Source organism: Flavobacterium sp. 38, from assembly GCF_057799715.1.
The window spans coordinates 230,499-345,841 of the sequence record NZ_JBYNWZ010000004.1 but is presented as its reverse complement, the minus strand read 5'-3'; the positions used below and the strand labels follow the sequence as shown (position 1 = coordinate 345,841).

Here is a 115,343-nt window from a genome sequence, read left to right as displayed (position 1 = left end):
TCTGGATTTTAAGCAACAACAAAACCGAAAAAAGAAAAGGTAAAGTACAGCTGATAGATACAGGACAATTGTATCGTAAACTTCGCAAGAACTTAGGAAATAAAAATTGTGAGTTTGCACCTGAACATATCACAGAAATAGTAAAAACGTACAATGATCTGGAAGCTATTGAACGTAAAAAAGATAATGGAATTGCTTCAAAAGTATTCGATAACCATGATTTTGGTTATCACAAAGTAACAATCGAAAGACCAAAACGTTTAAAAGCTCAATTTACTAAAGAGCGAATTGAAGAGTTACGCTATGACAAATCGCTAAAAGAAGCGATGGAATATGCGTATAAAACCTATGGCGAAGAAGTTTATACCGATATTGCAAAACACAAAAAAGAGATTCTACATTGGGCAGAAAAGCAAGAACTTAATTTAAACAATAAGCAAGAAATAGCCTTAACAAGCAAAGCTTTGTGGGAAAAACAAAAGTTTTTATTGGATAATGGTTTACAATTACTCCAAAAAATCGGAATAAAAGAATTTAATGATTTTAACGAATTTCGGGTACAAGTTGATGAGGTAATCAAATCTGAAAAACTAAAACTTTCTGCTTCTGAAAAAAATGCCATTCTTAATGCTGTTAGTTGGTATGATGAGCAAGCTGAAAAAGTAATAAAAGGAACCGTAAAACTGAGTGGCGAGAAGTTAGAAAAGGTTTTATATCATTTAGATTGCTCAGAAAATGAATTACCAAATTACGGCTATTTTGCAACAGCAAAAAAAGGAGAATATTTAACTTATGAAACCGAAAGCGACTTACGTGATTTTGAAAATGTACCACTCAAAGAAAATATTTACACCTATTTTTTACGTGAAGTAAAACCACATGTAGAAGAAGCATGGATAAATCTTGATAATACTAAAATAGGTTACGAAATAAGTTTTAATAAATATTTCTATCAACACAAACCTTTAAGATCACTAGATATTATACGTGCTGAAATTTTAGAATTAGAAAAGGAATCTGATGGCTTAATTCAAAGCATAATAGAAATTTAAATGAACTATGTTTTTTTAGATACATGTACGTGGATAAATTTTGCTACTGGAAAAGATGCAAACTCTATTTTTGATTACACAGATGCAAATTTTAGATTACTAGACGACTTATTTGAATTAAAAAAGTCAAAAAAAATAATATTTCTCAAAAATGAAATTATAGATATCGAATTCAAAAGTGCATCTGTTGATGCATTAATAGAGAATTACGATAAAAACATAATTTCACAGCTAAAAAATAATTTAAGCTTTAAAATAATACCGCATTGTGATGACAATAGAATTCGAAACATTTTAAATCAAGCATTTATGAGCTTGGAAGAAATATTGGAACCATTTAAAAATTTAAGTATAGAATTCAATAAAAATGTATGGTCTCTATATAATGATGCTATCCAAATTAATGTTTCAGAACAATTAAAACAAAAGGCACTTATGTATTCAATAAATAGAAATCATTTATTTTTTGAAAACAATAAAAATAATATAAATGATTTTTTGATTTTGTATTCTATCCAAGAATGGATTGAATCTAAAAAAGAATTAAAAAACCTTGATGAGACAAATCAAGATCATGGAATATATTTTGTCACACGAAATACAAAAGATTTTGGTATTGATACAAAGGGTAATTTTATAGGTGATGTTAATATTTCTCAATTAATAAAACCTATTCATAATCTTAATGAATTAATAACTAATATAAAAAACAAGCAAAATAATAAAGAGGATTTTCTTTTATATAATAGTTATCAAAACAAGATTGAATCTCCATTAGAATTAATTATTGAGAAGTTAAATTATTTGATAAAACTTAAGAAGGAGTTTTTTCTATCTTTTTTAAATAATGAATTTACCAGTATTGTTGCAACAAATAGAATAAAGAATATTGGTCAAGTTTTAACTTCGAAACATGAAATATTAAAGGAAGGAAACTTTCCAACGATTCGATCTCAAAATATTGTTAATGGTAAATTAGTACATGATGAGCTATTAATGATTGCAAAAAATCACAATAGCACAATTACTAAAAAAGGAGATATACTAATGTGTGCATATGGAAAAAAGGTTGGAGAGCATTGCATAAACACTTTAGAATATGAAGCATACGTACATAAAAGTATTATTGTAATTAGATTAGATAGCTATCAAATTGATGCAAAATATTTTGACTATTTTTTAAGACAATATAGTATCAATAAAATTATATTTTTAAATGAACCATCATATATGACTCGCATAAATATGGTCGACCTTAAAAACGTTCCCATTAACTTACCATCTTTAGAAAAACAAAGAAATTTAGTCAAATTATTTGAAGAAAAAGAACAGGAAATCGAAAGAGATATTTTAGCAATAAAACGTAAAATTAAACTTTTGATAATATAATATCAACGAATACTTATAAATGAAAAAATACGAAAAATACATAAATTCTAAAGTTGAATGGATAGGACAAATTCCTAGTCATTGGAAAACTATTAGAATAAAAAATTTGTTTAAGGAAGTAAATGAGCGAAGTTTTGATGGCTCTGAAGACTTATTATCAGTTTCGCAATATGCTGGTGTCACTAATAAAAGTGAAAAACTTGAAGAGGGTGGAATGCTTACAAATGCATCGACACTTGAAGGATATAAAAAAGTTAGAAAAAATGATTTAGTTAGTAATATTATGTTAGCTTGGAATGGAAGTTTAGGATTCTCTCCTTTCAACGGAATTACAAGTCCAGCATATTCAATTTACAGATTAAAAACCAATGATATTAATAGATATTTTCATTACCTACTAAGAACCGAATTATATAAATCAGAATTCAAAAGAAACTCGTCGGGTGTAATTGAAAGCCGTTTACGATTGTACACTGATGATTTTTTTAGAATTGAATCCATTCTTCCGCCTGTCGAAGAACAAATTGCAATAGCCAATTTCCTTGACGACAAAACTGCCAAAATAGAACAAGCTATTAATCTTAAACAAAAACAGATAGAGCTGCTTAAGGAACGTAGACAAATACTTATTCATAAAGCTGTTACCAGAGGTTTGAATGATGCTGTAAAGTTGAAAGATAGTGGTGTGGAATGGATTGGGGAGATTCCTGAGCATTGGGAGGTAAAGAAATTAAAATTTGTAGTTGAAATTTTAAAAAGAATTATTGGTTTTGAAGGTCCTGATGTCTTATCCATTACGCAACAGGGGATTAAAATTAAGAACATATCAAATGGTGAAGGTCAACTTGCTATGAATTATTCTAAATATCAGATAATTAACAAAGGGGAATTTGCTATGAATCATATGGATTTACTCACAGGTTATGTTGATATATCAAAATTTGATGGGGTAATAAGTCCTGATTATAGAGTGTTTAAATCTAAATACTCAAAAATGATTGACCTTTTCTTACTGATTATTTTTCAGGTTGGATATAAAAGTAAAATATTCTACAGATTTGGTCAAGGAGTTTCTCAATTAGGCAGATGGAGATTTCCTGCTGAAAATTTTAATAATTTTTCAATACCTATTCCTCCCAAAGAAGAACAGGTTGAAATTGCAAATTATATAAAAAATGCTACAATTAAAATTGAAACCGCAATTTCCTTAAAAGAGAAAGAAATAAAGAAGCTGAAGGAGTATAAAATGAGTTTGATAGATGGAGTTGTAACTGGGAAGGTAAAGGTTTGTTAAAAAGAAAATATATAAATGGCTGAAAAGAAACTACTATATAGCGTAAAAGAGATTTTTGATTCAAATGAATTTCTTTCACATCATCAGATTGAATATTTTAATATTCCACATTATCAGAGGGGATACAAATGGGAACCAAATAATGTTGAAAAGTTATTGAACGACATCTATACAAGTAGATTAAAAGACGATGTTTTTTACTGTATTCAAAACATTACAATCACTAAAAGAGATAATATTTACAATGTTATAGATGGTCAACAAAGGTTAACGACTTTAACTATCATATTATCTTATTTAGGAGAAAAAGAATTGGTTTATAACAAAGTTAGATTTCCTGAAAATAGCATAAGAGAATTTACAAATAAAGCCCTAAATAATTGGATTACAAATCACGATTTCGATTTTTATTCAGAGTTTAAAAGCTGGAATGATATTGTTGCAACATATCCTGATTATGACTTGCAGGATATCTATCATATCGTGCAAGTTGCTTTAACAGTAAAAAAGTGGTTTGAAAAATTAAGAGAAAAAGAAGGTGAAAGTTATGTTGAACGTTTTAAAGAGAAGCTTTTACATAATGTAAAACTTATTGTTAATGAGGTTGAAGGAAGCCAATCTGAAGAGAAAATATTTGGGAATCTTAACTCAAAAAGAATTCCGTTAGATGGGTCGGACCTTATTCGTGCCATACTTATAACTAGGGTAGCTAAAGAAGAAGCAAAAGATGAAGGGGATTTAAAAAATATCATTTTTGTTAATGAGAGAAGAATAAAATTAGGATGGGAATTAGACCAAATCAATGCGTGGTGGAGTAAAAATGAAGTGAAGACTTATTTTAAAAGATTGGTAAACATTAAATCTGAAAATATTGGAAAGAACAAATTGTTCAATGATGATTTTTACCCCATTAATTATTTGTATTTGCTATTCGCAGAGTCGAATAATAAAGATGTACTTTCTTTAGAATTAATTGAAGAAAGTTCAAGTGAAGCTACAGCATTATATAAAGATATAATTAATTTACATCATACGCTATATGATTGGTTCCATGATAGAGAAATTTACCATTTATTAGGATATATTTTCGCAAATCAACCCACTCGTAAAGGCATTGATTTTTATAAAGTTTGGAAACTTTGGAAAAAATATTCAACAAGACAAGTTTTTGTGAAAGTGTTAAAAGATCAGATAAAATCTTACTTTACAGAAGGGGATAAAATTGTAGATTTTACAAATCTTCACGTTAATTGGTATGAAGACAATACAGAGTTATTAATTAGAACTTTATTATTAATGGATATAATTGAATGTTTAAAAGATAATAAATCATTCCTTCCTCCAGTATACTTTAAAAAGAACCTTGAAGACATTGAACATATTTTTCCTAAAAACCCTAAAGATAAATCGAATACTGAAATCGTAAAGTATGTAAAACTACTAATTAAAATAGGAGAGCTTGAAGAAAAGGATGTAGATTTTCTCAAATTAGAATCTAACTTAAACGACGAGGAATATAAAGTTGAGTTTTTAGTTTTTTTAGCAGACAAAACTTCAGAAATAAAGGAAAATTCTATTGGTAATTTAGTGTTATTACATCGTACACTTAATAGAGGTCTAGGGAATAAAGTTTATGAGCAGAAACGAAGTAAGATTATTTCTTTTCATAACGAAGGGAATTTTATACAACCACATACTTTCAAGGTATTTGTTAGAGATTTTCTAAACGATACACAAAAAGATAGCTACACAGATAATGAGTTTTGGTTACAAAATGATATAGTGAATAATGCTAGTTACGTAAATCAACAAATCAATCATTTTTTTACTTATAAGTCATGAGCGAAAATGCATTACAAGAAGTTTCAGTAGAAGAAATACTTCATCATTATAATCTAATAGTACCCGAAATACAACGTGAGTATGTTTGGGGATACAATACACATAATATTATAGATATTTTTTTAAACGATCTTATAGAAGGAAGGTCTACAAAAGATAGTACAATACAATCAGAAAGGCAGAATTTACAAAAATTGATAGATTCTCCTACCTTACCTGAAGAAGCAAAAGCTACTTTGAGAGCTGCTTTACAGCAAATGAATGATGCTTCTATAGTAATGAATATTGGATTTCTATATTCTTACCGTCCAGGTTATAATTCTGCATCAAAGGATAGAGATTTGTATTTAATTGATGGTCAACAACGTTTTACTACTATATTTTTATTACTTTTTTACTTTGCCATAAAAGAAAGTAGAGAAAGTGATTTTATGAATCTATTTAAAATTAATATTTCTAATGGTTCATTGGGCTTCGATTACAGAGTTAGGAATTTGACACATCATTTTTTTGTTGAATTATTTACAAATACAAAATCAATTGAAGATTTATTAGATGTTCAAAGTAAAACATGGTTTCTAAATAACTTTTCGCTGGATGTAACTATTCGATCAATTGTCGGTGATGAAGATAGAGATAGTATTTTCCAGAAATTTGATGAAAAATTTAAAAGTTCGACGGATAAATACTTTGATTATATTAAGTCGAAAATTAAATTTTGGCACTTTAAAACGGAGGAAACCTCACAGGGTGAAGAACTATATATTACAATGAATTCTAGGGGACAACAATTAGCCGATAATGAGTCGATTAGAGCTAAACTGTTTGATTCTGATATAGTGAGGAATAATCCATTAGTATGGAGTGAAAAATGGGAAAAATGGCAAGATTTCTTTTGGAAAAACCGATTGAAATTAAGAGGTTTCAGCGCAGATGAAGGGTTCAATGAATTTTTACGTTGGTCGCAATTATTAAAGATGATTGAATTTCAATCGTTAAATAATAATGATGATGCCTTCGAAAAGAAAATTCATTTTTTACAAAGTGATAAAAAAGACATTGATACAACCTATTTAGAGCTTAATGAACTTAGTGGTTATTTTGAATCATTGACTTATATAAATAACTTTTTCACTGAAAATCATTTAATAGATTTATTAAAACCATTTAAAAAATTTAAAATTGAATTTAATTTCTCTGAATTTGTTAATGGAAGTTTTCTAAATCAAAATCAGCTTTTTATTTTATTGCCATTGTTAGCTTATTGTAAAAAACATATTGAATCTAACACTCCAATTGACGATTTTGGTTTTTTAAGAGTTTTTCAGTTTGTTTCTAATTTGTCCAATGATAGCAATGTTAAAAAATCCGTTCGCGATCTAATATCTAATATCGTTCAACATATTAATATGCTTGAAATAGGAGAAGATGTTACGGCTCTATTAGTAAAGAAGGATATATCTAAAACAATTTTAAACGAGGAACAGAGAACTAAATTAATTATTTATAATAATTATACTGATAACAGATTAAGAATTGAAGACGCATTTTGGTCTTGTGCAATGCTTAAGTATAATGATGGTGAAATTTTACATTTAATAAAATTATCCCTAGAAATTGAACCTGATTTTAACATTGAGGTTTTCGAAAATATAGTTGAAGCTTATTCTTTATATTTAAAATATGAGCATATTTTAAAGGGAGAATTAATACCTACTAATGCATATTTTCGAGATAATGAAAAAGTTATTCGCAAAAGCGATTTTTATAAACAATCAGGTTTCTTAGAATTAATTAAAAAATTATATCTGTTTTCTAATCCTGATATAGATTCATTTATTCAAACTAATCAAAAAAGCTGGTTTATCTATAAGTATGAAAATGAAAGTGCTCTACTTGATGAATTGAGTCCCCAAAATCAACTGTATATAATTTACATATTGAAATATAACCAATTATTAAGACTGTCTAAACGCTTTTGGGAGGATGGAAGATTTAATTTCGGAGTTTGGAGTTCGTACAGCAATCGTAAAACTATTTTTAACAATAAAGTTATTTATCAATTGATCAAATCTAAATTTGTCGAAAATAGTGAATATATATTTGACTTTCATTCAAAAAAAACAAATTTAAAAGACGTATTTGCAGCTTTAGAAAACTGGTCTAAAAATTAGAAAATATGCCAAGCCAAACTAACGAACAAGCTTTAGAAGCTACTATCGAAAAACAACTTACAGGTTCTTGTTTAGAAGATATAAAACAAGAAGGAAATATTCAAGAACAAAAAGAATTGTATCGTTCAGGCAACGGCTATTATATTGGTTATGCTTCAGATTTCAATACAAAATATTCTATTGATGAAGTTCGTTTTTGGGATTTTCTGGAAACTACACAACCTGATGAACTTGCTAAATTGCAAAAACAAAATGACTGGAAACTCAAAATCCTGGAACGGTTTGATCGTTTGGTAAAAAAATATGGAATTTTACGGTTGCTTCGTAAAGGCCTGGAAGTAGATGATGCACATTTTACCTTATTATATGTTTTGCCATTAGCAAGTAGCAGTAATGCTGCAAAAGCTAATTTCGAAAATAATCAGTTTAGTGTAACCCGTCAAATTCGATATTCTTTGTTGAATCAGAGAGAAGAAATAGACATGGTGGTTTTTGTAAATGGTATTCCTCTTGCTACAATGGAACTCAAAAACCATTGGACAGGACAAAATGCAAAAGTCCACGGACAAAACCAATACAAAACTAAAAGAGATATTACACAGCCTTTATTAAATTTTGGTCGTTGTATTGTGCATTTTGCGGTAGATACAGACGAAGTTTATATGACTACAAAACTGGATGGTGCAAACACTTTCTTTCTACCTTTCAATTTAGGGCATAATTACGGAAAAGGAAATCCTCCTAATCCATTTGGACATAAAACATCTTATCTCTGGGACGAAGTTTTAACACGCGAAAGTTTAGCTAATATCATACAGCATTTTGTACGTTTTGATGGAAAAGAAACAGATGCTTTAAATAAAAGGAGTTTATTTTTTCCTCGTTATCACCAAATGAATGTAGTGCGCAAACTAATAGCCGACGCGAGTAAAAATGGTGTAGGACAAACATACTTAATTCAACATTCAGCTGGTTCCGGAAAATCAAATTCCATTACATGGGCTGCATATCAATTAATAGAAACCTATCCCGAAAGTGAAACTACTACGGGAAGTAGAGGAATAACGAATCCGCTTTTTGATTCTGTAATTGTAGTTACAGACAGACGATTATTGGATAAACAACTGCGTGAAAATATTAAAGAATTCTCTGAAGTAAAAAATATTGTCGCTCCAGCCTATTCATCCAAAGAGTTAAAAGAAAATTTGGAAAGTGGTAAGAGAATCATTATAACTACTATTCAGAAATTTCCATTTATTGTTGATGGAATTTCAGATTTAAGCGATAAACGTTTTGCTGTAATTATTGATGAAGCTCATAGTAGTCAAAGTGGTTCTGCAGCTGACAATATGAATCGTGCTATGGGAAGCAATAATAGCGAGGAAGAAGGTGAAGATCCACAAGACAAGATTTTAGAAATTATGAATTCTCGCAAAATGAGTAAAAACGCTTCGTATCTTGCCTTTACCGCTACACCAAAATCGAACACACTTGAAAAATTTGGAGAAAAACAAGAAGATGGAAAATTTAAACCATTTCATTTGTACTCAATGAAGCAAGCAATTGAAGAAGGTTTTATTTTAGACGTTTTAGCAAATTATACCACTTATAAAAGCTATTATGAAATTGAAAAGTCAATAGAGGATAATCCTTTATTTGACACTAAAAAAGCGCAAAAAAAATTGAGAGCTTTTGTAGAACAAGATAAACAAACAATTGCCATAAAAGCTGATATTATTCTGGATCATTTTATTAGTAAGATTGTCAATACTAAAAAGTTAAAAGGGAAAGCAAAAGCGATGGTTGCTACACAAAGTATTGAATCAGCGATAAAATACTTTTTTGCCCTTAAAAAAATATTAAAGGAAAAGGGAGAGCCATTTAAAGCTGTTATTGCTTTCTCAGGTAAAAAAACTATAGATGGAATAGAATATACTGAAGACAGTATTAATGGTTTTGCAGAAAAAGATACACGAGATAAATTTGATACTGACGAATACAAAATTTTAGTAGTAGCAAATAAATACCTTACAGGATTTGATCAACCAAAACTAACTGCTATGTATGTTGACAAAAAGCTTCAAGGAGTCCTAGCAGTTCAGGCATTATCTAGACTTAACAGATCTGCAAATAAATTAGGAAAGAAAACTGAAGATTTGTTTGTTTTAGATTTTTTCAATTCTACTGAAGAAATAAAAAAAGCATTTGATCCTTTTTACACCGCAACATCGTTAAACAAAGCTACAGATGTAAATGTTTTACATGAAATCAAAGCTGTTCTAGATAACATCGGTGTCTATGAATGGTCAGAAGTTGAAGATTTTATAGATAAATATTTCAAAAAAGTTGATGCTCAATTTTTAAGTCCTATTATTGATGTCTGTGCTAATCGATTTAATAACGATCTGGAATTAGAAGAAAGTGAAAAAGCTGATTTTAAAATTAAAGCAAAACAATTTGTAAAGATTTATGGTCAGATGGCTTCTATATTACCTTATGAGGTTGTCAATTGGGAAAAGTTGTTTTGGTTTTTGAAATTTTTAATTCCTAAATTAATTATTGTTGATAGTTCGATAGATGCCTTAGATGAATTATTAAATTCAGTCGATTTGTCAACTTATGGTTTAGAAAGAGTAAAATTAAATTCTGCTATTGGTTTAGATGATTCTGAAAGTGAGTTGGACCCGCAAAATCCTAATCCTCGTGGAGCTCATGGAACAGATAAAGATGAAGATCCTTTAGATTTAATCATAAATAGTTTTAATGAACGCTGGTATCAAGGGTGGGATGCCACTCCAGAAGATCAAAGAGTAAAATTTGTAAGTCTTGCTAAAAGTATGCAGGCTCATCCTGATTTTGCAGAAAAATATTCCGAAAATACAGATACTCAAAATAGAGAAATAGCATTCAAAAAAATATTTGATGATATTATGTCAAAAGAACGGAAAAAGGAACTTGATTTGTATAAAAAACTTACACAAGATGATGCTTTTAGGATTGCGATGCAGGATACTTTGAAAAGAATTCTTAGCGTTTAATTTGACTATTTTAGTTTAAGTAGAGAAAAGAATCTCTACTTAAACTAAAGTATATTATACACAAAATTTACTCATACGCTTTCTACCCCAACCCTAAACAACTCATCCAACAACTCCATTTCATCATTAGGCAAAAGTTGCAAAGCCATTTCAACCAAAACCATAGCATCAGAGAAAGGTTTTGTAGAATCTTCGCTTTGGAGCATAGTAACACTTGCCTTTAATAAAGATGAAATCATAATTTGTAATTCACTATAACCAGAAATTTTAAGCGTTGCAGAAAACGAATCTTTACGAGGCTCTAAGGTTTTAAAATAATTTACCCTTTTCATTATTTCTAATAATTCCGTTACGGCTTTTTGTTGTGTTTCCATAATTCTAATTGACGTTTTTTTGATAAGTCAAATTTGAATTATTATTTTAGAATAAAGGTTATCACACATGATAACCGCTCAAAAAAGTGAAAACAAATTCAATAAAAACAAAAAACCTCCAAAAACAAAAACTTGACTCTGAAGGTTTTTCACATTATCTAAAACTCTTATTTATATTCTTCTTCTTTCTGCTTATACCAATCCTTCATGACATAAAAAGCTTTCTTTTTAATTCCCTGATCGGAGATTAAACCTTTACGGTTAAAGAAATCCTGAATATCTGGAAGCTGTCTTCTTGGTGATCTAAAATCGACTAAAATCCACGGAGAAACTCCGGCTAAACCTTCAATTCTATTGAACATTTGTGTGTTTTGAATGTATAATTCTTCCTGATATTCTTCGTTCCAGCGTTCTTTTTTATCGCCGTGACGACCTTGTAAAGCCTCGCCTCCAAACTCACTGATGATAACCGGTTTGTTGTACGGAATCACCCATTGCATGTCTTTACACGATTCGTTAGTTCCTCTGTACCAGCCCAAATATTGGTTGAAACTTACAATATCTACAAATTCGTTCATATTATCATGAAGTGTATTCACATTGTTCGGACTTTTGGTTACTTCCATCGCCATACTAATCAAACGGGTATTGTCCTGTGTACGCGCATATTTTGCCAGTTTGCTTAAGAAAATATCTCTTTCATCACTATGAGGCGTTTCGTTGGCAATTGACCAGATTACAATTCCGCAACGGTTTTTATCTCTGTAAATCATATCGTGCAATTGGCGTTCTGCGTTGGCATACGTATCTGGATTGGTCCAAGAAATCGTCCAATAAACTGGAACTTCAGACCAGATCATGATTCCCATTTTTTCAGCTTCTTTTACCATGTTTTCGTTGTGTGGATAATGCGCCAGACGAACATAATTGCAGCCTAATTCTTTCGCCCAGTTCAATAAGGTTTTAGCATCATCTTCAGACCATGCTCTTCCCGATCTGAAAGGCGCTTCTTCGTGAATACTGATCCCGCGTAAAAAGACTTTTTTCCCGTTTAGCAGAATTTCTTTGCCTTTGGTTTCGATAGTTCTAAAACCAATTTGATCGGCAATATTTTCATCTTCTTTGCTGATTGTTACGTCGTATAATTTTGGTTTTTCAGGCGTCCATAAAACGGGATTGGCTTTGATTTCGAAATACGCCATTCCTTTAGCATCGGTCGTAACGTTCTTTTTTATTTTCAATTCTGGAATCGAAACCGAAACGGATTGATTGGCGGTTTCGCTGTTCAGTTTTATAAAACCTGTAATTTTTCCTTTTTCTTTTTTATCCAATTGAACCAGATAATCTTCGATATACGTATTGGGTACCGAAGCCAGCGTTACGTCTCTTGTGATGCCACCGTAATTCCACCAATCCATATTTACCGTTGGCACATTGTCTTTGTGGCGTTTGTTATCGACTTTTACTACAACGAAATTATTTCCGTCAACCAATAAATCGGTTACATCAAAATTAAAAGGGGTATAACCGCCAACGTGTGTTCCTGCCATTTTTCCGTTCACATAAACTTTCGCGTCGTAATTGACTGCTCCAAAATGCAGAATCCCTTTGGTTTTAGAATCTTTTTTATAATTAAAGTCTTTCTGAAACCAAACTGTTCCTTCGTAAAAAAACAATCTTTCGTCCTTCGAATTCCAGTCAGACGGAATGTCCATTGTGGCAGAAGTCGCGAAATTATATTCGGTTAAATCGGTGGTATTCCATTTTTTATTTTCGAAAAATCCGTTGTTTTTGAAAGGCATTAAACGATAATCATAATAGCCGTTTTCAAGCGGATCTACGATATAACTCCATTTTCCGTTTAAGGTAATATTGTTCCTCGATGAAATGTTGGAAACTAACGGAATTTCCTGTGCCATTGCTTTTCCCATCATTAGAAAAGTACAGCACAGCATTACAATTTTTTTCATAGTTTTTATTTTTAATTATACGGCATAATTCGTTTTAACACATAGAATCATAGGATTAGCTTTGTGTATAAAGGCGTTTCACTTGCATCAATGCACATAGCTGAATTTTATCTCATTTTTTAACCTCTTTAATCTCCAAAATCTGCGAGAAAAAATTATTCGCCCGCAGATTTGGCAGATTGTGCAGATTTTTTTTAACACATAGAATCATAGGATTAGCTTTGTGTATAAAGGTGTTTCACTTGCATCAATGCACATAGCTGCATTTTATCTCATTTTTTAATCTCCTTAATCTGCAAAATCTGCGAGAAAAAATTATTCGCCCGCAGATTTGGCAGATTGTGCAGATTTTTTTTAACACATAGAATCATAGGATTACCTTTGTGTATAAAGGTGTTTCACTTGCATCAATGCACATAGCTGAATTTTATCTCATTTTTTAATCTCTTTAATCTCCAAAATCTGCGAGAAAAATTATTCGCCCGCAGATTTGGCAAATTTTTAATTTTTAATTTTTAATTTTTAATTCGTTTTATCAAAATAACGCGCCAGCTCGTAGGCATTGTCGTTGATGATCTTCATTTCTTTTAATAGAGGCTGATATGGTTCGAAATTGCTGTTTACAATTCCTTTATTAGAATCCCTGTTCGAATAATCGGTGCTTAAATCTGCTGGATCGTTGTCCATATATTTGAACCAGTGCCAGCCGACTGAGTTTTTATTTTTTAATAATTCCAAAGTGAAATTCTGATAAAAAAGTCCGCGTTCTTTCTGCGTTCGCACCAGCCAGCCAGCGCCTGTATTATTTGGCAGTCCTGAATCTTCACCTTTGGTGTACCATTCTGTAATCAAAAACGGTTTTCCCGACCATTCTCCCCAGCTGTTCATCAGTTCCTGACTTGGCTCCCATTTTCTGTAATGGTTTATCGAAATAATATCCATATACTTTCCAGCCACTTTAAAAATCTCCGGATTCGTCAATTCCTGCTCTTTATCCTGATTGAAACGGCACCCTAAATACATGTGGTTCGGGTCTGCTTTTCTCAATGCTTCGGTAACTTTTTTCATGTACGTTTCAAAATAAAAAGCGGTAAATGCCATTCGGTCTTCTTGAGTAATGTCTGTTATGGAAGCATTAAACCCCTTTCTCTTGTCTAACCATTCTTTTGCCGCCAAATATCCTTGCTCGTCTTTGGCCAATAAAGTTAAATGTTTATCTAATGCGTCGTTATACCACGGAAGCTCATTATCAGTAAAATAACCCATCAAATACTTATCATTTTTGTATTGAGAAACTTCTTTCATGGCTTTTTCAATGTAAGAATCAAATTCTTTATCAAAAACCATCACCAGATCAAAACGGTAATTCTGCCAGCTTGCTTCTTTGTATTTTCCGCCGTATTTTTTAATATGATCCGAATGATACATTCCCATTGGCGAAATAATCACGGTATAAACCAACGGATTTTCGGCATTTCGAACCAAATCAACATTCGACCACGCGCCTACGCCATTGAATCCGTTATCGCGAAGTAATTTGGATTCTTGTTTTACCCAATTTTCTTTGCTTCCGTATTTGGCATCAAATGCTTTTTGCTGATTGACAGAACGTCCTGGATTAAAAACGGCAACACCTTTAAAAATATACGGATAACCTTCGGGATCAATAATCCACCATCTGTTGTCTACTTTTTGTGTTCTAAAAAAACCGGTTGCTTCTTTCTGCCACATTTTGGAAGCGCCGTAAATCGAACCCGGCGATTCCTTTTTTTGGATTTTAAATCCCGGCAGTTTATCAATTGTTTTAGCATCATACGCCACCCATTTCGGGTCTAAGGCATTTTGTCTGGCTTCGACTTTTTGATAGGCAATTTTAGTTTGGGCTTGTATTGAAGTCAGGCTTATAATGGAGAGCAAGACATAAATAGAATGTTTCATTTAATTCATTTTAATTATTTTTTGAGAAAATTTGGGGCGTTTTTTTTTTAAAACACATAGAGACATAGTTTTTGTTTGCACTTAGAAGGCGTTTCACTTGCATGAATTCACATAGTAACTTGTGTGATTCTTTGTGTAAGCTTTGTCAAAGTTTGAAACTTTGACAAAGCTGTGAACGTTTAGCTATGTGTTAGAAACTAGTTTCTTTTGTAATCTTTCAAAGAAAAAATCTATGTATCTATGTGTTAAAATCATTATTAGTCAGAAAAAATTATTTCGACAAATAGATATGATCAATATCAAAAATGTAATTGTTTAAAGCTCTTACGTCTTCTGGATCAACGCTTCTTAAAACCAAAATATCTTTGATTTTTGTTAAGTCTAATGCCGCATTTTGTTTCTTATAGTCAGCAATTGGGATTTTTACCATATTCCAGCTTCCGTCTCTTTTTAAACCGTACAGATTGCTTGTGGCGTCGAATTCTACATAACCTGTGTTAGAAGGATCTTTCATTCTAAATCTGATTTTTCCTGTGCTTGTTGTTCGCACTGCCATATTGATATGAGTGTAAGACGAAATATCTGTGAAATTTACAAATGACAGAATTGCCATTGCCCATTTAGCTTCGGCAGCTGGCGGAGTTGCCGGAAGAGAGAAGTTTCTGTAAGCGCCTTCGTATCCGTCTGTTGCTACTTCTTTAATCACAAACTGATTGCTAGAAACCCAGTTTAGAACCGGAGCTGTTTTTGTAAAATCAGGATTTTCAGAATAGATTTTCAACGCATCGGCAGGAATAACGATTGGCGGAATTGCTGGTGCTTCTACCTCAACGGCAAAGGTTTTCTTTTGAACTGTATTATCTACAAAAGTGATTTCTAAGGTAGTCGTAAAACTTCCTCCTTTAGTATATTTCACTTCAACATTTGGCTCGATCGAAGCGCCTGGCGAACCTCCTTGGAAAGTCCATTTTATGGCTCTTACTTTTGTTGAGGAATCGGTATAGGTAACCGTTTCTCCAGCTTTAACAGCTGTGTTGGTTGAGGTCGCGCTCAATTCTCCTTTTTTATATAAATATACTTCTCGTATATCTTCTTCGCAGGAAAATAAACCTGCTGCAAGAATTAAAAAGAAATATTTTAATCGAAATATATGGTTTAGTTTTTTGGTCATGATTTTGATGTTTTTAGTTTTTTTTAATCCTTAGTTTTTAGTCCCTAGTCCCTAGCACTTAGTAGTTAGCTTTTAGTTTCTTAAAACTTGAGACTAAGGACTAAGGACTAACTCTCTATTTCAATCCGTCTAAAAATCCTTGATACGCTGGCTTTTTATTATAATCTGCATCTAGAAGCAACGGATACTCTTTGGAATGCCAGAAAGCAGTCAGCCAAGTGTATTTGTCGGTTACGCCCCAGGTTGAAATGGCAAACTTTTGGGTTTGAGGCAATTCTTCATACATGGAAACTATATATTTATAAGTCTCTGCTTGTTTCTGATTTTCTGTATCGTTAAATACATACGAATCCGATTTTGATGTATTTACTTTGATATCCAATTCTGAAATATGCATTAACAATCCCGTTGAAGCCATATCGGTAAATCCAGTTTTCATGGTTTGCCTGTTGGTATCGGTTGCATAATGAAACTGATCACCCAAACCATCAATCGGCACTCCGTTGGCTTTAAATCTGGCTACCATTTTTTTGATCGCTGCTCTTTTTCCGCCATCCAACACTACGCTGTAATCATTGTAGAATAATTTTGCATCTGGATCTGCTGCTTTTGCATACCTGAAACATCTTCCATAAAAACCAATCGGATCTTTAAAGAGTGAATTAATTACGGTTTCGTTTCTCATAGCGCCGCCATCTGCAAAAACTTCATTCACTACATCCCAGCTTTTTACTTTCCCTTTGTAGCGTCCTACAACATCAGTTATATAGACTTTCACTTTTGCTTCAAAAGCAATCGAATCGTATTGGGCTTTTTTAAACCATTCTGGAAAAGAATCGTACCAAACCAACGTATGTCCGTGAACTTCCATGTTATTTGTTTTGGCAAAATCTACCAGATAGTCCGCCGCCGTGTAATTGTACGCTGTTGAAGAAGTCCAGATGCTGGCCATTTTCATCTCAAATTCGGCTGTAATCTGACTGTAATGTTTTATTACTGCATTTTTATAATTGGCTTCTCCCTGTAAATCTTTCATTTTTACAGCGGCTCCAATTTTAAATTTGGCTTTTTCTTTTAGAGTCTGCGTAATCGGATTCGGATTTGTTCCTCCGTCTTCGTCTGCATTTATAAAAACTACTTTTTCGTCGTCACTGCAGGAAGCAAACAACAAAGCGGTTAATACACCTAGAATATATTTTTTGTTTATCATTTTGTCTTTTGATTTAATCTGAGAATCAAATGTTACTTTGATTCCCAGATTGGTTAATTACTAACTTTTAACCTTAACTTTTTTTGTTTTTTAAACACATAGTCCCGAAGCTTCGGGATTCTTTGCGTTTATAAGGCGTTTCACTTGCATGAATGCACATAGTAAATGCGCCATTCTCTGTGTAAACTTTGTCAAAGCTGCAAACGTTCAGCTATAATTTTTTTTAAACACATAGATACATAGATTTACTTTGCGTATATAAGGCGTTTCACTTGCATGAATGCACATAGTAAAATGCGTGATTCTTTGTGTAAGCTTTGTCAAAGTTTGAAACTTTGACAAAGCCGTGAACGTTCAGCTATGTGAAAGAAATATGTTTCTCTTTAAAACTCTTTTTTTAATCAAATAAAAATCTATGTTTCTATGTGTTAAAAAAAGAAATCAATTAATATCCCACATTAAACCCTTCTGGTTTTCCCATCAAATCGATCTGGCTCTGCGGAATTGGCATATTGACCATTGCAGGAGTCATTTTTAAAGGCACTTCGCCAGCTAGTGTTCCAGACGGACTTGAACGGAAATATAAATTCTGTCTTTCTACCAAAAGTCCAAGTCTTTTCAACAAGAACCATCTGTTGTTTTCGAAAGCTAATTCTCTAGCCGATTCGTCTAAGTAATTATTTAAAGTCCACGCTGTTAAATCGTAAGTTGTAACGGTGCTTTCAGGATTTCCGGTGTAACCTCTTCTTCTTACTTTGTTTAAATACTGCAATGCTTTACCATCATTTCCTAAATTATGATACGCTTCAGATGCCAATAAATAAGTTTCTGCGAGCCTGTAATACATATAATCTTTGTAACTGTTAGAAGTCATTGGCAATTTTTCGGTATCATGATATTTTTTCAAACTCCAGTGCCACGCTCTGTAATTTCCGTTCGGCGCTGCAATTGCCGGATTGGTAATCGGTTGTCCGAATTTTGGATTTCCAGGAACATTGATTTTATAATCCTGATAATTATCGGAATAATAATAGGTTTTGAAACGCAAATCGTTAGTCTGGTCGTAAAGTGATTTCAGGTAATTGTTTGGATAAAACCATCCTAAAGATTGTCCGCCGTACGCCACATCTTGAACCAATTCGCTAGTATTCAACTCGTATGTTCTATGCGTAAAAACACTTCCCAGCCAGAAGCCTCCACCGCCTGCTAAGTTGTCGTCTGGTCCTAACAGATAATCTTTTTGATAGGTAAAAAGCGATTCTTTGTGATTGGCATTTTGTCCCCAAACATCAATAAGCGCCACTAAACCGTGTGTTCCATCGTTGATAATGGCATCGAATTGTGCTGCAGCTCCTGCCCAGTCCTGCTGCCATAAAGCGCTTTTTCCGCGAATGTGTCTTGCCACGCCCTGACCGTAACGCCCTGCATCTACTTTAAAAGGAAGATTAGCAATAGCATAATCTAAATCTCCGTCGATCAATTTGTAGACATCTGCATCGCTGGCGACTTTATATTCTACAGGATCGTTGATGTTTTGTGGTGTTGTCGGAATCGTGTCAATCAAAATTCCGCCATACATTTGTTTTAAGTCCAAATACAGTTCACCTCTTATAACTCTGGCTTGTGCAACCAGTTTTTTCTTAGCTGCTTCATCCATTTTTATATCTCTCGCAGCAGTAATAATTGCCGAACATCTGTCGATAATTTTGTAACCCTGAATCCATTTTGAACCTGTAAACGACTGCGGATTATGACCTGTTCCATAAGGTGTATTCCAAGTTCTGTGCAAACCTAAATCGGTTGCTACCATAAAAAACACATTGGCCCACAAATCGCTGTTGTCTCCAGATGGCGCATTGTAGTAACGCATTTGGTTGTAAAGTGCATTGACACCGACTTCAAGTCCCGCCGGTGAATTGTAGATATAATCTACCGATACCTGATCTTTTACGGTTTCTTCCAGAAAATCTTCGCACGAAGTAAGTCCAAGAGAAAGTCCGAATAGTAAAAGAAATAGAAAATTTATATTTTTCATAATCTTGTTATTTTTTTGTTTTATTGAATGTCTTAAACTTCGTTATTAGAAACCTACTTGCAAGCCAATAACACAAGTTACAGGTTCAGGATAATCGCTTATCTCTTTTTCTGGGCTGTAAGACTGATAATCTGTAATCGTAACCAGATTACTTCCCGTTACATACAATCTCATATTGCTTAATCCTAAAGATTTCAATGTATTTTCAGGGAATTTAAATCCGACAGAAACGTTTTGCAAACGAATGTAAGAAGCATCCTGAAGTCCCAAAGTGTTGATGTACGGCGGATCGTTTCCATCTCTTGGTCTCGGCCAGTTTCCACCCGGATTTTCTGGTGTCCAGTAATCTTGTTTAATTCCGTTTTTAACTCCTCTCAAAGAACCTCCGCGTACATAATCGTACAAAAACAAATTATCTCTCGTAACACCTTGAACCGTATAGATATCGGCAGAAAAATCAAATTGTTTGTATTCTAAAGCCACTGAGAAAGTCCCAAACCAATCCGGCATTTTGGAAGTGATCACTCTGTCTTGATCCGGATTTGGATTGGCACCATTTGACGGATCTGCATCCCACAATTTTATATCTCCTGGATATAAAGTTGTTCCTGTAACTAATGGAATATTTTCGCCTTCCTGATAAATTCCAACAGCTTTGTAACGGTAATAGACATCGATTGGCTGTCCGATAAACCAAAGATTTCCAACAGAATTATCTTCTTTTCCGTCGCCATCTGCGTCTTTCCCGTAAATGCTCACAATGCTGTTTTTGTTTTTAGTGAAAGTCGCACCCAGATTCAGTCTGAAATCTTTCTTTTTGATTACATCTCCATTCAGCGTCACCTCAATACCTTTATTGTTTACTTTACCAATGTTTGAAAGTTTGGTGGTGTAACCGGTATTCGCGTTAAGCGTTTCGTAAATCAATAAGTCTGAAGTATCTGTGTTGTAAACCTCAACGGTTCCGTTTAATCTGTTTTTAAACAAACCAAAATCTGCTGCAAGGTTTAATTGTGTTGAGGTTTCCCATCTTAAATCCGGATTTGATAATTGAGATCCTGGAACATATCCTGAAACTTTTACACCGTTAATAATATAATCACGCTGTGTAGCGGTTGCCATACTTTGATATGGATTTTGAGGTTGATTCCCTACTTTACCGTAACTCGCTCTTAATTTCAGATTACTCAAAACAGGAACGTGTTCTTTCATAAATTCTTCATTCGAAACATTCCACGCTGCGTTTACCGCTGGGAAGAATCCCCATTTATTATTAGCTCCAAAAACTGAAGATCCGTCGGCTCTACCTGAAACGGTAAAATAATATTTACTGTCAAAATCGTATTCTAATTTTCCTGCGAAAGAAATTAGCGATCTTTCGTTTCCGCCAATTAAAGGCGTATTTAAGAAAGCACTTTCTAAACCATAAATTCCTAAAATATCACTCGGAATTCGACTTGCTGAATTTCTAAAATCATTATATTCTGATGAAGTTAATTCGTAAACTCCTGTCGCATTGAAATGATTTTTTTCGGCTAAATTGAAGTTGTAATGCAAAATATTACTCAACTGATATTCTACATTATCTTTATACTCGATGTAACCGCTTCCCTGTCCTGAATTGGCAATTCCCGAAAGAGATTTTGAACTGTTAAAAGACATTGCTTTGTAATTCCACGACCTGCGGCTAGCATTTAATTTATACGTAAAACCTTTTGCCAGATTAATATCTAAAAATACATTCATGATATCGTTGCGGTTCAGCTCATTGGTTCTGGTTTCGTAAACATCAATCAGCGGATTTGGCGTTTCTTGAATTCCGCCCGGCAGATAACGGAACGAACCATCATCATTATAAATTTGTCCCAGCGGAGAAGTATTAATCGCATTATTTAAAATATTACCAATATTTGGTCTGTTGGTTTCTGAGAATTGAAGCGAAACATTCATTCCCACTTTCAGCCAATCAGTAACTCTTTGATCGACATTAACTCTCATCGCCACTTTTTCATAATCCGAATTCGGAACTACACCTGAAGTATTAATGTAGTTGATGCTCGAAAAAACACTCATTTTATCTGTTCCAGACGAAATGCTGATGCTGTGGTTATTGGTTACGCCCGTTCTTAAAACTTCTTTTTCCCAATCAATATATTTTCCAGATTGAACAGATTCTAATTCCAACGGAGTAAAAACCTGCTCGTCTGGTCTGTAAACGCCTCCGTTACTAGTTCTGTAGGCTTCTCTTTTTAGTTGCGCAAATTCTTCTCCACTGTACACGTCAAAGTTTCTATTAATAGTCTGTACTCCTGAGAAACCATTGTAAGACACTTTTGCTTTTCCTGTTTTTCCTCTTTTTGTAGTAATCAAAATAACACCGTTTGCAGCTCGCGCTCCATAAATAGATTGTGCTGCAGCATCTTTTAAGATTTCAAGCGAAGCAATATCGTTGGCATTAATATCATTGATGTTTCCGATAACAATTCCGTCTGCAATTACGATTGGCTCGTTACTACCGTTAATCGATTTTTTTCCTCTAATCTGAATGGAAGAAGAACTTCCTGGACCGCCGTCGGCTAAACTTACCTGAACTCCAGCTGCTTTTCCTCGAAGCATTTCCCCAACATCTGAAGTTGCTACTTTTGTCAAATCGCCCGGTTTTACAGAAGCCACCGAACTGATAACATCGCTTTTCTTTTTGGTTCCGTAACCTACCACGATAATTTCGTCCAAAGCCTGAGAACTGGCTTTCATAGTTACTTTTAAGGTTTTCTTGTTTTCTGTATCAACAGCAATTTCGTCCATTCCGATAAAAGAAAAAACGAGTGTGCTTTTTGGTGCTGTACTAATGGTGAAGTTACCGTCGAAATCGGTTTGAGTTCCTTTTGTAGATCCTTTGACATGTACATTTACTCCTGGTAATGGGAGACCTGCATTGTCGACTACTTTTCCTGAAATTGGAGTTTCCTGTGCCTGCAAGTTTAAACTTGTAATACACATCAAAAACAATAAAACTAGTTTGAGATAGTTTCCTTCAAGAAAAAACATCTTTGCATGTTTGTTTTTTTTCATAAGTAATTTATTGGTTAGTTAGATAGAAATCAGTCATGATTTATGTTGCAAATGTGACTAATAAATGATGTTTTAAGGGGAGGAAAATATTCCCTTTTAGGGGTGTGAATATGTTTTTTATGGGTTTTTAAGTCTTATTCTGTAGTATTCGTAATAAAAAACTTAAAAATTAGAGGGCTCGTAAAAAAATAGTTTTATTTGGTGATAATGCAGAAATTTAACCGCAAGGCACGCAAGGAAAAAAGCGCAAAGTCCGCAAAGCTTATTTGCCACAGATTAAAAGAATTAAAAAGATTTATTATCAATCAGCATGAAATATGTTTTTTCTCCCGCAGATTTTGCAGATTAAACAGATTTAGTTTCTACTTTATTAATAAAAAAATCCACTAGATCTGCAAAATCTGCGGGAGTAAATGATGATCAGAATTAAAAATCCGTGCTAACCTGTATAATTTGTTGCTAAAATTTAACCGCAAGGCATACAAAGGAAAAAAGCGCAAAGTCCGCAAAGCTTATTTTTAAAACTTTGTGTAACTTGTCATAATTTTTTACTAGAATAAAATGAAAGATTTTCAAGAAGAACTTAAAGAATTAAAAAAAGAAATTGGAGGCAAGAGAGCTCATATAGATACCTCAGGAATACTGCTTTTCAAAGATTTTCTATCAAAAATGGAAGAGTGGAATAACGAAGTCGGTTTTCCAAAGAGCTGGATAAACTTAATATGTTATCAGCACGATTTATTAAATATTGTAGCAATACTAGCTCCTGATCTTTTAAAAAATGTAATCTCTTTAGAAGATTTTAGAAAAAAAGATCCTAAAATTGGAGATACATTTAATTTATCAGGTGCCAGAAGTCTTGATGCAGGTTTAATTTATGCCTTATTCTGCTGGGACTTATTTAAAGATGATCCTGTATTTGACAAATTTAAAAATTTACCTAACCCCTACGAGCCTATAAAGGCATTGTATCTAAGGGGTCATAATGTCGATAGATCAGAACCACGTACAATTACCATTGACTCAAAACTTTCAATAAAAAAACAAACAGATTTTAGATTGCCATCTTTAGAACCTAAGTTTTTAAATTATCTAGATAAAAATTGTAAAAGAAGTGGTAGCGACGGAATTCCTAATCAAGAAAAAACAAATGAATTGTGGGAGATTTTCAAAAGTAATAATTCGATAATTTAACCGCAAGGCACGCAAGGAAAAAAGCGTAAAGTCCGCAAAGCTTTAAATTAAACTTTGCGGACTTTGCGTAAATCTTAGCGCCCCTTGCGGTTAAATACGTCCCTGAGAACTTTTATATTCAGTCGGAGAAAGATTGTAGCACTTTTTAAATTCTTTACTAAAATGTTTTCTGTCATTAAAACCTACCATATACGTAACCTCCGCAACCGAATAACTGGTATTGGCCAATAAACTGGCAGCTTTCTTTAATCGCATATTCTTGATAAAACTTGCTACCGATTGATCTGTTAAGGACTGCACTTTTTTATATAGCACCGTTCGGCTCATTCCGATTTCGTTTACCAGATCGTTTACATCAAAGTCGGTATTGTCCAGATTGTTTTCTATAATTTGTGTTAGTTTCTTTAAAAACAAACCTTCGGGAGTATTTAGATTTTCTTCCTGGACATCTGAGATAAAACCTTCGCCAAATTTCTGACGCATGATTTCTTTTGCCGATAATAGATTCGCAATTGTCAATTTTAATTCTTCAATGCTAAAAGGTTTCGAAATATATGCATCGGCTCCGGTTGAAAGTCCTTCGATTTTGTTTAAAGTCGAAGATTTTGCCGTAAGCATAATTACCGGAATATGATTGGTGTTGAGGTTTGTTTTTAAAATCGTACACAGTTCAAAACCATCCATTTCGGGCATCATAACATCAGTTACAATGAGGTCCGGAATTTCTTTTTCCATAAATTCCAACGCACTTGATCCGCTTGTAAATTTCAGCACTCTGTAATCTGTATACAAAACATCATAAACAAACGAAAGCACTTCTTCATTGTCATCAATAACTAAAACTGTTTTTTTACTGCTGTCCAATTCTTCCGTAAAATCTCTTTCAAAAACTTCAATTTCAGTTTTCACATCAGAAATCGGATTGGCATTTTCTTCTATTTTAACTGAATTTTCAACGATTTGAGATTTTTTAAAATGTTCTTTTCCTTTTTTCAGCTTAATCGAGAAAATGGTAGTAAAGTTAGGGTCTTCTTCTGTCTGAACCTTAATTTCTCCGTGATGCAGTTCGACAATACTTTTGCTTAATGCCAAGCCAATTCCGCTTCCGAGATTTGCACTTCCGCGATCGTCCAATTGGAAAAAGTTTTTGAAGATTTTCTTTTTTCTGTTATCTGGAATTCCAATACCGTTGTCTTTTACTTTGATTTCGATAAAATCAGAATTGTCTTTTTGTTCCACCGCCAAAGTGATTTTTCCGCCTTTGCTTGTGAATTTAAACGCATTCGAAAGCAAGTTGTAAATCACCTTTTCCATTTGGTTTTTATCAAAATAAATCAGCGCTGTATTGATGTTGAGAACGAATTTATAATCGATTTTTTTCTCGACGGCAATACCCCGAAACGATTCATAAATATCAAAACAAAACGAAACAATATCCTGCTGTTCGCAATAGATTTTCATACTCCCTTTTTCGGCTTTTCTGAAATCCATTAATTCGTTGACCAGTTTCAACAATCGATCTGAATTGTTTTTAATGGTTTTGAGTTTATGTTCGAGATTTGAACCTTTTTCTGCACCGCTTAAAAGTTCTTCAACAGGTCCGCTTATTAAAGTTAAAGGCGTTCTGATTTCATGCGAAACATTCGTAAAGAAATCCAGTTTCATTTTATACAATTCTTCTTGTCTTTCCTTTTCGACTTGATCCAAATAATAGGCTTGTTTTAACAATTCTCGATTTCTCAAAAAACGGAATAATAAAACAGAACCTGCAATTAATAATCCCAAATAGAAAATGTAAGCCCACCAAGTTCTCCACCACGGCGGCAGCATGGTAATTTTTAAAGTTTTAATATTCGGATTCCATTCTCCCCCTCCATTTGAGGTTTTAATTTGCAGCGTATAAGCTCCCGAATTTAAATTGGTCAAATTGATATAATGCTGCGAACCAATAATATGCCATTCGTCTTTATTGAACGAACTTTCCAATTTATAGGCATATTCATTTTTTTCTGGAGAAATAAAATTCATAGCACTAAATTCCAATCCGATATAACCTTGATCGTGTTTCAACGTGATTTCGGAAGTTTCACTAATGCGTTTTTCCATCGAAACCTCTTTATTTCCGGGTCTGATTTCTTCGTTGTTTACAATAAGTTTGGTGAGAACGATGGGCAATTTGTCTTCGGTCTTAATTAATTTATGAGGTTTAAAAACAATTAATCCGTTTGAAGAGCCAAAAACCAATTGTTTCGTATTGAGTTTTGTACTGCAATTATTAGAGAACTGTTTTACTTTCAAACCATCTTTAGAAGAAAAAGAAGTGATTTCGAAATCTCTAATATTTAAAACTGGTTTTACATTTTTGGTTCTAATTTTATACAACAGATTGTTGTCGCTGATCCAGATATTTCCTTCTGAATCTTCCGAAATACTTTTGATAGTTTCGTCTGTAAACCCCATCGAACGGTTGATTTCGAAAAATCTCCCTTTCTTTTCGTCAAAAATAGTAACGCCTCCGCTTTCTGCGCCAACCCAGAATCGGCCTTTAGAATCGGTAAACATTACAGTGAGACTATTATTCGAAAGTCCGCTTTTTGAACCTGTTTTGAAAACTCTTGTGACCTGTTTTAATTTTTTATCGAAATAATTCAAACCGTACTGTGTAGCAATCCAAAGTCCATCTTTTCTATTTTCGATGTAAGTAATGAAGTTATCGCTAAGCGAATTTGAGCTGCCATCGGCCATGTAAATTTCGACTGTTCCGTCGGGCATAACTTTTTTCAGTCCGTTTCCGTTGGTGCCAACCCATAAATCGCCATTGTCCATCAAAAGTGACGTTATCGGGCGTTCTCTCTCTTTGGAATCCTTTCGCGAAAGCGAGATAAACTGAAAAGATTTACTGTTTTTATTGAATTTGAAGAGTCCGTTGAAAGTTCCGCAATACAAATTTTGCGCGTCCTGATTCGCCAAAGCCGTAATCATATTGACACTTTTGTCAAAATCATAACCTTCAATCTGATAGGAAGCATTTGTATTGTTTTTAAAATCAAGATAATTCAGACCTCCACCGTTCGTTCCCACCCAAACCGAACCGTCATTTTCTCTAGCAACAGCATTTACAAAAGCGGTATTTAAACCAAAATTGGGTTTTACAACTTCTCGTATATTGGTAAAATTGGTATTGGTTTTCTGAAAAAAGTTGACTCCGCCTCCATTTGTCCCGATCCAAATATCGTTGTGACGGTCTTTTAAAAAACACTTTACGTCATCGTCTGAAAGACTGTAACTCTGCAGCGGATTGTGACCGTATTTGGTAAATTCGTTTCGGTCTTTTTTATAAACACACAAACCGTTTTTGGTCGCAAACCAAATCGTGTTGTTGTCAACTGCTGTAATATCATTTACCCAATTGGAACATAAACTGGTTTTCCCAGGCGAATTAACCAAGTAATTTTTTACGGTATTTTTATCTACATCAAATTTAAAAACGCCGTTGGCTTCTGTAGCAAACCATAAATCGCCGTTTTTTTCTTTTATGATTTTCCAGACTTTCGATTTTAGTAAATCTTGGTTTTCAGCCAAAGCATTTGGAAGCGCTTTTTTCGAACCATTTTTAGGATCAAAACATTCCAACCCTTTTGCAGTTCCGACAAAAACACCATAATTTTTATCATAAAACAAAGACAAAACCCTGCTTTTTCTAAATGGCGAATTATGATCGTTTGAGATTTCTTCAAGTAAATATTTCTGTTTGTTTAATTTTTTGATTCCGCCAAAAGTTCCAATCCAGATTCGGTTTTCGTCGTCGTGAATTAGTGACGAAATATAATTTCTTCCGCCTTTTATTTTCTGAACATCGACACGCAGAAAACTTCTTTCGTTTTTGTTAAACAGATTCAGTCCGTTGTTGGTTCCAATCCAAAGCCGTCTTTCGTTGTCTTCCAAAATCACATTGACATGATTGTTGCTAATACTGTTGAGAATGTCTTTGTTGTAAACGTATCTTAGAAAATCATAACCATCGTAACTGATCAATCCGTTTGCCGTACCAATCCATATAAATCCTTTTTGGGTCTGATGGATACTGGAAATCATACTTTGCGAAAAACTCACATCGTAATCGATATGGTCAAAATACAAATCGGATCGCTGCGCCTTTGCCTCGAAAGAAATGGAAAGAAATACAATTAAACTTAAAAAGTAGATTCTGAGATGCTGCATAAACGAAATTTAATAAAATCCGAAAGATTTACCGTCAATAAACCTATGAAAAAAAATCAATGGAATTGATTGCAAAATAATGTTTATGCGAAAATTAAGGGTGGGAGTTTTTTCTTTTTAAGGGGTGTAGATGTACTTTATTGGTTGATTTTATTGAGAAGTTTTCAAAATCCGGAGGATTTACATATTTATAGAACTAAGAAATACAAAACGCAATGCGACCCCGAAGGGGTCGTACCAACAATGGTGAAATTATATGCTATAAATATTTGAACCTTTCAGGTTCATATTATACCGACAAAAACAATTGAATTTAAATATTAAATCAGCTAAATCTACCGAATCATACTGTTTTTGCTTCTTCTTCAATCAATCCTAAAATTTTACCGTAAGTAATTGCGGCTTTATGAACTTGGACCGTCCAATCTTCGGCAGCATTATCATCGGCTCCGTCTGAAATGTATTTTAAGCATAAAAATGGAATATTTTCTTTCATGGCAATCATGGCCAAAGCATAGGCTTCCATATCTACAACATTATACGCATCAGAACAATGTCCCATTTCGAAATTGTCACCGGTTCCGCAGATTCCTTCTGTTAAGTTATCCATCAATAAACCATATTCTAAAACGGGCGGTAAACCAGAAAGTGGCGTTTCATATAATTCAAAACCTAAGCCTCGAACGTCCATATCTCTTTGTACAAATTTGGTACAGCAGATTACTTCGCCTTTTTGAAAACAGCTACTTCCCGCCGATCCTAAATTGATAATAACGGCAGGTTTTTTCTTTTGAATCTGTTTTGTCAATTCGTAAGCGGCATTTACTTTTCCGATTCCGGTAAATAAAACATTTTGCCCTTTAAAAACTTCTGCTGCTTCAGATGGAAGTGCAAAGCAGAATACTATATCTTCAACAGCAAATGATGCTGTTTGGTTAATTTGTATCATGAATAATTTAATTTTCGGTTTACAAAAATACGTTTAAAATTTTATGAGGCTGAAGCAATTATATAAAATCCAAAAAAGACGTTAAAGTCTGTTCTAGATGCGGGATTTTGTTTTAGAAAAAATACTTTTGTTAGAATCACTATAAAAATAATTTCAATCTTTAAATAACAGAAAGAGAGACTGAATGGATAATGAAAAATTTATTTTCTGCCTTGAAGGCGTCAAAGATATAGACGATCACACACCAACTCATGTGGTAAAATGTCTGGAAGAATTGGCAATTGACCAAGGTATTTCTAGTATTCATAAAACCTGCGACACGATCGAGGGGCTTGAAGAAAGTTTGAATATTCTTCTTTATGAAGATCATAATTTTAAGGATTATGAAATCATTTATCTTGCCATGCCTGGACAGCAAAACAATATCTGCCTTCACGATTATTATTACAGTATTGAAGAAATTGCCGAATTGTTTGAAGGAAAAATGAAAGGTAAAATTATTCATTTTGCCAATCTGAAAGTCTTAGATTTAAACGAAGAAGAAGCGCAGTATTTCTTAGATATTACTGGCGCTAGAGCAATTTCTGGCTATGGTTCGACGTACAATAAAATTGCCAGTTGCAGTACTATTGACAAGGCTTTTTTTAGTTTATATCAGGAAAATGACAATCTGATTGAGGTTGTTGAAGATCTTTATGCCAAACATTACAATTTGTGCAAACTGCTTGATTTTAGATTATATTATTAAAAATGGAAAAGAAGCAGGCAGAGAAAATAAAGACCTACAGTCCAAAGGGATTTCGAGAGAAGTTTTTAGGAGAAGACAATCCTATTCATCTGCTTTTCAAATCGAATTCTGATCATTTTTTCTGTCTGGAAATCGAAGAAATCATGCACATGCAGCATCCGGTACCGCCTTCTAAACATTCCTGTCATACGGTTATTTTTATTTCTTCAGGCCAGCATACTATGAAGTTGGGTTATCAGGAATATATAACGACTGATAACGAAATGATAATTGTTCCGGCTGGTCAGATTTTTTCGCTAGATAATGTCAATAATATTCATAAAGGCTACATCTGCCAGTTTCATCCCGATATTTTAATTCGAAAATACGGAAGCCGCGAACTGCTGAATGATTTTGATTTTCTAAAAATTTCAGGAAATCCTAAAATCAAACTTGCAGCAGAAGATATCGCTCCAATTACCAATATTTTGGAACGATTGAAAAAGGAATATTCTGAAACTACTGTTACCGATTTCAATATTGTGCAATCGTATCTGATTACTTTGTTTTATGAAATGAATAAAAATGCGGTAAAAACTTCTAAAAGCATTTCGGCAGCGGAAGCTATTACAGCAAAATTCAAAGAATTAATTCATGACCATATCAAAACCCAGCATCAGGTTAATTATTATTCTTCTTTACTAAATGTCACTCCAAACCATTTGAATAAATGCATAAAAACTGTAACAGGTAAATCTGCTGTCAAATGGATTGACGAAAACATATTATTGGAAGCAAAATATTTATTGTTCCAAACGACTCTATCTGTAGGTGAAATCGCAACGCAAGTCGGGTTTGAAGATCAATCTTACTTTAGTCGATTTTTTAAAAAAGCAGAAGGAATCTCTCCTATCCGATATCGAAAAATGATTGATAAGTCCTAATTATTGATTATAGAATCCTAACAAATATGTCTTTGTTTTTCAGAAATTTGCTTCCTCAAAAATGCAAACTATGATTTATGTTTTTAAAACTTCCGTTGATAATCAGAGCAAATTCGAATCGGCTTCTGCATTGCTAAATCAATTATTACCGCAGTCTCAGTGGAATTTCGACCTTGAAGACTGTGATAATATCTTAAGAGTTGACAGCGAATTAAATGTCGCAGACCTGCTTCAAAACAATACGGTTTTTGAATGCATCGAATTGGAATAAAATACACACGCCTTCTTATCATTATATGGAATCAAAATTATACCAAAACCGAACTTTCGAAACCATCGATTATTCGGAACAAAGTCTAGCAAATACCGAATTTGTAAACTGCGAGTTCCTTAACTGTAATTTTTCTAAAAGCGATTTAAGCCATAACGACTTTCTAGATTGCACTTTCAAAAACTGCAATATTTCTTTAGCCACATTACGAAATACTGGATTAAAAAACATCAAATTTATTGGCTGTAAATTAATGGGATTGGACTTTAGCGCCTGCAACAGTTTTTTATTTTCAATGAATTTTGATGATTGCATTTTGGAATATTCCACTTTCATTTATAAAAAACTAAAGAAAACCAATTTTATAGATTGCTCTCTAAAAGAAACCGATTTCTCGAATACTGATTTATCTTTAGCGGTTTTTAAAAATTGTGATCTTTCTGGTGCCACTTTCGCAGATAGCATTCTAGAAAAAACCGATTTTAGAACTTCCAGAAATTATGCTTTTGATCCGTCAGAAAATAAAATTAAAGGCACAAAGGTTTCTCATACAGCACTTGCGGGTTTGCTCCAAAAATTTGATTTTTCTATCGAATAATTGTTCGTTTACCTAAGGAAACTGAAACCGATATTAAAAATAAAAAAGCGGGATCACAAAATAAATTGTATCCCGCTTTTTCTATTTAATCAACCACGATTTTTTATTATTTGATCCAACGAGGGTCTCCTACTTTTCTATCAATTAATGTTTGATTTTTAACTGTGAAATCACCGTTAGGGGCATTAGGAAATTGAGGGTCTAGTACAGTTGCAGAAGCATCTGGTCTATTATTACTTCCTGTTGCCTGCAGATTAGGCGAATTGAAATTATTGTTATTTGAGAACCCAGGAGCAGCGGTTGCAGCATTATTTGTATAAGATGCTGATCCAACAGTTAATATTGTATTACGCACTATTGAAGCATTTGCAGCAAAACGCACATACAAGATTCTACTTGCTGCAGGAAGTGTAGGCGCATAAATTGTACATGCATCAATTAAGATATTGCTAGTTAAACCTGTTCCTGTTAAAGTTGCAGCAGCATCTAAACGTATGAAATCACGAGAAGAACAGTTATCAAATGTACTTTTTGTTAAAGAAACGCTTGCTACATAAGCTGTTCTGAAATCGATAAAATCAGCTGATCCTGCAGTATTTACATTTTCAATAATACTATTATCAACAGAGAACGATTTTAGTCTTGCTAATGCATTTCCATACATTAATTGTGATGGGAAATCATGAACATAAGAACCGCTAATTAAAACGTCACCTAAATTTGTCGCAGCTGGCGAACTAATTGCGATTGCACCTCCAGTTGTGCCAGCTCCACTTAAATCAATATCGATTAAAGAGAAATTAACCACTTCACTTGAATTAGCAGGATTATTAGCTAACGTGAAATTAAATTTAAGTTTTGGTTTATCACCTGGTCTAAGACCTCTTAGAGTCAATGTTTTATTTACTGCTATTGTTCCAGTTTGAGCTGTGTAATCACCTGGCATAAAAACTAATATAGAACCAGAAGGCGCATCAGCAATTTTTTGAAGCACATCATCTCCTACCTTAACTAATATTCCCGTTCCAATATCAATTCCAGTTGTGAATGTTGCATCACCTCTTTTCTTAGTACCGTTGTATAAAATTGCCGTATAAGCAGTTTCAGGAGTTAAGCCTGTAAGAGTAGCTACACCGGCAGTCTTTTCAGCTGCTGTAATAGTATGAGTAATATTTCCAGGCATAGCTGTAATTTGTGTTACCGCGCTATTTGGAGTCCATCTTAATGTAACTTGAGTTGCTTGAATATCTGAATCTTGAACTGGGAACATTATTTGCTCTGACAATGTTGTAGCGGTTATAACTGACCATTTAGAATCTTCTAAACCTGAAGTGACAGATTTTACTCTAATAGAATAAACCGTTTCTCCTTCTAGAGGTACTAGTATAGGAAGTTCACTTGGCGCTACATTAATAGTTTTGTAAATTGTGCTGAAGCTTGGATCATCGGCACTAAATTCTACTACGTAATGATCTGCTTTTTCATCTGCTTTAGTCGTCCAATTTAATTCAACTGCAGTTTTATTTCTAATTGTAGCTTTAAGTCCAATAGGCGAGAATTCCCTTGAATTCCCTATACCGTCTAATAGCGCTTCATTATAACTTTCGCAGCTTGAAACAGCAATTGAAAGAAGTAATATGGCTATTAATCCTTTAAATATATTTATTGTTTTCATCATAATAACTTATAAGTTTTTTGAAAGATTTTAATAACCGAAATCATTTTTTAGTTGACCATTACTTGCATCAAGAAACACTTGCCATATTGGCCAATATTGTCTGTTATCAGGATTAACTCCTACTTTATACAATGAAGCTATTTTAGCATCAGCAGTTGTTCCTGTCCATGTCCACGGAGTAGATGAATATAATACACCTGGATTAGTAGTTTCTCCACGGTTAAGCCCATAGATATCTAAACTTACATTATCCGATTGGTATTTGTAGTATAAAGTTGCTGGAACGTCAGCATATTGTCCAGTACGAGTAGATAATTCTGCCATTTTTTGTTTCGCTTTGTCTAAGTTAACTTTAAGCAAATTCCAACGAATAAGAGCCTGCTTACGCTCCATTTCGCCTGTGAATTCATACTTATTTTCTTCAACAAGAGCATTAAGCATTGCTTCTTTACTAGTTAAAGCATTTACGTAATTTTCAACTTTCACTGCTTGGTCTGCTGAAGAAAATGATCTTCTGCGAACTTCTTTTAAGTATGGCATTGCTGCACCTGGGCCTTCTAATTCGTTTGCTGTTTCAGCAGCAATTAAAAGTACCTCAGCATAACGCATATACATTTTATTAACTCCATCATCATTTGTAGAAGTTACATAACGCTTCATCCATTCGTAACGGTATTTACCAAAATACCAAGTATCTAAAGTCCCTAGCTCTTGCTTAGCAATACCATTTGTCGCTGTGCCATATTTATAAGGTACACAAGTAACATTTCTACGTGCATCTGCTTGATCATAATCGTAAAAAACAAAAGGTAATGGTCCTGCTACACCTCCACGGTTAGCTCCATTTGCTTGAAACTGATCCGCTGCTGCGGTATGTTTTACTGCAAAAGTGAATAACATTCTTCCACGTCCATCAGAAAAAGGAAGCTCCCAAAGAGACTCTCCTCCTGCTGCAGTATTCTCCTCATTGTATTTTCTCCATAATCCTTCAAAAGTAGATTCTAAGCGCGCAGTGCCACTTTGAATCACTTCGCGAGATTCTTTTAATGCTAATGCATACATGTTTGCTACTGAAAGTTCTGGATCAGTACTTCTTCTTACTCCGTCAGGATATTGCTGATAACCACTTGCTGCTAAAGCCAAACGTGCTCTAAATCCTTTTACAAAAGCTTTATTTACATGTTCTACTGTACTCGTGTAAGAAGTTTGGTTAGGCCAAGCAACCAATGTAGAAGCTTCTCCTAAATCTGCGATTAATTGTTTATAAATAATATCTCTGTCTGCTTTAGGCAAATATAAAGTAGCAGTAGTAATAGGCTCAAAACGAGCTGGAACATCTCCCCATGATTTAAGCAAATCGGCATAGTAAATAGCTCTTAATGTTAAAGCCTCTCCTAATAGCTGTCCCATTTCTGATCCTGGTACAGGATTTCCATATTGACGCATACCTGTAATGCAAACATTAGCACGTTCAATACCTGAATACATCATCGCATAAGCGTTATTGGTTGTATTCATTTCGGTATTAGTTGGCTTAGCATCATAAACACATAAATCTGCTTTATCACCAGCTGTTTGCGAAGTATTGTACCATTCTGTATCTGTATTTAATCCGTAATATGGTAAAAATCTTCCTCTATAAGAGTTAGTCTCTGCAAATGGTACTTTTATTCCATCAACAGCTCCTTTGGCAAGTGCCACTTCAGAAAAGATCAACGCTGGATCTAATGTTGATTTTGCATCTGTATCTAAATAATCGTCTTCAAATTGCTGGCAAGAACTAAATAGACTACAAATTATCAATCCCGCTATTATTATTTTATGTTTCATTTTGTTGTCTTTTAAATTAGAAATTAAGATTCATACCAAAAATCATTTGTCTGCTTCTTGGATAAGGGCTTGAATCAACACCTGGTGTAAGTGGATTTTTCCTTTTTGTTGAAACTTCTGGATCAGAACCACTGAAGTTAGTCCAAACAAAAACATTGCTAGCCGTTAAATAAAATCTCAACTTTGAAATTCCAAGTTTTGATGTAAACATTTGAGGTGTTGTATACCCTAATGTTAAAGTATTTAATCTTAAGAAAGAGGCGTCTTCAACAGCCCAATCAGTAAAAATAGCGCTTCTCATATATGGAGACCACATCGTTGTATTAGTATTAAGAGCTGCTAAAGCTTCAGGGTTATCTATTACTAATTGTCCCGTTGCTGGATCTAAGTTTGTCCATCTCTTACCGTCTGCCATCGTAGAGTTTAAGTTTTTATATCTTCCTGAAGCTGTAGCAGTAGAAAATTCAATTTTATCAGCATTATATACTTCATTACCAATACTCCAGTTGAAAGCCGCCATTAAGTCAAATCCATAAGCATTACCGTTGATTACAAAACCACCAGTGCTTTTAGGATTAACATTACCAATAACTGTTTTATCTTTTATATCTACTATACCATCTCCATTAACATCTTTCAATTTCATATCTCCAGGCATAAGGGTACTTCCGCTTCCTACTAGAGAAGTAGAGGTATTCACTACACCACTTTTTAGAACATATTTTCCTCCAACATAATCAAAGTCTGAAACTTCATATCTACCATCATTTCTATAGCCATACATACTACCTAACGAAGATCCTACTGCTACTAGATAATCATCTCCGATTTGAGAAGAAGCCCATCCTGTTGCTTGTCCAAAATCGCTCATAACCCCAAGTGAGTTAATACGGTTTTTGTTTACTCCCATGTTGAATGAAAAATTAAGTCCGTAATTCTCTTTTTCAATCGCAACAACATTTACAGTAGCCTCAAAACCTGTGTTTTGTGTTTCTCCCATGTTACGGTATTGATAATCATATCCAACTCCAGAAACTGGAAAATTGATTAACAAGTCGCTGGTAACATTTTTATAGACATCAAAATTACCACTTAAGCGATTTTTGAAAAATGCAAAATCCAAACCAAAATTCTGAGTTACTGTCGTTTCCCATTTCAAATCAGGATTAGGCATTGTTTTAGAAGGTGCCCAAACACTAGTAACACCATTAATCCATGTAGTCGCTGTAGATTGGAAAATTTGAACTTGCTGACCAACAGGTATATTATTATTTCCTGCCTCACCATAACTAGCTCTCAACTTTAAAAGGCTTAACCAACTTTTATTTTTTAACCAATTCTCTTCAGAAATTTTCCATCCTGCTGCAAATGCTGGAAAATAGCCCCAACGGTTTTGCTCTTGAAATTTACTAGAACCATCTGCACGAAACGTAGCTGATAAAATGTAACGATTTTTGTAATCATAATTTGCACGTCCAAAGAATGATAATAATCTATCATCTGGACTGTAATAATTATCTACAGATTGTGGAGTTCCTTGTGTTGTTAATGTTTTTGCTTTTTCAAAATCAAAAAAAGTAGGATATCCATGGATTGTATTTGTTAGCGTATTTGTTGTATATGTAATACTTTCTTCTCCAACAAGAGCTGTTAAATGATGATCCTCTCCCATTAATTTTTTGAAATCGTAGTTTAATGTGTTTGCATTTCTAAAACGCTTCTCTTTATTGTCTGACATAATCATTGCAGGCATATTCTGTAAAGTCGCAATTGGAGAATTAGCTACATAATAAGTAGTTAGACCGTAAAAACGATAATCTTGATTATTAAAATTATCCAAACCTAAATCTACTTTCAACTTTAAATTGTCTACAATCTCCCATCCAAAACTTCCTAACATATTAAAGTTTTTACGGAACTGCTGACGCTGATTATCAGAAATAGAAGTAAAAGGATTTATTAGCATATCTGTCCCATCGCCATTAACATCTTCAGAAGTTAATCCCGATACAGGAAGTGGTGCATATCCTACAATAGTACGCATACGTGAATCTGATGAAGATTTCTCATTTTGCTCATTTACACCACCACCATCAACTTCTGTATCTGAATAACGCACTGTAAAACCAACATCAATCTTATCACTTAATTTGCTATTCAAAGCCAATGAAAGGTTATTTCTTTTATAATTTGAACCGATCATAATTGCCTTTTCATCATAATGAGCATAATTAAAATTATAATTAATCTTATCTGTTCCTCCTCTAATTCCCAAATCACGGCTTTGCACTTCACCTCTACGTCCAAAAACTTGCTTTTGCCAATTATCACCTTTTAAACCGTTATACAGATCGTGATCTTCCCAGTTTCCAAAATACTTTGTGTAACTATCGGGATTAGAAGCTACTTTTGTTCCACTTTGAGAAAGCAATGCATATTCGTACTGCCATTTAGTATAATCTTCTGGCGACAAAACATCAATTTCTTTAGCCATAGTTTTCATGCCATAGAACATATTGAAGTTTACTGCCATTTTTCCATCTTTGCCTCTTCTTGTTGTAATAAGGATAACCCCATTTGCACCACGAGATCCGTAGATTGCAGTTGAAGCCGCATCTTTTAAAACCGTCATTGTCTCGATATCAGATGAAGAAATATCATTCATATTATTGATCGGAAAACCGTCCACAATAATTAAAGGCGAAGAATCTTGAGTAAGAGACCCTCCTCCACGAACTCTAATTTTAATATCTGCATCTGGAGAACCCTCTGCTGCCGTTACTTGTACACCAGCAATACGACCTGTTAATGCTTCAGCAACATTGGCTACTGGTACTTTTTTAAGGTCGGTACCTGATATTGTAGAAACCGCTCCAGTCAAATCAGATTTTTTAGCTGTTCCATATCCAATTACAACAACTTCATTTAAGCTATTAGAATCTTCAGACATCGTTGCATTTACTTTTGTTTTTCCGTCAGCTGAAATGTCAATGGTTTTAAATCCTATAAAAGAAAAACTTAAGACCGCTTTCGGGTTGGTAAGCTTTATTTTATAATGTCCGTCAAAATCGGTAGAAGTTCCGTTCTTAGTTCCTTTTTCTAAGACGTTTACCCCAGGAAGAGAAAGTCCCGCGGCATCCTTCACGGTTCCCTCTATCGTTGTGCCCTGTGCGTGTACTTGACTACCGATCAATAAGCACAGTAAGAAAACAAGTTTAAAGCAAAAATTTGCTCCTTTGTTTAATAGTTCTTTAAAGTTCATGGTTGATTGTTTAAGTTATTAATGTTTTTTCTTTTTGGTTTAAGTGGTTTTTTGTGGTTACTTTCAATTCATTTTTTAGTTAATTTTTGTGGTTTTATTTTAACAATACTTTATTTATATCTGTATTAAAGCTTTACGTTTAGTACATTTTCAGCCTTTTTTACTTAATCGATTTCGAAACAAGGAAAAAAAGTTGTAATCGATTACACAAACATAGATATTTTTTCGAAATGAAAAATAAAAATTCCTAAAAATTTCATAAAAAAAATTACAAATTAAAAATTATATCCGCTTTTTATGTGACATATATAATTTATGCTAATATAAAATATTAAATATATTATTATTAATCGTTCATTTGATTCGATTTTTGCAAAAAAAACAATCGATTACATGAATATTAATTACGAAATTTTTAGGTGTTGATTTCACACTTAAAAAGTTAAAATAGTACTAAAAAAAATTTTAAGAACTGGAAATATCAGCAAAATTTTATAGTGATTTTACCTATAAAAAAGATTTAATCGCGAGGGAAAAAGTAATTTTGACTATAAGTTTCGTTATTTTCAAAACAAAAAAAAAGCCCTTAAACAAACGTTAAGGGCTAAAAAGAATGTAATTTTTAGAATTAGATAGGCTGTACTCGAACCTGTTTTTGATGTAACCTCATCAAGATGAAAGTAATAATCATGCCGATCACAGACATTACAACTCCTATAAGATTTGGAGAAGAATAACTAAACCCAGCCGCCAATGGTAAACCGCCTAAAAACGCTCCTAATGCATTACCTATATTGAAGCTTCCTTGCAATGAAGCCGAAGCGATCATCTCTGCTCCTTTTGCTGTGCGTATCATTAGCATCTGAATTGGCGCAATAACCGAGAATGAAATAGCTCCAGTTAAGAAAGTTAGGAATAAAGACATATATTGATTGAACGAGAAGAAATAAACCAAAACCAAATCGGTCGACATAACAAGTAAGAGCGCCAGAGTTGTCGGAGCCGGTGAAAAACGATCGGCCAATTTTCCTCCAACAAAATTACCGACAACCATTCCTAATCCTGCCAAAATCAGAATTGAAGAAACATCTTCTGGCGAAAATTTAGAAACATTAATTAATAAAGGAGCAATATAACTGATCCAAGCAAACAAACCTCCAAAACCAATAGCAGTGATTCCGATGATTAGCCAAGCTTCTGTTTTCTTAAAGAACTGAAGTTGCGTTTTCATATTCACACTTTCTCCCTTTTCAAGATTTGGCATCCATAAATAAATAGCTAAAAAGGTCAATAAGCCAACAATAGCAATTAACACAAAAGTATAACGCCAAATAAAATGGTGTCCTATATAAGTTCCGATTGGCACACCTATTAAATTAGCGATAGTCAAACCCGCAAACATTATAGAAATTGCCTGCGCTTCTTTTCCTTTATCTGCCAAACGGCTTGCGACTACCGCACCCACTCCAAAGAATGCTCCGTGTGGCAATCCAGATAAAAATCGAGAAGCAAATAATACATTATAATCAGGAGCAATAATGGACAAAGCATTAAAAACGGCCAGCATTAAAGCTAATATTAAAAGCATTTTTTTAGGCGCATAATTTCTTCCTGCGATTACTAATAAAGGCGCTCCAATAACAACTCCAAGCGCGTAAGCTGAAATTAAATATCCAGCAACGGGAATAGAGACTTTCATATCTGAAGCAATATCTGGGAGTAATCCCATCATTACAAATTCTGTAATTCCAATAGTTAACCCTCCTAAAGAGAGTGCAATAAGACTTTTTTTCATTTTGATTTACTGTAGAAAGGAATAGATTTCTACGATGCAAATTTAACGCCGTTAACCTGAAAATAAATTGTAAATTTGTGATATAAAATTGTACATTTAAGTTATGCCAAAATTAAATCAGTTTAAAACTCTTGTCCTTGATGAATTTGAAGAAGAGAAATTTCATCTTCCTCCGCATACTCATACGTATTACGAAATTATCTATATTAAAAAAGGAAGTGGCATTCATCATTTGAATAACAACTTATTACCCTACAAAGCAGGAGATCTATTTGTAATTTCGCCAGACGATGAACATTATTTTGATATAAAGAAAAGCACACTATTTATATTCATAGAATTCACCGACAATTATTTCAACTCCAAACAGAATCTAACCTGCGATGAGTTTTTGGTGAATACTCCTGAAAGCTTCATGAGAGATAAAATCTTAAAAGAAACAGTTTTAAAATTTGATGAACCCTGCAAAACAATTTTAAGAAACACAGTCGAAAACATCGTAACTTATAATCATTATATTGACGTTACATCTTCGCCAATTGTTTTCTATCAGATTCTTTCCATTTTTGGTTTAATTAAAGAAACGATTCGAGGCATGAATCTGCAGATGAAATCGACACATTTAGATAATGAGCAAATTGCCAATTACATTCATCAGAATATTTATCAGCCAAAATTGATTCAGGTAAAAGTTATTGCAGAACATTTTAATATTGCTCAAACTTATTTTAGTGCTTATTTCAAAAGAACTTTCAGCATTAGTTATCGCGAATATATTCAAAATTTGAGAATGGCTTTAATCGAAAAAAGATTTCACAACAATCAATTGCCAATCAAACAAATTGCGTACGAATTTGGTTTTACAGACGAAAGTCATTTGACGAATTATTTCAAGAAACGCAAAAACATGAAACCAACCGATTTTAAGAAACTCTAGTTAGCGAAATCTTAAAAAAAGTTTCTTCGAATATTTTTTAACTAAATTTGTACTTCTAAAAATAATTTCTTTGACCAAAAGAATCCACATAGTAATGCTTTTTCTAACGCTGAGTTTCTTTTGGAACCCCGGTTACAGCCATGCATGCAATAGCGGACATCAAAAAGAAATTAGCACAAAAGAAGAAAACAGCTGTTCTAAAAAATGCTGTGAAAAGAAAACTTCCAAGCAAGAAAAACACAATTGTGACGGAAAATGCCGTCATTCGGGCTGTACTGCCTCTGCCTTGCAATTTGTCATTTTAACTTCAAATGATTTTGATTTACAAAAAGATGTTTTCAACTTTTTTTTAAAAAACACTATTTCATCCTACAGTAATTCAACTATTTCTTCTGGATTTACTTCTATTTGGCTAAAGCCGAAAATATAATTATTGCATTTGTGACAGCCCATATTGGGTCTTTTTTGAAACCAAATTTTTTAATTAATTTTAAAGGAAAATTAAATCCTTTACCTAATATTATATACAATGAAAAAATCAATCATAGCTTTAGCAACAGTCTTAACAGTATTATTTAGCGCCAATACTATTCAAGCAAACACCACAAAATCAGAATCTGGAATAACAGAAATCGTTGATGCAAGTCAGCTACAGTCTGTTTATGATTCTTATTTTGCCGTAAAAGATGCACTTATAAAAAGTGACAGCAAATTGACTTCGGCGAAAGCTGCAACTTTATTGACTGCCATTAACGCTGTAAAAATGGATAAATTAAAAAGCAACGAACATACCGTTTGGATGAAAGTGGTTAAAAAATTAACTGCTGATGCTAAAAGTATTTCAGCAACTACAGATCTTAAAAAACAGAGAGAGACATTTAAATCGCTTTCTAAAAATACTTACGATTTAATAAAAGTTTCAAATCCAGACCAGCCAATCTACAAACAATACTGCCCAATGGCCGATGCTGATTGGTTAAGTAAAGAAAAAGCAGTTAAAAATCCGTACTATGGATCTTCTATGCTTACTTGCGGAAATGTGGTAGAAACGATTAAATAATATGAAGCTTTACATCAAAAATATGGTGTGCAGCCGATGCATAATGGTAGTGAAGTCTGAGTTAGAACAACTCGGACTTCATCCTATTTCTGTTCATTTGGGAGAAGCTGAAATTGAGGAAGAAATCAATGAAAATCAGAAAGATATTTTATTGAAGAATCTTCAATCTATTGGTTTTGATTTAATCGATGATAAAAAAACAAAAACAATCGAGAAAATAAAAAACCTGATTGTCGATTTGGTTCACCGAAAAAACAATGATCTAAAAATTAATCTTTCAGATTACTTGGCAGAAAACCTCAACCAAGATTATAATTCGTTAAGCAATTTATTTTCTGAAGTTGAAAACACTACGATCGAAAAATATTTCATCAGCCAGAAAATTGAAAAAGTAAAAGAATTATTGATTTATGATGAACATTCGCTTAGCGAAATTGCCGATATTCTTAATTACAGCAACGTCGCACATTTGAGTAATCAATTCAAAAAAATTACTGGCCATACTCCTACTGGTTTTAAGCAATTAAAAGATAAAAACCGTATTCAGTTGGAGAATTTATAAAAGTTTTTTAACCGTTAAGAACGCAGAGAGTTACGCAATCCCGATAGCTATCGGGAGCAAAGTTTTTTAAGCTTTGCGAACCTTTTTATTTTTATATTTTTCAACGCAAAGATTATAACTATAGCTCACGGTTTCAACCGTGGGTACATACAGAGTAGAAATTCGTTACGTACCCAAGGTTGAAACCTTGGGCTATATTCATAAACGAAATTCTCAAAAAATAAATAAAAAAACGTGCTAATAATTAGCACGTTTTTCTATTTATCATTATAATGTCCCATTGCAGAAATTACTACAACAGTTACAATTTCTTCCTCAACACTATAAATTAGTCTATCTTTTTTATTTATTTCTCTAGACCAAAATCCTGAAAATTGATATTTAAGAGCCTCCGGCTTTCCAATTCCTTCAAAAGGATGCTCCGCCAATTCTTCTAATATTTTTGCAATTTTCTTAATGCTCGCTTGATTACCCGACTTAAGATGTTTTGCAATTTCTAATTGTGCCTCGGGAATTATTTCAATCCTAAACTTCCCCATATATCATTTGGATCAATTACTGTAGCTTTAGATTTTCCGCTTTTATAATCGGCATATCTTTTCTGAATTTCAGCAACAAATTCAGGATTGTATGGACTTTCTTCTTCCTCAATTTTTACACCTTTATTTGTCACAGCTAACAACTTTGCAAGTTCAAGCAATGTCTTTCCTGCTTTTGTACGCTCGTTTATAGTTATTGTTTTCATAATCTTTTATTTATGAAACAAAGATACAAAAATCGTGCTGTTTTTATTACAATAAATTTTAATCGCAAAGGTTTACGCAAGGTTCGCAAAGATTTTTTTAAGCTTTTGCTAACCTTTTATTTTACATTTTTAATTAAACACAAAAATTATAACCATACCCCAAGGTTTCAACCTTGGGTACATGCAGGTAGGACATTCGTTATGACGAAATCGTTGCGTACCCAAGGTTAAAATCTTGGGCTATGGCCTTCTCGCAAAGCCGCAAAAGCGCAAAGTTTTTTGGCTGAAGATTAAAGATTTATTTCACGCAGATTTCGCAAATTACAGCAGATTTAATTTGATCTTTTATTTTTAAAATCTATTCTTATTTGCTTAAATCATTTTAAATCTGCGTGAAACAAAAACTTTGCGACTTCGCGGCTTTGCGCGATTAAATAAGTCCAGTAAAAACTTTGCGAGCTTTTTAAAATCTCAAATAAATAAAATCTTAGCGCCCTTTGCGTAACTCTCTGCGTGCTTTGCGATTAAAAAATAAACGCATTAAAAAAAAACCGTATCTTAGTAAATCTTACAAATCATCCCCAAAATTATACAAACCGAACCCGCTTATAGTTCGGAAATTTGCATTGTATACCAAAAAGAACAAAGCAATGAAACATCAATATATAATTTCAGGAATGTCGTGCAACGGATGCCGAACCAAAGTAGAAAAGACTTTAAATGAAGTCGAAGGTGTTCAGGCAGAAGTAACATTAAATCCGCCAACCGCTACTATCACAATGGAAAAACATGTTCCAACAGAAAAATTTCAGAAAGTTTTAGCTGCGGCAGGGAATTATACAATTGAAATGGATTCTCCCAAAAATCACGGCGAAGCAGTTAAATCTTGCTGTTCAGGTCATAAAAAAGAAGAGCATTCACATCATAAAACAGAAACAAAAAAAGTACATCAGCACAGTGCAAACGGTGTTTATTACTGTCCGATGCATTGCGAAGGAGATAAAACCTATAACAAACCCGGAGATTGTCCAGTCTGCGGAATGGATTTAGTGCCGCAGGTTACTGTTTCAGCGGCGCAATATACTTGTCCAATGCATCCTGAAATTGTTTCAGATGAACCTGGTGATTGTCCAATTTGCGGAATGGATTTGGTTCCGATGCAGGCTTCAGACGAAGAAAATAAAACGTATACCGATTTATTGAAAAAAATGAAAATTGCGATCTTGTTTACACTTCCAATTTTTATTATTTCAATGTCAGAAATGATTCCGAATAATCCTTTATATAATATAATGTCGATTGAAAAATGGAATTGGGTTCAGTTTCTGTTTTCGCTTCCCGTGTTATTTTATGCAGGGTGGATGTTTTTTGTTCGCGCTTACAAATCGATTGTAACGTGGAATTTAAACATGTTTACGCTAATCGGAATTGGAACGAGCGTGGCTTTTATTTTTAGTTTGGTCGGAATGTTTTTTCCAGATATTTTTCCGCCTGAATTCAAATCACATCACGGAACGATTCATTTGTATTTTGAAGCGGCAACCGTCATTATCACTTTAGTTTTATTAGGACAATTGTTAGAAGCTAAAGCGCACGGGCAAACCAACGGAGCGATAAAAGAACTTTTAAAACTGGCTCCCACCGAAGCTACTTTAGTAGAAAACGGAATTGATAAAACAATCTCCATTCATAATATCAAAAAAGGCGACTTGCTTCGTGTAAAACCCGGAGAAAAAATTCCAGTTGACGGAAAAATAACTTCAGGAGAAAGCAGTATTGACGAATCTATGATTACCGGAGAACCAATTCCTGCAGATAAAAAAACGGGCGATGCTGTAATTTCAGGAACTATAAACGGAACCAAATCATTTGTTATGGTTGCCGAGAAAGTAGGTTCAGAAACCATGCTATCACAAATTATCCAAATGGTAAATGATGCGAGCCGTTCGCGTGCTCCAATTCAGAAATTAGCCGATCGCGTTTCTAAATATTTCGTTCCGACTGTTGTAATTATTTCGGTTTTAACCTTTTTCCTTTGGGCAAAATTTGGTCCAGAACCAGCTTATGTTTATGGATTAATTAATGCGATTGCGGTTTTAATTATTGCTTGTCCTTGCGCTTTAGGACTAGCAACTCCGATGTCGGTTATGGTTGGTGTTGGAAAAGGCGCGCAACAGGGAATTTTAATCAAAAATGCTGAAGCATTGGAAAACATGAATAAAATCGATGTTTTAATTACCGATAAAACTGGAACTATTACGGAAGGAAAACCTTCCGTAGAAAAAATATTCGCTTTAAATAATGACGAAAATTTACTGCTTCAAAACATTGCTTCTTTAAACCAGCATAGCGAACACCCATTGGCGCAGGCGGTTGTTAATTTCGCTAAAGCTAGAAATATTTCTACAAAAGAAGTTCAAGATTTTGAAACCATTGCAGGAAAAGGTGTTTTGGGAACTATCGAAAACAAAAAAATAGCTTTAGGAAATAAAAAGCTAATGGATGAAATTGGCGCTTCAATTTCTGAAGATTTGGAAACTAAAGTCGTTGCCGAACAAAATCTCGGAAAAACGGTTTCTTATATTTCTATTGAAAAAACGGTTTTAGGTTATGTAACCATTACCGACGCTATAAAAGAAAATAGTGCCAAAGCAATCAAAGAATTAATCGCTCAAGGTGTTGAAGTTATTATGCTGACGGGAGATAATAAAAACACAGCAAAAGCCGTTGCCGATCAGTTGCATTTGAGTTCGTTTAAAGCCGATTGTCTTCCAGAAGATAAATTAAAAGAAATAGAACGTCTTCAAGCTGAAGGAAAAATTGTGGCAATGGCGGGCGACGGAATTAATGATGCTCCGGCTTTGGCGCAATCCAATATCGGAATTGCGATGGGGACGGGAACTGACGTAGCGATCGAAAGTGCCAAAATAACTTTGGTAAAAGGCGATTTGCACGGAATTGTAAAAGCTAAAAACTTGAGTCACGCTGTAATGTCAAATATCAAACAAAATTTATTCTTTGCCTTTATTTACAACACTTTGGGCGTTCCAATTGCGGCAGGAATTTTATATCCCATTTTCGGAATTCTGCTTTCGCCAATGTTGGCAGCGGTTGCTATGAGTTTAAGTTCTGTTTCAGTAATTGTGAATGCTTTACGTTTACGAAATCTAAAATTGTAACCGTTGGGGCGTAATTATTTTTTAACACATAGAAACATAGTTCTGCTTTGTGTTTAAAGGCGCTTCACTTGCTTCAATGCACATAGTATATCTATGTGTGGAAACGAGTTTCTTTCACTCACTTTTTTTAGATACAGAAATCTATGTTTCTATGTGTTAAAAAACAAATTATAATATAGTATGAAAATCAAATATATTCTTCTTTTATTTCTAATCGCTTTTCAGTTAAAGGCACAAAAAGTCGTGCGTTACGATTTGCACGTTCGAGATACAATTGTCAATTTTTCGGGTAAAGAAAAACGTGCCATTGCTGTAAACGGACAAATTCCGATGCCGACTTTGACTTTTACCGAAGGCGATATTGCAGAAATTTACGTGCACAACGATCTAGAAAACGAAGACACCGCAATGCACTGGCACGGATTATTTCTTCCGAATAAAGAAGACGGCGTTCCGTATTTGACGCAAATGCCAATTAAGCCAGGAACAACTCATAAATATACTTTTCCAATTATCCAGAACGGAACGTATTGGTATCACAGTCATTCGGGACTTCAGGAACAAATTGGTTTGTACGGGCTTTTCATCATCAATAAAAAGAAAGACGATTCAACAATTCGAAAAGGAATTGACGATTTGCCAACGATTCCGGTTATTTTGAGCGAATGGTCGGATTTGAAACCTGAGAATATTCAGCGAATGCTGCACAATGCCAACGATTGGTTTGCCATAAAAAAAGGAACAACGCAAAGCTATGCAGAAGCCATCAAACAAGGACATTTTTCAACCAAAGTGACTAACGAATGGAAGCGAATGAACGCTATGGATGTGAGCGATGTTTATTATGAAAAGTTCCTGATAAATGGCAAAAATGAGTTGCAGTTTTCTGATTTAAAACCAGGCTCAAAAGTCCGTTTGAGAATTGCCAACGGAGGCGCATCAAGTTATTTCTGGCTGACGTATGGCGGAGGAAAAATCACCGTTGTAGCCAGCGACGGAAATGATGTTGAACCCGTAGAAGTTGATCGTTTGATTATTGCCGTTTCTGAAACGTATGATGTTGTAGTCACGATTCCAGAAGATAATAAAGCTTTTGCTTTTTTGGCTACAGCCGAAGACAGAACGGGATCTGCTTCTTTGTTTTTAGGAAATGGAGAAAAACAACCTGTTCATCATCTTTCGAAATTAAAATATTTTGAAGGCATGAAAATGATGAACGATATGATGAAAATGAATGGCGAAATGAACGATATGGGCATGAATATGTCTTTGAATAAAATGGACATGAACGCTGTAATGTATCCTGAAATTTCAGGTGAAGATGAAAATGCAAAACCTGCAATGGATCATTCGAATCATAATATGGAAGGAATGAAAATGGAAAGTGACAGTACGGAAACTGCGGAAATTGTGACTTTAAATTATGAAATGCTGAAATCGCCTTTCAAAACCAATCTTCCAAAAGACGCGCCGGTAAAAGAATTGCGTTTTGAGTTATCTGGAAATATGAATCGTTATGTTTGGAGTCTGGATAATAAAGTAGTTTCTGAAACGGATAAAATCTTAATTAAAAAAGGAGAAATTGTTCGCATTACCTTATATAATGGTTCGATGATGCGCCATCCAATGCATTTGCACGGACATGATTTTAGGGTTTTAAACGAACATGGAGATTATTCTCCTCTAAAAAATGTTCTGGATATTATGCCAATGGAAACCGACACCATTGAATTTGAAGCCAATGCAGATGGCGACTGGTTTTTTCATTGCCATATCCTGTATCACATGATGGCAGGAATGGGAAGGATTTTTAGTTACGAAAATTCAGCTCCAAATCCGTTGATTCATCATCCCGAAATGGCTTTTAAAATGCTGAAAATGGACGATCGAATGTTTCATTTTATGGCCGAGAATGATTTTGCCACGAATGGAAACGACGGTGAAGCGATGTACAGCAACACACGCTGGAGCATCGGCACGGAATGGCGTTTGGGTTACAACGACAAACATGGTTATGAAACGGAAACGCATATTGGAAGATATATTGGTAAAAATCAATGGCTGATGCCTTTCATCGGTTTTGACTGGCGCTATCGAAAAATGGGAATGGATGAACAGGAACAGAATATTTTCGGACAGAAAAACACTAAAGATAATCGCTCCGTTTTTAGCGCAGGTTTAGAATATACTCTACCGATGCTGATAAAAGCACAAGTCGAAGTCTATACGGATGGAAATGTACGTTTGCAATTTGAACGAAAAGATATTCCGCTTTCGAGACGTTTGCGAATGAATTTAATGTGGAATACAGATAAAGAATATATGGCGGGATTGAAATATGTAGTTGGCAGAAACTTCGGAATCACAACGCATTATGACAGCGACATGGGAATAGGATTTGGGGTGAACTTGAATTATTGATTTTGTTTTTGAACCATATAAGTTATTTAAGTTCATCTTAAAGTTTACAAAAACATTAACAATTTGTAAGAATCAGCTATAAGAATTCCTGCTATATTTGATTCATCAAAAATAAAATCTAAACCATCAAAAAACGAACAATGACAAAAGTAATTACAGCTTTAACTGTGGCTCTATTTTCAATTGGAGTAACAGCGCAAGAAACGAAACCTACAACAAAAGAAAAAGCAAAAAAAGAATCTTGCTGCAAAAAGACAACGGAGAAAAAAGATAAAAAATCTTGTTGTACTAAGAAATAAACGAAATTCAATTTCAACAGAAAGACCTCGCTAAAAACGAGGTCTTTTTTATTAGCCACGAATTACACTAATTTTCGCTAATTTCTAATTTGAATCTAATAAAAAAAACTTTGACAAAAATTTAAATTGTCAAAGTTCATATGTTTTACATATTAATTCGTGAGAATTAGTGCAATTCGTGGCAAAAGAAAATAAAAATTATTTCACGCGAATACTCCATTCAAAATCCATTTCAGAAACTTGAACTCCTTCTTCATTTGTTCCTATAGATTTCATCCAGAACGTCTGCCCTTCTCCAGTTTCTATGGTTTTCTTGATGGCATCGGCAATTAAATGTCCGTCTTTGCAGACAAACGTAATTCTTCCTGTTGCTTTTTTAGTAAAGTTTCCTTTGTTGTTGGCTACTAACATAGAGATTTTTTTACCGCTTTGCTGAATCTGCGAAATCACTAAAGCTCCAGTTGTCAGCTCTGCCGCCATTGCCTGAACTGCAAAATACATTGAGTTAAACGGATTCTGATTGATCCATCTGTGCTTTACTGTTACTGTACAGCTGCTATCGTTTATATCTTTTACACGAACTCCGCAAAAGTATGCTGAAGGCAATTTGAATAAGACGAATTTATTAAGTTTTGATACCGAAAGTGCCATAGAATATATTTTTTATGTAAAAATACAAAAAAACTATGCACGCACAATAAATTCTTTTAACAGGAATATAAAGCCTTTAACCACGGCACTTTCGGATGATTTTCAGCAATTTAAAGGATAATTCACAATCTTATATTTGTTAAATTTTTGTTAATAATTAGTACTATGCAAAACAAGATACTGTTTTTTAGACATATATTTGCATAAGAAATTACTATATACTTTTAATCATGGAACAATCAACACCACTCATCATGGAAAAAACATCAGAAAAGAATACAGCAGCATTTACTCATTTGAGTACTTTAAGCCAATATATAATTCCGTTTGGTAACTATATTTTTCCGCTAATCATTTGGACGAACTATAAAGACAAATCTGAATTTGCAGATCATCACGGAAAACAGGCTTTGAATTTTCAGTTAAGCATTTTGCTTTACTCTTTGATTTTAGCACTTATTGCTATTCCGATTTTCGTAACTGTTTTTTTACAGAATCTTCCAATAGAAGCTGTTTTTAATGACGACGATTATGTAATTAGAAACTTTAACTTTCAGGCAAACATTGGAATGTTAAGTGTAGGAATTACAGCTGTTATCCTTTTCGGATTATTAAAATTTGTTGAATTCTTTTTAGTGATTTATGCTTCTATAAAAGCTTCAAACGGAGAATTATACAAATATCCGCTTACGATTCCTTTTATAAAGTAATTAGACGTTAAAGATTAAAAGTTCTTATACATACGGGAGTTTTAGCCCTGATAGAAGTGGAAATCCTTTTGTGTCTCGTTTCTTTAACGAGACACAAAAGATTGAAACGGATAGCAGGAAATAGCTCCAAAAAATCAATCATCAATCATATCATCATCAATCAAAAAACGAATTGTTCAATCAAAAAAAAACAAAATGAAATTATGAACATTGAAAACACAAAAGCACAGATGCGCAAAGGTGTTCTTGAGTTTTGCATCTTATCAGTTCTAAAAGAAAAAGATGCTTATACCTCTGAAATATTAGACACTTTAAAAAACGCAAAATTACTAGTTGTAGAAGGAACCGTTTACCCGTTGTTAACGAGACTGAAAAATGACGGTTTGCTAAATTACCGCTGGGAAGAATCGACCTCTGGGCCACCTCGAAAATATTATGGATTAACCGAGATAGGACAAACATTTTTAAACGAACTTAGCGGCACTTGGACAGAATTATCCGACGCCGTAAATCTAATCACCAATCAAAATCAATAAGTCATGAACAAAACAGTAAATATTAACTTAGGCGGGATGTTTTTTCACATCGATGAAGATGCATACTTAAAATTGACACGCTACTTTGACGCTATAAAACGATCACTTAACAACTCATCTGGTCAGGATGAAATTATTAAAGACATCGAAATGCGTGTTTCTGAATTGTTGACAGAAAAACAAAAAAGCGAAAAACATGTTGTTGGACTGAAAGATGTTGACGAAGTGATTGCGGTAATGGGACAGCCAGAAGATTACCGAATTGAAGATGAGGAAACGGCTCAATCTTTTAATAATTATGCAAGAAAACACAAAAAATTATACCGCGATAAAGAAAAAGGTATGATTGGAGGTGTGGCGACAGGTTTAGGACATTATTTTGGAATTGACGCTGTTTGGATCAAAATTGTATTCTTAATATTCGTTTTTGCAGGTTTTGGAACTGGTATTCTAGCTTACTTCGTTCTTTGGATCGTAACCCCTGAAGCGGTTACGACTTCAGAAAAATTAGAAATGACTGGAGAGCCTGTAACGATTTCAAACATCGAAAAAAAAGTTCGCGAAGAAATTGACTCATTATCTGATAAATTTAAAAATGCAGATTATGACAAAATGGGAAACCAGGTAAAGTCGGGAGCTGGGAGAATAAGTAGTTCATTTGGAGACTTTGTGATGACGGTTTTTAAAATCTTTGCTAAATTTTTAGGAGTGATTCTAATTATATCTGGGATTTCAACTTTAATCATGTTGCTGATTGGCGTTTTTACTTTGGGAACTAACATTTTTATTGATTTCCCTTGGCAAAATTTTATTGAAGCTGGAAACTTTACAGAATATCCGCTTTGGTCATTTGGATTGCTAATGTTCTTTGCTGTTGGAATTCCGTTTTTCTTCCTGACACTTTTAGGATTTAAATTGTTATCTCCAAACTTAAAATCAATCGGAAATATTACAAAATATACGCTTTTGGCTCTTTGGATTATTTCTATCGCGATTCTTACAAGTATCGGAATTAAACAGGCAACTGAAATTTCATACGACAATAAAATAGTAGAGAAAAAAGTTTTTGCCATCAAACCGGCTGATACTTTGTACATCAAATTTAAGTACAATGATTATTACACAAAAAGTTTGAACCATTACAGAGAATTTGAATTTGTACAGGACTCTGCAAACAACGAATTGATTTATTCTAATGACGTGCGTTTACACGTATTGCGCACAGATGAATCGGCTCCGTTTATTCAGATCGAAAAAAGTGCAAGAGGCAACTCTTTTACAAATGCAAAGAAAAGAGCAGAAAAAATTAATTATAAGTTTCAAATTAACGGAAATCATTTAATTTTGGATAACTATTTTCTGACAGATGTAAAAAATAAATTCAGAGGACAAGAAGTTGATGTTTATCTTTATGTACCAGAAGGGCAACTGATTAAACCAGATTCTTCTGTTAGAGATTACTACAATTCAGACGATAATTTCTTTGAATTAAATTACAATGGAGATTACAATTATAAAGTTATCGGGTCTAAAGTAAGATGTTTGAACTGCCCTGCTGATGAGGACAATGACAACAATTACGAGAATAACTATGAAAATGATTACGAGAATATTAATGAAGACGTTAATGAAGCTGCCGTTGAAGCTGCAGACACGATAAAAGAAGTTTCGGTTAAAATTAACGGAAAAGAAGTTATAAACGGAAAAAAAACTAAAGGAAGACTAACCACAGATAAAAACGGAGTGATAATCAAAACTAACTAAACCATGATAAAAATAATCATCCATATTACGAAATTTATAATTATAACTATTACTGCTTTACTGTTTGCTTCATGTAATTTTAACATGAATTCTATTGAAGGAAGCGGAAATGTTACAACAGAAAAAAGAACCGTTGACGGGGAGTTTAAAAATATCTCTGTAAGCAATGCCATCGATTTGGTTATTGAGCAGTCTGACGCAACAGAAATTACTGTCGAGGCCGATGATAATCTTCAAAAAGAAATCGTTACAAGAGTAGAAAATGGAACGCTAATTATTGAATGCAAATACAGCTCTTTCCGCAACATTACATCAAAAACGGTGACGGTAAAAATGCCTGCTGTTCATAAAATAGAAGCTTCGAGTGCGTCAACTGTTGAAACTAATGGCACTATTCAAAGTGAAGATATTACTTTGGACGTCTCAAGCGCAGCATCGATGGATGTTACTATCGAATCGGACAGAATTGCAATTGATGCCGGAAGCGGAAGTTCTGTAGATATTATAGGTAAAGCGCTAAGTCTTACTACTTCAGCGTCAAGCGGAGGAAGTATAGATGCCGAAAAACTTATGGCAAATGAAGTTCATGCTGATGCTTCTAGCGGAGGAACTGTTTCTGTACGTCCAATCTTAAGCTTAAAAGCAGATGCTTCTAGCGGAGGAAATATCAACTACAGCGGTAATCCAAAAACGGTTGAAAAATCGGCAACTTCTGGAGGAAGCGTAAGCAAAAGCTAAAAGTGGAACTGTTAAATATAAAAGAAATCATTCACCGAAAGTGGATGATTTTTTTATATTTGTCAAAATCAAATCTAGAATTAATGAAAAAAAGTACAGCGCTGCTCTTATTATTATTTGTTACAACTTTCACTTTTGCACAAAAAAGAGAAAAAATTAAAGGTTCTAAAATTGTAACGACCTCGATAAAAGAAGTTGGAAGTTTTGACGCTCTTGAAGTCGATGATAATTTGGAAGTTTATTTGGAGCAAGGAGAAAAAAACGAAATTAAAATTGAAGCCGATGATAATCTTCATGATATTATCGGAATGGATTTAAGAGAAAAAACGCTTCGATTATACACTAATAAAGAATCTACTATTTTCAAGAAGTTAGCTGTAAAAGTAACGTATACTAAATCTTTAAATAAGGTCATTACAAAAAATGAAGCTATAGTTTATGCCATTCAAGAATTGCAATTGGATGATATCACAATGAATTGTCTTGATTTTTCTAAATTATTTTTAAACGTAAATTCAAAGAGATTCTCCCTAATTGCTGATGATAAAACTAAAACAGAGTTAAACTTAAAAGCTGAAGATGGAAATTTGCAATTGAGCAAAAATGCTTCAGTTAAAACATTAGTTTCTGCTATAAAATTCAAATGCGATTTATATCAGAGATCAACTGCTGCAATTGAAGGTATTGCTGAAAAAGCTACAATTAGGCTAGACAATAATTCTATTTTCACTGGAGTAAAATTTACTTTGAAAGATGCGAATATTACTGCCGAAGGTTCTTCTGTTGCGAGCATTTTAGCAGAAAACACTATCACAATTGCAGCTGGAGACAAGTCTGAAATTTCACTATCTGGTGATCCAAAAATAGAACTTACACGTTTTAGCGAAGAGGCAAAACTGATAAAAAAACCAGGCGCACCAAAACCAAAAACATCGACATTGTAAACTTATAAATTATTTTAGAGTTTAAAAATATAATGAAAAAGTCCCTTCCGAAAGAAAGGGACTTTTATATTTATAGCAAGTTCAGATTAACTTGAAACAAAAAATTTATTCCTTTGAAGCCAAATATCTTTCAGCATCTAGCGCAGCCATACATCCTGTACCTGCAGCAGTAATTGCTTGACGGTAAACATGATCTGCAGCATCACCAGCAACAAAAACACCTTCTACATTCGTTTTAGATGTCCCTGGAGTGTTTACGATATAACCTGTTTCGTCTAGTGTAATATAATCTTTAAAGATATCTGTGTTTGGTTTGTGTCCAATTGCTACGAAGAAACCAGTTGCAGGAATTTCGATAACTTCTCCAGTAGTTTTGTTTAATGCTTTAATAGCATGAACTACATTATTATCTCCAAGAACTTCCACAGTATCGTGATTCATTAAGATTTCGATATTTTCTGTTTTACGAACACGCTCTTCCATAATTTTAGAAGCTCTAAATTTCTCGCTTCTAACCAACATGGTTACTTTTTTGCAAAGTTTAGATAAATAATGCGCTTCTTCGCAAGCAGAATCTCCCGCACCAACAATTACAACATCTTGATTTCTGTAGAAGAATCCGTCGCAAACCGCACAAGCAGAAACTCCACCACCCATATTTAGGTAATGTTGTTCTGATGGCAATCCTAAATATTTAGCCGAAGCACCTGTAGAAATAATTACAGTTTCGCAGTGCAATTCGATAGAATCGTTAATCCAAACTTTATGAACACCTCCAGAAAAATCAACTTTTGTTGCCCATCCGTCACGAATATCTGCACCAAAACGTTTTGCTTGTTCTTGTAACTGAATCATCATTTCAGGTCCTGTTACTCCATCAACATAACCTGGAAAATTTTCAACTTCATTAGTAGTCGTCAATTGACCGCCAGGCTGCATTCCTTGATATAATACTGGATTCATATTAGCTCTGGCTGCATAAATAGCCGCAGTATATCCGGCAGGACCAGAACCTATAATAAGGCATTTAATTTTTTCGATTGTATTTGACATAGTTATGTTTTCATTAATAATTGATGGTGCAAAAGTAAGTTTTTATTGTTGGAAAAAAGAACTCGGCTAATCAGTTTTTGTTATTCTCAAATAACAAATAATGAATATGTCAAGCTTATGTCTGCGCATTATTGCTTTCGCAAATTAAAAATTTAAACAATTGTAATCGTTATTCGCCAGAAACATGGAATACATGATAAAAATCATTTCTTAAAAATAGGTTTTATCCTACATTGTTCCAATAAAAAAAACTTAACTAAAATAGAAATGAAAAAAGTAATTTTACTGCTTGCAGGTTTGTCATTGACTTCGTGCAAGAAAGAATCGGGTGAATTCGATGTCGTAAAAACTCCAGAAACTCCTAAATCAGAATTGTTAGCGAAAGCTTCTACTTTCTTTAAATCTGTTTCAGCATTGCCTGAAGAAAACATATCGCAGGAAAAATTTGATTTGGGAAAAAAACTTTATTACGATAAAGCATTGTCAAAAAATGGAACAATCAGCTGTAATTCCTGTCACAATCTTGCCACTTATGGAGTTGACAACAAATCTTTGTCTGAAGGAGACACAAAACAATTGGGAGACCGTAACTCGCCTACCGTAATTTATGCTTCGCTGCATTCTATGCAATTTTGGGATGGCCGTGCCAAAAATGTAGAAGAACAAGCCAAAGGACCTTTACTAAATCCTGTAGAACACAGTATTCCAGACGCTGCATTTTTAGAGAAAAAACTAAGAGCAATGCCAGAATATCAAGCTCTGTTTAAAAAGGTATATCCAAAAGATAAAGAGCCAATTACTTTTGATAATCTCGCCAATGCAATTGGTGCTTTTGAACGCAAACTTAATCCGAAAAGTAAATTTGACGATTATTTGGATGGAAATGAATCGGCGCTAAATGATCAGGAAAAAAAGGGTTTAAGTTCTTTTATCGAGAATGGTTGCATTACCTGCCATAGCGGTCCTGCATTAGGAGGCCAAATGTTTCAGAAATTTGGCGTTTATGGTGATTATGCAAAACTTACCGGCAGCAAAAAAGTCGACAAAGGACTTTACAATCTAACAAAAAAAGATGGAGATTTATATATGTTCAAAGTCCCAGGTTTACGTAATGTAGAAAAAACGGCACCTTATTTTCATGATGGTTCCGTTTCATCATTGAATGAAGCCATAAAAATGATGGGAAAATTACAGCTTAATAAAGATATTTCTGATGAGGATGCTAAAAACATGGCTGCTTTCTTGAAAACATTGACTGCAGATGTTGATGCAAAATATAAAAATTAAATAGCTGATTATTTTAAGCGCAAAGATTGTATGTAGAGACGCACTGCAGTGCGTCTAACGTTTGTCAGGTCGTTTGAATCTCGCAAAGTCGCAGAGACGCAAAATTTTTGAGCTCATTTTTAATTTTGGCAAAGGAGATATTTATAAAATAATCCTAAAAAGAAAAAAGCCGAACATTTCTGTTCGGCTTTTTGTCGGGGTGGCAGGATTCGAACCTGCGGCCTCCTGCTCCCAAAGCAGGCGCGATAACCGGGCTACGCTACACCCCGAAGATGTATATTTGTTGTAGTGCCCGAAAGCGGATGCAAAGATATAAATAAATTTGATTTGAAAAAGAAAAAAATAAGAAAATAAATTTTCATGTTTTCTTAGAAACGCTTTTCCTTAAAAACGAGGCATCTTCAATTGATTTTAATAACCGAAATAACTTTTTGACTGCTACAGAATTATGTGCTGATTTTTAAAAATAAAAAACTCTGAAGATTAGCAATCCTCAGAGTTTCATTTTTTATATAATCTGTATAATTATTCTATACTTTTAATGTAAGAAGGATAAGATTCCTTACTTGGAAACACAAATTCTTCATCAAAAGGCTGTATGCCATCTCCATTATTATACAATGCTACACGTTTGGCGCCCGTTGCTGTACTGCCACCTGTACCATTGATAACATTTTGAATATTACCAGGACCTGCAAAACGAGTAATGCACATTTTCTCCAACTTCACATTTGGACTATTTGGCACTTCAAAACCGTTTTTCTTATTTACATTTCCATCAGTTCCTGTAAAAACAGCATAAGATCCCATTCCTATTGTATGATGTTCTTTTACCGAATTGGCCACTTTAAATGCCGCGTAACCATCAACTCTTCCGCCCTGACTGCTCCAGCTTGCCTGATTCGGAGCATCGTATGGCGGTTCGTTTTGAAAGAAAAAAGTTCTGCCACGCTCTCCAAGCCATACTACTTCATATTCCTGAAAATGTTCTACAAACAAAGCATAAAGCGTAACATCATTTCCTGTAACGATAAGTCCGTTTTTGCATCTGTCTCTCACCCAGCGCGCATCTCCGCCTTTTTGCGAACCATGATCGGCACGCCACAGCCAGAAATGATCTCCTACCACATTATTACTATTGATCTGCATCGAAGCCTGAATCTGAATATTTTTTGACTGCACTCCGCCTACTCGACACGTAATATCACTTAGTAAAATAGGATCTTTAGCATGATCGGCATTCGCATCTTCGTTACCAATTCTAATCTGATACGTTGTACTATTAAAAGAATCCATCAAAAGTCCAGCAATGATAATACCGTCTTTATCATCAGCATAAATACATCCCCACGTATTTTTCTCCGTCGGTTCTAACGTTACCGAAGCAATACCAGCTCCTAAAAGAATTGCATCTTTTCTGTTTACCTGAATCGGAGCATTTAAGGCATAATGTCCTGGAGTGAAAAATATATTTTTACCCGCTTTCAACGCGGCGTTTATTTCCACATCGGTATCTCCTTCTTTAGCAACATACCAACTCGTAATCAAATCTTGAATTTTTCCTTGCCCCATATCATTTGCAGACCAAGAAACTCCAACTCTATCTTTTTGCCATGCTGGAACAAATACTTTATATTCTCCATCCTTATCAATAAAAAGAAAAGGCTTTTCTCTAATAATAGGTGTAGTAGAAATTGGAGAATTACTATCATCTGCTTGCGGCGGATTTACACAACCCTGCCAAACCATATTATACGAGCCTCCCATCGCTCCAGAGCCTGAAGGAAAAACGGTATTTCTGGTATACCATTGCTGCTGTCCGCCCCAATTTGGCCTTGATGTAGTGTAGTGCGAATCGGCAATAAAACCACCACTACCCCAAAAATTCGTGTTTCCTATATCCGAAATATATTTCGAAGTGCTTTCAATAAGCAATCTTCTCGCACTTGTTGACTGAGAAACCGTCCACGAAAAATCGCGCATTATTTCTACATTTTCTACCGAACGCCAAAAAGTACAAGTTGCATTTGCTCCACCAGAAAGGTGAGGTCTAGTAAATATCGCTCCCAATTTAACATCAGACGGCACTTTCCCTAAACCTCCTATATGAGAATAAAATCCTAATTCTATCGCATTTGCTTCAGCTGACGACGCAGAACCAGAGCCGCCAACATCATACGTTTCGCCATTAACATTTGGTTTGAAATAATACGCCTGACGTTTTGTTGTCCATTCACCATTTGCACCGCCTAAACCAATACTGCTAAATTGCGAATTAATTTCATTTCTTGCTGTTTCTGCCTTTTCATGTTTTCTGTCATAGAAATACATATTGTCTCCAAAAATCTGATTTTCGAGCGAAATGACTATAGTTATGTCGTTACGAGTAATTTTATAATAGTTCTCGTATTTATCTGTATTGGGCTTATTGTCTATAAATGTCAATTTAGAAGTTGACCCAACTGATACAAAATTTGATGCCAAGCGACTTCCTCCTCTAGTAATCATATAATTTCCAGAAGAGCCAAAAGCCGACCATGATAATGTTATAGAATGTTTCTTTTTGCTGTAAACAATTTTACGTTCTATTTTTTTATTTCCTTCTATTTTTTCATCTGTAGAATAAGGCGAAATAAAACTGCATAAAAACAGCATAGACGCGAATAGTGTAAATAATGAGATTGTTTTTTTACTCATAAGAATGTTGCTTTTTGTGGTTTGATAGTTTGTAATTATTGTAGTTTTTAGGGATCACAAAATAGCAATAATCTGTAAGCTGAAAGTCCGTTTTTGCTCTCAATTTTCTTATCAAAAACACTACAAAATCTAGAAATTTTGCCTTTTTATACCATAAATAAACCTTATTGCACCTATCTGTTTTTCGTTAATCACTTTTTTTTGTCCATAAATAGAAAGAGAAAATGAAATGAAAAAAATTACACTATTTATAATCTTGGCGTTTTCTGTCCTTGCTATCGCACAGCAAAAAAATATCATTTTTATTAACTCCATTGCCAGAGAAATTGTGCTGCATAAGAAAAATGTCCACGCATCTTATTATCATGATAAATTTAACGGAAGGAAAACAGCGAGCGGCAGAAAATTTAACAACAACGATCTTACCGCAGCGCATAAGAAATTTCCTTTTGGCACCTTATTAAGAGTAACAAACGAAGCTAACAAGAAATCTGCAATTGTAGAAGTTACAGACCGAGGTCCATTTATTAAAGGAAGGGAAATTGATCTCACCAAGAGAGCCTTTATGAAAATTGCTTCCAATAAAAAATGCGGTTTGGTTTATGTGACTATTGAGATTTTGAAATAATTTCTTTTTCTGGCTAAATTTTGATTCCTGCCTTTTTAAGTAAGAACAACGACTAAATTATCTTCAAATTTTATTGACAATTCTATTCATATCTAAAATAATTTTCTGCCAAACACCCATGAAACCCCGATTAATCAAACTTTCACAAATGTTAACAAAATAGATTTTCAGAAACCATAAATAATTGTATTTTTACGGTTCAAAATTCAGAAAATAAATGGGCAAAATCATTGCTATTGCTAATCAAAAAGGAGGCGTTGGAAAGACTACTACATCTGTAAATCTTGCTGCCTCATTAGGTGTTTTAGAAAAAAAAGTATTGTTGATCGACGCTGATCCACAGGCCAATGCTACATCTGGTCTTGGAATTGATGTAGAAACAGTTGAAACTGGAACCTACCAAATACTTGAGCATACTGTAACACCAAAAGAAGCCGTTTTAAAATGTACAGCTCCAAACGTAGATGTGATCCCAGCTCACATTGACCTTGTTGCTATCGAAATTGAATTGGTTGACAAAGAAAACCGTGAGTATATGCTTAAAAAAGCATTGGAAGAGGCAAAAGAAGAATATGACTATATCATTATCGACTGCGCACCTTCTTTAGGTTTGTTAACCTTGAACGCTTTAACAGCAGCAGATTCTGTAGTTATTCCTATTCAATGCGAGTATTTTGCACTTGAAGGATTAGGAAAATTATTGAACACTATTAAAAGTATTCAAAAAATACACAACCCAGATCTTGACATTGAAGGTTTATTATTAACAATGTACGATTCAAGATTACGTTTATCAAATCAGGTTGTAGAAGAGGTTCAAAAACACTTTAACGATATGGTTTTTGATACTGTAATTCAGCGAAATGTAAAATTAAGTGAGGCTCCGAGTTTTGGAGAAAGTATCATTAATTATGATGCAACAAGCAAAGGTGCCGTAAACTATATTCATTTAGCACAAGAAATTATAAAGAAAAACAGTAAATAGTTTTTATGACAAAAGTAATTAAAAAACAAGCCTTAGGAAGAGGATTATCTGCCTTATTAAAAGATCCTGAAAACGACATTAAATCAGTAGAAGATAAAAATGCTGACAAGGTTGTTGGAAACATCATTGAGCTTGAAATAAGTGCGATTGAAATAAATCCGTTTCAGCCTAGAAGCAATTTTAATGAAGAATCATTACGCGAATTAGCCACTTCTATTAAAGAACTTGGTGTAATTCAACCTATTACTGTTCGTAAATTAGATTTTAACAAATATCAGTTAATCTCTGGAGAGCGTCGTCTTCGCGCGTCTAAATTAGTAGGCCTTACTCATGTTCCTGCTTATATTCGTATTGCAAACGACAACGAATCTTTAGTTATGGCTTTGGTTGAAAACATTCAGCGTCATGACTTAGATCCAATTGAGATTGCTTTATCATACCAGCGTTTAATTGACGAAATTCAATTAACTCAAGAACAAATGAGCGAGAGAGTGGGTAAAAAACGTTCGACAATTGCCAACTATTTACGTCTTTTAAAATTAGATCCGATTATCCAAACTGGCATTCGTGATGGTTTTATTAGCATGGGACACGGTAGAGCAATTATCAACATTGAAGATTTAGACGTTCAGACTGATATTTACCAAAAAATCGTAAGCCAAAATTTATCTGTTCGCGAAACAGAAGCTTTGGTTAAAAATTATCACGAAGGTTTACAACCAAAAGCAGACGGAAAACCGAAAGCAGAGTCTGCGTTTGTGGTAAGAGAAACACAGAAAAATACTTTCAACGATTATTTTGGTTCGAAAGTTGATATAAAAGTCGCTGGTAACGGAAAAGGAAAAATTACAATTCCATTTAATTCTGAAGCCGACTTTAACAGAATTATAAAATTAATAAACGGATAGTGAATAAGATTGTCCCCATTGGTCTGTTGTTCTTTCTAACAGGAACCGTTTCTCTTTTTGCCCAGGTAAAAAAAGACACGGTTTTGGTCGTAAAAGACACTACTGCATTACAAGAAATAGACCCGCTTACACCAGCAAAAGCCGCTTTTTATTCGGCTATTTTACCTGGTTTAGGTCAAGCATACAACAAAAAGTACTGGAAAATTCCATTGGTCTACGGAGCAATCGGAACCAGTTTATATTTCTACATAGACAATAACAAAAAATACCACGATTATCGTGACGCCTACAAACGAAGATTGGAAGGCTACAACGATGACAACTACCAATTTTTGGACGACGACCGACTTATTGCGGGACAGAAATTCTACCAGAGAAACAGAGATTTATCTGCTTTATTTGTTGTCGGATTTTATGTCTTGAATATAATCGATGCCAATGTTGACGCCGCTTTGATACAGTTTAACGTAAACGAAAGGCTTTCAATGCGTCCAGAAATTTATCCAGCCGATGTAACATTTAAACCAAATGTCGGACTAACTTTTAACTATAAGTTTTAATAGATTAATTTCTATTTAAAAAATCAAAAACAAATCATAATGAAAATTGCGCTTTTAGGATACGGAAAAATGGGTAAAGTAATCGAAAGAATTGCTTTAGAAAGAGGTCACGAAATAGTTTTAAAGAAAGATGAATTTAACACCTATGACGGACTTGCAACAGCCGATGTTGCGATCGATTTCAGCGTTCCATCAGCAGCCGTTAGCAATATTTCTGCATCTTTTAATGCTAATGTACCTGTAGTATCAGGAACAACTGGATGGCTAGAACATTATGACGAGATGATTGCGCTTTGCAATGAGAAAAAAGGAGGATTCATTTCTAGTTCAAATTTCAGCTTAGGAGTAAATATTTTCTTCGGACTAAATGAATATTTAGCTAAAATCATGAAGCAATTCGATTCTTATAAAGTTTCGATGGAAGAAATTCACCACATTCACAAATTAGACGCTCCAAGCGGAACAGCAATTTCTTTGGCTCAGGGTGTAATTGAAAACAGCAATTACAAAAACTGGACTTTAGATGACGCTAAAGCAAACGAGATTCGTATTGAAGCAAAAAGAATTGGAGAAGTGCCTGGAACTCACACTGTAAATTACGATTCTGCAATTGACAGCATCGAAATCAAACATACTGCTCATAACCGCGAAGGCTTTGCTCTGGGTGCCGTTATTGCAGCAGAATGGCTGGCAGGAAAGCAGGGAATTTTCTCTATGAAAGACGTTTTAAACTTACAATAAATCGACTAAAATTCTGGAAGTCTAAATCCTGAATTTGAAACTTAAAATACAATATTATGTCACTATACTCTTGGTTCGTATTTTTCTTAGCAGTACAAGTTATCCATTTCTTAGGAACTTGGAAATTATATCAAGCAGCTGGAAGAAAAAGCTGGGAAGCCGCTGTTCCGGTTTACAATTCTATCGTATTAATGAAAATTATTGGCCGTCCGACGTGGTGGACCATTTTGCTTTTTATTCCGATTATCAACTTGATCATGTTTCCTGTTGTTTGGGTAGAAACCTTAAGAACATTTGGCAAAAGATCTACTTTAGACACTATTCTTGGTCTTTTTACTTTAGGATTTTACATTTACTATGTAAACTATACCCAAAAATTAGAGTATCGTAAAGATCGCAGCTTAACTCCTGAAAATAAAACAGCCGACACTATCAGCTCTTTATTGTTTGCGATTATAGTAGCTACATTAGTGCATACTTATGTTGTACAGCCGTATACCATTCCAACATCATCTTTAGAAAAATCTTTACTAATTGGTGATTTCTTATTTGTGAGTAAATTAAACTACGGTCCTAGAGTTCCAATGACAACAGTTGCATTGCCAATGGTTCATGACTCTATTCCATTAACAAAAAGCAAATCGTATTTAAGCTGGCCACAATTGCCTTATTTGAGACTCCCAGCTATCCAGAAAATAAAACGCTGCGATATTGTCGTCTTTAACTGGCCTGTCGATACGGTTCATTATTTCTTCGAACCTAAAGGAAGACCGGGCGTTATTAAACCAATAGACAAAAAATCAAATTACGTAAAAAGATGTGTGGGTATTCCTGGAGACAGTTTAGCCATTAAAGATGGCTTTGTTTTCATTAACGGAAAAAAATTAGTTTTACCAGAAAGAGCTAAACCACAATATTCTTACGCTGTAGCATTAGACGGAAAAACACCGATTGACTTTGAAACTATTTTCAAAGAATTAGATATTACAGATCCTGCAGGTTTCAGAACCGAAAAAAGAGATACACTTTACTTAGGCGCTTTAACAGAAGCTGGAGCTGAAAGATTTAAAAACACTCCTGGAGTTACTGCAGTAATACGTAAAATTGATACACAGGATGACGATAGAATATTCCCGCATATCAATAAATGGAGCCAAGACAATATGGGGCCTATTTACATTCCAGAAGCTGGAAAAACAGTTGCATTAACAAACGAATCGCTTCCTTTTTATAAAGAGATCATCACAAATTATGAAGGAAATACGTTAGAGTTGCAAGGTTCAAAATTCTTGATTAACGGAAAACCAACCACTACGTACACTTTCAAACAAAACTATTACTGGATGATGGGAGATAACCGTCATAACTCAGAAGATAGCCGTTACTGGGGTTATGTTCCAGAAAATCATATCGTAGGGAAACCAGTATTCATTTGGATGAGCTGGGACACTAACGGAAAAGGCATCAATAAAATTCGCTGGAACCGAGTATTTACAACCGTAGATGGCGAAGGTCAGCCTCACTCATACTTTAAGTATTTCTTAATACTTCTTGCTATTTATTTCGTAGGAGATTTTATCTGGAAAAAAAGAAGAGAGAATAAAGCATAAAAAAATAATGTTATTTTTGTTTCAGGTTTCACGTTTCAAGTTCGCATAGAACCTGAAATCTGAAACCTGAAACTTTTTAAACACAAATACTCATGAATTCCTTAATACTGCCAACTTATTTCCCATCTATCAGTCATTTTGCTGTAATAGCGCAATCTGAAAGCATTACTTTTGAAATGGAAGATAATTTTCAGAAACAGACCAATAGAAACAGAACGTATATTTATAGTCCAAACGGAATTCAATTATTAAATATTCCTGTTAAGCATTCTAAAGAAGCGCATCAAAAAACAAAAGACATTTTGATCGAGAATGAATTTGATTGGCAGAAACAGCATTTTAAATCGCTTGAGGCAGCTTATAGAAGTTCTCCGTTCTTTGAGTACTTTGAAGATGATATTGCTCCTATTTTCGAAAAAAAACACCAATTTTTAATGGATTTAAATTTCGAAGTTTTGGATGTTGTTACTAAATGCCTCCGAATGAAATTTGATTTTGGAAAAACGACTGAATATTTTCACGAAGTGGCTGATTTTACCGATTTCAGATATTTAGCAAATGGTAAAAAAGACGCCAATTCTTTTGAGAAATACACTCAAGTCTTTGATGACAAACATGGCTTTATCAACAATTTAAGTGTTTTAGATTTACTTTTTAACGAAGGTAAATTTGCAATGGATTATTTAAAAACGCAAAAAATAATTTCCATTAACGCCTGACATCATTATTGTTAATATCTTGAGACTCTATCCTATCACTAAATTTTTTACCAAAATTATAAGTCAGAGTTAAAAGCAAATTTCGCGAATTATTCTTTGTTTCAATTTTTTGATAAAAATTATTATATTCACTAATGTCTGTAAATCCACTAGAAACTCTTCCAAGAAGGTTTCGTCCATAAAGACTCAAATTTAATTTACCCTTAAAAATATTTGTTGAAATTGTAAAATCTAAGTAAGGATTGGTAATCCTTTTTGACAATAATGAATAATTAGGGCCATCTTGCCTTCCAGAAATAGAAATTGACAACCTATCTTTAAAAAATATTCCATTTAGATTAAAATTCCCCCTAAATGTGTAGCCACTATTTTTTCCAATTATAGCATCTTGACTATTATCTTCAAAAACATTATAATCAAAGCCTGAATTTATATTTGCAGTGATTTTCTTAAGCACCTTTGTTTTAAAACCAATATTCATTCCAGTAGAATTATATCTAGCTGCATTTTCAAGAGTCTGAATTAATAAATTTCCGTCATTTCTGTACACAGGTGTGATAGCATTATTTATAGATTCATTATAAATTTTGAGAGAAAAACTATCTGATGTATAAAACTTAGTCAACATTGCAAAATAGTAATTTCTTAGCTGCGGATCAAGTTCTGAATTCCCTTGTTTCGCAACACCAGGATATAAAATAAGCACATCATCATTTAAATCGCTTGCACTTGGTCTTAGTACTTTACGCGAATAACCTACTTTTAAATCCAATTTATTCTCAAAATGATATAAGCTATTAATTGTCGGCAATACTAAGTTATAACTTTGCCTCAATAATTGATTTGAATTATTTGTAAATTCATATGTTAAACTTACTTCAGATGAAAATTTATTTGACCATTCAGAGTCTAATTCTACTGAACCATCAAACACATTCTGATAAACGTAAAAATTATCATGAGAAAAACGATACTTTCTATTTATGTATTTAATATCAGTATAAAAATCCATTTTTTTTCCAAAAACACGCATTTCTTCAAATTCATAATCGGCTTGTAACGAAAGTTCATTATTTTTTGATTGAACATCGTAATAGTCTATTTCAGAAGTATTATCAAACTGAAATTGACTTTTATTTATGTTATTAAAAATTGAATATGAGCTTTTAAAAAAAAACGCCTTATTTTCAGCAATTTTATAATTAAAAACTGATGCAATATTCCAGTTAACCATACTTTCTTTACCAATTTTAGAAAAAAGATTAACTTCTTCTTCATTTAAAACAGTAAAGCCATTTGCTTTCCCAGAAAAACTATATTCGTTGATATTATTTGAAATAGTAAAATTACTCTTATCATTTAATTTTATGGCTACTCTTGTATTAGAATTTAATTGTTTGCCATTAGAATGATTAATGTTAGATTGATAGAAAAGACCATTTTCATCAATCCGTCTAGATGTAAAATCAATTACTTGATCATTATTTAAATATTGAAAACTCGTTCTTAAAAGAAAAAAATCTTTTTTAAAGGAGAAATTAGGACTAATTGACCAATAATTATTTACAGCCCCAACTGTACCATCTAAACTACCTTTAAAAAAACCCTCTGCTCTAGTTTTTGTTATAACATTAATAATTGCACCTAAAAATTCCGATTTAAAATAAGCTACCGAAGGATTATTAATTATTTCAACACTTTTTATATCTTCCACTTTAAGTCCTTTAAGCTCGCTGGCATCCGCTTCCAATCCATCAATAAAGATTTTACCTGTTAACACTCCATCAACTAATGTTTTACCATCGAATTCATTAAAATAAACATTAGGTACTGACTGAAGCACATCACTTGCTTTTGCATTTTTTAAATAATCTTTATGATTTATCTGGTAAATTGCTTTTTTTGCACTTGTGATTATTTTTTCACCCGATTTAATAACTACTTCATTTAACAATTCTGGTTCTAACTTAACAAGCTCTATATTAAATAAAGTATTTTTACCTTTAATTTCTACAAAAGAATCAAATTCTTTATAACCATAACTTTTCACTTTAATAAAAACAGTATCACGAGTATTATAATCAAATTTATACTCTCCATTCTTATTAGTTATAGAGAATTTCGAAGTTTGCCCCATTTTTAACTCGACTAATACATCTTGTAAAGCGACATTATCATTTAACACTTTACCGGAAATAGCATGTTTTTCTTGAGAAAAAAGACTAACAGTACATAAAAAAAAGAAAGAAATAATTATAAATCGCATAAATAATATTAGTAAAAATCTTAAAAAAAACTTTCCTAACTAATAAGTTAGGAAAGCCAAACAATAATTTTCTGATTTTTTACGTGTTATAGACACCTACAATCACTTGACCACTATCTGTTTTACCACATTCTCCTCGTGCACCAGAGCAGCCACCATCATCTTTTTTATCTTTCTGAGCCGTACTAATTGACGAACTTAAAGAAGCAACTGTTATTCCCATAATTGCAATGATAAATCTTAATTTTGTTCTCATAATTTTTTATTTATAATAATTAATAATATTTAGTTACACCCACATTTCCCAGTGATACGATTACCATCTGCAGTTATGCCACACTCTCCATTCCCTGGTGAACAATCGGTTGGATCTTGTTTATCTTTTTGAGCATTTATCACTCCCGACGAATACAAAGAAATTGTAATACCAAAAACAGCAACAACAAATTTTAAATAACTGTTCATACTTTTACTCATTATAAGTTCCACTGATTATATTACCATCACCTGTTCTTCCACAGATTTGGCTATTTAACGTACATGTACCTGAAGGATCTTTCTTGTCTTTTTGAGCACTTACAACGCCAGATGCACACAAAGAAATTACAACTCCAAAAACAGCAACAACAAATTTTAAATAATTTTTCATTTTTTTAGTGTATTTAAATTAATTAATAGAATACTTTGAAACAATTCAATTTATAAATTGAACATTAACATTGAAAATTATGGACACAAGAAATCTTTTTATTTCTTCCTAGTACAACTTATAACAAATTAAAGACCGCATAATCTGTACTAAATCCCATTACTATTTTATTATCTTTAAGCATAACAATTTCAATACTTTTCGAATCAAAATTTTTATAAAAAAATTTGATGCTTTTCTCATACTTAAATGAATCAGAAGAATAAATATCAACTAATATTTCACTTTCAAGGGGAGATCTTGCTGAAAAAACAAATACATTTCCGTTTTTCAAAAAAAAACCCATATTTGTATTTCTAGTTGTTCCTCTCGCATAAAAACTATCTCCTTTGTTATTTTTTAATATTTTAGGTAAAGGAACATCCTCTTTTGTTGTTAAAACTTTTTTATAAGACCCTGTTTGAGAGGAGAAAAAATAAATTTTGGAATATTTATTACAGAAGTATGCTAAAAGACCATTATCACTATTATAAGAGAAACTTCCTGAATACTGTAATGATGCACTTATTACATTGCTTTCCTTAGATTCGCTCAAGGTTTTCAATAAATCAACCGTTGAAAATTTTGTATCTATAATAAAAAAACCCGTGTAATAAACTTCATTTTTTAATAATTCACCAAAAGAAATAAATTTGTTATTTGAATCCTTCAAAGGTAAAAGTGAAACAATTTTAAAATTTTCTAAATTTATTTCTTTTCTATTTTTAGAAATTAAATTATAATTATATAGTTTAAATTTTTGAATATAAAACAAACTATTATTAGTACATAACTTCATATCTGCGTTTGAAGGTAAATCTACATCTTTACTGTTTTTTTTCTCAAAATTTAAATCCGACAAATACAATTTATAAAAAACAGTAGAATTTACATTCTCTAAAAGTTCTTTCTCAACTAATAAACTATCTGAATTGACGTTCATTAAAAAATCACTTTTATCATTGAGTTTAGAAATGGTTTTGGAAAATTTCAAAAAATCATTCTTAACAAAAGCTCTTTCAAAATAATAATTCTTTTTTGAACTTGAATTTGCTAGATTCAAAATTGTTATACAAACTATAATCGCTACAAAAACTGTAATCAGTCCCGTAAAATACTTATTTTTCATTATTAAGGGAATGGAATGTTAAAAAAGAAAATATAGAAGCAATAATTAATGTAATATTAATTACTAAATGATAAGAATATTGTAAGCCATTTAAAACTCCACCACAACCACATACTTCATATAATCCCTTGAAATTCAAAACTGATATGTATAATGTAAATGCTAAAAAAGTTATACAACTGAGCAACAACCCATTTTTTCTGTAAAAAATTAAAAGCAAGATTAAAGCTATTTCTAAAATGATTACACAAATGGAAAATACATCTGCAAAATCTGGAGTAAAAAGTGTGGTTTTAATCAAATTCGTCCTAAAAGATTGTAATTTAATCAATTTATTCGATGCTGTGTAGCATAGAAAAAACACTAAAAAGTAATAAAATAATTCAGCTATCTTAATTTGAGTTTTAACAGTTTCTTTAATCATCTAACAATATTATTTGTAAATATTTTTCTATTTTTCGCAACAAACATATGTAAGCAAAAGATAAAAAACAAGAAAAAACTTTAAGAAATTTCAACGAAAAACAAAAAAAACTTACAAATATATGATTTTGAACATATTAAGAAAAACCTTATTTTTTGATAAATTGATTTTTTAAATGTTAACTAATATAAAAAATCATTCCATCGAAAGCCTTGTCATAATCGGATAGTGATCTGAATTTTCGAAATCAGAAAAGCTTTCAAATTGTTTTACTTTCATTTTACTGTCTGTAAAAATGAAGTCAATTCTTGCTGGATAATATTTGAATTTATAAGTAGCTCCAAAACCTTCTCCCGCTTCTTCAAAAGCATCTTTTTGCTTTCCTTTAATACTTCGGTATACATACGAAAACGGACTGTTGTTCATATCGCCGCATATAATAAACGGAGTTTTACACTGCTTAATATTTTCTTTAAAAATTTCAGCCTGTTCTTGCTGCTGCTTGAATCCTTTACTTATTCTAGCATAGATACGTTGCGATTTCTTTTGGTTTACATTATCAATATCATCAGAAATCTCACTCACATCGGGAGATATTTTAATAGACTGCAAGTGCATATTATAAACGCGAATAACATCTTTTCCACGCTTTATATCAGCATATACTACATTATTATCCGACTTTGGAAAAATAATTTTACCCTCATTTATTATAGGAAATTTTGAAAAAATAGCCTGCCCTGTTTTAATCTTTTTACCGTCAATAAAAATATAGCGGTGCGGATACACTTTTAAATCTAAATGTGCAGAATTAGAATATTCTTGAATACACAAAATATCAGGATCTTTTTCGTCAATAAATCCTTTAATATTTTCTGGAATATCATCACGGTCCAGCCACTTAAAAACATTAAAAAGTCGGACATTATAACTCATTACAGAAAAGTCTTTTTCGTCTTTAATATACTCTTTGGCAGAAAATTTATAGAATTTACTAATGAATGTAATTCCGGTCAGCAAAACCAAACCAGACAAAATAAGGCGTTTTTTAAACTGAATTCCCCAATAGACAAAAAACAATATGTTTGCCACAAAAAATGCTGGCATAAACAGCGTAAGCACCGATAAAAGCGGAAAGCTTTTGGGTGCTAAAAAAGGTAAAACATAGACACTAAATGTAAGCACAGTCAGCACTATGTTCAAAAAGAACATTATTTTATTAAACCAAGAAAGGTTTTTCATATTTATTTCCTACAAGTTTATTTTCCAGCTTTAAATAAAAACTCTTTTTCTTCTTTTGTCAGACAATCGTATCCCGACTGGCTTATTTTGTCTAAAATTTCATCAATCTGCTGTTGCGTTTTATCTTTCGTAACAATTCTTGATGTCGTTTTTTCTGTAGGTTTTTTGTAATTTTTATGAACTTTTGTGAATGGGGTCTTAGGAGATTTTCTAAAAAGATTTACAAAGAAATCTAGGGTTTTAGAAACAATGATACTTAAATCAGTACCGTTTTGAAGCAGTTTTATATAGGCAAATCCGAAAAATGCTCCCGCTAAATGCGAAATATGTCCGCCCATATTTCCGAGACGGAACTGCATTAAATCTAAAATTATAATAACCGCTGTGATATGCCAAAGCTTTACATTTCCGAACAGAAACAAACGAACGTTCATCAAAGGAGAATAGGTCGTTGCTGCCACCAAAATAGCCATTATAGCAGCAGATGCGCCAACAATTGAACCGCTTATATTAGAAAAATAAAAACTCAGCGCAAAAGCTACTCCAGCAAAAAGAGCGCTTAAAAGATATAAACCTAAATATTGTTTTTGGGTGAAATAGGTTAAAAACAAAGTGCTGGCAAAATTAAGCACCATCATATTGAACAACAGATGAAAAAATCCGTCGTGAAAAAAAGCGTACGTTAAAAAAGTCCAAGGCTTAAACATAAAAACCTGAGGATCTGATGACAATGCCAGCCAACTTGGAAAAGCAAACTGACCATTTGAATAATTATAGAAGAAAATAAGCGAGACAATAAAACAGGCAATATTCCAGTACATCACTCGCATGGCAATACCGCCCAATCTATACTGCAATTTTAAATCATCAAGAATATTCATAGAAACTCTTTTGTTTTAGAATTTGTACTTTAAAGTTAAAAATTAATTCCAACGGTTGTTATTAAACTGATTTTTTTTCCAGTATAACATCATTAAAAAACCTGCAATTGCACCACCAACGTGTGCGAAATGCGCAATTCCGGTTCCTCCGCTTCCAAATAAAGAACTTCCTTTAAAACCTAAAAATAAGTCAATTGCTAAAATTCCAGGAACAAAATATTTTGCTTTAATTGGAACAGGAATAAATAATAATGCCAATCCTGCGTTTGGAAACATAAATGCAAAAGCGGTTAGCAATCCATATATTGCTCCAGAAGCCCCTAAAACAGGAGATTGCATAATGGAACTCGCCTGTGCTAATGAATTGAATTGCTCTTGCGTGCAATGTGCTTTGTTTAAAATAGTAGCTATTTCGCCTTGAATCATTTTTCCGTTTGCATCAAATAACGCTGAATAGTCTGCATTCAAGATCATATGCATTTCAGCTTTTGACAAATTCAAATCAGAAACAGAACTTAATAGCGATTGAATCTGAAAATAATTTACTCCTGTATGAAGCAATGCCGCACCAAGTCCGCAAGAAATATAGAAAAACAAGAATTTTTTTCCGCCCCAGAAATGTTCCAATGCCGAACCAAAACTGTACAAAGCAAACATATTAAATAAAATATGTGCAAAGTTTGGCAGTGGCGCGTGCATAAACATATGCGTAATAATCTGCCAGATTCTGAAATGATCACTTTCAGGATAATACAGCATCAAATAGTCATATGAAATTGGAACTATCTGAGATCCAATAAAGAATATTATATTTATAATTAGCAGTTGTTTAACTACTGGAGTCATATTCATCATAAAGCAAACTTTTTATCTATATCTTCAACACGCATAGTGATAAAGGTAGGTTTTTGAAAAGGTGAAATATTTGGATCTTTACAAGCAAACAAACCGTTTACTAAGTTATCTTGTTCTTTTTCGGTTAAATAAGATCCTGTTTTAACCGCTAAACTTTTGGCCATCGACTTGGCAATTGTATCGTTTTGGCTGTAACTGTTTGCCGGAATTCCGTCCTGCAAATCGCTCAGCAATTGTTCTATAACTTGAGAAACTTCACTTTCTGTAATATTTACTGGAATCCCAGAAATGACAACATGATCCGTTTTACTTTCATCAAAAACAAATCCGGTTGTTGCTAACGAAGGTTTTAGTTCTTCAATCAATTTCATTTCGCTTGACGAATAAAACAAATCTAATGGAAACAGCAATTGCTGGCTAGAAGCTTGATTTACGGTCATATTCAGCAAAAATTGTTCGTACAAAATACGCTGATGTGCACGCTGCTGATCGACAATTATCATTCCTGATTTTATTGGCGAAACAATATATTTTTTATGAATCTGATACGTCTTCTGCGTCGCTTGTTCTACTTCTTCATCATCAAATAAAGAAGAGGTTACTTCCTCGTTTTCGAATGTAAATGGCGAACTTTCTAAGCTTTCTGGATTTTCGACATCTAGGCCAACATATAAACTTTCCCAGCTTGCAGTTGGTTCTACTCTTTTAGAATAACCCGAATACGATGATCCAGAAGATGAAGATCCTGATGAAGACGAAAATGATGAACCCGAACTATATCCCGATGATCCCGAAGAACCTTTGCTATAATGCTGATTCGTTTTATCATCTGTAAAAGGATTAAAAGTTCCGTCTACCTGAATAGTTGGCACTTCTGCTTCTACATCTTTATAATGATAAGGCGTATCTAAATTGGCATCTCTATCAAAATCTAAAACTGGAGCAACATTAAACTGCCCTAAACTATGTTTGATAGACGCTCTTAAAATAGCATACAAAGCCTGTTCGTCATCAAATTTAATTTCTGTTTTGGTTGGATGGATATTGATATCAATTGTATTTGGCGGAACTTGCAGATACAAGAAATAACTTGGCTGAGAACCATCCTTCAGCAATCCGTCGTAAGCAGACATTACTGCATGATGCAGAAAACTACTTTTTATAAATCGATCGTTTACAAAAAAGAACTGCTCTCCTCTATTTTTCTTAGCAAATTCAGGCTTGCAAACAAAACCTTGAACATTTATAATTTCTGTGTCTTCGTTTACCGGAACTAATTTTTCATTTGTTTTTCCAGACATAATACCAACAATTCTCTGGCGGTATCCTGCTGACGGAAGATTATACATCTCGCTGCCGTTATGGTAAAAACTAAAATGAATATTAGGATGCGCCAACGCTACACGCTGAAACTCATCCATAACATGTCGAAATTCAACCGTATCAGACTTTAAGAAATTACGGCGAGCGGGAATATTAAAAAATAAGTTTTTAACCGCAAATGAAGTTCCTTTTGGCAAAACGGCCACTTCTTGCGAAACAAATTTACTTCCTTCAATTATAATATGTGTGCCCAGTTCGTCCTGATCTTGTTTGGTTTTCATTTCCATGTGAGCAATCGCCGCAATTGAAGCCAAAGCCTCTCCACGGAAACCTTTTGTTCCCAACGAAAACAAATCTTCTGCCTGACGGATTTTGGAAGTAGCATGACGGGCAAAACACAAACGCGCATCGGTAACGGTCATTCCGACACCATTATCGATAACCTGAACTAGCGATTTACCAGCATCTTTTATAATTAATTTAATATCAGTTGCTTTGGCATCAACAGCATTTTCTAACAATTCTTTTACGACTGAAGCTGGTCTTTGAACCACCTCTCCAGCAGCAATTTGGTTAGCAACGTGATCAGGAAGCAATTGAATAATACTCGACATTAAGCAAAAATAATTTTAAAGTTTAGATTCGGTTTTTATAAACCAAGAAGTACAAATTTAGTGAATTTTGATTGGCTTTTAGAATAAGAATAATCATAAAAAAAACAAAAAAACCTATACCGTTATTACACAGTATAGGTTTTAATCTTATTAAAACAAATGTGTCTTATTCGTTTTCTATTTTTCTTGGAGAATCTTCAATTTGAAGCGCTCCTGAAGACAATAATGGCTGATTAAAAACATGTGCTATTGAAGCCTGCTGGCGAATGTAAGCCATTTTGATTGCTGCAATTGCCGCTTCTGTTCCTTTGTTTCCATGAACTCCTCCGCTTCTGTCAATTGACTGCTGCATATTATTATCTGTTAAAACACAGAAAATAACTGGGATATCAGTTTGAACATTTAGATCTTTAATTCCTTGTGTCACACCTTCACAAACAAAGTCGAAGTGTTTTGTTTCTCCTTGAATTACGCATCCAATTACGATAACGGCATCAACATTTTGTGTCTGAAGCATTTTTTTAGCTCCGTAAATCAGCTCAAAACTTCCCGGAACATTCCAACGGATAATTTGCTGAGCAGGAACATCACAATCAACTAAAGCGTCAAAAGCGCCATTATAAAGTCCTTCTGTTATAGTATCATTCCATTCAGAAACAACAATCCCAAACCGAAAGTCTTTCGCGTTTGGGATTGTGTTTTTATCGTATTCTGATAGATTTTTATTTTCAGTAGCCATCTGTATATTTTAGATTTTAGATATTAAATTTCAGATTGCTAAAATACGAATCTAAAATCTAAAATCTTAACTCTACAATAATATTATTGCGCTAATCCGATCAAAGCATCAACTTGTGCTGCTTCTGGAGTACTGTCGTAATTATCTTTAATGTCATTGAAATATTTCAATGCATCTTCTTTTTGTCCTAAAGCTAAAGCCGTTTTTCCAGCTTTTAGCAAGAAACGAGGCGTTGTAAAATCGTTTTTGTTAGACTCAGCAGCTTTTACATAAAAATCTAAAGCTTCTTTTTGCTGATTTTTTTGAGAGTAAGCATCTCCTGTAGCACCTTTTGCTAAAGCAGTTAAGACTACATCTTCCGATTTGAATTCACCTAAATATTTAATTGCCTCATCAAATTTACCAGTATTTAAGTAAGCAATACCAGCATAGTAATTTGCTAAGTTTCCAGCATCTGTTCCAGAATATTCGTCAGCGATTTTAATAAATCCGAATTTACCTTCAGAACCATTCAATGATAATTTGAATAATGAATCGCTAGAAACACCATTTACTGCTTTTTCGAAGTTTTGCTGAGCAACAAACATTTCACTTGCAGCTTCTTCTTGTTTTGGAGTAGCAATAAATTTTTGGTAAGCCAAATATCCAATTGTAGCAACTGCAATACCAGCAACTAAACCAATAATGATTTTTTGATTTTTAGCCACCCAATCCTCAGTTTTTGAAGCAGTTTCGTCTAATTTTGAGAAAACTCCAGCCGTTGTGCTATCTTTTTCATCAATAACTACTTGTTGCTCTTCAGTAACTTCTTTAACTTCCTTTTCTTTTGGTGTCTTATATCCTCTTTTATTGTAAGTTGCCATTTAAAATTTATTTAGTGAACGGCAAAAATAAAATTTTTATTGAAATTGACGTAAAAAATTTCAATTTTATCACTATTTTAAAAGAAATATTTTGCAATTGCTTTTTTGCTTCCGCGAAAGCGTAAAAAACAAATCAACTCAAAACCACGGCATACCCATTTACAATAGCACTTTTGGGATAATTGTAGCACTAAATTACAATCCTCTTTTTGTATGTAAGAAACGGAAGATTTTGAATTGAATTTCTAAAACTATTAAACTTCTTTAAGAATCTTCCTTTTTGTACCTTTGTACTTTCTTTCAAAAATGCATTTAAACAAAATCTCTTTATTTAATTACAAAAACTTTTCCGAAGCAAATTTTGATTTCGACATCAAAATCAACTGTTTTGTGGGTAAAAATGGCATTGGAAAAACCAATGTGCTTGATGCCATTTACCATTTGGCTTATGGAAAAAGTTATTTTAATCCGCTTGCTGTTCAAAACATCAAACACGGCGAAGAGTTTTTTGTGATTGATGCCGAACTAGAAAAAAATGATAGAACCGAGCAGATTGTCTGCAGTTTAAAAAAAGGACAGAAAAAGGTTTTAAAGCGAAACGGAAAACCTTACGATAAATTCTCAGATCATATCGGATTTATTCCGCTGGTTATTATTTCGCCGGCAGATCGCGATTTGATTATTGAAGGAAGCGAAACACGCCGTAAATTTATGGACAGTGTGATTTCGCAGTTAGACGCCACTTATCTGCACGAATTAATACAATACCAAAAGGTAATTACACAGCGAAATGCGCTTTTAAAATATTTTGCTCTGAATCATGTTTTTGATAACGATACCTTATCTATATATAATGAGCAGCTGCAAGGTTACGGAAAATCGATTTTTGAAAAACGAAAAGATTTTCTTGAGCAGTTTATACCTATATTTAACAAACATCATCACGAAATAACAGGTTCTGAAGAAAGTGTGCAGCTGGTTTACGAAAGTCATTTGTTCGAAAAAGATCTTCTGACGCTTTTACAGGAAAACATTAACAAAGATCGAGCGCTTCACTACACAACTGTTGGAACTCATAAAGACGATTTATCTTTTGAAATTGATTCGCATCCGATAAAAAAATTCGGGTCGCAAGGACAGCAAAAATCTTTTCTGATTGCTTTAAAATTGGCGCAATTTGAATTCTTGAAAAAACAAAGTGGTGTAAAACCCATTCTTTTGTTTGATGATATTTTTGACAAACTGGACGAAACGCGCGTTGCCAAAATCATAGAAATGGTAAACAGCGAAACGTTTGGACAGCTTTTTATTTCTGACACACATCCAGAAAGAACCGAAGCGATTGTAAAATCGACGCATCAGAGTTATAAGATATTTAATCTATAAAGTTTTTGTTTGCCACGAATTACACGAATTTACGCTAATTAATTTTACGCATTTTATTTTAGCCACAGATTGAGAGGTTTTACCACAAATTACACAAATTTTCACAAATTATTTTTTTGCTCAGAATAGAGAATTGTAATGATTAAAAATCTGTGCGCATCTATGAAATCTGTAGATACACTGGTTAGAAATTAATTTGCGCAAATTTGTGTAATTTGTGGTTGAAATCTTTGCGGCAACATTTTCGCCTCAGATTAAAGGGATAAAATTTGTGTTAATTTGTGAAATTCGTGGCAAAAAACAATTCGTGGCAAACTTTCTTTTAAGAAATCAGTAAATTAGCAAAAACATTAACTGCAATAAATAATATATAAAGGTATATGCTAACGAAAGAATCATTGCAATTTTTAGACGATTTAAAAAAGAACAACAATCGAGAATGGTTTCAGGAAAATAAAAAACGATACGAAGTTTTCAAGAAAGATTACCATCAATTGGTAGGTGATTTTTTGGATGCCATGAAACCACTTGATCCTTCATTAGAATTACTTGAAGTTAAAAACTGTACTTTCAGAATTAATCGCGACATTCGTTTTTCTAAAGACAAATCGCCATACAAAGCACATTTGGGCGTTTGGATGTCAGCGGGTGCAAAAGGCGCAAATCGTTCTGGTTATTACGTTCACATCGAAAAAGGCGCGAGTTTTATTGCTGGCGGATTCTATTCGCCTGAAGCAGAAGATTTAAAGAAAGTCCGTAAAGAAATTGCTTTTTTCTATGACGATTTACAAGAAATTCTAAATGATAAAAATTTCAAAAAGGAATTCGGAAGTTTAGACGTAAACGAAAACAATTCGCTTAAAAGCATGCCACGCGGTTACGAAAAAGACCATCCGGCAATTGAGTTTTTGAAATTAAAAAGCTTTACAGCAACTCAAAAATATGATATTTCTGAAGTTACACAGAAAGACTTCGTTAAGAAAATGAGCCAAAAACTTATTGCTCTAAAACCACTTAACGAATTTATCAACCGCGCTTTGGAAACTGACGAATTTTAGTTTTATTTGCCACGGATTTCACAGATTCTCACAGATTATTTTTTAGCAACTGCAAAAAATCTTTTTAATCATTTTAATCTGTGGCGAAAAAAAACAATCGAATGAAAAGGAAAATACTTTTTCTTGGAGAATCTTATCGCGCCGATGCTATAACTTGGATGAAAGGTTTGAAGGAATTTGGCGATTTTGAAATTATAACTTGGGAACTTCAAACTTCTAACAATTATAGATTCAAACGTATTTTAGAATATCTTTTTTCTCCGCTTTCCATTCGAAAAATCATTAAAAAAGAAAAACCAGATATGGTAATTGCAGAAAGAACGACCAGTTACGGTTTTCTTGCAGCAATATCCGGATCTAAAACCATTGCCATCGCACAGCAAGGCCGAACCGATTTATGGCCTGAAGGCTCTGTTTTATATCCGTTTAAAAAGTTCATTCAAAAATATGCCTTCAAAAAAGCACATTTAATTCACGCTTGGGGGCCAGTAATGGCAATTCATATGAAGGCAACGGGTGTAGATATGAATAAAGTTTTGGTTCTCCCTAAAGGAATTAATCTATCACTTTTTAGTCCTTCGACTAATAATTCAAATAAAATTGAAGCAATTGTAACGCGTTCGCTTCAACCAGAATACCGACACGATTCTATTTTAAAATCTTTCGGAATTTTAAATCAGAAAGGAATTGACTTCTCACTGACAATTGTCGGCGATGGAAATAGATTGCAGTTTTTGAAAAATTTAGCAACAGAACTTCAAATCGAAAATAAAGTGATTTTTACGGGAAGGATTCCGAATACTGAACTTCCAAAATTATTGCAGCAATCGAACATTTATATCAGTATGCCAATTACAGAAGGCGTTTCTGCTTCTTTGTTCGAGGCTATGGCTTGCAATTGTTTTCCCATAGTTTCTGATATTCCAGGAAATCAAAGCTGGATTACACATCGTGAAAACGGACAGTTGATTGAAATTGATAATATCGAAATGTTAGCTGAAGAATTGATCTGGTCTTTTGAAAATCCTGAATTACGAAACGAAGCGATTATTCGAAATAGAAAATTTGTTGAAGAGAATGCTAATTATGATACTAATATGAAGATTATTTCAGAGAAATATCATGAGTTATTAAACTCACAAACAAGTAAATAGTTTTAGCTTTTATTTTTTTGATCGGCCAAAGAAACTTTTTTATCATCCTCCAAAACTCCGTTACTCGGAATTAATCGAATTGTTCCCCCTTCTTCATGAATGTAAAAGACACCTAAATCTTTAATAATATCTTCTTTACTCAAGTTTTTCATTTTGCAAGTTAATCCAACAAAATGAGCCTCTTTTACAATTAAATGTATATGATTAGTATCAACTTGCACATATGTTCCAGAAGTAAAAACGAAACAATCATTAAGACATTTTACTGCCGCACCACAAAAAAATGTACCATCTGACTTAAATGTTAAACTACGACCGTAATTAGCTTCTTTCTCTTTTGTCAAAGAATATTCTGCAACATCTGTATACCCAATTATATCTTTTGTTTTCCATTCTCCTACTATATTACTTTGCGCAAAAGAAGATATTGACAAAAATATATTTAGAATAAGAAAAAATACTAGTCTGTTTCTACTAATTGATTTTGACATAATTACACTATTACATTTAATTCAAACTTACAAAAAATGGTTACTCAATTTATAAAAAAACAAGCAAAGTTTCTGTCCTAAAAAAAAGCTTTACAAACTTTACATCTTCGAGGTCAAACCAAAAATTATAATTCATACTTTTGAACTATATTAAAAAGCCTTTTATTTATGGAAATCCAATCCAATTTTTCTTTAAAAAAATATAATACTTTCGGCATTGAAGCCAATGCAAAACAATTCGTTGCCGTTCATTCTATTGCTGAACTAAAGACAGTTTTACAAGAAAACAAAAACGAGAAAAAATTTATTTTGGGTGGTGGAAGCAATATGCTTTTAACCAAAGACATTGAGGCGCTGGTTATTCATATCGATTTAAAAGGTAAAAAAATCATAAAAGAAGACGACGATTTTGTTTGGGTCGAAAGTCAGGCGGGAGAAACTTGGCATGATTTTGTTCTTTGGACCATTGAAAATAATTTTGGAGGCTTAGAAAACATGTCGCTTATTCCTGGAAATGTTGGCACAACTCCAGTTCAGAACATCGGCGCTTACGGAACTGAGATTAAAGACACCTTTGTTTCTTGCGAAGCGATGAATATTGCAACTCAAGAAATGAAAACTTTTGATAATGCCGAATGTAATTTTGGCTACCGCGAAAGTATTTTCAAACATGAAGTAAAAGACCAATATATTATTACTTCGGTTATATTTAAACTGACCAAACGCAATCATAAAATCAATACTTCTTACGGAGATATTTTGGCAGAATTGGCCAAAAACAATATTACAGAACCAACTTTAAAAGATGTCAGCAATGCTGTAATTGCCATTAGACAAAGTAAATTACCCGATCCGAAAGAATTAGGAAACAGCGGAAGTTTCTTTAAAAACCCAATTATATCAAAATCTGAATTTGAGAAAATCCATCAGAAATTCCCAGAAATGAAGTTTTATGAAGTTTCTGAAACTGAAGTAAAAGTTCCTGCGGGTTGGCTAATTGAACAAGCAGGTTTTAAAGGAAAACGTTTTGGCGACGCTGGAGTTCATAAAAATCAAGCGTTAGTTTTGGTGAATTACGGGAACGCAACGGGACAGGAAATTTTAGCTGTTTCGAAAGAAGTTCAGAAAACCGTTTTTGAAAAATTTGGAATCCAAATTGAAGCGGAAGTAAATGTAATTTAAAAAACACATTTCACTAATTTTCACGAATTAACCTTTTGTCAGGCTGAGCGGAGTCGAAGCCCTTATGAAAAACATTTCGACTTCGCTCAATGTGACAAATTGCATAAACAAGAATATGTACACTCCAGACTTATACAAAAACGAAAATCAGGAAGAAATTAGAGCTTTTTTAAAAGAAAATAGTTTTGGAATCCTGATAAATCAGACAAACGGGAAATTGACCGCTACACATATTCCGATAGAATTAGAATTGAATGCTGATGGAAAAGAAGTTTTGCAGGGGCATATTTCAAAACTGAATCCGCAGGCTGAAGGTTTTAAGGAAAATGATCAAGTTTTGGCTGTTTTTACGGGTCCGCACAGTTATATTTCTTCTTCTTGGTACGATCATGAAAATGTTCCTACTTGGAATTATATAGCCGTACATGTTTACGGAAAAATCAAGATCGTAGATTACAAAACTTCTGTAGAGCAACTGAAAAAGCTTGTAGATAAATATGAAGTAAATTCTGCAAACCCAGTTCGTGTTGAAGATTTATCTCAAAAAACAATGCGTGAAGCGCGCGGAATCTTTGGTTTTGAAATTGAAATTGAAGAAATTCAGGCAACCAAAAAACTTTCTCAAAACCGCGACGATCATAATTATACAAACATAATTTCGGAACTGGAAAAAACCGAAAACCCTCAGTCTATTGCTGTTGCAAAAGAAATGTCAAAATGCCGAAAGTAAATCGGTTTTGGCTATTGAATTTAGCGAATTGATAAGTACATTTGCAGTCGCAGAACGTGAAATTAATAGAACCTAATAAATCAGATGCTTATATACATATTTTACTTTTTTATTGCTATTGTTGTAGTTCAACTTTTTTATTATCTCGGAATTTTTGGAAAATTTGCATTTGCCAAACCACAGCATGTAAAACCTAAAAATCTTCCAGTTTCTGTAATTGTTTGCGCAAAAAACGAAGAAGAGAATGTTAAAAAATTCATTCCGCTTTTGGCACAGCAAGATTACCCTGATTTTGAAATTGTTTTAATTGACGACGCTTCCAGCGATGAAACTCTTGAAGTTTTTGAAGAATTTGAAAAAGAATTTTCTAATATCCGTTTGGTAAAAGTCGAGAATAATGAAGCTTTTTGGGGAAATAAAAAATACGCTTTAACGCTTGGAATAAAAGCTGCAAAAAAAGATTATTTATTATTTACAGATGCAGACTGTTTTCCAAATTCGAAAGACTGGATCACGTCGATGACTTCGCAATTTACTATGAACAAAACAATCGTTTTGGGCTATGGCGGTTACGAAAAAGTAGAGCGTTCATTTCTAAACAAAGTTATTCGCTTTGAAACCGTCCTTACTGCAATGCAATATTTTTCATGGGCAAAAATAGGACTTCCGTATATGGGAGTCGGCAGAAATCTTGCCTATAAAAAAGAAGAGTTTTTTAATGTAAACGGCTTTATTGATCACATTCAAATTCGCTCTGGCGATGACGATTTGTTTATTAATCAGGCTGCGAATAAAGAAAATACTACCATCTCTTATACACCAGAAAGTTTTACGTATTCAAAACCTAAAACAACTTACAAAGAATGGTTTACTCAGAAAAGAAGACACATTTCGACTGCAGAGCATTATAAGTTTTTTGACAAAATGCAGTTAGGATTATTCTTCCTGTCACAATTATTTTTCTTTTTATTAGTTATTATTTTATTAGCATTCCAATTTCAATGGATTGCGGTATTAGCCATTTTAGCAACACGCTATACTGTTGTATGGACAGTAATTGGATGTTCGGCAGGAAAATTAAAAGAAAAAGATATTAAAATTTGGTTTCCAGTTGTTGAGATAGCGCTTATATTAACGCAAATTAATATCTTTATAACTAATATCTTTTCAAAACCCGTATATTGGAAATAAATTCTAAAATAGAAAAAGCAAAAAAAGGCGATCAGATCGCCTTTACTTTTTTATTAGATCATTATTGGAATGAGGTGTATGCTTTTATGCTCAAACGTACCGAAAATGAAACCACTGCAGAAGATATTACCATTGAAACTTTCTCTAAAGCTTTTGACAAAATAGCCTCTTATAATCCAGAATTCCAGTTTAATACCTGGCTCATAGCGATTGCAAAAAATGTCTATATTGATTTACTTCGAAAAAAGAAAACCAATCTTTTTATAGAAATCACAGACAACGAAGACCAACAGGCATACAACATTGCCGACCCTACTCCATCTGCAGAAGATGCTTTAATTAAAGAACAGAATCTTTCTCGTCTGCTCTTATGCATCAAAGAACTTAAACCACACTACCAAGAAGTAATTCAGCTTCGTTATTTTCAAGAAATGTCTTATCAGGAAATTGCGGCTAAGATTGATGAGCCTTTAAGCAGCGTTAAAGTAAAGCTTTTACGTGCTAAAAAATTATTGGCAGAAATTATTGAACGTAACAGATAATTTATTATCTTTAAATAAAGAATAAATTATTATCACTTTTATTCTTAAAATAAATAGATTTCCACAACACTAAAACTACAACTTTTACGTTGTTAGCTCAAACCTAAACCTTTTCTGCGTATGATTTAAAGTTACTTAACCTTAAAACCCAAAAATTATGTCTAAATTAAGTATTTATGAAAACAAGTGGACCGATCTTGTTTTCGAGAACAAAAACAAAGAGTACGGCGCATACCAATTACGTCAAGAGAATTCTAAAAATTCTGTAACAGCTCTCTTTATGGGTTTATTGTTATTAACAGCTATAGGAAGTGCATCTGCACTCATTAGCAAATTTAATTCGTCAGTAATTGAACCTGAGCCAGAGCCAATGATTTACGAACCTCCAACGATTGTAAACATTGACCCTACTGTTGTGCCACCGCCACCAGCGCCACCTGCACCAGTAGTAGAACAAACTGCCGCAAGTCAAACAGATGCAGTTCAATTAACGAATCCTGTAGTAACTAGAACACAAGATGCGGTTCAAGAAATTGCACCAAATGTTGACAATGGTCCAGTTGTAGAAAACACTACTGGAACAGGAACGGCAACTAATACTTTGCCTACAACTGGAGGCGGAGGAGGAAATGGAGACGCTGCTTCGGTTGCACCACCAACTAACGATCCTGTTTCTGTTGCAGTTTTGGATAAACTTCCAGAATTTCCAGGCGGAATTGCTCAGTTTTACAAATATGTGGGAAACAATTTCCGCAGACCAGAGCTTGATGCAGAAAAAACATTAAGAGTGTATGTTTCGTTTGTAGTTGAAAAAGATGGATCGCTTACTGACATTATGGTTAAAAATGATCCTGGTTTCGGAATGGGAAAAGAAGCTGTTAGAGTTTTAAAATCATTAAAAACAAAATGGACTCCTGGAATCCTTAACGGACAAGCTGTAAGAACAGCATACAATCTTCCGATTACAATTAAAACAGAGGTTGAATAAAAAATAGATATTTTGAAAAGTGAAAAAGCAGAACTTTAGGTTCTGCTTTTTTGTTTATTTTTAATTCAAAAATCAACTACATTTACTGCTTCAAAAACGGATTTTATTTTAACGAATTAAAAACAAAATAATGGGAATATTTTCAGCTATTCTTGGCAATGCAGGTTCTGTAAGTCAGGAAGATTTAATTAAAAAATACGGACAGCTTTTAACGGCTAATGAAGAAATCGAAATGGGTTTTAAACTTATTCGCGATACTTTCATTTTTACAAACAAAAGATTAATCTTAGTTGATGTACAAGGAATTACTGGAAGCAAAACAGAATACAAATCTATTGCTTACAAAAACATTACAAGATTCAGTGTAGAAACTGCCGGAACTTTCGATCTGGATGCTGAATTAAAAATCTGGATTTCGAGCGAACAGCAACCAAGCATCGTAAAACAATTCAACAAATCGGTTAATGTTTATGAAGTGCAAAAGATTCTTGCCTTTCATGTTTTAGGATAAAAAAATAACCCCGTCAGATAAAAATTTGACGGGGTTTATAATTTTCAAGAAACAACTCTTATTTCTTTTTTGCTGTAGTTTTTTTCTTTGTAGTTGTTGTAGCTTTTTTAGTTGTCGTTGCAGGAACGGTGTTTACAATCTTCTGCTGTACATACGGTTTATACAAACCATCTTTTTCTGCTCTTTTTTTCGCGTCATCTGCTCTTTTCTTAGAATCAGGGTGAGAACTCATCATCTGGTCAATAAATGAAGCTTCAGATCCTTCGCTCATTTTAGCTAAAATTCTAAAAGCAGATTCTTCAGCATTCACATCATAGCCGTTTTTCTTCATGAAATTGTAAGCAAATAAATCGGCTTCCGATTCTTGTTTACGGCTATATTTACTGTCAATAATAGCGCTTCCTATTTTCCCAAGCTGGCTGTCTGTAACTGTTGCCACAGTCGCCGATTGAGAAGCTACTCCGTCCATTAAAGCTTCTTTCTGGTAAGCCGCACGAATAGCGTCTCTAGAATCGTTATTGGCTACGTGTCCAATCTCGTGACCGATTACAGCAATTAATTCGTTATCATCCATGATATCCATTAATCCAGAATATACTCGAACGCTTCCGTCTGCCGTTGCAAAAGCATTTACTTCTTTCAATTTATAAACTTTATAATTTAAAGTAAATCCGTCTCCAGATGCATGTTTTCCAAAAACACGGTTTAATCGTATCGCATAACCATCTGTTGGGCCAGCAATTTCGTGCTCTGCATCCAATTTATCTACCGCTTCTTTAGACAGTTTTGCTGCATCGGCATTACTAAAAGTAAAACCGCTAACACCCTTCTGAACTGCTCCAATTGCTTTATCTCCAAAATTAATTTGTGCATTTGTTTTGGTAGAACCAAAAATTGCCAATAAAACTCCTAATACAATAAATTTCTTTTTCATTTTTACTTTTATTAATTTAATAACAAATATACTACAAAAATATCTTCCTATTTCTATGAGAAATCTAGTTTTTTTAACATTTAAAGGTAGAAATTTTAAAGTACTAAAACACAACTCATTGCTATAATTATGCTCAAAATAAATATTCACAAAAAGAAAAACACTTATACAGCAACAAATAATGATTTTAACACAAACATTTAACTGTTTTATTACACATAATTAAAGCGTACATCTACTCATTTTTAGCATCTAATTGCTAAATTAAACCTTAAACAAATCTTCAAATAAACAACATTCCGTATCTTTGTACTTTGAACATTGATATATGGAAACAGTCGCTGAAAATATACCTGCCACAAAACCAAAGTGGTTAAAAGTAAAATTACCTATCGGACAAAAATATACTGAACTTAGAGGTTTAGTTGATAAATATAGTTTAAATACCATTTGTACCTCTGGAAGCTGCCCAAATATGGGAGAATGCTGGGGAGAAGGAACAGCGACTTTTATGATTTTAGGAAACGTTTGTACCCGTTCTTGCGGTTTCTGCGGTGTAAAAACCGGAAGACCAGAAACGGTAGATTGGGACGAACCTGAAAAAGTAGCTCGTTCTATTAAAATCATGAATATCAAACATGCTGTTATTACAAGTGTTGACAGAGACGATATTAAAGACGGTGGTTCTATTATTTGGATGGAAACCGTGAGAGCTATTAGAAGAATGAATCCTCAAACTACTCTAGAAACTTTGATCCCAGACTTTCAAGGAATTGAAAGAAATTTAGATCGTATTGTAGAAGCAAATCCTGAAGTGGTTTCTCACAATATGGAAACCGTACGACGTTTGACTCGTGAAGTTCGTATTCAAGCTAAATATGACAGAAGTTTAGAAGTGCTTCGTTATTTAAAGGAAAAGGGAATTAACAGAACAAAATCTGGAATTATGCTTGGTCTTGGAGAAACTGAAGAAGAAGTTTTCCAGACTATGACCGATTTAAGAAATGCAAATGTTGACGTGGTTACTATTGGGCAATATTTGCAGCCAAGTAAAAAACATCTTCCTGTAAAAGAATTTATCACGCCTGAACAGTTTGCCAGATATGAAAAATTTGGTCTTGAATTAGGTTTTAGACACGTAGAAAGCGGACCTCTTGTTCGTTCATCTTACAAAGCACAAAAACATATTTTATAAAAAGTTTAATTGTTTGATCGTTTAATTGCAAAACCGATTAAACGATTAAACAGTTCAACGAATAAAGAAAAAATTGAAAACAAGAATTGCTATTAATGGATTTGGAAGAATTGGAAGAAATTTATTCCGATTGCTTTTAAATCACCCTGAAATTGAAGTCGTTGCTATAAATGACATTGCAGATAACAAAACCATGTCTCATTTAATAAAATATGACAGTATTCACGGTGTTTTGCCTGCGCAAGTAAGTCATGACGAAAATAGTATTATTGTAGACGGAAAGCATTTTTTCTTTTTTCACGAAAAAAACATTTCAAATATAGACTGGAAATCGCATTCGATTGATATTGTAATCGAATCGACTGGAAAGTACAAAACGCATGAAGAATTAAATGCGCATTTGGAAGCTGGAGCAAAAAAAGTAATTCTTTCGGCTCCATCTGAAGTTGACACTATAAAAACAGTAGTTCTTGGTGTAAACGAACATATTTTGGAAGGTACCGAAGACATCGTTTCGAATGCAAGCTGTACGACAAACAACGCTGCTCCGATGATTAAAATAATCGAAGAATTGTGCGGAATTGAACAGGCATACATTACAACTATACATTCTTTCACGACAGACCAAAGTCTTCATGACCAGCCACATAAGGATTTACGCCGTGCGAGAGGTGCCAGCCAGTCAATTGTTCCAACAACTACTGGTGCAGCTAAGGCATTAACAAAAATTTTTCCTAAATTGCACAATAAAATGGGTGGCTGTGGCATAAGAGTCCCAGTTCCAGACGGTTCATTAACAGACATAACCTTCAATGTAAAACGTGCTGTAAGCATTGAAGAAATAAATAAAGCATTCGAACAAGCCTCAAAAACAAATTTAAAAGGAATATTAGATTATACCGAAGATCCGATTGTTTCGGTTGATGTAATTGGCAACACACATTCTTGTTTATTTGATGCACAGCTAACTTCAGTTATCGATAAAATGGTAAAAGTGGTAGGCTGGTACGATAACGAAATTGGCTATTCATCAAGATTGATCGATTTAATTTTACTAATAAGAGAAAAATAAGGTTCATTGTAAATGCATTGCCATACATGAAATACTATCTTTTTATTGTTGTTTGTTTTTTTAACTCGTTTTTGTATTCTCAAGCTAAAAAGAATACGGATAGCGTGAGCTATTATAACAAGCTTGCCAATTTAAACCTTAACAATAAAAAGTTCAATCAGGCGGTTTATTACACTGAAAAGTCGATTAATTTTTGCGAAGAAAATGGCAAAAAAGAAAATTTGGCCAATCAGACTTTTAAGCTTGGTAAAATTTATTACAATCAAGGAAAATTTGAAGATGCTTTAAAAAACTTCCACAAAACAGTTTCTTTATTCGACACCATAAAACCAAGCTGTACAAAGGCTTTGGCTTTGCATTATATTGGCGTAACGAATACTGCTAAAGGCGACTACAAAACAGCAACCGTTTACTACACCAAAGCGAAGGATTTATTAAAGGAACTGAATATCAATGATAATGGAGAAGTTTTAGATTACCAGAAAGCTTTGGCTTTTAAGTCTAATAAAGATCTCAAATTAGCAGCAAAAACCTTCAAAGCAATAACAAAAAAACCTGATAATGCTACAATCACAAAAACTAAAGTAGATGCTTATTACCAGCTTGGCTTGATCGAAGGACAGCTTAAAAGAAATGACTCTGCTATTATATATTTTGACAAAGCATTAGAATACAATTCTAAAATCAATGATCTTCCAAAGAAATCGAAAATCGTTTTAGCGATAAGCCAATACTACAAACAAAATAAAAATTATGATCTGGCGTATTCTTATTTAGACGAACACTATCAGCTAGAAAATTATCTTTTAAAATTAAAAAATGCTAAAGTTGATTTGGACGAATTCGAAAAATTCAAAAAAAATCAATCTTTAAATAATACTATTAAAAAAGAAAACGAAGAGAAATTTCAGCTTAAAACCTATCGGTATTCTAAGTTAGTGAGTATACTGGCAATTGCTTTAATTTCGATTTTATCGCTGTTGAGTTTGGCTTTATACAAAAACAATATTATTAGAAACCAGAATAATTTACTGCTTCGGGAAAAAAATAAAGAATTGATTTTGGCCAAAAATAAAGCAGAAAAAGCATCTAAAGCGCGATCTGAATTTTTGTCGACTGTAAGCCATGAACTCCGGACGCCGTTGAATGCGATTAACGGAATTACCCATATCCTTCTCGAAGATAAACCGAAGAAAAAGCAATTGAAATACTTAGAGTCTCTGAAATTCTCCGGTAACTATTTAACTACTTTTATTAATGAAATTTTAGAAATTAATAAAATAGATTCGACTAAAGTTGAAGTTGAAAATATCAGCTTTAATTTGAAAGAACTGCTTTTTAATATTCAAAGTTCATTAAAAGAATTGGCAACCGCCAACAAAAACTACTTCAACTTAGAAATAGACAAAGCGATTCCTGATAATTTAATTGGAGATCCTACCAAATTATCTCAGATCATACTGAACTTAATCAACAATGCTTTAAAATTTACCCAAAACGGACATGTAAATGTGATTGCAAAATTGTATTCACAAGAAGGTGAAGAAGCTACGGTATATTTTGAAATTGTTGATACTGGAATTGGAATACCAGAAGACAAACTGCAATCTGTTTTTGAAAGCTTTTCTCAAGGTTCTATCGAAGTAAATAGAAAATACGGTGGAACTGGCCTTGGTTTGACTATTGTAAAAAAATTGATCGAACTTTTAGGAGGCGAAATAAAATTAAAAAGTGAAGTAGGCAAAGGTTCTACCTTTACCTTCAAATTAAATTTTAAAATCAACAACGAACCATTGGAAGTAATCGAAGAAGTAAAACCATATAACGACAACCAATTGAAAAACAAATCTATTTTATTGATTGAGGACAACAAAATCAATCAGATGATTACTCGTAAAATGTTGGAAAACAAAAACATTACTTGCGAGATTGTTGATAATGGAGAAGACGCTGTCGAACTTTTGAAAATCAAGCGATTCGACATGATTCTGATGGACGTTCATCTTCCTGGAATTAACGGAACAACAGCCACTAAATTGATTCGCGAATTTGATAAAGCGACTCCTATTATTGCTTTGACCGCTATTTCGCTTGACGAAAACCGAGATATGCTTTTATCTTTCGGAATGGATGATGTGATTACAAAACCATTTGTTCCAGACGATTTTTACACTACTATTGCTAAGTTTTTCAACTAAGCTTCTAAGATACTAAGGCTCTAAGTTTTTCTTTACGTATTGTAAAATCGTTGCGTCAAAATCTTGCTGATGGTTGATAAAAGAGCTTTTTATGGGCAGATAATACAATTGATCTACTAATTCTGAATCTTTTAAGCGCACATAATCTTTTTCTGTAGTAATTATTTTTCTTCCGTTTGCTTTATTTCTAATGGCATCCAAATCTGCATCAGAAAAATGATGATGGTCTGGAAAAGTCAGACATTCATCGCTTTCATTTTTTAAATAATCAAAAAATGGCTTCGGTTTTGCAATTCCAGCTAAAAGGAGTTTTGATTCTGATTTGATTTCGCTCACTGCAATTTTTTCGTTTTTAGCGTAAACAACCAAATCATAATCTATAAAAGTAAAAAAAACTTGTTGTGAAGCCTTCAACTTCAATTTTGATTTAATTTGAGTTTGTTCTTCTTCGGTTAAAATTTTAGGGCACTTGGTAACAACCACAATATTGGCTCTTTCTGCTCCGCTCCTACTTTCACGTAAATTTCCCGTTGGCAACATAAAATCATCTGCATACAGATCACCATAAGAAGTCAATAAGATATAAAAACCCGCTTTTACTTTTCTGTGTTGATAAGCATCATCAAGCAAAATAATTTCAGGTTTTTCGTTTTGCGAAAGCAATTGCTGAATTCCGTTTGTACGATTGGCATCAACTGCCACCATTACATTTGGGAATTTTTGATAAAACTGAAAAGGTTCATCACCTAGAATTTCGGCATTCGAATTTTCATCAGCCAAAACAAAACCTTCCGATTTTCTTTTGTAACCTCGGCTTAAAGTGGCAATTTTATATTTATCAGATAATAATCGAATGAGATATTCAATTTGTGGTGTTTTTCCAGTTCCTCCAACGCTTAGATTTCCAACCGCAATAACTGGAAAATCAAATGAAGTTGATTTTAAAATTCCTTTATCAAAAAGAATATTACGAATTGTAGTAATGAATCCGTATAAAACGGCGAATGGGAAAAGTATGTAGCGGAGTAATTTCATAAAATTATTTATCTGAATAATGACCCATTGCAGAGATTACAAATACAGTTACAACTTCATCATCTACACGATAAATTAGTCGATCCTTTTGATTAATTCGTCTCGACCATAATCCTGAATATTCATGTTTTAAAGGCTCTGGATTCCCAAAACCTTCATACGGGTTTTCTGTAAGATCTATTAAAATTTTAGCAATATTTTTAATCGAGATTTTATTTCCTGATTTTTTATGCTTCTCGATGTCTTGGTTGGCCATTTTAGTTACTTCAACCCTAAACTTCCCCATATATCATCTGGATTAAGTGTTGTAGTTTCGCCATTTTTAATATTTTCTTCTGCTTTTCTTACTTTCTCAACAAATTCAGCGCTATATACGACTTCTTCCTCATTAACCTGATTATAATTGTCTTCGACAATTTCAATACCTTCAACTCCTTTAAAAAAAGCTTCAAACATAGCCATAAAAGCTTTGCCTGTTTTTGTACGCTCATTTATTTTTATTGTAGCCATGACTTTTAATTTAGAACTACAAATATACGAAAAGTAACACGAGTAACATTGTGTTACCAATGTTACTCGTGTTATTCTATAAAAACACCATCTAGGATTTTAAATTGACCTGATTATTCGTTATTTTGTTAAACTTATCAAGGTTTCTAAATTTTCTAATAAAGACTTGAAACGTTAAACCTTAAACTTGAAACAAAAAAAATGAAAATAAAAGAAATTATCTCGGTTCTTGAAGAAATGGCTCCTTTGGCTTATGCCGAAGATTTTGATAATGTCGGGCTCTTAGTAGGAAATTCTGAAACCGAAAGTACGGGCGTTTTAGTCTGCCACGACGCCTTAGAAAATGTAATTGATGAAGCTGTTTCTAAAAACTGTAATTTGGTGGTTTGCTTCCATCCTATTTTATTTTCGGGAATTAAAAAAATTACGGGTAAAAATTATGTGGAACGTGCTATTCTAAAAGCGATTAAAAATGATATTGCTATTTATGCCGTTCATACCGCGCTTGATAACCATTCGCAAGGTGTAAATAAAATTTTCTGCGATGCTTTAGGATTAATCAATACTAAAGTTTTAGTTCCTAAAAATAATTTCATTCAAAAGTTAGTCACTTTTACAGTTCCTGACAATGCCGATAAAGTTCGAAATGCAATGTTTGAAGCTGGAGCCGGAACTATTGGAAATTATGACAACTGTAGTTTTAATACACAGGGATTTTTTACTTTTCAGGGAAATGAAGATAGCAATCCGGTAATTGGCGAAAAAGGAAAACTTCATACAGGAGAAGAAATCAAGATCGAAGTGGTGTTTGAAAAACATCTTCAATCTCGAATTTTAAAAGCGCTTTTTGCCAATCATATTTACGAAGAAGTAGCTTATGAAATTTATGATTTGAAAAATGTGCATCAAAATATTGGTTTAGGAATGATTGGCGAATTTGAAAATGAAATGGATGAAAAAGAATTTCTTCATTTTGTGAAAGAAAAAATGATTTCTGACGGAATTCGTCATTCTGAATTTTTAGGCAAAAAAATCAAAAAAGTTGCCGTTTTGGGAGGTTCAGGAAGTTTTGCTATAAAAAATGCAATTCAGGCTGGAGCCGACGCTTTTTTGACTGCCGATTTGAAGTACCATCAGTTTTATGAAGCTGAAAATAAGCTACTTTTGGCCGATATTGGTCATTTTGAGAGCGAACGCTATACAAAAAATTATATTGTTGATTATCTTCGAAAAAAAATTCTTAATTTTGCAATCATTTTATCGGAAGAAAATACAAATCCAGTTAAGTACTTATAGAATATGACGAATACGAAAGAATTAAGTGTTGAGGACAAGTTAAGAGCAATATACGATTTACAGCTTATTGACTCTAGAATTGACGAAATCAGAAACGTTAGAGGAGAACTTCCTTTAGAGGTTGAAGATTTGGAAGATGAAGTTGCAGGTTTGAGCACTCGTTCAGAGAAACTGAAAGGTGAACTTGAAGTGATTGAAGAGCAAATCAAAGCAAAGAAAATTGCTATTGAGGAGCATAAAGAGGTTATCAAGAAGTACACAAAACAACAAGAATCTGTTCGTAACAACAGAGAATTTAATTCTTTGACAAAAGAAGTTGAATTTCAAGAATTAGAAATTCAATTGGCTGAAAAGCAAATCAAAGAAATGAAAGCTTCTATCGAGCACAAAAAAGAAGTTATTTCTAACTTAAAAGAAAAACTTGATGCTAAAAGCTCTCATTTAAAACATAAAAAATCTGAATTGGACGCTATTATGGCTGAAACTCAGAAAGAAGAAACTTTCTTAACAGAGAAATCTGCTGAGTATGCTGCACAAATCGAAGACAGATTATTGGCTGCTTACAACAGAATCAGAAGCAGTGTTCGTAACGGATTAGCTGTTGTTTCTATCGAAAGAGGAGCTTCTGCTGGATCTTTCTTTACAATTCCACCACAAACTCAGGTTGAAATTGCTTCAAGAAAGAAAATCATCACTGATGAGCACTCTGGAAGAATCTTAGTCGACACTCAGTTAGCCGAAGAAGAAAAAGAAAAAATGGAACAATTGTTCGCAAAATTCTAAATATCAAGTCCCGATTTAATCGGGACTTTTTTTTGCCACAAATTGCACAAATTTTCACTAATTATATTTTTTTCCGATTAGAATGCGAATAAAAAATTCGTGTTAATTTGTGCAATTCGTGGCAGACCTTTTTTTACCTTTAGAAAAAAAAATTACATTTTGGGAATTAAAAAAGGAATCCGTTTCATTACATTAAAATCTGTTGGAACTTATATTAACTTTCTGAGTTATGTGCGTCCGCAAAAAGCTGTTGAACTTTCGTATGCCCTTTTCAGCCAGCCTCGAATTGGCCGATTACAAAAAGAAAAGCTTCCTAAAGTTTTAAAAAATACCGAAACAGAAATTTTCCACCATAATGAACATCATTTTCAAACCTATATCTGGAAAGGAAATGAAACCAAAATTCTTTTAGTTCACGGCTGGGAAAGCAATTCTCACGCTGGAAAAAAACATTGCCACATCTTCAAAAATCAGGAAGCACAATCATAGCGCTAGACGCACCTGCACACGGACAAAGCAGCGGAAAAGAATTTAATGTGCCTCTTTATGCAGAATTCATCAATAAAGCAGTAGAAAAATATCAGCCAGAAATTATTATCGGACATTCAATTGGCGGTGCTGCCTGCGTTTATCATCAATATTTGTTTCCGAATACGAGTATCAACAAAATGGTGATTTTAGGCGCTCCATCTGAATTAAAAACTTTGATCGATAATTATGTTTCCATGTTGAGTCTGAATACCAAAATGTTTTCACTTTTAGAAAGCAAATTCATGGACCGATTCAATTTTAAACTGGAAGATTTTTCAGGACAGAAATTTGCTTCCCAATTTAATGTATCTGGATTTATCGCTCACGATACTTCTGATAAAATTGTGGCTTTCGCCGAAGGGCAAAAAATCGCCAGCAATTGGAAAAACAGCCAGTTTGTAGAAACAAGCGGTTTAGGTCACGGCATGCATGATGACGAATTGTATGGCAAAGTGATTGAGTTTCTTTTTTTTGAAGGGACAAAGTAACAGAGTGACAAAGACACAAAGTTTTTCTGCATTTAATTCAACTTATAACTCATAATTTATAATTCATAATTCCAAAAGATGATCGCCGTAATTTTTGAAGTCATTCCGAACGAAGGGAAAAAAGAAGAATATCTGGATATTGCAGCCAGTCTAAAACCGGAATTGAGTCATATTGACGGATTTATTTCCATAGAAAGATTCCAAAGTTTAGCTGATCCTGGCAAAATTTTATCTCTTTCTTTTTGGAGAGATGAAGAAAGCATTCAGAAATGGCGAAATCTTGAAATACATCGTCATGCGCAGGCAAAAGGCAGAAATGAAGTTTTTAAAGATTATCATTTACGAATTGCAACTGTGGTTCGCGATTATGGAATGTTTGAGCGCAAAGAAACTCCTGAAGACAGCAAGGAATATCATTCTTAAAACATGCAAAGGTTCAGAGGTTCAAAGGGACAAAGCTTTTGAGCAATCTAAAATCTAAAATCTCAAGTCTAAAATTTAAATTTTCCCTACTTTTGCAGTATGGAAGAAAATTTAAAACGTCTTAATAAATTTATTGGAGAAACGGGTTACTGCTCGCGTCGTGAAGCCGATAAATTGATTGAAGAAGGACGAGTGACAATAAATGGTGCTGTGGCCGAAATGGGAACCAAAGTTTCGCCAGATGATGAAGTACGTATAAACGGTAAATTGATCATTGAAAAAAATGAAAAAATGATTTATCTGGCTTTCAACAAACCAGTTGGAATAGAATGCACCACTAATCTCGAAGTTAAAAACAATATCGTTGATTATATCAATTATCCTAAACGTATTTTCCCAATTGGAAGGTTGGACAAAGCCAGTGAAGGATTGATTTTTATGACGAATGATGGAGATATTGTCAACAAAATTCTTCGCGCAAGAAACAATCACGAAAAAGAATATACCGTTACGGTAAACAAACCAATCACAGAGCGTTTTATTCAAAGAATGGGAAATGGAGTTCCGATTCTGGATACGGTTACTAAAAAGTGTAAAGTAGAGCAGATTAGTAAATTTACTTTTAAAATTATTCTAACGCAGGGATTAAACCGCCAAATTAGAAGAATGTCTGAATATTTGGGTTACGAAGTTACAGCGCTTAAACGTATCCGAATTATTAATATTTCTTTGGATGTCCCTGTTGGCCGTTACAGAGAATTAACGGACGATGAAATCAAAGAACTGAATCAGTTGATTGAGCCTTCTAGTAAAACGGAAGAAGCAAGTTTTCCTAAAGTTGAAGCTCCAACTTCTACTTCCACTCCTACCCGAAGAAAAGCATTTATTTCGAAACATGACCCTCGATTTAAAAAAAGAGGCGATAATAAATAAGAAGAAATCCCATTCGTTTGAATGGGATTCTTGTTTTAAGACTATTTCTTCTTATCCAAAAACTCATAATACAAAGCTTTAGATAAAAAGTTTTCATTCTGATAATTTGAAATTAATTTTTCTCTCATTTCTTCATTATATCCTCCACTCAAATTATTCTTTACAAAATATGCTCTTCGAGCTTCATCATTAAAATTCAAGTCGCTTAAAAAAGTTGGCTCCAGACCTTTGTTTACAGAAATATTATAATTAGTCACTAAATTTCCCCAATTTACATAACTGCACAAAAGAACTGTTCCGTAGAAATACCAAACCATTTGGTTGACTAAATACGCATTTGTTTTTTGTTTCTTTATTTTTAAAAAAGTATAAACCAATCCGATAAGCGAAAGAATTAGAAAAGCATAAACACCTAAACGTTTATAGGTTAAACCAAAAGAAGAAATATATTCTGAGTTTTTTACGAATGTACTTACTATTAAAATTCCGTTTAGAAAGATCCAGATTTTGGCCAGCGTTTTAAGAAGATTTGCTTTCGCATCGAAATTAAACCCTCCTTTGAAATAAAATAAGATTACGCCCACTGCCATCAAAATTGAAAAAATAACTGAATTTACTCTTTCGTGTGTTGCCGCGCTTAACTCTGACATTTTTGCGGCTGTGTCTTTAATTTCAAAAAACTGCTCATAATTATACGTTCCGATGAAAACTAAAAGCATAATATTTAAAAGAACCAAGGTGATCTCGCCACTTTTTCTTTCGAAGTCAAGATCTAAAAATGAAAAGGTATTTTGATTTTTGACTTCTGAAATATTAGTGAATTCATTATTCAATTTTGGGTTGTATTGATAACAGACATCTGGAACCCAATAATTCCAAAAACTGAACGAAATATAAAAGCCTAAAATGCACATTGCGATTAGCTGCGGCATATTGATATCCAATTCATAATCGGTAAACAAAGAAGAGAAATGATCACTTCCGAAAGAATAGACAATAAAGAACAATCCGAGAAAAATTACTGGAATAAGGACAAAGGCTACGAGTTTTTTAGCAAAATCATTATGGATTTTTCGCTCTGGAAGCCATTGGCTAAACATGAAAATTCTCCCTATAGAAGTAAATCCATTTAAGATTATTAAAGGAAATACCTGAATTGTTTTGAGTTCTCGATCTTGTGTTTTGAATTGCAAAAACAGTATTGATAACGCTAAAGCAAAAAATGAAGCTGCGTCTCCATACCACGCAAAGGCGAAACAAGACAATATAGATGTAACTACGAGAACAAGATGCGATCGGTCTACAAACTTTTCTTGGAAGAAATAACTAATTAAAAGCGTCAGTAAAACGCCAAAAATAGAAAGATTGATTCCAACAGATTCGTTGTAAAAAAGTAGGATAAAAACTGCTGTACAAGCAAAGATAATTTGATGTTTTTTCATGATTTTAGAATTTAAAAGTACTTTGTATTTCAAAGTTTTTAGATAAAAAATTTTAGTTTTTAAGATTTCATTAATTTTTCTAGATATGATAAATGCTCTTTAAAAGCAGCGCGCCCTAAATCGGTAACTTGATAAGATGTTTTTGGCTTTTTGCCTACAAATTCTTTTTTTACTTCTATATAACCTGCTTTTTCAAGCGCAGAGGAATGACTTGCTAAATTACCATCGGTGATATTCAAAAGCGCTTTCATCTCGGTAAAATCTACCCAGTCGTTAACCATCAGAACGGACATTATACCCAATCTGACACGGCTTTCAAAATCTTTATTTAGTTTATCAATAATTCCCATTGGGTTATTTGTATTTTTTGAACATCACTAATCCGTATACGATATGCAGGATTCCGAATCCTAAAATCCAGAAAATCAATCCATACCCTATATAAAAAAGTGCAATACATCCTAAAATCAGTTCCGAAAAACCAAGATATTTAATGTCTGAAAATGTATATTTTTCTGCGTTTAAAACGGCTAGTCCGTAAAATATTAAGGTTGATGGCGCGACTAAGCCAAAGTAGCCGTGGTGCATCATTGCCAAACAGAATATTCCGCCAGCAAAAAGCGGCACCGCTAGATTGAACAGCATTTTTTTTGTTGCCGATGTCCAGATTGGCAGATTATATTTTCGGCTTTTTCTAATGGTGAAAAAGATTCCAAATGCAAATGCAAATACTAAAATTGTGATTCCGATCCAGAATAATTCTGAAACTAAATTGGTTGTGTATAATCTATGTTCATCGTTTAGATAATCCATGCCGTTTGCTTTGAACAGCTGGTAAACATAGATTCCGCCAATTAAAGCCGAAAGACCAGCGAAAACTCCTGAAAGTCCGCTTAATGATATAAATCTTGAAGAGCGCTCCATCATGGAACGAATATGTGCTAAATCTTCTTGGTGCTTTTGATTCATAATTAAAGTACTTTGCGGTACAAAGTTATTATTTATTTTGAATTGGCAAATAAAATTTTGGATTTTTTTTAATTGGAAGTTGTTGGGATGGTTTTACCGCAGAGATTCGCAGAGAGATTTTCGCAGAGAAACGCAAAGGTTTTTGCTTTTAGTGTGTAAAGAGTTCACAAAGGTTTGATCGTAGAGACGCACCGCAGTGCGTCTAACTTTTTGTTGGAACGATTATTTTAAAAATAAGAACATGTATTTTCTATTGAAAACGACCGCGTGAGGGATAGGAGCTAGCTACCGAAGTAGCGCGGATAGCCCGACCCCGATGCGTTGAGAGGGCGTGTAAAGACAAAGTATGTTTGCCCTCTCGACGCATCGGGGTCACGCCCAAATAATAAAAACGAAAAAGTCCATTCATCAAGAACGGACTTTTAAATTATTTTTAGTTTGTATTCAAAACCATTTTCTGCGTTTGAACAGCATAACGCCACCAACAGAAAGAATAATGGAAACGAAAAGCAGAATCCAGATTCCGTATTTGCTTTCTTCCAGGCCGTTTGGGACGTTCATTCCGTATAAACTGGCGATTAGTGTTGGAATCATTAAAATGATGGAAATCGAGGTCATTTGCTTCATAATATTATTCATATTATTTGAGATTACAGAGGCGTACGCGTCCATCATTCCAGTCAAGATGTTGCTATAAATATTGGCGGTATCTTGTGCCTGATTAAGCTCGATTTCTACGTCTTCTAGCAATTCTGGATCATAACTGGCTTTGTGCGCTTTAAGATTCTTGATTCTTTGGAATAAAACGTCGTTGGCTTTTAAGGAAGTGATGAAGAATACAAAACATTTTTCGATTTGAAGCAAGGCTTGCAATTCTTCATTTTTGATTGATTTCTCTAAATTATCTTCGGCCAATTTGATTTTTTGGTTAATCTGCTTTAGGTATTTCAAATACCAAACGCTTGAAGACAAAAGCAGTCTTAGAACTAAATTGAAATTGTCTTCGATTTCGATGTTTTTGCGTCTTGAATACTGCACAAAATCGGCTATGATTTCTGTTTTGTAAAAACTGATGGTGACGCAGATATCGTCTTTAAAAATAACTCCGAGCGGTGCAGTTTGAAAAGGGAGTTTGACATCGCTACTTTTTATTGGGATGCGCATGATGATAAGCGTCCAGCCGTGTTCGATTTCGATACGTGGTCTTTCGTCAATATCTTCGATGTCGTTGTAAAAGGCTTCAGGAATCTGAAGTTCTTCTAGTAGATATTTTTTTTCTGATTCTGTAGGCGATTCGATGTGAATCCAGCAATTTGAAATCCATTTTTGAATTTCTACCAATCCGTTGTTGTTTGTGTAAAAGGCTTTCATTTCTAGTAACTACGTGTTTATTGCAGCACCTTGAAATTTCAATTGCTGCTTTTAATTAAATACTAACGAATAATAATCGTCCATTGTGGAGAAGTGTTTTTTAAAGTGTTGCAAAAGTATTCTTTATTTTTAGAAGGAAAAAGTTTAAAGTATTAATAATATATTAAAACAGGCGTTTATGTTTTTTAAACACATAGAATCATAGATATACTAGCCGCGTAAAGGCGTTTTACTAATTTAAATAAACATAGCCCAAGCTATGTGGTAGAAATGAGACGATGATACAATTTGCAACATAGCCCACGGTTTTAACCGTGGGGAACTTAATGTATATACGTTGCGACCCCACGGTTGAAACCGTGGGTTATGCTTGATGATTGGAATTTAATAATCAAAAAAAGATTTTATTTTTCCAAAATGGGTCAAAAATCTATGTTTCTATGTGTTGAAAAATTAGCGCACAAAAAAAGCCCGTTCGATTGAACAGGCTTCAAATATATTTTGAACCAATATTATTGATTTCTTGCGCTTCTCATTTTACGTGCTAAAAGAGTGTTTTTCAAAAGCATTGCAATGGTCATTGGCCCTACTCCACCTGGAACTGGCGTAATGAATGCTGCTTTTTTGCTTACACCGTCAAAATCAACGTCACCTTTGATAACGTATCCTTTTGCGTTTGATGCGTCATCTACACGAGTGATTCCAACGTCGATAACGGTTACTCCGTCTTTAACCATATCTGCTTTTAAAAATTCTGGAACTCCTAAAGCGGTGATAATGATATCGGCGTTTTTAGTAAATTCTGCTAAGTTTTTAGTACGACTATGAGTCAAAGTTACTGTTGAATCTCCAGGATTTCCTTTGCGGCTCATTAAGATACTCATCGGACGGCCTACAATATGGCTTCTTCCGATAACTACTGTGTGTTTTCCTGCAGTTTCTACTTTGTAACGCTCTAACAATTCCATAATTCCAAATGGTGTTGCCGGAATAAAGCTTTCCATTTCAAGAGCCATTCTACCAAAGTTGGTTGGGTGGAAACCATCAACGTCTTTATCTGGATCGATAGCTAATAAAATTTTCTGCTCGTCGATGTGTTTTGGCAAAGGCAGCTGAACGATGTATCCATCAAGATTATCATCTTCATTTAATTCTTTAATTTTTGCCAAAAGTTCCTCTTCTGTAATTGTTTCTGGTAAAGAAACCAAAGTTGAATCAAACCCTATTTCTTGGCATGATTTTACTTTACTTCCTACATAAGTTAAACTTGCTCCATTATTTCCAACTAAAACCGCTGCTAAATGAGGTACTTTTCCTCCTGCATCTTTTATAGATTGAACTTCTACTGCAATTTCGTTTTTAATGTCGTTAGATGTTTTTTTACCGTCTAGTAACTGCATGTGTTTTGTTTGTTGTTTGTTGTTTGCTGTCCTTTTTATTTTCAGGTTTTGTCTTAAAAACATTCCCTGTTTATTATTGAAAAAAGTTTCAAATTTCTGTTTCATAACTTGAAACCTGAAACTTGAAACTTTTATTATTTTTTATTTTGGCATTCCCGGCATTCCACCTGGCATTCCTTTCATTCCGCCCATCATTTTCATCAGATTTTTTCCGCCTGGCCCCTGCATCATCTTCATCATCTTGCTCATTTGGTCAAACTGCTTCATCAGTTGGTTTACCTGCTCGACTTTAGTTCCCGAACCTTTTGCGATTCTGGCTTTTCTTTTTACGTCGATTAAGGCTGGTTTACTTCTTTCTGCTGGCGTCATCGAGTAGATAATGGCTTCGATATGTTTGAAGGCGTCATCTTCGATCTCTACATCTTTCATGGCTTTTGAAGCTCCTGGGATCATTCCAACCAAGTCTTTCATATTACCCATTTTTTTCACTTGCTGAATCTGCGTTAAGAAATCATCAAAACCAAATTCGTTTTTAGCGATTTTCTTTTGAAGTTTTCTTGCTTCTTCTTCGTCAAACTGTTCTTGAGCTCTTTCAACAAGAGACACAACGTCTCCCATTCCTAAGATACGCTCTGCCATACGTTCTGGATAGAAAACATCAATTGCTTCCATTTTTTCTCCAGTACCAACAAATTTAATTGGCTTGTTTACAATCGTTTTGATAGAAAGAGCAGCTCCACCACGAGTATCACCATCTAATTTTGTTAAAATAACCCCATCAAAGTTTAAGATATCGTTGAAAGCTTTTGCTGTGTTTACAGCGTCTTGTCCTGTCATAGAGTCGACAACGAACAATGTTTCTTGCGGCTCAATTGCTTTGTGTACACGTGCAATTTCGTCCATCATTTCCTGATCTACTGCCAAACGTCCTGCTGTATCGACGATCACAACATTGAATCCGTTTGCTTTTGCGTGTTTAATTGCGTTTTGTGCAATTTCTACAGGATTTTTATTTTCTGGCTCTGAGTAAACCTCAACACCTATTTGGTCTCCAACAACATGCAACTGATTAATCGCCGCCGGACGGTAGATATCACACGCTACAAGTAGTGGTTTCTTATTTTTTTTTGTTTTTAAGAAGTTCGCTAGTTTTCCTGAGAAAGTCGTTTTACCAGAACCTTGAAGTCCAGACATCAAGATTACTGTTGGATTTCCTGAAAGGTTTACTCCAGCAACATCTCCACCCATTAATTCGGTAAGTTCGTCTTTTACTAACTTCACCAATAATTGTCCTGGCTGAAGTGTAGTTAATACATCCTGACCAATTGCTTTTTCTTTTACTTTGGCTGTAAAATCTTTAGCAATTTTAAAGTTAACGTCGGCATCTAATAAGGCACGACGAACTTCTTTTAAGGTATCGGCTACGTTTACTTCTGTAATTTTACCGTGTCCTTTTAATATATGGAACGCTTTATCTAACTTATCACTTAAATTATCAAACATATCATTTTCTTTATATGAAGTGCAAAGATAATCTAATTAGATATTTCAGGCAATTTATTTTTTAAGGTTCATAGTTGCAAAGGAACAAAGGGTCAAAGTTTTTTTCTTTCGCCACGAAGACGCTAAGGCGCGAAGTTTTTTTGCCACGAATTGCACTAATTTCTCGAATTATTTTCTCCCGCAGATTTAGCAGATTAAGCTGATTTATTTTTTAGTATAACAAATTTAAAATCTGCGATGATGATATTACTAGCCAAATCTGCATTATCTGCTAAATCTGCGTGAAACAAAAAAACTTCGCGTCTTAGCGCCTTCGTGGCATACCCCCCAAAAAAAAAGGCGCAAAAGAAAAAACCTTTGCGCCTTTGCAACTATGTCCCTTTGTAACTCTGACTAAAACTGGAAATAAATAAACGGTTGCGATCCTGCAACTGCAGTTGCGTAGACAATCCAGTAAACAAATCCTAAGATTATTGCTTTTACTAATAATGGAGTTTTGTCAAAAACAGATTTCATTCCGTTTGTAAATGTTTCTGGCAAGAAATGCCAAACGTAACCAAAAAGCATTAAGCCGAAAACATTTTTATATCCTAAAACAATTGTTTTCCAAAGTTCTGGTTCGAATGTTAACTGACCAATATTGTTGATTACTTGTAATGCTGTTTCGAAATCTCTTGCGCGGAAAAATATCCAACAGAAAACCACAAAATGGAATGTGATTAGGATAGAGAAAAATCGCCACAAGAAGTTGGGTCTTTTGTCTTTTTTTGACGGAAAAAATTCCATAAAAATTTTGTGAACCGCCAAAGCTAATCCGTGCAATGCTCCCCAAACTATAAACTGCGCTCCTGCTCCGTGCCACAAACCGCCCAAAAGCATTGTGGTAAACAGATTGAAGTTGGTCACTAATGTTTGTTTGATTTTGCTTGAAAGTAAAAATGACAAGCAGAAAATCAAAATACTGCTTCCTGCAATGATAAGCGGAATTATACTTTCATTGTAACAAGACATTCCCCAAAGCAATAATCCGAAGAAAAATAAACTTGGGAATAAATATCCTGCGAAAGAACCTGTTCTGTTTCCTCCTATCGAAATGTATAAGAAGTCTTTTAACCAAGTCGAAAGCGAGATATGCCATCTTCTCCAGAAATCGGTAATCGAAGTCGATTTGTATGGCGTTCTAAAGTTGGCTGGCAATTTAAATCCTAATAATAATGCAATACCAATCGCCATATCTGAATATCCAGAAAAATCACAGTAAATCTGAATCGCATATCCGTAAGAAGCCATTAAGTTTTCAAAAGAAGTATAACTCATCGGCGTGTCGAAAACACGATCTACAAAGTTTACTGATATGTAATTTGAGATTACTGTTTTCTTAATTAAACCTCCAATAATTAAAAACAAAGCATTATTTACATCTTGTTTTGTCAGGTTTAATTTTTGATAAATCTGCGGAAGGAAATCTTTGGCACGAACAATTGGCCCAGCAACTAACTGCGGGAAAAATGACACGAAGAATAAATACTCAATGTAATTTTTTGTTGGTTTAATTTCTTCTCTATAAATCTCAATAATATAACTCATCGATTGAAACGTATAGAACGAAATTCCAACAGGCAGGAAAACATTATGAAGTGCGAAATTTCCGCTGAACATATCATTGTACGTAACAATCAAAAAGTTCATGTATTTGAAATAGCCCAAAAGTGCCAAATTCAAAATCACACTAATTACCAAATACAATTTCTTAACGCCGTCTCTGCTTTCTTTATAAATAATCTGGCTCAAACCATAATCTACAACTGACGAAAGTAATAACAGTAAAAAGTAAATTCCGCTTGATTTATAATAAAAGAAAAGCGAGAAGAGAATAACATACGTTAATCTCAAATAAAATGTTTTGCGTAAAAAACCATACACAAAATAGAAAACCAGAAATAAACCTAAGAATAAACCGGTATTGAATAAAAGTTTTTCGTCGGGATCGTAAACAAACCAACTCTTAACTTGTTCTATTGTAATTGCACCAAAGTTTTGAATAAACCAATTATTAATGCTCTCTATTGTTGTCAATTTACTTCTTTAATTTAAAATTATCGTATGATCTTAAAAATGCCTGAGCAAACAAATTTCCTTGTTTCTCATATCCTTTTTTGGAATAATGAACCCAATCTGGGCCAATTAATCCCTGTACCTTTAATTGTTTGATTCCGCTCATTCCGCCAAACTCATTGTATAAATCCCAAACAGCAAGATCATCTTTTTGGGCTATATCAATAATTTGTCTTGCATAATTATCAACATAGGTATTTGGTTTTCTTCTTAGCAAAGATGGCGGTGGCGTCATTACAATTATCGGTGCCTCTATTTTCTGCGCTCTTATCTTACTAATAAATTCACGTAATTCACTAATATACTTTTCTGCATCTAAATGATCGTAGCTCTCATTTGTTCCTAACGAAAAAACCAGTAAATCTGGATGCAGGGATTTCAATTGTTCAAAAAAGAGCGGATATTTATTATAATCTGAATATTTCGCTCCGTTGACTCCAATTCCGCTGTAAATAACGCCTGGAGCATCTTTTTCTAAAACAATTCCGTTAAGCTCGTAATCTTTTGCTTCTTTATTCGGAATCAAGAAAATTCGGCTCAAAGCATTCTCCGAATTATAATAATGCGAATAGGAATCGGACTCTATCTCCAACGGAACAAATTCCGACATTGAAACAGTCTTTGCTCTTGTTTCGTTTGTTGCTATTTTTAACGTTCTTCCCGCTCGGATATTATTCGATTTTAAGCGGTTGTCTCTTTTAATTTCAGCAATCGAAACATTATATTTATCTGCTATTGTACCCAGAACTTCACCTTTTTTAATTTTGTGTGTTATAACCCTTCGTTCTGTAGTCTGAATAGAATTGATTTTTGACGAAACCGCCAAATCAAACATATTCTGATTCTGAGGCGTAATAATTTTTATGGTATTGAATTTATACGAAGGATCTTTTACATTCATCTCTACTATAAATCCGCCTGTATCTCTCCAAAGTCCAATTCCGCTTAACCCCACCGGACTATTTTTAACTGGGTAAATGTTTCTATAACTTTCCCAAGATCTGTTGGATTTAAAACGCTCGTTGTACGATCCGTTTGTTCTGGCCAATTGATACGGAAATACTAAACCGCGTCCTGCATTACCAAATTTCTGCTGAAGCTTCTTTCTGATTTCATTGGTCATTAAATCACCCTGAATATGCGAATCTCCAATATGTACAATATTGATTTTTTGATTTTTCTGGTCTTCGTTTTTTTCCAGTTTCTTAAAAAAATCACTTAACGCTTTTGCATTATAAATCTGTCCGTCAGAAGGCGCATCAATTACTGCAGAATCTGTTTTTTGAATCATACTTTTTTGTATTGGATGTACGGCTGTTTTTGGAGGTTTTTCATTTGTTGTAAAAAAGAGACAACAAAAGAAAAAAATAAGTTTATTTATCATACGCTATCTTTTGTTACCGAAACAGAATCGGGTCTGGCTTTTCTTACTGGTTTTGGCTTAGTCCCTTCAGCATCTCTTTTTTGTCTGAGTGCTTTATATTCTTCGTAACCTTTATTTAATTGTCCGTAAAGCAAATTACCAATTGCTTTTGCCCCGCGCTGGTTAAAGTGCGTATAATCTTTATTTGCTTTTGCTGGAGTTTCATCAACCCATTTAATCATAGAACCGTCACCTCCCATCAAAGTATATAAATTGACAAAACCTGCCTGCGTTTCAAGTGCGTAATGTTTTTGTGCTTTCATTAATGGTACAACAGCAGAATCGGTTTTCATTTCCAAATCATATTTTGTCGATTTATCAGCTGTAGAAACAATTAAAATTGAAACCCCAGGAAAAGATTCTTTGATTTTATTTACGGTCTTCGTCATTCCTTTTTCATACCAAGAATAATTTTTCGTTCCATAATTTAAAACGTTTGTTCCGTAGTGCAGAATTATCAGATCGTATTTTAAATTATTATTAAAAGCTCTCATGACATCGGCATTGAACATCGAAATTGGAAGTCCAGAATTTCCTCTCTGCGAGAAATTATCGACGTGAACACCTGCTCCGTTATCAAAATTAAATCCGTAAATCGGAATAGAATCTGCTTGTACGAAATTTGCTTTAAAGGCTTTTAAACTTCCAGATGAAACTTTCAGCGTGTTTACTAGATTATTTGGAGATAGACTTTTCTTGAGAGTATCTTTTCCTATAATGAAATTTACTTTTCCAACTTTAGACGAACGTCCATAAAATAAAGTGGCATTGTCTAAAGAAGTAGAATATTTGTTACGCCCAGCTTCATACTGCACCCAAGTTAAATTGGATTTGTCATTTGCAAAAAACACGTGTCCGTTAACTCCAAACGGGCTAGTTGGTCTTTTTACATTTAAATAAGATTGTGTTTTCCAGTTTTTAGAATAAGTCGATTTTACAGAACCTCTCGAAGCAGCAGATTCTGAAGTAATAGGAACGAAACCAACGCCATTTCCACCAAAACGTTCCTGATAATTCGTACGAACGTCTTGAACGATTAAATCTCCATCTGTCATAGAATCTCCGTAATAAGCAATTCTAACTTTACTTTGAGGATTTTTTTCTAACTGGTACAATTTCTCATAGAAAGAAATCAGGTATTGATATCCTTTATAATTTTCGAATGTTTCGGCAGGAAATTCAATTCCTTCCGTTTCGTCAAAAACAATTTTCTGCTGGTTGAGTTCTCGTTCACTTTCGGCAATACTATCTTTATCCAAAGAAAGAGAATCTTCGGCTACAGACTCCAAAAGCAAACTGTCTATTAATATATTTTTAGAATCTAACTTACTCTCAGAAAATATTTTGTCTGGAAGGATTTGTTTAAACCCAATAAAAGCAACCAGCGCTAAAGCAACGATCGCAAAAGACTGAAAAAAATAAGACTTTGTATTCACTTAATAATTATAAAAATATGAGGGACTGCATTCAAAAATTAAACCAATTAAATAATTGTTAACTTATTGCAGAAAATTTTGTGCAAAGATAGAATAACATTTTGTTTCTATTTCATTTTAACAGGAAAGTAGAACAAAAAAAAGAGGTTAGAAAATCTAACCTCTTGAATCAAAAAAAAATAAAAAAAACAAAGCTAATGATTAACTAAATTTTGATGCATTGCATTTATTTTAGAATGAAATAATCTTTATAATTTTTAGATTTTTCATTTTAGATTATTTTAAGATAGCGTATTGGAAAGTTGGGTAACCTCTTTCTCCAGCTGCATTTACACCAGCAGTAAATCTCACTTTATAAACATTTCCTGCAGGATCTTTAACCACAAAGAAGCGATCTGTTCTTGCATTAAAGCTAGAAATTGGATTACCATTTGCATCTGTTACTCCTGTTGCTACAGTTCCTCTCCAGTTAGAACCAATATTTCTTTGATCGTCTGTAAATTTAGTATTGTCTACATTTGCTAAAGTGAAAGCATCGTAAGTAAAAGCAGTTGTAAGAACTTGATAAGCTTTTGCTCCACCTTTAACATTATTTAAAATAAAGTCTGCAAAATTATAAGGAACTAAACCTCCTCCAAAATTAGTTGTATTAGTAAAACTTGTAAAACTGATATCCCATTGTGCTTTCTGAGGCTCAACATTTACTGTTTTCTTATCTAATAAACTTAAGAATGTAAAGTTATATGCTGTGTTTTTAGTAATAGTAATTTCACTATGAGTAGTAGCACCGATTTCAGCGTATTGTACTTTATAATCATTTCCGCTTCTTAAAATTCTAACTTTTCTCCATCCTCGAGAAGTCCCATTTGCAGTACCTTCATTTCCTGTGTCTGGTTTAGTCGTAGCGGGATTACTTCCCATATTTATCAAATAAACTTTATTTTCACTGTCTGTTGCCGAAATTGCGGCAATAGTAGTTTTAGTAATATCTCCAGCTGGATCATCTACTTGAGTTATACTACCAGATCCTTGATTGAAAATCATAGTAGCATCTTCTACCTGAACTTCATCAATATTTGTACTAGTGGTTTGTTTAGCAGACATTTTTACAGTATGGTTTATTATAACTCTAAAATCTGTTCCTGAATAGAATCCTAAATCCCAAGAAACTCTAGGAACAGCAGTCATTTTTCCGCTACTTAAGTCAACAAAAACTTGATTTGGCTGTGTTGGTCCTCCAACTTCTGGAGCCAAAGCATTTCCTAAAGAAGCAGTTTCGTTAAAGTTTACTTGGATTGATTTATTTTCAGCGATTACAGCATTAATACTTGCGCTACTGATAGTGAAAACTACATTTTTCACTTCACCTTCTATAGCTTCTTTTAATTTCTTAAAACTAAAAGTCACAGAAGAAACACCTTTTTCGAAAGGTACTATTACTTTACCTGCTACGATTGCTGGTGTAGTACTGTAATCTGTACCTGCCACAACTGCTGTTTCAGTATAAGTTAAAGTTAAAGATCCCGCTGAAGCAGTTGGAGAAGCAAATTTAATTTCGATCGGAGTTGTTTCCGCTGATAAGTTTAACGATGTAGATGCAAAAGCCACAACGTTTGCTTGAGCTACTTCATCATCGCTGCTACAAGCCGCAATAGCAAGCAGAACAAAAGATAGTATTAGAATAAAGTTCTTTTTCATGGTATTGATTTATTAATTAAAATTTAGATTATACGAGAGTTTTAAAAAGTATGATCGGCCGTAACCCAACATCATATCGGAGCTTGTACCTCCACCGTGAGCACCTCCAGAAGCATCGCCTCCGCCTCCATTTTGTACAGATTGCAGATTAGTAACATCAAAAATGTTTCTGGCTCCAACGGTAACTTCAAATTGATTTTTAAAGAATGATTTTCTAATTGAGGCATCCATCCAGCTGTAAGGTTCTAGCGTACTCAAAAAGAATCCTGCATTTCCATCAGTTCCAGTTCCTGCAACGTATTGCTGCTGCTGTCCATTGTATTTATAAAAAACTGCCAATAAAGTATTCCATTTAGGAATGTTATATGAGATACTCGAATTCAATCTTAGCGAATAGAAAAACTTATCATCAGATACTAGATTTTGCGCGGCCAAATCAAGCTTTCTAGAAATTCCAACTACTGCAGCACCTAACATTACATTCCAATTTTTATAGGTGTATTGCTCCACTGTCGAAATATTCCACATTTTGTATTTGTTAATATTAACATACTTATAATTCCAAGAAGGGACTACTTGAGTCACCACCATATCAATTCTATCATCAACATCTAAATAAGTAACCGCTAAGTTATTTGCAATCTGAGCTCCAGAATCAAAAGTGCAAGCTCTTTTAAAACTTACTTCATAAGAAGTACTGTTTTCAGGAATTAAATCTGGATTTCCTTGCATATTATGATTAGAATCAACAAAATAAGTATACAGTTCATCAAAATTTGGAGTACGGTAAGACTTCCCTAAAGAAGCTCTTGCTTCTAGTCCTTTATCAAAAAGATATCTTAAACCCAGTGAACTCGCATACTGATTTTCGAAAGCAGTCTGAAATGAAAATCGAAGTCCTGGACGAATAGAAAATTTATCACTTAAGCCTATTTCGGCAACTGAATAAATATCATAATTCTCTAATCTTTTTCTAATATCTTGCCCTACTTGATTGTCGTCTCTAAATGCTCCAACCGATGAATCATAAAATCCATTTTCATTGGTAATTTCGTATCCAAGCTGAAAATCGACTTTTTTATTATCGAAGAAATTACTAAGTGTTCCTGTAGAATAAAACACTTCTTTTGATTGGTAGGTCTTTCTATTGTTATCAACTTCCTGCTTAGTATCCAAATGATAAACGAAATTTTCTAAATCACGCTCCTGTTTTTGCTGAGAAACTGATACATTATATTTAAGTTTTGAGAAAAGATTTCCATTAGCATTTAAATGGTGATAGTAACGATTCGTAATGTATCTTTTATCTCTAGAATAATAAGTGTCTGCAAATGGATAATTATCTTGAATATTTATCAATGGATTGTAATAATGTACATCTTCTCCATAATAATCGAATTTGTAAAAAATTCTAAAAGCGTCCTTTTGATAACCAAGAATTGCATTTCCTACCAATTGCTCTTTCGGAAGCTGTGTATATCCTCTTAATCCATCATTAACAGCATAATCTTTTCCTTGTCTATTGTCATAGTAGCCAGACATTGCGTTACGATTTCCTCCTATGTTGACAAACCAGTTTTCGTTAAAATTATAGCCAATTTTAGCCGATTGTATATGGCGACCTTTATCAAAAAAAGCAAATTCTTTTCCAACTGTTTCTTCCTGCAAAGTTGCACCAATCTGCCATTTGTAACTACCTGCTTTTTTGGTAATAATATTTAAGACACCTGTTACTGCATTTGCTCCATGAGTTACTCCCATCGATCCTTCAATAATTTCGATTCTTTCCACATCATCCAGATTTACCTGCGTTAAATCAACATTGGTTCCCATTCCTGTATCACTTACTAAAGGTATATTATCAACCAAAATCTTAAAATACTGAGAATCTAATCCAAACATCGAGACTTTTGAACGTCCGTCATCACCGTTTGATGTAACAGTAATATTTAAATACTGATTTAAAACATCTGCTAAATTATTTGCTGCTAATTGCTTTATGTTTTCTTTTGAAATCACACGAACATTAAAAACTGATTTCTTAATCGATTGTGGCTCTAATTGCCCTGTTACAACGACTTCAGACAATTTTTCCTTTGATGCAATACTATCTTTCTGTTGAGCAATAGAATAGTTACAAAAAAGCAATATAGCAAAAAGGGTAATTTTAATTTTCATTATTTTTATTCAATCTTAATAATCGGTGCAAATATATGATTATTTTTAATTGTTCTAAATTAAATTTATATATTTGCGAAAAATTTAAAAACAAAACAATAAGTTATGATTTCAAAAAGCCTTTTTATGTCAGCCGCTGTGGCTTTAACATGCAGTCTTGGATTCAGTCAGGACAAGAAACAACAAGACATTAAGTCAATTAAATCGATGTGTGGTTGTTATGAGGTAAAGTTTAATTTCACAGAAACTTTCTCTTATCCAAAAGATACTCTTACTTACAAACCTTCTGAAACTAAACATGAATCTGCTTTAGAATGGGTAGAATTATTAGAAGATACTCCAAACAAAATTGTAATGCAGCACTTATTGATTGTAAGTGACGATATGATTATCAAACACTGGAGACAAGATTGGTTATATGAAAACACAGACTTATATTCTTTCGACAAAGGAACTTCTTGGAAATACAAAAAATTAGATAAAAAAGCTGTTAAAGGTCAGTGGACTCAAAAAGTTTACCAAGTAGATGATAGCCCACGTTACGAAGGTTCTTCGACTTGGGTACATGTTGACGGAAAAGATTATTGGGAAAATGTTGCAGATGCACCGCTTCCAAGAAGAGAGCAGACAAAACGTAACGATTACAATGTTTTGAAAAGAAGAAACATTCACGAAATCACTGCTACAGGATGGAACCACGAGCAAGACAACGACAAATTAGTTCGTGACGATGCTGGAAAAGATGTATTGTTAGCTCAAGAAAAAGGATTTGACGTTTACACTAAAGTTCCAGACATTAAATGTCAGGCTGCTCAAAAATGGTGGGTTGCAAACAATGCTTTATGGAAAAATGTTCGTGACAAATGGCAAACTTTATTTGACAGACATAAAGACTTAAACTTAGAGGCTAAAGTAGATAGAAAAGCACTTTACTCTTTATTATTTGATTTAAAACCAGATACTGCAAAAGCAGAAACAGATAAAATCATTGACAAATTTGTTAAGTAATTAGAATTAGTTGTTATAAAAAAGCCGGAAGTTTTGAGACTTCCGGCTTTTTTTTTGGCATTTTAGCAACGTTTATTTTATATGTGTTAGATTTAAACTTCTTATTCTTTTAGGCTAAAGTTTACAATTCATTTTGAATAACCAAAGGATTTGCATCAATTTCAACTTTTGGAATCAACCATTGCCATCTTTTATCTGAAGGCGCTACAGCAACCACTCCATTTGTAATTCCTAAATCATGATTTGAATTAGTTCTATCCAATGGGGAATTAGTTCTTTTTAAATCATAAAATCTAAAACCTTCTCCCCACAATTCAATTCTTCTTTGAAGTAAAATTTCATCAACTAGAGCCTGCCCTGAATTTGTAGATAAGATGTAAGAAGGGTTTCTTGTTTTTTCAAATTCAAAAAGCACAGTAGCTGCATCTGCATTTCCTAGTCTTGCTTTTGCTTCTGCTTCTATTAAATACATTTCAGCAACACGCATATATGGGACATCGCATCTGCTGTCTCCTGCACTTACGGCTAAAAATTTCTGGCTGGTATAAGGAAACTTAGCAAAATTTGAAGGTAATCCCAAAGCTGTATGCTTTCCTGTTTTGTCAAATATTGTAGAACGAACATCAGTAGAAGGAATCAAATCATACAATTTGCTATTGATTGCCTTTGGACAAGAGCGAATAACAGTTGAACTGAAATTTCTAGACATATAAGCACCAAAATTTGCAAAATATGCTGTTTGAACTTCATTAATATGACTTCCCCACATCCATTCTCTATTATTATAATCATTAAAACCTAGGCCATATTCTGCCACTGGCATTAAAGTCTTTCCTGTTCTAGCTTTATTGGCATAATCAGCCGCAATTGACCAATTTCCTTGAGTCAAAGCTACTCTAGCTTTTAAACCTTGTGCTACTGCCAAATCCAAATGCGAATTATTTGGTTTTGTATAACCCGCTAATAAAACATTTGCTTCGTCCAAATCTTTGTTAATTTGAGCATATACTTCTTCAACAGTTGAACGCGGAAATTTATCATTCCCTACAGTTAAGATAATTGGCACACCAAGTTGAGAATTTACACTACCACTTTCATATCTTTTACCAAACAACTGCACCAATTGATAATGGCAAAACGCTCTGTAAAGTAAAGCTTGTCCTTTTACAATCTTCTTATCAGCATTAGATCCAATTGCTGAATCAGTCGCATTTATTATTGTATTGGCATTTCTAATGATTCTATAATAGGTTCTATAAGCAAAACGAATTTCTGTAGAATTCTCATTGTTCATTGCGCTCCAATTATATATTGTCAAAAACCATCCATTTGTAATTGGGAAAACAACATCATCACCAGCAATATCAGTTTGTTCCATAAGAC

Annotated in this window: 94 protein-coding genes, 1 tRNA gene and 1 pseudogene (2 of these 96 cut by a window edge); 49 read left to right on the top strand and 47 right to left on the bottom strand. The window is 33.6% G+C overall.

Going from position 1 to position 115,343, the window contains the following annotated elements:
* The 6 genes in view from AC3E9W_RS12830 to AC3E9W_RS12805 are tightly spaced (at most 19 nt apart) and all read left to right on the top strand, a layout consistent with a single transcriptional unit that may run on beyond the window.
* On the top strand, positions 1-1,052 hold the 3' portion of the coding sequence (locus tag AC3E9W_RS12830) for a type I restriction-modification system subunit M (protein WP_488768656.1). 1,294 nt of this gene lie to the left of the window's left edge; 1,052 of the gene's 2,346 nt are visible here — the last part of the coding sequence; its start codon lies beyond the left edge, outside the window; its stop codon occupies positions 1,050-1,052.
* Positions 1,053-2,441, top strand: coding sequence for a PIN domain-containing protein (locus AC3E9W_RS12825; RefSeq protein WP_488768655.1), 1,389 nt, complete (start codon positions 1,053-1,055; stop codon positions 2,439-2,441).
* A gap of 19 nt (positions 2,442-2,460) precedes the next feature.
* Positions 2,461-3,735, top strand: coding sequence for a restriction endonuclease subunit S (locus tag AC3E9W_RS12820; RefSeq protein WP_488768653.1), 1,275 nt, complete (start codon positions 2,461-2,463; stop codon positions 3,733-3,735).
* Positions 3,736-3,750: 15 nt separating this feature from the next.
* A complete protein-coding gene (locus AC3E9W_RS12815) occupies positions 3,751-5,577 on the top strand; it encodes a DUF262 domain-containing protein (protein WP_488768652.1) in 1,827 nt (608 codons plus the stop codon).
* The gene (locus AC3E9W_RS12810) at positions 5,574-7,751 is read left to right on the top strand and encodes a GmrSD restriction endonuclease domain-containing protein (protein WP_488768651.1); all 2,178 of its coding nucleotides are present in this window, start codon (positions 5,574-5,576) and stop codon (positions 7,749-7,751) included. Before AC3E9W_RS12815 ends, AC3E9W_RS12810 begins: the two co-directional genes overlap by 4 nt.
* Positions 7,752-7,756: 5 nt before the next feature.
* Positions 7,757-10,789: a type I restriction endonuclease subunit R gene (locus tag AC3E9W_RS12805; RefSeq protein WP_488768650.1), complete on the top strand. Its 3,033-nt coding sequence runs from the start codon at positions 7,757-7,759 to the stop codon at positions 10,787-10,789.
* 71 nt (positions 10,790-10,860) lie between these two features.
* Here AC3E9W_RS12805 and AC3E9W_RS12800 read toward each other — a convergent pair whose 3' ends face one another.
* From AC3E9W_RS12800 to AC3E9W_RS12770, 7 genes are all read right to left on the bottom strand, one after another.
* Positions 10,861-11,163, bottom strand: a complete 303-nt coding sequence (locus AC3E9W_RS12800) for a hypothetical protein (protein WP_488768648.1) — start codon at positions 11,161-11,163, stop codon at positions 10,861-10,863.
* A 167-nt stretch (positions 11,164-11,330) separates the two neighbouring features.
* Complete coding sequence (locus tag AC3E9W_RS12795) at positions 11,331-13,133, bottom strand: glycoside hydrolase family 2 protein (protein WP_488768647.1); 1,803 nt, start codon at positions 13,131-13,133, stop codon at positions 11,331-11,333.
* A gap of 522 nt (positions 13,134-13,655) precedes the next feature.
* A complete protein-coding gene (locus AC3E9W_RS12790) occupies positions 13,656-15,071 on the bottom strand; it encodes a hypothetical protein (RefSeq protein WP_488768645.1) in 1,416 nt (471 codons plus the stop codon).
* A 271-nt stretch (positions 15,072-15,342) separates the two neighbouring features.
* The gene (locus tag AC3E9W_RS12785; RefSeq protein ID WP_488768644.1) at positions 15,343-16,242 is read right to left on the bottom strand and encodes a PKD domain-containing protein; all 900 of its coding nucleotides are present in this window, start codon (positions 16,240-16,242) and stop codon (positions 15,343-15,345) included.
* Between the two features lie 115 nt (positions 16,243-16,357).
* Entirely contained in the window at positions 16,358-17,452 is a 1,095-nt protein-coding gene (locus tag AC3E9W_RS12780) for an endo-1,4-beta-xylanase (protein WP_456895861.1), read from the bottom strand.
* 445 nt (positions 17,453-17,897) lie between these two features.
* Entirely contained in the window at positions 17,898-19,487 is a 1,590-nt protein-coding gene (locus tag AC3E9W_RS12775; protein WP_488768643.1) for a RagB/SusD family nutrient uptake outer membrane protein, read from the bottom strand.
* Between the two features lie 45 nt (positions 19,488-19,532).
* Entirely contained in the window at positions 19,533-22,559 is a 3,027-nt protein-coding gene (locus AC3E9W_RS12770; protein ID WP_306159157.1) for a SusC/RagA family TonB-linked outer membrane protein, read from the bottom strand.
* 561 nt (positions 22,560-23,120) lie between these two features.
* Between AC3E9W_RS12770 and AC3E9W_RS12765 the strand changes: the two genes are divergently transcribed.
* On the top strand, positions 23,121-23,753 hold the full coding sequence (locus tag AC3E9W_RS12765) for a hypothetical protein (RefSeq protein ID WP_488768641.1): 633 nt from the start codon (positions 23,121-23,123) through the stop codon (positions 23,751-23,753).
* 90 nt (positions 23,754-23,843) lie between these two features.
* Here the strand turns inward: AC3E9W_RS12765 and AC3E9W_RS12760 are convergent, their stop codons facing one another.
* Both AC3E9W_RS12760 and AC3E9W_RS12755 read right to left on the bottom strand, forming a co-directional pair.
* On the bottom strand, positions 23,844-27,974 hold the full coding sequence (locus AC3E9W_RS12760; protein ID WP_488768639.1) for a hybrid sensor histidine kinase/response regulator transcription factor: 4,131 nt from the start codon (positions 27,972-27,974) through the stop codon (positions 23,844-23,846).
* A 343-nt stretch (positions 27,975-28,317) separates the two neighbouring features.
* Positions 28,318-28,923 (bottom strand): 5'-methylthioadenosine/S-adenosylhomocysteine nucleosidase family protein, encoded by a 606-nt coding sequence (locus AC3E9W_RS12755; RefSeq protein WP_488768637.1) that lies wholly within the window; start codon positions 28,921-28,923, stop codon positions 28,318-28,320.
* Positions 28,924-29,107: 184 nt separating this feature from the next.
* Between AC3E9W_RS12755 and AC3E9W_RS12750 the strand changes: the two genes are divergently transcribed.
* The 4 genes from AC3E9W_RS12750 to AC3E9W_RS12735 all read left to right on the top strand — a co-directional run bounded on the left by AC3E9W_RS12750 (position 29,108) and on the right by AC3E9W_RS12735 (position 31,463).
* Complete coding sequence (locus AC3E9W_RS12750) at positions 29,108-29,671, top strand: DUF6642 family protein (protein WP_125722622.1); 564 nt, start codon at positions 29,108-29,110, stop codon at positions 29,669-29,671.
* A gap of 2 nt (positions 29,672-29,673) precedes the next feature.
* On the top strand, positions 29,674-30,594 hold the full coding sequence (locus AC3E9W_RS12745) for a helix-turn-helix domain-containing protein (protein WP_306159165.1): 921 nt from the start codon (positions 29,674-29,676) through the stop codon (positions 30,592-30,594).
* 70 nt (positions 30,595-30,664) lie between these two features.
* On the top strand, positions 30,665-30,865 hold the full coding sequence (locus tag AC3E9W_RS12740; RefSeq protein WP_488768634.1) for a hypothetical protein: 201 nt from the start codon (positions 30,665-30,667) through the stop codon (positions 30,863-30,865).
* Positions 30,843-31,463: a pentapeptide repeat-containing protein gene (locus AC3E9W_RS12735; protein ID WP_306159168.1), complete on the top strand. Its 621-nt coding sequence runs from the start codon at positions 30,843-30,845 to the stop codon at positions 31,461-31,463. The genes AC3E9W_RS12740 and AC3E9W_RS12735 overlap by 23 nt, the downstream gene beginning before the upstream one ends.
* Before the next feature lie 106 nt (positions 31,464-31,569).
* Here the strand turns inward: AC3E9W_RS12735 and AC3E9W_RS12730 are convergent, their stop codons facing one another.
* The 4 genes from AC3E9W_RS12730 to AC3E9W_RS12715 all read right to left on the bottom strand — a co-directional run bounded on the left by AC3E9W_RS12730 (position 31,570) and on the right by AC3E9W_RS12715 (position 40,028).
* Positions 31,570-33,141: a DUF5123 domain-containing protein gene (locus tag AC3E9W_RS12730; protein ID WP_488768632.1), complete on the bottom strand. Its 1,572-nt coding sequence runs from the start codon at positions 33,139-33,141 to the stop codon at positions 31,570-31,572.
* A 27-nt stretch (positions 33,142-33,168) separates the two neighbouring features.
* Positions 33,169-34,971 (bottom strand): RagB/SusD family nutrient uptake outer membrane protein, encoded by a 1,803-nt coding sequence (locus AC3E9W_RS12725; RefSeq protein WP_488768630.1) that lies wholly within the window; start codon positions 34,969-34,971, stop codon positions 33,169-33,171.
* A 16-nt stretch (positions 34,972-34,987) separates the two neighbouring features.
* Complete coding sequence (locus AC3E9W_RS12720) at positions 34,988-38,233, bottom strand: SusC/RagA family TonB-linked outer membrane protein (protein ID WP_488768627.1); 3,246 nt, start codon at positions 38,231-38,233, stop codon at positions 34,988-34,990.
* Between the two features lie 628 nt (positions 38,234-38,861).
* The gene (locus AC3E9W_RS12715) at positions 38,862-40,028 is read right to left on the bottom strand and encodes an MFS transporter (protein WP_306159176.1); all 1,167 of its coding nucleotides are present in this window, start codon (positions 40,026-40,028) and stop codon (positions 38,862-38,864) included.
* 103 nt (positions 40,029-40,131) lie between these two features.
* Here AC3E9W_RS12715 and AC3E9W_RS12710 point away from each other — a divergent pair, with 103 nt between their 5' ends.
* The 4 genes from AC3E9W_RS12710 (at position 40,132) to AC3E9W_RS12695 (ending at position 42,587) form a co-directional block, all read left to right on the top strand.
* Positions 40,132-40,965 carry an AraC family transcriptional regulator gene (locus AC3E9W_RS12710; RefSeq protein WP_488768625.1) on the top strand — a complete coding sequence of 278 codons (834 nt, stop codon included), beginning with the start codon at positions 40,132-40,134 and terminating at the stop codon, positions 40,963-40,965.
* Between the two features lie 70 nt (positions 40,966-41,035).
* Positions 41,036-41,395, top strand: coding sequence for a hypothetical protein (locus AC3E9W_RS12705; RefSeq protein WP_488768623.1), 360 nt, complete (start codon positions 41,036-41,038; stop codon positions 41,393-41,395).
* A gap of 99 nt (positions 41,396-41,494) precedes the next feature.
* Positions 41,495-42,025 (top strand): DUF3347 domain-containing protein, encoded by a 531-nt coding sequence (locus AC3E9W_RS12700; RefSeq protein WP_488768621.1) that lies wholly within the window; start codon positions 41,495-41,497, stop codon positions 42,023-42,025.
* Position 42,026: 1 nt separating this feature from the next.
* Complete coding sequence (locus AC3E9W_RS12695; RefSeq protein WP_488768619.1) at positions 42,027-42,587, top strand: helix-turn-helix domain-containing protein; 561 nt, start codon at positions 42,027-42,029, stop codon at positions 42,585-42,587.
* A 257-nt stretch (positions 42,588-42,844) separates the two neighbouring features.
* On the opposite strand, the gene AC3E9W_RS12690 is transcribed toward AC3E9W_RS12695, so the two are convergent.
* Together AC3E9W_RS12690 and AC3E9W_RS12685 are read right to left on the bottom strand one after the other, a co-directional pair.
* A complete protein-coding gene (locus tag AC3E9W_RS12690) occupies positions 42,845-43,126 on the bottom strand; it encodes a Txe/YoeB family addiction module toxin (RefSeq protein WP_306159186.1) in 282 nt (93 codons plus the stop codon).
* Positions 43,102-43,332, bottom strand: a complete 231-nt coding sequence (locus AC3E9W_RS12685; RefSeq protein ID WP_488768617.1) for a DUF2683 family protein — start codon at positions 43,330-43,332, stop codon at positions 43,102-43,104. The genes AC3E9W_RS12690 and AC3E9W_RS12685 overlap by 25 nt, the downstream gene beginning before the upstream one ends.
* Positions 43,333-43,982: 650 nt before the next feature.
* Here AC3E9W_RS12685 and AC3E9W_RS12680 point away from each other — a divergent pair.
* From AC3E9W_RS12680 to AC3E9W_RS12670, 3 genes are all read left to right on the top strand, one after another.
* Positions 43,983-46,511: a heavy metal translocating P-type ATPase gene (locus AC3E9W_RS12680; RefSeq protein ID WP_488768615.1), complete on the top strand. Its 2,529-nt coding sequence runs from the start codon at positions 43,983-43,985 to the stop codon at positions 46,509-46,511.
* A gap of 180 nt (positions 46,512-46,691) precedes the next feature.
* Positions 46,692-48,932 (top strand): multicopper oxidase family protein, encoded by a 2,241-nt coding sequence (locus AC3E9W_RS12675; RefSeq protein WP_488768613.1) that lies wholly within the window; start codon positions 46,692-46,694, stop codon positions 48,930-48,932.
* 140 nt (positions 48,933-49,072) lie between these two features.
* Positions 49,073-49,231, top strand: a complete 159-nt coding sequence (locus AC3E9W_RS12670) for a hypothetical protein (RefSeq protein ID WP_488768611.1) — start codon at positions 49,073-49,075, stop codon at positions 49,229-49,231.
* Positions 49,232-49,429: 198 nt separating this feature from the next.
* Here the strand turns inward: AC3E9W_RS12670 and AC3E9W_RS12665 are convergent, their stop codons facing one another.
* On the bottom strand, positions 49,430-49,882 hold the full coding sequence (locus tag AC3E9W_RS12665) for a DUF4442 domain-containing protein (protein ID WP_111285737.1): 453 nt from the start codon (positions 49,880-49,882) through the stop codon (positions 49,430-49,432).
* A gap of 254 nt (positions 49,883-50,136) precedes the next feature.
* On the opposite strand from AC3E9W_RS12665, the gene AC3E9W_RS12660 reads away from it, so the two are divergent.
* The 5 genes from AC3E9W_RS12660 (at position 50,137) to AC3E9W_RS12640 (ending at position 54,574) form a co-directional block, all read left to right on the top strand.
* The gene (locus tag AC3E9W_RS12660) at positions 50,137-50,592 is read left to right on the top strand and encodes a DUF4870 domain-containing protein (RefSeq protein WP_306159198.1); all 456 of its coding nucleotides are present in this window, start codon (positions 50,137-50,139) and stop codon (positions 50,590-50,592) included.
* Between the two features lie 203 nt (positions 50,593-50,795).
* Complete coding sequence (locus AC3E9W_RS12655) at positions 50,796-51,128, top strand: PadR family transcriptional regulator (protein WP_008464689.1); 333 nt, start codon at positions 50,796-50,798, stop codon at positions 51,126-51,128.
* Positions 51,129-51,131: 3 nt separating this feature from the next.
* The gene (locus AC3E9W_RS12650; RefSeq protein ID WP_306159202.1) at positions 51,132-52,892 is read left to right on the top strand and encodes a PspC domain-containing protein; all 1,761 of its coding nucleotides are present in this window, start codon (positions 51,132-51,134) and stop codon (positions 52,890-52,892) included.
* Between the two features lie 3 nt (positions 52,893-52,895).
* Positions 52,896-53,630: a head GIN domain-containing protein gene (locus tag AC3E9W_RS12645; RefSeq protein WP_488768608.1), complete on the top strand. Its 735-nt coding sequence runs from the start codon at positions 52,896-52,898 to the stop codon at positions 53,628-53,630.
* A gap of 83 nt (positions 53,631-53,713) precedes the next feature.
* Positions 53,714-54,574: a GIN domain-containing protein gene (locus AC3E9W_RS12640; protein ID WP_306159205.1), complete on the top strand. Its 861-nt coding sequence runs from the start codon at positions 53,714-53,716 to the stop codon at positions 54,572-54,574.
* A gap of 105 nt (positions 54,575-54,679) precedes the next feature.
* Here the strand turns inward: AC3E9W_RS12640 and trxB are convergent, their stop codons facing one another.
* Positions 54,680-55,627, bottom strand: coding sequence for a thioredoxin-disulfide reductase (gene trxB / locus AC3E9W_RS12635; RefSeq protein WP_306159207.1), 948 nt, complete (start codon positions 55,625-55,627; stop codon positions 54,680-54,682).
* A gap of 267 nt (positions 55,628-55,894) precedes the next feature.
* On the opposite strand from trxB, the gene AC3E9W_RS12630 reads away from it, so the two are divergent.
* Positions 55,895-56,914, top strand: coding sequence for a cytochrome-c peroxidase (locus tag AC3E9W_RS12630; RefSeq protein WP_488768605.1), 1,020 nt, complete (start codon positions 55,895-55,897; stop codon positions 56,912-56,914).
* 194 nt (positions 56,915-57,108) lie between these two features.
* On the opposite strand, the gene AC3E9W_RS12625 is transcribed toward AC3E9W_RS12630, so the two are convergent.
* Both AC3E9W_RS12625 and AC3E9W_RS12620 read right to left on the bottom strand, forming a co-directional pair.
* A tRNA-Pro gene (locus AC3E9W_RS12625) sits at positions 57,109-57,183 on the bottom strand.
* 256 nt (positions 57,184-57,439) lie between these two features.
* Positions 57,440-59,611 (bottom strand): hypothetical protein, encoded by a 2,172-nt coding sequence (locus tag AC3E9W_RS12620; protein ID WP_488768603.1) that lies wholly within the window; start codon positions 59,609-59,611, stop codon positions 57,440-57,442.
* A gap of 229 nt (positions 59,612-59,840) precedes the next feature.
* Between AC3E9W_RS12620 and AC3E9W_RS12615 the strand changes: the two genes are divergently transcribed.
* The 7 genes from AC3E9W_RS12615 (at position 59,841) to AC3E9W_RS12585 (ending at position 65,762) form a co-directional block, all read left to right on the top strand.
* Positions 59,841-60,239 carry a septal ring lytic transglycosylase RlpA family protein gene (locus AC3E9W_RS12615; RefSeq protein ID WP_488768601.1) on the top strand — a complete coding sequence of 133 codons (399 nt, stop codon included), beginning with the start codon at positions 59,841-59,843 and terminating at the stop codon, positions 60,237-60,239.
* Between the two features lie 217 nt (positions 60,240-60,456).
* Positions 60,457-61,224, top strand: coding sequence for a ParA family protein (locus tag AC3E9W_RS12610; RefSeq protein ID WP_008464569.1), 768 nt, complete (start codon positions 60,457-60,459; stop codon positions 61,222-61,224).
* A gap of 5 nt (positions 61,225-61,229) precedes the next feature.
* On the top strand, positions 61,230-62,132 hold the full coding sequence (locus AC3E9W_RS12605) for a ParB/RepB/Spo0J family partition protein (RefSeq protein ID WP_306159215.1): 903 nt from the start codon (positions 61,230-61,232) through the stop codon (positions 62,130-62,132).
* A complete protein-coding gene (locus AC3E9W_RS12600; RefSeq protein ID WP_306159217.1) occupies positions 62,132-62,692 on the top strand; it encodes a DUF5683 domain-containing protein in 561 nt (186 codons plus the stop codon). Before AC3E9W_RS12605 ends, AC3E9W_RS12600 begins: the two co-directional genes overlap by 1 nt.
* 39 nt (positions 62,693-62,731) lie before the next feature.
* Positions 62,732-63,433, top strand: a complete 702-nt coding sequence (dapB, locus tag AC3E9W_RS12595) for a 4-hydroxy-tetrahydrodipicolinate reductase (RefSeq protein WP_456895816.1) — start codon at positions 62,732-62,734, stop codon at positions 63,431-63,433.
* A gap of 56 nt (positions 63,434-63,489) precedes the next feature.
* Positions 63,490-65,043: a signal peptidase I gene (gene lepB, locus AC3E9W_RS12590; RefSeq protein ID WP_488768599.1), complete on the top strand. Its 1,554-nt coding sequence runs from the start codon at positions 63,490-63,492 to the stop codon at positions 65,041-65,043.
* A gap of 92 nt (positions 65,044-65,135) precedes the next feature.
* Complete coding sequence (locus AC3E9W_RS12585; protein WP_488768597.1) at positions 65,136-65,762, top strand: WbqC family protein; 627 nt, start codon at positions 65,136-65,138, stop codon at positions 65,760-65,762.
* On the opposite strand, the gene AC3E9W_RS12580 is transcribed toward AC3E9W_RS12585, so the two are convergent.
* From AC3E9W_RS12580 to AC3E9W_RS12530, 11 genes are all read right to left on the bottom strand, one after another.
* Positions 65,752-68,028 (bottom strand): TonB-dependent receptor, encoded by a 2,277-nt coding sequence (locus AC3E9W_RS12580; protein ID WP_306159224.1) that lies wholly within the window; start codon positions 68,026-68,028, stop codon positions 65,752-65,754. The genes AC3E9W_RS12585 and AC3E9W_RS12580 overlap by 11 nt on opposite strands.
* 79 nt (positions 68,029-68,107) lie before the next feature.
* Positions 68,108-68,284 carry a hypothetical protein gene (locus AC3E9W_RS12575; protein WP_306159226.1) on the bottom strand — a complete coding sequence of 59 codons (177 nt, stop codon included), beginning with the start codon at positions 68,282-68,284 and terminating at the stop codon, positions 68,108-68,110.
* Positions 68,285-68,497: 213 nt separating this feature from the next.
* Positions 68,498-68,677 (bottom strand): hypothetical protein, encoded by a 180-nt coding sequence (locus AC3E9W_RS12570; protein ID WP_306159227.1) that lies wholly within the window; start codon positions 68,675-68,677, stop codon positions 68,498-68,500.
* Positions 68,678-68,795: 118 nt separating this feature from the next.
* The gene (locus tag AC3E9W_RS12565; protein ID WP_306159229.1) at positions 68,796-69,845 is read right to left on the bottom strand and encodes a hypothetical protein; all 1,050 of its coding nucleotides are present in this window, start codon (positions 69,843-69,845) and stop codon (positions 68,796-68,798) included.
* Positions 69,835-70,269, bottom strand: a complete 435-nt coding sequence (locus AC3E9W_RS12560; RefSeq protein WP_306159231.1) for a MauE/DoxX family redox-associated membrane protein — start codon at positions 70,267-70,269, stop codon at positions 69,835-69,837. The genes AC3E9W_RS12565 and AC3E9W_RS12560 overlap by 11 nt, the downstream gene beginning before the upstream one ends.
* 195 nt (positions 70,270-70,464) lie before the next feature.
* On the bottom strand, positions 70,465-71,511 hold the full coding sequence (locus AC3E9W_RS12555) for an endonuclease/exonuclease/phosphatase family protein (protein ID WP_488768593.1): 1,047 nt from the start codon (positions 71,509-71,511) through the stop codon (positions 70,465-70,467).
* 17 nt (positions 71,512-71,528) lie between these two features.
* On the bottom strand, positions 71,529-72,392 hold the full coding sequence (locus AC3E9W_RS12550; RefSeq protein ID WP_488768591.1) for a rhomboid family intramembrane serine protease: 864 nt from the start codon (positions 72,390-72,392) through the stop codon (positions 71,529-71,531).
* Between the two features lie 42 nt (positions 72,393-72,434).
* Positions 72,435-73,247, bottom strand: coding sequence for a rhomboid family intramembrane serine protease (locus AC3E9W_RS12545; RefSeq protein ID WP_306159237.1), 813 nt, complete (start codon positions 73,245-73,247; stop codon positions 72,435-72,437).
* The gene (gene mutL, locus AC3E9W_RS12540) at positions 73,244-75,184 is read right to left on the bottom strand and encodes a DNA mismatch repair endonuclease MutL (protein WP_488768589.1); all 1,941 of its coding nucleotides are present in this window, start codon (positions 75,182-75,184) and stop codon (positions 73,244-73,246) included. Before mutL ends, AC3E9W_RS12545 begins: the two co-directional genes overlap by 4 nt.
* A 166-nt stretch (positions 75,185-75,350) precedes the next feature.
* Positions 75,351-75,923: a 6,7-dimethyl-8-ribityllumazine synthase gene (ribH, locus tag AC3E9W_RS12535; RefSeq protein WP_456895805.1), complete on the bottom strand. Its 573-nt coding sequence runs from the start codon at positions 75,921-75,923 to the stop codon at positions 75,351-75,353.
* 83 nt (positions 75,924-76,006) lie between these two features.
* Positions 76,007-76,786 carry a tetratricopeptide repeat protein gene (locus AC3E9W_RS12530; RefSeq protein ID WP_306159243.1) on the bottom strand — a complete coding sequence of 260 codons (780 nt, stop codon included), beginning with the start codon at positions 76,784-76,786 and terminating at the stop codon, positions 76,007-76,009.
* A 306-nt stretch (positions 76,787-77,092) separates the two neighbouring features.
* Between AC3E9W_RS12530 and recF the strand changes: the two genes are divergently transcribed.
* From recF to AC3E9W_RS12515, 3 genes are all read left to right on the top strand, one after another.
* The gene (recF, locus tag AC3E9W_RS12525) at positions 77,093-78,172 is read left to right on the top strand and encodes a DNA replication/repair protein RecF (RefSeq protein WP_488768588.1); all 1,080 of its coding nucleotides are present in this window, start codon (positions 77,093-77,095) and stop codon (positions 78,170-78,172) included.
* Positions 78,173-78,552: 380 nt separating this feature from the next.
* On the top strand, positions 78,553-79,230 hold the full coding sequence (locus tag AC3E9W_RS12520; RefSeq protein ID WP_488768587.1) for a DUF2461 domain-containing protein: 678 nt from the start codon (positions 78,553-78,555) through the stop codon (positions 79,228-79,230).
* Positions 79,231-79,331: 101 nt separating this feature from the next.
* On the top strand, positions 79,332-80,384 hold the full coding sequence (locus tag AC3E9W_RS12515; RefSeq protein WP_488768586.1) for a glycosyltransferase: 1,053 nt from the start codon (positions 79,332-79,334) through the stop codon (positions 80,382-80,384).
* Between the two features lie 2 nt (positions 80,385-80,386).
* Here the strand turns inward: AC3E9W_RS12515 and AC3E9W_RS12510 are convergent, their stop codons facing one another.
* Positions 80,387-80,875 carry a hypothetical protein gene (locus AC3E9W_RS12510; protein ID WP_488768585.1) on the bottom strand — a complete coding sequence of 163 codons (489 nt, stop codon included), beginning with the start codon at positions 80,873-80,875 and terminating at the stop codon, positions 80,387-80,389.
* Between the two features lie 168 nt (positions 80,876-81,043).
* Here AC3E9W_RS12510 and murB point away from each other — a divergent pair, with 168 nt between their 5' ends.
* The 6 genes from murB to AC3E9W_RS12480 all read left to right on the top strand — a co-directional run bounded on the left by murB (position 81,044) and on the right by AC3E9W_RS12480 (position 86,019).
* Positions 81,044-82,057 (top strand): UDP-N-acetylmuramate dehydrogenase, encoded by a 1,014-nt coding sequence (murB, locus tag AC3E9W_RS12505; RefSeq protein WP_488768584.1) that lies wholly within the window; start codon positions 81,044-81,046, stop codon positions 82,055-82,057.
* Between the two features lie 115 nt (positions 82,058-82,172).
* Positions 82,173-82,787, top strand: coding sequence for an FMN-binding negative transcriptional regulator (locus tag AC3E9W_RS12500; protein ID WP_488768583.1), 615 nt, complete (start codon positions 82,173-82,175; stop codon positions 82,785-82,787).
* 84 nt (positions 82,788-82,871) lie between these two features.
* Positions 82,872-83,978 carry a glycosyltransferase gene (locus AC3E9W_RS12495; protein WP_488768582.1) on the top strand — a complete coding sequence of 369 codons (1,107 nt, stop codon included), beginning with the start codon at positions 82,872-82,874 and terminating at the stop codon, positions 83,976-83,978.
* The gene (locus tag AC3E9W_RS12490) at positions 83,969-84,520 is read left to right on the top strand and encodes an RNA polymerase sigma factor (RefSeq protein ID WP_177212169.1); all 552 of its coding nucleotides are present in this window, start codon (positions 83,969-83,971) and stop codon (positions 84,518-84,520) included. The genes AC3E9W_RS12495 and AC3E9W_RS12490 overlap by 10 nt, the downstream gene beginning before the upstream one ends.
* 157 nt (positions 84,521-84,677) lie before the next feature.
* Positions 84,678-85,508, top strand: a complete 831-nt coding sequence (locus tag AC3E9W_RS12485) for an energy transducer TonB (RefSeq protein ID WP_488768581.1) — start codon at positions 84,678-84,680, stop codon at positions 85,506-85,508.
* A gap of 130 nt (positions 85,509-85,638) precedes the next feature.
* A complete protein-coding gene (locus tag AC3E9W_RS12480; protein ID WP_008464535.1) occupies positions 85,639-86,019 on the top strand; it encodes a PH domain-containing protein in 381 nt (126 codons plus the stop codon).
* Between the two features lie 58 nt (positions 86,020-86,077).
* Here AC3E9W_RS12480 and AC3E9W_RS12475 read toward each other — a convergent pair whose 3' ends face one another.
* Entirely contained in the window at positions 86,078-86,953 is an 876-nt protein-coding gene (locus AC3E9W_RS12475; RefSeq protein ID WP_488768580.1) for a M48 family metalloprotease, read from the bottom strand.
* Between the two features lie 328 nt (positions 86,954-87,281).
* On the opposite strand from AC3E9W_RS12475, the gene lipA reads away from it, so the two are divergent.
* From lipA to AC3E9W_RS12460, 3 genes are all read left to right on the top strand, one after another.
* Positions 87,282-88,148: a lipoyl synthase gene (lipA, locus tag AC3E9W_RS12470; protein WP_306159260.1), complete on the top strand. Its 867-nt coding sequence runs from the start codon at positions 87,282-87,284 to the stop codon at positions 88,146-88,148.
* A 73-nt stretch (positions 88,149-88,221) separates the two neighbouring features.
* A complete protein-coding gene (gap, locus tag AC3E9W_RS12465) occupies positions 88,222-89,220 on the top strand; it encodes a type I glyceraldehyde-3-phosphate dehydrogenase (RefSeq protein ID WP_456895781.1) in 999 nt (332 codons plus the stop codon).
* A 26-nt stretch (positions 89,221-89,246) separates the two neighbouring features.
* Positions 89,247-91,418 carry a tetratricopeptide repeat-containing hybrid sensor histidine kinase/response regulator gene (locus tag AC3E9W_RS12460; RefSeq protein ID WP_488768579.1) on the top strand — a complete coding sequence of 724 codons (2,172 nt, stop codon included), beginning with the start codon at positions 89,247-89,249 and terminating at the stop codon, positions 91,416-91,418.
* 12 nt (positions 91,419-91,430) lie between these two features.
* Here AC3E9W_RS12460 and lpxK read toward each other — a convergent pair whose 3' ends face one another.
* The 3 genes from lpxK to AC3E9W_RS12445 are packed head-to-tail and all read right to left on the bottom strand — an operon-like array spanning position 91,431 to position 92,963.
* A complete protein-coding gene (gene lpxK, locus AC3E9W_RS12455; RefSeq protein ID WP_488768578.1) occupies positions 91,431-92,453 on the bottom strand; it encodes a tetraacyldisaccharide 4'-kinase in 1,023 nt (340 codons plus the stop codon).
* 4 nt (positions 92,454-92,457) lie between these two features.
* Positions 92,458-92,739 (bottom strand): Txe/YoeB family addiction module toxin, encoded by a 282-nt coding sequence (locus tag AC3E9W_RS12450; protein WP_456895775.1) that lies wholly within the window; start codon positions 92,737-92,739, stop codon positions 92,458-92,460.
* Positions 92,715-92,963, bottom strand: a complete 249-nt coding sequence (locus tag AC3E9W_RS12445; protein WP_456895773.1) for a DUF2683 family protein — start codon at positions 92,961-92,963, stop codon at positions 92,715-92,717. Before AC3E9W_RS12445 ends, AC3E9W_RS12450 begins: the two co-directional genes overlap by 25 nt.
* A gap of 201 nt (positions 92,964-93,164) precedes the next feature.
* On the opposite strand from AC3E9W_RS12445, the gene AC3E9W_RS12440 reads away from it, so the two are divergent.
* From AC3E9W_RS12440 to rluF, 5 genes and pseudogenes are all read left to right on the top strand, one after another.
* Entirely contained in the window at positions 93,165-94,259 is a 1,095-nt protein-coding gene (locus AC3E9W_RS12440) for a Nif3-like dinuclear metal center hexameric protein (RefSeq protein ID WP_306159272.1), read from the top strand.
* Positions 94,260-94,262: 3 nt separating this feature from the next.
* Entirely contained in the window at positions 94,263-95,042 is a 780-nt protein-coding gene (locus AC3E9W_RS12435) for a zinc ribbon domain-containing protein (protein ID WP_091496387.1), read from the top strand.
* Positions 95,043-95,201: 159 nt separating this feature from the next.
* Positions 95,202-96,061, top strand: a pseudogene (locus tag AC3E9W_RS12430) (alpha/beta fold hydrolase).
* A gap of 78 nt (positions 96,062-96,139) precedes the next feature.
* A complete protein-coding gene (locus AC3E9W_RS12425; protein WP_488768577.1) occupies positions 96,140-96,484 on the top strand; it encodes an antibiotic biosynthesis monooxygenase family protein in 345 nt (114 codons plus the stop codon).
* Positions 96,485-96,583: 99 nt separating this feature from the next.
* Positions 96,584-97,417, top strand: a complete 834-nt coding sequence (gene rluF / locus AC3E9W_RS12420) for a 23S rRNA pseudouridine(2604) synthase RluF (protein WP_456895764.1) — start codon at positions 96,584-96,586, stop codon at positions 97,415-97,417.
* 41 nt (positions 97,418-97,458) lie between these two features.
* Here the strand turns inward: rluF and AC3E9W_RS12415 are convergent, their stop codons facing one another.
* The 11 genes from AC3E9W_RS12415 to AC3E9W_RS12365 form a co-directional block, all read right to left on the bottom strand.
* Positions 97,459-98,859 carry a DUF4153 domain-containing protein gene (locus AC3E9W_RS12415; RefSeq protein WP_488768576.1) on the bottom strand — a complete coding sequence of 467 codons (1,401 nt, stop codon included), beginning with the start codon at positions 98,857-98,859 and terminating at the stop codon, positions 97,459-97,461.
* A gap of 59 nt (positions 98,860-98,918) precedes the next feature.
* Positions 98,919-99,209: a winged helix-turn-helix domain-containing protein gene (locus tag AC3E9W_RS12410; RefSeq protein ID WP_198858408.1), complete on the bottom strand. Its 291-nt coding sequence runs from the start codon at positions 99,207-99,209 to the stop codon at positions 98,919-98,921.
* Positions 99,210-99,213: 4 nt separating this feature from the next.
* A complete protein-coding gene (locus AC3E9W_RS12405; RefSeq protein ID WP_456895760.1) occupies positions 99,214-99,828 on the bottom strand; it encodes a hypothetical protein in 615 nt (204 codons plus the stop codon).
* 444 nt (positions 99,829-100,272) lie between these two features.
* On the bottom strand, positions 100,273-101,199 hold the full coding sequence (locus AC3E9W_RS12400) for a magnesium transporter CorA family protein (RefSeq protein WP_306159284.1): 927 nt from the start codon (positions 101,197-101,199) through the stop codon (positions 100,273-100,275).
* Positions 101,200-101,711: 512 nt separating this feature from the next.
* Positions 101,712-102,599, bottom strand: coding sequence for a bifunctional 5,10-methylenetetrahydrofolate dehydrogenase/5,10-methenyltetrahydrofolate cyclohydrolase (locus AC3E9W_RS12395; protein WP_488768575.1), 888 nt, complete (start codon positions 102,597-102,599; stop codon positions 101,712-101,714).
* 141 nt (positions 102,600-102,740) lie between these two features.
* Positions 102,741-104,102, bottom strand: coding sequence for a signal recognition particle protein (gene ffh, locus AC3E9W_RS12390; protein WP_306159288.1), 1,362 nt, complete (start codon positions 104,100-104,102; stop codon positions 102,741-102,743).
* 393 nt (positions 104,103-104,495) lie between these two features.
* Positions 104,496-106,178, bottom strand: coding sequence for an MBOAT family O-acyltransferase (locus tag AC3E9W_RS12385; RefSeq protein ID WP_488768574.1), 1,683 nt, complete (start codon positions 106,176-106,178; stop codon positions 104,496-104,498).
* A gap of 1 nt (position 106,179) precedes the next feature.
* Complete coding sequence (locus AC3E9W_RS12380; RefSeq protein WP_488768573.1) at positions 106,180-107,508, bottom strand: GDSL-type esterase/lipase family protein; 1,329 nt, start codon at positions 107,506-107,508, stop codon at positions 106,180-106,182.
* Positions 107,509-107,597: 89 nt separating this feature from the next.
* A complete protein-coding gene (locus AC3E9W_RS12375; RefSeq protein ID WP_488768572.1) occupies positions 107,598-109,076 on the bottom strand; it encodes an SGNH/GDSL hydrolase family protein in 1,479 nt (492 codons plus the stop codon).
* 276 nt (positions 109,077-109,352) lie between these two features.
* A complete protein-coding gene (locus tag AC3E9W_RS12370) occupies positions 109,353-110,774 on the bottom strand; it encodes an HmuY family protein (protein ID WP_488768571.1) in 1,422 nt (473 codons plus the stop codon).
* 12 nt (positions 110,775-110,786) lie between these two features.
* Entirely contained in the window at positions 110,787-112,952 is a 2,166-nt protein-coding gene (locus AC3E9W_RS12365) for a TonB-dependent receptor plug domain-containing protein (RefSeq protein WP_488768570.1), read from the bottom strand.
* Between the two features lie 105 nt (positions 112,953-113,057).
* Between AC3E9W_RS12365 and AC3E9W_RS12360 the strand changes: the two genes are divergently transcribed.
* Positions 113,058-113,960 (top strand): DUF6607 family protein, encoded by a 903-nt coding sequence (locus tag AC3E9W_RS12360; protein ID WP_488768569.1) that lies wholly within the window; start codon positions 113,058-113,060, stop codon positions 113,958-113,960.
* Positions 113,961-114,081: 121 nt separating this feature from the next.
* Here AC3E9W_RS12360 and AC3E9W_RS12355 read toward each other — a convergent pair whose 3' ends face one another.
* Positions 114,082-115,343: the 3' portion of a RagB/SusD family nutrient uptake outer membrane protein gene (locus AC3E9W_RS12355; RefSeq protein WP_488768568.1), read on the bottom strand. Its footprint extends 211 nt past the window's final position; only the last 1,262 of its 1,473 coding nucleotides appear in the window; the start codon falls outside the window, past its right edge; the stop codon is at positions 114,082-114,084.

Bases quoted from the DNA above. Each gene is read 5' to 3' on its own strand.
- AC3E9W_RS12825 (WP_488768655.1), top strand. From the start codon at position 1,053: ATGAACTATGTTTTTTTAGATACATGTACGTGGATAAATTTTGCTACT.
- AC3E9W_RS12820 (WP_488768653.1), top strand. From the start codon at position 2,461: ATGAAAAAATACGAAAAATACATAAATTCTAAAGTTGAATGGATAGGA.
- AC3E9W_RS12815 (WP_488768652.1), top strand. From the start codon at position 3,751: ATGGCTGAAAAGAAACTACTATATAGCGTAAAAGAGATTTTTGATTCA.
- AC3E9W_RS12810 (WP_488768651.1), top strand. From the start codon at position 5,574: ATGAGCGAAAATGCATTACAAGAAGTTTCAGTAGAAGAAATACTTCAT.
- AC3E9W_RS12805 (WP_488768650.1), top strand. From the start codon at position 7,757: ATGCCAAGCCAAACTAACGAACAAGCTTTAGAAGCTACTATCGAAAAA.
- AC3E9W_RS12800 (WP_488768648.1), bottom strand. From the start codon at position 11,163: ATGGAAACACAACAAAAAGCCGTAACGGAATTATTAGAAATAATGAAA.
- AC3E9W_RS12795 (WP_488768647.1), bottom strand. From the start codon at position 13,133: ATGAAAAAAATTGTAATGCTGTGCTGTACTTTTCTAATGATGGGAAAA.
- AC3E9W_RS12790 (WP_488768645.1), bottom strand. From the start codon at position 15,071: ATGAAACATTCTATTTATGTCTTGCTCTCCATTATAAGCCTGACTTCA.
- AC3E9W_RS12785 (WP_488768644.1), bottom strand. From the start codon at position 16,242: ATGACCAAAAAACTAAACCATATATTTCGATTAAAATATTTCTTTTTA.
- AC3E9W_RS12780 (WP_456895861.1), bottom strand. From the start codon at position 17,452: ATGATAAACAAAAAATATATTCTAGGTGTATTAACCGCTTTGTTGTTT.
- AC3E9W_RS12775 (WP_488768643.1), bottom strand. From the start codon at position 19,487: ATGAAAAATATAAATTTTCTATTTCTTTTACTATTCGGACTTTCTCTT.
- AC3E9W_RS12770 (WP_306159157.1), bottom strand. From the start codon at position 22,559: ATGAAAAAAAACAAACATGCAAAGATGTTTTTTCTTGAAGGAAACTAT.
- AC3E9W_RS12765 (WP_488768641.1), top strand. From the start codon at position 23,121: ATGAAAGATTTTCAAGAAGAACTTAAAGAATTAAAAAAAGAAATTGGA.
- AC3E9W_RS12760 (WP_488768639.1), bottom strand. From the start codon at position 27,974: ATGCAGCATCTCAGAATCTACTTTTTAAGTTTAATTGTATTTCTTTCC.
- AC3E9W_RS12755 (WP_488768637.1), bottom strand. From the start codon at position 28,923: ATGATACAAATTAACCAAACAGCATCATTTGCTGTTGAAGATATAGTA.
- AC3E9W_RS12750 (WP_125722622.1), top strand. From the start codon at position 29,108: ATGGATAATGAAAAATTTATTTTCTGCCTTGAAGGCGTCAAAGATATA.
- AC3E9W_RS12745 (WP_306159165.1), top strand. From the start codon at position 29,674: ATGGAAAAGAAGCAGGCAGAGAAAATAAAGACCTACAGTCCAAAGGGA.
- AC3E9W_RS12740 (WP_488768634.1), top strand. From the start codon at position 30,665: ATGATTTATGTTTTTAAAACTTCCGTTGATAATCAGAGCAAATTCGAA.
- AC3E9W_RS12730 (WP_488768632.1), bottom strand. From the start codon at position 33,141: ATGATGAAAACAATAAATATATTTAAAGGATTAATAGCCATATTACTT.
- AC3E9W_RS12725 (WP_488768630.1), bottom strand. From the start codon at position 34,971: ATGAAACATAAAATAATAATAGCGGGATTGATAATTTGTAGTCTATTT.
- AC3E9W_RS12720 (WP_488768627.1), bottom strand. From the start codon at position 38,233: ATGAACTTTAAAGAACTATTAAACAAAGGAGCAAATTTTTGCTTTAAA.
- AC3E9W_RS12715 (WP_306159176.1), bottom strand. From the start codon at position 40,028: ATGAAAAAAAGTCTTATTGCACTCTCTTTAGGAGGGTTAACTATTGGA.
- AC3E9W_RS12710 (WP_488768625.1), top strand. From the start codon at position 40,132: ATGCCAAAATTAAATCAGTTTAAAACTCTTGTCCTTGATGAATTTGAA.
- AC3E9W_RS12700 (WP_488768621.1), top strand. From the start codon at position 41,495: ATGAAAAAATCAATCATAGCTTTAGCAACAGTCTTAACAGTATTATTT.
- AC3E9W_RS12695 (WP_488768619.1), top strand. From the start codon at position 42,027: ATGAAGCTTTACATCAAAAATATGGTGTGCAGCCGATGCATAATGGTA.
- AC3E9W_RS12690 (WP_306159186.1), bottom strand. From the start codon at position 43,126: ATGGGGAAGTTTAGGATTGAAATAATTCCCGAGGCACAATTAGAAATT.
- AC3E9W_RS12685 (WP_488768617.1), bottom strand. From the start codon at position 43,332: ATGAAAACAATAACTATAAACGAGCGTACAAAAGCAGGAAAGACATTG.
- AC3E9W_RS12680 (WP_488768615.1), top strand. From the start codon at position 43,983: ATGAAACATCAATATATAATTTCAGGAATGTCGTGCAACGGATGCCGA.
- AC3E9W_RS12675 (WP_488768613.1), top strand. From the start codon at position 46,692: ATGAAAATCAAATATATTCTTCTTTTATTTCTAATCGCTTTTCAGTTA.
- AC3E9W_RS12670 (WP_488768611.1), top strand. From the start codon at position 49,073: ATGACAAAAGTAATTACAGCTTTAACTGTGGCTCTATTTTCAATTGGA.
- AC3E9W_RS12665 (WP_111285737.1), bottom strand. From the start codon at position 49,882: ATGGCACTTTCGGTATCAAAACTTAATAAATTCGTCTTATTCAAATTG.
- AC3E9W_RS12660 (WP_306159198.1), top strand. From the start codon at position 50,137: ATGGAAAAAACATCAGAAAAGAATACAGCAGCATTTACTCATTTGAGT.
- AC3E9W_RS12655 (WP_008464689.1), top strand. From the start codon at position 50,796: ATGAACATTGAAAACACAAAAGCACAGATGCGCAAAGGTGTTCTTGAG.
- AC3E9W_RS12650 (WP_306159202.1), top strand. From the start codon at position 51,132: ATGAACAAAACAGTAAATATTAACTTAGGCGGGATGTTTTTTCACATC.
- AC3E9W_RS12645 (WP_488768608.1), top strand. From the start codon at position 52,896: ATGATAAAAATAATCATCCATATTACGAAATTTATAATTATAACTATT.
- AC3E9W_RS12640 (WP_306159205.1), top strand. From the start codon at position 53,714: ATGAAAAAAAGTACAGCGCTGCTCTTATTATTATTTGTTACAACTTTC.
- trxB (WP_306159207.1), bottom strand. From the start codon at position 55,627: ATGTCAAATACAATCGAAAAAATTAAATGCCTTATTATAGGTTCTGGT.
- AC3E9W_RS12630 (WP_488768605.1), top strand. From the start codon at position 55,895: ATGAAAAAAGTAATTTTACTGCTTGCAGGTTTGTCATTGACTTCGTGC.
- AC3E9W_RS12620 (WP_488768603.1), bottom strand. From the start codon at position 59,611: ATGAGTAAAAAAACAATCTCATTATTTACACTATTCGCGTCTATGCTG.
- AC3E9W_RS12615 (WP_488768601.1), top strand. From the start codon at position 59,841: ATGAAAAAAATTACACTATTTATAATCTTGGCGTTTTCTGTCCTTGCT.
- AC3E9W_RS12610 (WP_008464569.1), top strand. From the start codon at position 60,457: ATGGGCAAAATCATTGCTATTGCTAATCAAAAAGGAGGCGTTGGAAAG.
- AC3E9W_RS12605 (WP_306159215.1), top strand. From the start codon at position 61,230: ATGACAAAAGTAATTAAAAAACAAGCCTTAGGAAGAGGATTATCTGCC.
- dapB (WP_456895816.1), top strand. From the start codon at position 62,732: ATGAAAATTGCGCTTTTAGGATACGGAAAAATGGGTAAAGTAATCGAA.
- lepB (WP_488768599.1), top strand. From the start codon at position 63,490: ATGTCACTATACTCTTGGTTCGTATTTTTCTTAGCAGTACAAGTTATC.
- AC3E9W_RS12585 (WP_488768597.1), top strand. From the start codon at position 65,136: ATGAATTCCTTAATACTGCCAACTTATTTCCCATCTATCAGTCATTTT.
- AC3E9W_RS12580 (WP_306159224.1), bottom strand. From the start codon at position 68,028: ATGCGATTTATAATTATTTCTTTCTTTTTTTTATGTACTGTTAGTCTT.
- AC3E9W_RS12575 (WP_306159226.1), bottom strand. From the start codon at position 68,284: ATGAGAACAAAATTAAGATTTATCATTGCAATTATGGGAATAACAGTT.
- AC3E9W_RS12570 (WP_306159227.1), bottom strand. From the start codon at position 68,677: ATGAAAAATTATTTAAAATTTGTTGTTGCTGTTTTTGGAGTTGTAATT.
- AC3E9W_RS12565 (WP_306159229.1), bottom strand. From the start codon at position 69,845: ATGAAAAATAAGTATTTTACGGGACTGATTACAGTTTTTGTAGCGATT.
- AC3E9W_RS12560 (WP_306159231.1), bottom strand. From the start codon at position 70,269: ATGATTAAAGAAACTGTTAAAACTCAAATTAAGATAGCTGAATTATTT.
- AC3E9W_RS12555 (WP_488768593.1), bottom strand. From the start codon at position 71,511: ATGAAAAACCTTTCTTGGTTTAATAAAATAATGTTCTTTTTGAACATA.
- AC3E9W_RS12550 (WP_488768591.1), bottom strand. From the start codon at position 72,392: ATGAATATTCTTGATGATTTAAAATTGCAGTATAGATTGGGCGGTATT.
- AC3E9W_RS12545 (WP_306159237.1), bottom strand. From the start codon at position 73,247: ATGATGAATATGACTCCAGTAGTTAAACAACTGCTAATTATAAATATA.
- mutL (WP_488768589.1), bottom strand. From the start codon at position 75,184: ATGTCGAGTATTATTCAATTGCTTCCTGATCACGTTGCTAACCAAATT.
- ribH (WP_456895805.1), bottom strand. From the start codon at position 75,923: ATGGCTACTGAAAATAAAAATCTATCAGAATACGATAAAAACACAATC.
- AC3E9W_RS12530 (WP_306159243.1), bottom strand. From the start codon at position 76,786: ATGGCAACTTACAATAAAAGAGGATATAAGACACCAAAAGAAAAGGAA.
- recF (WP_488768588.1), top strand. From the start codon at position 77,093: ATGCATTTAAACAAAATCTCTTTATTTAATTACAAAAACTTTTCCGAA.
- AC3E9W_RS12520 (WP_488768587.1), top strand. From the start codon at position 78,553: ATGCTAACGAAAGAATCATTGCAATTTTTAGACGATTTAAAAAAGAAC.
- AC3E9W_RS12515 (WP_488768586.1), top strand. From the start codon at position 79,332: ATGAAAAGGAAAATACTTTTTCTTGGAGAATCTTATCGCGCCGATGCT.
- AC3E9W_RS12510 (WP_488768585.1), bottom strand. From the start codon at position 80,875: ATGTCAAAATCAATTAGTAGAAACAGACTAGTATTTTTTCTTATTCTA.
- murB (WP_488768584.1), top strand. From the start codon at position 81,044: ATGGAAATCCAATCCAATTTTTCTTTAAAAAAATATAATACTTTCGGC.
- AC3E9W_RS12500 (WP_488768583.1), top strand. From the start codon at position 82,173: ATGTACACTCCAGACTTATACAAAAACGAAAATCAGGAAGAAATTAGA.
- AC3E9W_RS12495 (WP_488768582.1), top strand. From the start codon at position 82,872: ATGCTTATATACATATTTTACTTTTTTATTGCTATTGTTGTAGTTCAA.
- AC3E9W_RS12485 (WP_488768581.1), top strand. From the start codon at position 84,678: ATGTCTAAATTAAGTATTTATGAAAACAAGTGGACCGATCTTGTTTTC.
- AC3E9W_RS12480 (WP_008464535.1), top strand. From the start codon at position 85,639: ATGGGAATATTTTCAGCTATTCTTGGCAATGCAGGTTCTGTAAGTCAG.
- AC3E9W_RS12475 (WP_488768580.1), bottom strand. From the start codon at position 86,953: ATGAAAAAGAAATTTATTGTATTAGGAGTTTTATTGGCAATTTTTGGT.
- lipA (WP_306159260.1), top strand. From the start codon at position 87,282: ATGGAAACAGTCGCTGAAAATATACCTGCCACAAAACCAAAGTGGTTA.
- AC3E9W_RS12460 (WP_488768579.1), top strand. From the start codon at position 89,247: ATGAAATACTATCTTTTTATTGTTGTTTGTTTTTTTAACTCGTTTTTG.
- lpxK (WP_488768578.1), bottom strand. From the start codon at position 92,453: ATGAAATTACTCCGCTACATACTTTTCCCATTCGCCGTTTTATACGGA.
- AC3E9W_RS12450 (WP_456895775.1), bottom strand. From the start codon at position 92,739: ATGGGGAAGTTTAGGGTTGAAGTAACTAAAATGGCCAACCAAGACATC.
- AC3E9W_RS12445 (WP_456895773.1), bottom strand. From the start codon at position 92,963: ATGGCTACAATAAAAATAAATGAGCGTACAAAAACAGGCAAAGCTTTT.
- AC3E9W_RS12440 (WP_306159272.1), top strand. From the start codon at position 93,165: ATGAAAATAAAAGAAATTATCTCGGTTCTTGAAGAAATGGCTCCTTTG.
- AC3E9W_RS12435 (WP_091496387.1), top strand. From the start codon at position 94,263: ATGACGAATACGAAAGAATTAAGTGTTGAGGACAAGTTAAGAGCAATA.
- AC3E9W_RS12425 (WP_488768577.1), top strand. From the start codon at position 96,140: ATGATCGCCGTAATTTTTGAAGTCATTCCGAACGAAGGGAAAAAAGAA.
- rluF (WP_456895764.1), top strand. From the start codon at position 96,584: ATGGAAGAAAATTTAAAACGTCTTAATAAATTTATTGGAGAAACGGGT.
- AC3E9W_RS12415 (WP_488768576.1), bottom strand. From the start codon at position 98,859: ATGAAAAAACATCAAATTATCTTTGCTTGTACAGCAGTTTTTATCCTA.
- AC3E9W_RS12410 (WP_198858408.1), bottom strand. From the start codon at position 99,209: ATGGGAATTATTGATAAACTAAATAAAGATTTTGAAAGCCGTGTCAGA.
- AC3E9W_RS12405 (WP_456895760.1), bottom strand. From the start codon at position 99,828: ATGAATCAAAAGCACCAAGAAGATTTAGCACATATTCGTTCCATGATG.
- AC3E9W_RS12400 (WP_306159284.1), bottom strand. From the start codon at position 101,199: ATGAAAGCCTTTTACACAAACAACAACGGATTGGTAGAAATTCAAAAA.
- AC3E9W_RS12395 (WP_488768575.1), bottom strand. From the start codon at position 102,599: ATGCAGTTACTAGACGGTAAAAAAACATCTAACGACATTAAAAACGAA.
- ffh (WP_306159288.1), bottom strand. From the start codon at position 104,102: ATGTTTGATAATTTAAGTGATAAGTTAGATAAAGCGTTCCATATATTA.
- AC3E9W_RS12380 (WP_488768573.1), bottom strand. From the start codon at position 107,508: ATGATTCAAAAAACAGATTCTGCAGTAATTGATGCGCCTTCTGACGGA.
- AC3E9W_RS12370 (WP_488768571.1), bottom strand. From the start codon at position 110,774: ATGAAAAAGAACTTTATTCTAATACTATCTTTTGTTCTGCTTGCTATT.
- AC3E9W_RS12365 (WP_488768570.1), bottom strand. From the start codon at position 112,952: ATGAAAATTAAAATTACCCTTTTTGCTATATTGCTTTTTTGTAACTAT.
- AC3E9W_RS12360 (WP_488768569.1), top strand. From the start codon at position 113,058: ATGATTTCAAAAAGCCTTTTTATGTCAGCCGCTGTGGCTTTAACATGC.